Source organism: Hymenobacter lutimineralis, assembly GCF_008271285.1.
Lineage (GTDB): Bacteria > Bacteroidota > Bacteroidia > Cytophagales > Hymenobacteraceae > Hymenobacter > Hymenobacter lutimineralis.
The window spans coordinates 1-113,960 of sequence record NZ_VTHL01000010.1 but is presented as its reverse complement, the minus strand read 5'-3'; the positions used below and the strand labels follow the sequence as shown (position 1 = coordinate 113,960).

Annotated in this window: 103 protein-coding genes, 1 tRNA gene and 1 pseudogene (1 of these 105 running past the window's edge); 61 read left to right on the top strand and 44 right to left on the bottom strand. The window is 61.5% G+C overall.

Features of this window, described 5'->3' with window-relative positions:
- The 3 genes from FY528_RS11125 to FY528_RS11115 form a co-directional block, all read left to right on the top strand.
- Window positions 1-2, top strand: partial view of a winged helix-turn-helix transcriptional regulator gene (locus FY528_RS11125; protein ID WP_149071082.1) — a 2-nt sliver only. 400 nt of this gene lie to the left of the window's left edge; a 2-nt sliver of its 402-nt coding sequence is all that appears in the window; its start codon lies beyond the left edge, outside the window; its stop codon straddles the left edge of the window (only 2 of its three bases are visible, at window positions 1-2).
- Between the two features lie 121 nt (window positions 3-123).
- Entirely contained in the window at window positions 124-837 is a 714-nt protein-coding gene (locus tag FY528_RS11120; RefSeq protein WP_149071081.1) for a head GIN domain-containing protein, read from the top strand.
- A gap of 139 nt (window positions 838-976) precedes the next feature.
- Window positions 977-2,032, top strand: coding sequence for a DUF3667 domain-containing protein (locus FY528_RS11115; protein WP_149071080.1), 1,056 nt, complete (start codon window positions 977-979; stop codon window positions 2,030-2,032).
- Window positions 2,033-2,098: 66 nt separating this feature from the next.
- Here the strand turns inward: FY528_RS11115 and FY528_RS11110 are convergent, their stop codons facing one another.
- Window positions 2,099-2,671 carry a hypothetical protein gene (locus FY528_RS11110; RefSeq protein WP_149071079.1) on the bottom strand — a complete coding sequence of 191 codons (573 nt, stop codon included), beginning with the start codon at window positions 2,669-2,671 and terminating at the stop codon, window positions 2,099-2,101.
- Between the two features lie 156 nt (window positions 2,672-2,827).
- On the opposite strand from FY528_RS11110, the gene FY528_RS11105 reads away from it, so the two are divergent.
- Complete coding sequence (locus FY528_RS11105; RefSeq protein WP_149071078.1) at window positions 2,828-3,775, top strand: 3-oxoacyl-ACP synthase III family protein; 948 nt, start codon at window positions 2,828-2,830, stop codon at window positions 3,773-3,775.
- Between the two features lie 3 nt (window positions 3,776-3,778).
- On the opposite strand, the gene FY528_RS11100 is transcribed toward FY528_RS11105, so the two are convergent.
- Window positions 3,779-5,893, bottom strand: a complete 2,115-nt coding sequence (locus FY528_RS11100) for a matrixin family metalloprotease (RefSeq protein ID WP_149071077.1) — start codon at window positions 5,891-5,893, stop codon at window positions 3,779-3,781.
- Between the two features lie 90 nt (window positions 5,894-5,983).
- Complete coding sequence (locus FY528_RS11095) at window positions 5,984-6,892, bottom strand: DUF72 domain-containing protein (RefSeq protein WP_149071076.1); 909 nt, start codon at window positions 6,890-6,892, stop codon at window positions 5,984-5,986.
- A 352-nt stretch (window positions 6,893-7,244) separates the two neighbouring features.
- Here FY528_RS11095 and FY528_RS11090 point away from each other — a divergent pair, with 352 nt between their 5' ends.
- The 3 genes from FY528_RS11090 (at window position 7,245) to FY528_RS11080 (ending at window position 11,055) form a co-directional block, all read left to right on the top strand.
- On the top strand, window positions 7,245-8,054 hold the full coding sequence (locus FY528_RS11090) for a septal ring lytic transglycosylase RlpA family protein (protein ID WP_168681947.1): 810 nt from the start codon (window positions 7,245-7,247) through the stop codon (window positions 8,052-8,054).
- Between the two features lie 155 nt (window positions 8,055-8,209).
- Window positions 8,210-10,648: a penicillin acylase family protein gene (locus FY528_RS11085; RefSeq protein ID WP_149071074.1), complete on the top strand. Its 2,439-nt coding sequence runs from the start codon at window positions 8,210-8,212 to the stop codon at window positions 10,646-10,648.
- A 23-nt stretch (window positions 10,649-10,671) separates the two neighbouring features.
- Window positions 10,672-11,055: a hypothetical protein gene (locus FY528_RS11080; protein WP_149071073.1), complete on the top strand. Its 384-nt coding sequence runs from the start codon at window positions 10,672-10,674 to the stop codon at window positions 11,053-11,055.
- 89 nt (window positions 11,056-11,144) lie between these two features.
- On the opposite strand, the gene FY528_RS11075 is transcribed toward FY528_RS11080, so the two are convergent.
- A complete protein-coding gene (locus FY528_RS11075) occupies window positions 11,145-12,359 on the bottom strand; it encodes an alpha/beta hydrolase family protein (RefSeq protein WP_373281615.1) in 1,215 nt (404 codons plus the stop codon).
- Between the two features lie 397 nt (window positions 12,360-12,756).
- On the opposite strand from FY528_RS11075, the gene FY528_RS11070 reads away from it, so the two are divergent.
- Together FY528_RS11070 and FY528_RS11065 are read left to right on the top strand one after the other, a co-directional pair.
- Entirely contained in the window at window positions 12,757-13,794 is a 1,038-nt protein-coding gene (locus tag FY528_RS11070; RefSeq protein WP_187632084.1) for a hypothetical protein, read from the top strand.
- Window positions 13,795-14,010: 216 nt separating this feature from the next.
- Window positions 14,011-14,658, top strand: coding sequence for a response regulator transcription factor (locus FY528_RS11065; RefSeq protein ID WP_149071072.1), 648 nt, complete (start codon window positions 14,011-14,013; stop codon window positions 14,656-14,658).
- 39 nt (window positions 14,659-14,697) lie between these two features.
- Here FY528_RS11065 and FY528_RS21560 read toward each other — a convergent pair.
- A pseudogene (locus tag FY528_RS21560) lies at window positions 14,698-15,599 on the bottom strand (chemotaxis protein CheB).
- A 336-nt stretch (window positions 15,600-15,935) separates the two neighbouring features.
- On the opposite strand from FY528_RS21560, the gene FY528_RS11050 reads away from it, so the two are divergent.
- The 3 genes from FY528_RS11050 to FY528_RS11040 all read left to right on the top strand — a co-directional run bounded on the left by FY528_RS11050 (window position 15,936) and on the right by FY528_RS11040 (window position 22,493).
- A complete protein-coding gene (locus tag FY528_RS11050) occupies window positions 15,936-18,983 on the top strand; it encodes a CheR family methyltransferase (RefSeq protein ID WP_149071069.1) in 3,048 nt (1,015 codons plus the stop codon).
- Window positions 18,984-19,106: 123 nt separating this feature from the next.
- A complete protein-coding gene (locus FY528_RS11045; protein WP_149071068.1) occupies window positions 19,107-21,830 on the top strand; it encodes a PAS domain S-box protein in 2,724 nt (907 codons plus the stop codon).
- A 378-nt stretch (window positions 21,831-22,208) separates the two neighbouring features.
- Window positions 22,209-22,493 carry a hypothetical protein gene (locus FY528_RS11040; protein WP_187632082.1) on the top strand — a complete coding sequence of 95 codons (285 nt, stop codon included), beginning with the start codon at window positions 22,209-22,211 and terminating at the stop codon, window positions 22,491-22,493.
- A 189-nt stretch (window positions 22,494-22,682) separates the two neighbouring features.
- Here the strand turns inward: FY528_RS11040 and FY528_RS11035 are convergent, their stop codons facing one another.
- The 4 genes from FY528_RS11035 to FY528_RS11020 form a co-directional block, all read right to left on the bottom strand.
- Window positions 22,683-24,254, bottom strand: a complete 1,572-nt coding sequence (locus FY528_RS11035; protein WP_149071066.1) for a DHA2 family efflux MFS transporter permease subunit — start codon at window positions 24,252-24,254, stop codon at window positions 22,683-22,685.
- A 93-nt stretch (window positions 24,255-24,347) separates the two neighbouring features.
- Window positions 24,348-25,466, bottom strand: a complete 1,119-nt coding sequence (locus FY528_RS11030; protein WP_187632081.1) for an HlyD family secretion protein — start codon at window positions 25,464-25,466, stop codon at window positions 24,348-24,350.
- 48 nt (window positions 25,467-25,514) lie between these two features.
- Window positions 25,515-25,949 (bottom strand): universal stress protein, encoded by a 435-nt coding sequence (locus FY528_RS11025; RefSeq protein ID WP_149071065.1) that lies wholly within the window; start codon window positions 25,947-25,949, stop codon window positions 25,515-25,517.
- A gap of 101 nt (window positions 25,950-26,050) precedes the next feature.
- A complete protein-coding gene (locus tag FY528_RS11020; RefSeq protein ID WP_149071064.1) occupies window positions 26,051-27,379 on the bottom strand; it encodes a TolC family protein in 1,329 nt (442 codons plus the stop codon).
- Window positions 27,380-27,587: 208 nt separating this feature from the next.
- Here FY528_RS11020 and FY528_RS11015 point away from each other — a divergent pair, with 208 nt between their 5' ends.
- Both FY528_RS11015 and FY528_RS21245 read left to right on the top strand, forming a co-directional pair.
- Window positions 27,588-29,693 (top strand): sigma-54-dependent Fis family transcriptional regulator, encoded by a 2,106-nt coding sequence (locus tag FY528_RS11015; RefSeq protein ID WP_149071063.1) that lies wholly within the window; start codon window positions 27,588-27,590, stop codon window positions 29,691-29,693.
- A gap of 107 nt (window positions 29,694-29,800) precedes the next feature.
- Window positions 29,801-29,944 (top strand): hypothetical protein, encoded by a 144-nt coding sequence (locus FY528_RS21245; RefSeq protein WP_187632080.1) that lies wholly within the window; start codon window positions 29,801-29,803, stop codon window positions 29,942-29,944.
- 75 nt (window positions 29,945-30,019) lie between these two features.
- On the opposite strand, the gene FY528_RS11010 is transcribed toward FY528_RS21245, so the two are convergent.
- The gene (locus tag FY528_RS11010) at window positions 30,020-32,500 is read right to left on the bottom strand and encodes a M1 family metallopeptidase (protein WP_149071062.1); all 2,481 of its coding nucleotides are present in this window, start codon (window positions 32,498-32,500) and stop codon (window positions 30,020-30,022) included.
- Window positions 32,501-32,797: 297 nt separating this feature from the next.
- Between FY528_RS11010 and FY528_RS11005 the strand changes: the two genes are divergently transcribed.
- The 7 genes from FY528_RS11005 (at window position 32,798) to FY528_RS10975 (ending at window position 42,086) form a co-directional block, all read left to right on the top strand.
- Window positions 32,798-34,078: an AAA family ATPase gene (locus FY528_RS11005; protein ID WP_149071061.1), complete on the top strand. Its 1,281-nt coding sequence runs from the start codon at window positions 32,798-32,800 to the stop codon at window positions 34,076-34,078.
- Window positions 34,079-34,146: 68 nt separating this feature from the next.
- Window positions 34,147-35,178 (top strand): 5-methylcytosine restriction system specificity protein McrC, encoded by a 1,032-nt coding sequence (locus tag FY528_RS11000; RefSeq protein ID WP_149071060.1) that lies wholly within the window; start codon window positions 34,147-34,149, stop codon window positions 35,176-35,178.
- A 109-nt stretch (window positions 35,179-35,287) separates the two neighbouring features.
- Complete coding sequence (locus FY528_RS10995; protein WP_149071059.1) at window positions 35,288-36,934, top strand: TldD/PmbA family protein; 1,647 nt, start codon at window positions 35,288-35,290, stop codon at window positions 36,932-36,934.
- Between the two features lie 107 nt (window positions 36,935-37,041).
- The gene (locus FY528_RS10990; protein ID WP_149071058.1) at window positions 37,042-38,376 is read left to right on the top strand and encodes a TldD/PmbA family protein; all 1,335 of its coding nucleotides are present in this window, start codon (window positions 37,042-37,044) and stop codon (window positions 38,374-38,376) included.
- A 167-nt stretch (window positions 38,377-38,543) separates the two neighbouring features.
- On the top strand, window positions 38,544-40,190 hold the full coding sequence (locus FY528_RS10985) for a TldD/PmbA family protein (protein ID WP_149071057.1): 1,647 nt from the start codon (window positions 38,544-38,546) through the stop codon (window positions 40,188-40,190).
- 87 nt (window positions 40,191-40,277) lie between these two features.
- Entirely contained in the window at window positions 40,278-40,601 is a 324-nt protein-coding gene (locus FY528_RS10980) for a four helix bundle protein (RefSeq protein WP_373281614.1), read from the top strand.
- A 159-nt stretch (window positions 40,602-40,760) separates the two neighbouring features.
- Window positions 40,761-42,086 carry a TldD/PmbA family protein gene (locus FY528_RS10975; protein ID WP_149071055.1) on the top strand — a complete coding sequence of 442 codons (1,326 nt, stop codon included), beginning with the start codon at window positions 40,761-40,763 and terminating at the stop codon, window positions 42,084-42,086.
- Window positions 42,087-42,155: 69 nt separating this feature from the next.
- Here FY528_RS10975 and FY528_RS10970 read toward each other — a convergent pair whose 3' ends face one another.
- Both FY528_RS10970 and FY528_RS10965 read right to left on the bottom strand, forming a co-directional pair.
- Window positions 42,156-42,758 carry a porin family protein gene (locus FY528_RS10970; protein ID WP_149071054.1) on the bottom strand — a complete coding sequence of 201 codons (603 nt, stop codon included), beginning with the start codon at window positions 42,756-42,758 and terminating at the stop codon, window positions 42,156-42,158.
- Between the two features lie 72 nt (window positions 42,759-42,830).
- Complete coding sequence (locus tag FY528_RS10965) at window positions 42,831-43,469, bottom strand: porin family protein (protein WP_149071053.1); 639 nt, start codon at window positions 43,467-43,469, stop codon at window positions 42,831-42,833.
- 194 nt (window positions 43,470-43,663) lie between these two features.
- On the opposite strand from FY528_RS10965, the gene FY528_RS10960 reads away from it, so the two are divergent.
- Window positions 43,664-44,290 (top strand): DUF4159 domain-containing protein, encoded by a 627-nt coding sequence (locus FY528_RS10960; protein ID WP_149071052.1) that lies wholly within the window; start codon window positions 43,664-43,666, stop codon window positions 44,288-44,290.
- 827 nt (window positions 44,291-45,117) lie between these two features.
- Here FY528_RS10960 and FY528_RS10955 read toward each other — a convergent pair.
- Window positions 45,118-45,780 (bottom strand): hypothetical protein, encoded by a 663-nt coding sequence (locus FY528_RS10955; protein WP_149071051.1) that lies wholly within the window; start codon window positions 45,778-45,780, stop codon window positions 45,118-45,120.
- A 173-nt stretch (window positions 45,781-45,953) separates the two neighbouring features.
- Here FY528_RS10955 and FY528_RS10950 point away from each other — a divergent pair, with 173 nt between their 5' ends.
- From FY528_RS10950 to FY528_RS10930, 5 genes are all read left to right on the top strand, one after another.
- Window positions 45,954-46,931, top strand: a complete 978-nt coding sequence (locus tag FY528_RS10950; protein WP_149071050.1) for an AAA family ATPase — start codon at window positions 45,954-45,956, stop codon at window positions 46,929-46,931.
- Window positions 46,932-47,031: 100 nt separating this feature from the next.
- On the top strand, window positions 47,032-47,907 hold the full coding sequence (locus FY528_RS10945; RefSeq protein ID WP_149071049.1) for a DUF58 domain-containing protein: 876 nt from the start codon (window positions 47,032-47,034) through the stop codon (window positions 47,905-47,907).
- Window positions 47,908-47,973: 66 nt separating this feature from the next.
- Complete coding sequence (locus FY528_RS10940) at window positions 47,974-49,494, top strand: BatA domain-containing protein (protein ID WP_149071048.1); 1,521 nt, start codon at window positions 47,974-47,976, stop codon at window positions 49,492-49,494.
- A complete protein-coding gene (locus tag FY528_RS10935) occupies window positions 49,491-51,716 on the top strand; it encodes a DUF4175 family protein (RefSeq protein WP_149071047.1) in 2,226 nt (741 codons plus the stop codon). Before FY528_RS10940 ends, FY528_RS10935 begins: the two co-directional genes overlap by 4 nt.
- An 8-nt stretch (window positions 51,717-51,724) precedes the next feature.
- Complete coding sequence (locus FY528_RS10930; RefSeq protein WP_149071046.1) at window positions 51,725-53,521, top strand: hypothetical protein; 1,797 nt, start codon at window positions 51,725-51,727, stop codon at window positions 53,519-53,521.
- A gap of 131 nt (window positions 53,522-53,652) precedes the next feature.
- Here FY528_RS10930 and FY528_RS10925 read toward each other — a convergent pair whose 3' ends face one another.
- On the bottom strand, window positions 53,653-53,895 hold the full coding sequence (locus FY528_RS10925; RefSeq protein WP_149071045.1) for a hypothetical protein: 243 nt from the start codon (window positions 53,893-53,895) through the stop codon (window positions 53,653-53,655).
- A gap of 135 nt (window positions 53,896-54,030) precedes the next feature.
- Between FY528_RS10925 and FY528_RS10920 the strand changes: the two genes are divergently transcribed.
- Window positions 54,031-54,618 carry an RNA polymerase sigma factor gene (locus tag FY528_RS10920; protein ID WP_149071044.1) on the top strand — a complete coding sequence of 196 codons (588 nt, stop codon included), beginning with the start codon at window positions 54,031-54,033 and terminating at the stop codon, window positions 54,616-54,618.
- A 50-nt stretch (window positions 54,619-54,668) separates the two neighbouring features.
- Window positions 54,669-55,817: a S1C family serine protease gene (locus FY528_RS10915; protein WP_149071043.1), complete on the top strand. Its 1,149-nt coding sequence runs from the start codon at window positions 54,669-54,671 to the stop codon at window positions 55,815-55,817.
- A 293-nt stretch (window positions 55,818-56,110) separates the two neighbouring features.
- On the opposite strand, the gene FY528_RS10910 is transcribed toward FY528_RS10915, so the two are convergent.
- A complete protein-coding gene (locus FY528_RS10910) occupies window positions 56,111-56,650 on the bottom strand; it encodes a hypothetical protein (RefSeq protein WP_149071042.1) in 540 nt (179 codons plus the stop codon).
- Between the two features lie 235 nt (window positions 56,651-56,885).
- Here FY528_RS10910 and pheS point away from each other — a divergent pair, with 235 nt between their 5' ends.
- From pheS to FY528_RS10890, 4 genes are all read left to right on the top strand, one after another.
- A complete protein-coding gene (pheS, locus tag FY528_RS10905; protein ID WP_149071041.1) occupies window positions 56,886-57,920 on the top strand; it encodes a phenylalanine--tRNA ligase subunit alpha in 1,035 nt (344 codons plus the stop codon).
- A gap of 52 nt (window positions 57,921-57,972) precedes the next feature.
- Window positions 57,973-58,857: a 3-hydroxyacyl-CoA dehydrogenase NAD-binding domain-containing protein gene (locus FY528_RS10900; protein ID WP_149071040.1), complete on the top strand. Its 885-nt coding sequence runs from the start codon at window positions 57,973-57,975 to the stop codon at window positions 58,855-58,857.
- Window positions 58,844-59,272 carry a Rieske (2Fe-2S) protein gene (locus tag FY528_RS10895; protein ID WP_232066231.1) on the top strand — a complete coding sequence of 143 codons (429 nt, stop codon included), beginning with the start codon at window positions 58,844-58,846 and terminating at the stop codon, window positions 59,270-59,272. Before FY528_RS10900 ends, FY528_RS10895 begins: the two co-directional genes overlap by 14 nt.
- A 96-nt stretch (window positions 59,273-59,368) precedes the next feature.
- A tRNA-Asn gene (locus tag FY528_RS10890) sits at window positions 59,369-59,442 on the top strand.
- Window positions 59,443-59,704: 262 nt separating this feature from the next.
- Here the strand turns inward: FY528_RS10890 and FY528_RS10885 are convergent.
- The gene (locus FY528_RS10885) at window positions 59,705-59,935 is read right to left on the bottom strand and encodes a cyclic nucleotide-binding domain-containing protein (RefSeq protein WP_149071039.1); all 231 of its coding nucleotides are present in this window, start codon (window positions 59,933-59,935) and stop codon (window positions 59,705-59,707) included.
- A gap of 82 nt (window positions 59,936-60,017) precedes the next feature.
- On the opposite strand from FY528_RS10885, the gene FY528_RS10880 reads away from it, so the two are divergent.
- Both FY528_RS10880 and chrA read left to right on the top strand, forming a co-directional pair.
- Window positions 60,018-60,875 carry a chromate resistance protein ChrB domain-containing protein gene (locus tag FY528_RS10880; RefSeq protein ID WP_149071038.1) on the top strand — a complete coding sequence of 286 codons (858 nt, stop codon included), beginning with the start codon at window positions 60,018-60,020 and terminating at the stop codon, window positions 60,873-60,875.
- 103 nt (window positions 60,876-60,978) lie between these two features.
- Window positions 60,979-62,316, top strand: a complete 1,338-nt coding sequence (chrA, locus tag FY528_RS10875) for a chromate efflux transporter (protein ID WP_149071037.1) — start codon at window positions 60,979-60,981, stop codon at window positions 62,314-62,316.
- A 100-nt stretch (window positions 62,317-62,416) separates the two neighbouring features.
- Here the strand turns inward: chrA and FY528_RS10870 are convergent, their stop codons facing one another.
- Window positions 62,417-65,293, bottom strand: coding sequence for a PAS domain-containing protein (locus tag FY528_RS10870; protein WP_187632079.1), 2,877 nt, complete (start codon window positions 65,291-65,293; stop codon window positions 62,417-62,419).
- 377 nt (window positions 65,294-65,670) lie between these two features.
- Between FY528_RS10870 and FY528_RS10865 the strand changes: the two genes are divergently transcribed.
- Window positions 65,671-66,069 carry a hypothetical protein gene (locus FY528_RS10865; RefSeq protein ID WP_149071035.1) on the top strand — a complete coding sequence of 133 codons (399 nt, stop codon included), beginning with the start codon at window positions 65,671-65,673 and terminating at the stop codon, window positions 66,067-66,069.
- A 95-nt stretch (window positions 66,070-66,164) separates the two neighbouring features.
- On the opposite strand, the gene FY528_RS10860 is transcribed toward FY528_RS10865, so the two are convergent.
- Together FY528_RS10860 and FY528_RS10855 are read right to left on the bottom strand one after the other, a co-directional pair.
- Window positions 66,165-66,470, bottom strand: coding sequence for a hypothetical protein (locus FY528_RS10860; protein WP_149071034.1), 306 nt, complete (start codon window positions 66,468-66,470; stop codon window positions 66,165-66,167).
- A 155-nt stretch (window positions 66,471-66,625) separates the two neighbouring features.
- The gene (locus tag FY528_RS10855; protein ID WP_149071033.1) at window positions 66,626-68,281 is read right to left on the bottom strand and encodes an MFS transporter; all 1,656 of its coding nucleotides are present in this window, start codon (window positions 68,279-68,281) and stop codon (window positions 66,626-66,628) included.
- A gap of 153 nt (window positions 68,282-68,434) precedes the next feature.
- Here FY528_RS10855 and FY528_RS10850 point away from each other — a divergent pair, with 153 nt between their 5' ends.
- Together FY528_RS10850 and FY528_RS10845 are read left to right on the top strand one after the other, a co-directional pair.
- On the top strand, window positions 68,435-68,794 hold the full coding sequence (locus FY528_RS10850; RefSeq protein ID WP_149071032.1) for a VOC family protein: 360 nt from the start codon (window positions 68,435-68,437) through the stop codon (window positions 68,792-68,794).
- Between the two features lie 9 nt (window positions 68,795-68,803).
- Window positions 68,804-69,412 carry a DUF4269 domain-containing protein gene (locus tag FY528_RS10845; protein WP_149071031.1) on the top strand — a complete coding sequence of 203 codons (609 nt, stop codon included), beginning with the start codon at window positions 68,804-68,806 and terminating at the stop codon, window positions 69,410-69,412.
- Here the strand turns inward: FY528_RS10845 and FY528_RS10840 are convergent.
- On the bottom strand, window positions 69,409-70,299 hold the full coding sequence (locus tag FY528_RS10840; RefSeq protein ID WP_149071030.1) for a hypothetical protein: 891 nt from the start codon (window positions 70,297-70,299) through the stop codon (window positions 69,409-69,411). The genes FY528_RS10845 and FY528_RS10840 overlap by 4 nt on opposite strands.
- A 173-nt stretch (window positions 70,300-70,472) precedes the next feature.
- On the opposite strand from FY528_RS10840, the gene FY528_RS10835 reads away from it, so the two are divergent.
- Entirely contained in the window at window positions 70,473-71,444 is a 972-nt protein-coding gene (locus FY528_RS10835) for a fasciclin domain-containing protein (protein WP_149071029.1), read from the top strand.
- Window positions 71,445-71,556: 112 nt separating this feature from the next.
- Window positions 71,557-73,131, top strand: a complete 1,575-nt coding sequence (locus tag FY528_RS10830; RefSeq protein ID WP_149071028.1) for an alpha/beta fold hydrolase — start codon at window positions 71,557-71,559, stop codon at window positions 73,129-73,131.
- Between the two features lie 83 nt (window positions 73,132-73,214).
- On the opposite strand, the gene FY528_RS10825 is transcribed toward FY528_RS10830, so the two are convergent.
- From FY528_RS10825 to FY528_RS10815, 3 genes are all read right to left on the bottom strand, one after another.
- On the bottom strand, window positions 73,215-74,750 hold the full coding sequence (locus FY528_RS10825) for a M56 family metallopeptidase (protein ID WP_149071027.1): 1,536 nt from the start codon (window positions 74,748-74,750) through the stop codon (window positions 73,215-73,217).
- A complete protein-coding gene (locus tag FY528_RS10820; protein WP_149071026.1) occupies window positions 74,747-75,115 on the bottom strand; it encodes a BlaI/MecI/CopY family transcriptional regulator in 369 nt (122 codons plus the stop codon). The genes FY528_RS10825 and FY528_RS10820 overlap by 4 nt, the downstream gene beginning before the upstream one ends.
- Before the next feature lie 163 nt (window positions 75,116-75,278).
- Window positions 75,279-76,346 (bottom strand): NADH:flavin oxidoreductase/NADH oxidase, encoded by a 1,068-nt coding sequence (locus FY528_RS10815; protein WP_149071025.1) that lies wholly within the window; start codon window positions 76,344-76,346, stop codon window positions 75,279-75,281.
- A gap of 123 nt (window positions 76,347-76,469) precedes the next feature.
- Between FY528_RS10815 and FY528_RS10810 the strand changes: the two genes are divergently transcribed.
- Entirely contained in the window at window positions 76,470-77,327 is an 858-nt protein-coding gene (locus tag FY528_RS10810) for a pirin family protein (RefSeq protein WP_149071024.1), read from the top strand.
- A gap of 117 nt (window positions 77,328-77,444) precedes the next feature.
- Here FY528_RS10810 and FY528_RS10805 read toward each other — a convergent pair whose 3' ends face one another.
- Entirely contained in the window at window positions 77,445-77,951 is a 507-nt protein-coding gene (locus tag FY528_RS10805; protein ID WP_149071023.1) for a GNAT family N-acetyltransferase, read from the bottom strand.
- Between the two features lie 21 nt (window positions 77,952-77,972).
- Window positions 77,973-79,229 carry a TCR/Tet family MFS transporter gene (locus FY528_RS10800; RefSeq protein WP_149071022.1) on the bottom strand — a complete coding sequence of 419 codons (1,257 nt, stop codon included), beginning with the start codon at window positions 79,227-79,229 and terminating at the stop codon, window positions 77,973-77,975.
- Between the two features lie 300 nt (window positions 79,230-79,529).
- On the opposite strand from FY528_RS10800, the gene FY528_RS10795 reads away from it, so the two are divergent.
- A complete protein-coding gene (locus tag FY528_RS10795; protein WP_149071021.1) occupies window positions 79,530-79,913 on the top strand; it encodes an Hsp20/alpha crystallin family protein in 384 nt (127 codons plus the stop codon).
- A gap of 93 nt (window positions 79,914-80,006) precedes the next feature.
- Here the strand turns inward: FY528_RS10795 and FY528_RS10790 are convergent, their stop codons facing one another.
- From FY528_RS10790 to FY528_RS10780, 3 genes are all read right to left on the bottom strand, one after another.
- The gene (locus FY528_RS10790; RefSeq protein WP_149071020.1) at window positions 80,007-80,330 is read right to left on the bottom strand and encodes a hypothetical protein; all 324 of its coding nucleotides are present in this window, start codon (window positions 80,328-80,330) and stop codon (window positions 80,007-80,009) included.
- An 87-nt stretch (window positions 80,331-80,417) separates the two neighbouring features.
- Entirely contained in the window at window positions 80,418-80,801 is a 384-nt protein-coding gene (locus FY528_RS10785) for a hypothetical protein (protein WP_149071019.1), read from the bottom strand.
- A 144-nt stretch (window positions 80,802-80,945) separates the two neighbouring features.
- Window positions 80,946-81,218, bottom strand: coding sequence for a VF530 family protein (locus FY528_RS10780; RefSeq protein WP_149071018.1), 273 nt, complete (start codon window positions 81,216-81,218; stop codon window positions 80,946-80,948).
- Between the two features lie 190 nt (window positions 81,219-81,408).
- On the opposite strand from FY528_RS10780, the gene FY528_RS10775 reads away from it, so the two are divergent.
- Genes FY528_RS10775 through FY528_RS10765 form a run of 3 tightly spaced genes read left to right on the top strand, consistent with a single transcriptional unit; the run spans window position 81,409 to window position 82,769 of the window.
- A complete protein-coding gene (locus FY528_RS10775) occupies window positions 81,409-82,170 on the top strand; it encodes a glycoside hydrolase family 25 protein (protein WP_187632078.1) in 762 nt (253 codons plus the stop codon).
- A gap of 20 nt (window positions 82,171-82,190) precedes the next feature.
- Window positions 82,191-82,556, top strand: a complete 366-nt coding sequence (locus FY528_RS10770) for a septal ring lytic transglycosylase RlpA family protein (protein ID WP_149071016.1) — start codon at window positions 82,191-82,193, stop codon at window positions 82,554-82,556.
- 15 nt (window positions 82,557-82,571) lie between these two features.
- Window positions 82,572-82,769 carry a hypothetical protein gene (locus FY528_RS10765; RefSeq protein WP_149071015.1) on the top strand — a complete coding sequence of 66 codons (198 nt, stop codon included), beginning with the start codon at window positions 82,572-82,574 and terminating at the stop codon, window positions 82,767-82,769.
- A 67-nt stretch (window positions 82,770-82,836) separates the two neighbouring features.
- On the opposite strand, the gene FY528_RS10760 is transcribed toward FY528_RS10765, so the two are convergent.
- Window positions 82,837-83,259 carry a DUF6799 domain-containing protein gene (locus FY528_RS10760; protein WP_149071014.1) on the bottom strand — a complete coding sequence of 141 codons (423 nt, stop codon included), beginning with the start codon at window positions 83,257-83,259 and terminating at the stop codon, window positions 82,837-82,839.
- Window positions 83,260-83,443: 184 nt separating this feature from the next.
- Between FY528_RS10760 and FY528_RS10755 the strand changes: the two genes are divergently transcribed.
- Both FY528_RS10755 and FY528_RS10750 read left to right on the top strand, forming a co-directional pair.
- Complete coding sequence (locus FY528_RS10755; protein WP_149071013.1) at window positions 83,444-84,361, top strand: DnaJ C-terminal domain-containing protein; 918 nt, start codon at window positions 83,444-83,446, stop codon at window positions 84,359-84,361.
- Between the two features lie 53 nt (window positions 84,362-84,414).
- On the top strand, window positions 84,415-84,738 hold the full coding sequence (locus FY528_RS10750; protein ID WP_149071012.1) for a chaperone modulator CbpM: 324 nt from the start codon (window positions 84,415-84,417) through the stop codon (window positions 84,736-84,738).
- Window positions 84,739-84,745: 7 nt separating this feature from the next.
- On the opposite strand, the gene FY528_RS10745 is transcribed toward FY528_RS10750, so the two are convergent.
- The 7 genes from FY528_RS10745 to FY528_RS10715 all read right to left on the bottom strand — a co-directional run bounded on the left by FY528_RS10745 (window position 84,746) and on the right by FY528_RS10715 (window position 89,232).
- On the bottom strand, window positions 84,746-85,474 hold the full coding sequence (locus FY528_RS10745; protein ID WP_149071011.1) for a ZIP family metal transporter: 729 nt from the start codon (window positions 85,472-85,474) through the stop codon (window positions 84,746-84,748).
- A gap of 94 nt (window positions 85,475-85,568) precedes the next feature.
- Window positions 85,569-86,309, bottom strand: coding sequence for a class I SAM-dependent methyltransferase (locus FY528_RS10740; protein WP_308418675.1), 741 nt, complete (start codon window positions 86,307-86,309; stop codon window positions 85,569-85,571).
- A gap of 38 nt (window positions 86,310-86,347) precedes the next feature.
- Entirely contained in the window at window positions 86,348-86,605 is a 258-nt protein-coding gene (locus tag FY528_RS10735; RefSeq protein WP_149071010.1) for a heavy metal-binding domain-containing protein, read from the bottom strand.
- Window positions 86,606-86,631: 26 nt separating this feature from the next.
- The gene (locus FY528_RS10730; RefSeq protein ID WP_149071009.1) at window positions 86,632-86,979 is read right to left on the bottom strand and encodes a hypothetical protein; all 348 of its coding nucleotides are present in this window, start codon (window positions 86,977-86,979) and stop codon (window positions 86,632-86,634) included.
- A 55-nt stretch (window positions 86,980-87,034) separates the two neighbouring features.
- Window positions 87,035-87,655: a hypothetical protein gene (locus FY528_RS10725; RefSeq protein WP_149071008.1), complete on the bottom strand. Its 621-nt coding sequence runs from the start codon at window positions 87,653-87,655 to the stop codon at window positions 87,035-87,037.
- Between the two features lie 118 nt (window positions 87,656-87,773).
- Window positions 87,774-88,634, bottom strand: a complete 861-nt coding sequence (nadC, locus tag FY528_RS10720; RefSeq protein ID WP_149071007.1) for a carboxylating nicotinate-nucleotide diphosphorylase — start codon at window positions 88,632-88,634, stop codon at window positions 87,774-87,776.
- 196 nt (window positions 88,635-88,830) lie between these two features.
- A complete protein-coding gene (locus FY528_RS10715; RefSeq protein WP_168681907.1) occupies window positions 88,831-89,232 on the bottom strand; it encodes a DUF4783 domain-containing protein in 402 nt (133 codons plus the stop codon).
- 137 nt (window positions 89,233-89,369) lie between these two features.
- Here FY528_RS10715 and gpmI point away from each other — a divergent pair, with 137 nt between their 5' ends.
- Together gpmI and FY528_RS10705 are read left to right on the top strand one after the other, a co-directional pair.
- The gene (gpmI, locus tag FY528_RS10710) at window positions 89,370-90,917 is read left to right on the top strand and encodes a 2,3-bisphosphoglycerate-independent phosphoglycerate mutase (RefSeq protein WP_149071005.1); all 1,548 of its coding nucleotides are present in this window, start codon (window positions 89,370-89,372) and stop codon (window positions 90,915-90,917) included.
- On the top strand, window positions 90,910-91,476 hold the full coding sequence (locus FY528_RS10705) for a hypothetical protein (protein WP_149071004.1): 567 nt from the start codon (window positions 90,910-90,912) through the stop codon (window positions 91,474-91,476). Before gpmI ends, FY528_RS10705 begins: the two co-directional genes overlap by 8 nt.
- An 89-nt stretch (window positions 91,477-91,565) precedes the next feature.
- Here the strand turns inward: FY528_RS10705 and FY528_RS10700 are convergent, their stop codons facing one another.
- The 4 genes from FY528_RS10700 to prfA form a co-directional block, all read right to left on the bottom strand.
- Window positions 91,566-92,150 (bottom strand): hypothetical protein, encoded by a 585-nt coding sequence (locus FY528_RS10700; protein ID WP_149071003.1) that lies wholly within the window; start codon window positions 92,148-92,150, stop codon window positions 91,566-91,568.
- A 107-nt stretch (window positions 92,151-92,257) separates the two neighbouring features.
- A complete protein-coding gene (locus FY528_RS10695) occupies window positions 92,258-92,680 on the bottom strand; it encodes a secondary thiamine-phosphate synthase enzyme YjbQ (RefSeq protein ID WP_149071002.1) in 423 nt (140 codons plus the stop codon).
- Between the two features lie 4 nt (window positions 92,681-92,684).
- Window positions 92,685-94,196 carry a right-handed parallel beta-helix repeat-containing protein gene (locus tag FY528_RS10690; RefSeq protein WP_149071001.1) on the bottom strand — a complete coding sequence of 504 codons (1,512 nt, stop codon included), beginning with the start codon at window positions 94,194-94,196 and terminating at the stop codon, window positions 92,685-92,687.
- A 141-nt stretch (window positions 94,197-94,337) separates the two neighbouring features.
- Complete coding sequence (gene prfA, locus FY528_RS10685) at window positions 94,338-95,408, bottom strand: peptide chain release factor 1 (protein ID WP_149071000.1); 1,071 nt, start codon at window positions 95,406-95,408, stop codon at window positions 94,338-94,340.
- Window positions 95,409-95,964: 556 nt separating this feature from the next.
- Between prfA and thrA the strand changes: the two genes are divergently transcribed.
- From thrA to FY528_RS10655, 6 genes are all read left to right on the top strand, one after another.
- A complete protein-coding gene (thrA, locus tag FY528_RS10680; RefSeq protein ID WP_262383970.1) occupies window positions 95,965-98,424 on the top strand; it encodes a bifunctional aspartate kinase/homoserine dehydrogenase I in 2,460 nt (819 codons plus the stop codon).
- Between the two features lie 159 nt (window positions 98,425-98,583).
- Window positions 98,584-99,525, top strand: a complete 942-nt coding sequence (locus FY528_RS10675) for a homoserine kinase (RefSeq protein ID WP_149070999.1) — start codon at window positions 98,584-98,586, stop codon at window positions 99,523-99,525.
- A 168-nt stretch (window positions 99,526-99,693) separates the two neighbouring features.
- Complete coding sequence (thrC, locus tag FY528_RS10670; RefSeq protein ID WP_149070998.1) at window positions 99,694-101,019, top strand: threonine synthase; 1,326 nt, start codon at window positions 99,694-99,696, stop codon at window positions 101,017-101,019.
- Window positions 101,020-101,089: 70 nt separating this feature from the next.
- Window positions 101,090-101,764: a c-type heme family protein gene (locus FY528_RS10665; protein WP_149070997.1), complete on the top strand. Its 675-nt coding sequence runs from the start codon at window positions 101,090-101,092 to the stop codon at window positions 101,762-101,764.
- A 33-nt stretch (window positions 101,765-101,797) separates the two neighbouring features.
- A complete protein-coding gene (locus FY528_RS10660) occupies window positions 101,798-102,472 on the top strand; it encodes a phosphoribosylanthranilate isomerase (RefSeq protein WP_149070996.1) in 675 nt (224 codons plus the stop codon).
- A gap of 116 nt (window positions 102,473-102,588) precedes the next feature.
- Complete coding sequence (locus FY528_RS10655; protein ID WP_149070995.1) at window positions 102,589-103,860, top strand: protoporphyrinogen/coproporphyrinogen oxidase; 1,272 nt, start codon at window positions 102,589-102,591, stop codon at window positions 103,858-103,860.
- A gap of 67 nt (window positions 103,861-103,927) precedes the next feature.
- Here the strand turns inward: FY528_RS10655 and FY528_RS10650 are convergent, their stop codons facing one another.
- From FY528_RS10650 to FY528_RS10635, 4 genes are read right to left on the bottom strand one after another with little or no spacing between them, the layout of a single operon-like run.
- Window positions 103,928-104,872 (bottom strand): HNH endonuclease, encoded by a 945-nt coding sequence (locus FY528_RS10650; protein ID WP_149070994.1) that lies wholly within the window; start codon window positions 104,870-104,872, stop codon window positions 103,928-103,930.
- 45 nt (window positions 104,873-104,917) lie between these two features.
- Window positions 104,918-105,157 (bottom strand): hypothetical protein, encoded by a 240-nt coding sequence (locus FY528_RS10645; protein WP_149070993.1) that lies wholly within the window; start codon window positions 105,155-105,157, stop codon window positions 104,918-104,920.
- A 12-nt stretch (window positions 105,158-105,169) separates the two neighbouring features.
- Window positions 105,170-106,171: an SPFH domain-containing protein gene (locus FY528_RS10640; protein WP_149070992.1), complete on the bottom strand. Its 1,002-nt coding sequence runs from the start codon at window positions 106,169-106,171 to the stop codon at window positions 105,170-105,172.
- 2 nt (window positions 106,172-106,173) lie between these two features.
- Entirely contained in the window at window positions 106,174-107,514 is a 1,341-nt protein-coding gene (locus FY528_RS10635; protein ID WP_149070991.1) for a hypothetical protein, read from the bottom strand.
- Window positions 107,515-107,736: 222 nt separating this feature from the next.
- Between FY528_RS10635 and FY528_RS10630 the strand changes: the two genes are divergently transcribed.
- From FY528_RS10630 to FY528_RS10605, 6 genes are all read left to right on the top strand, one after another.
- Complete coding sequence (locus FY528_RS10630; protein ID WP_149070990.1) at window positions 107,737-109,359, top strand: Na+/H+ antiporter; 1,623 nt, start codon at window positions 107,737-107,739, stop codon at window positions 109,357-109,359.
- A gap of 343 nt (window positions 109,360-109,702) precedes the next feature.
- Window positions 109,703-111,133 carry an NrfD/PsrC family molybdoenzyme membrane anchor subunit gene (gene nrfD / locus FY528_RS10625; protein WP_149070989.1) on the top strand — a complete coding sequence of 477 codons (1,431 nt, stop codon included), beginning with the start codon at window positions 109,703-109,705 and terminating at the stop codon, window positions 111,131-111,133.
- Between the two features lie 54 nt (window positions 111,134-111,187).
- A complete protein-coding gene (locus tag FY528_RS10620) occupies window positions 111,188-111,502 on the top strand; it encodes a hypothetical protein (RefSeq protein WP_149070988.1) in 315 nt (104 codons plus the stop codon).
- Window positions 111,503-111,716: 214 nt separating this feature from the next.
- On the top strand, window positions 111,717-112,352 hold the full coding sequence (locus FY528_RS10615; RefSeq protein WP_149070987.1) for a response regulator transcription factor: 636 nt from the start codon (window positions 111,717-111,719) through the stop codon (window positions 112,350-112,352).
- A 134-nt stretch (window positions 112,353-112,486) separates the two neighbouring features.
- The gene (locus FY528_RS10610; RefSeq protein ID WP_149070986.1) at window positions 112,487-113,185 is read left to right on the top strand and encodes a DNA-binding domain-containing protein; all 699 of its coding nucleotides are present in this window, start codon (window positions 112,487-112,489) and stop codon (window positions 113,183-113,185) included.
- Window positions 113,186-113,765: 580 nt separating this feature from the next.
- On the top strand, window positions 113,766-113,960 hold a 195-nt coding region (locus tag FY528_RS10605; RefSeq protein WP_149070985.1), incomplete at its 3' end, for a transposase.

Here is a 113,960-nt window from a genome sequence, read left to right as displayed (position 1 = left end):
GAGCTGGCAGCCCTATCACTTCCCTCTAGGGAGTTGTATTCATCAGGCAGGCAACCCTTCGGCGGCCCGGCGCATCTGTACCCCAGCAAGCCTTACTTTCTTTTCTCCAACCTCTTCCTGCTTATGAAAACGTTACGCCTCTTCTTACTGCTGCTCACTGTAGCCGCGCTGCGCCCCTTCCAACTGCTGGCTTTCCAACGCGACGTGCGGGTGGTAGAGTCTTTTCAGGAACTTGCCCTGGGCTTGCCAGCGGAAGTTATTTTGCGCCAGGGCCCGGAGCAGCGCGTGGAGGTAGAAGCTGCCCCCGAAGATCTTAAGCAGATTGAAACCACGGTGAAAGACGGGCGCCTGCGCATCCGGCGCCCCGAGAAAGGTGGCCTCAGCCGCTGGACGGACGACTACAGGTTCAAGCAGCCAGTGAAAGTGTACGTGACCATGCCCACCGTGCGGGTGCTGAGCGTAAGTGGTTCGGGCGCCATCGTAGCCGAAACGCCCATCAAGGCCAGCACGCTCAAGCTGAGCATGAGCGGCTCGGGCCGCCTGCAGGTAAACGCAGTAACCGATGCGCTGACCACCTCCATTTCGGGCTCGGGCCGCATTCTGGTTGCGGGCAGCGCCGATAGCAACTCTGCCTCCATCAGCGGCTCAGGCCGCATTGAGGCCACTGAGCTGCGCACCAATACTACCAGCGTAGGCATCAGCGGCTCGGGCAACTGCCGCGTGTACGCCAGCAAAACCCTCGATGCCCGCATCAGCGGCTCGGGCTCGGTTACGTACCAGGGCAGCCCGCAGGTGTCGTCGCGCATCAGCGGCTCGGGCACCGTGCGCCGCGGCTAAGCGTTTCTTCTTTTGAACTAACCCGACGTAGCCGGGCTGCTTTGCGCATGGCAGGGCAGCCCGGTATTTTTTGGAGTGGGCGCTATCTGCTTACTTGCAGCCCGGGGCCAGCTACGCGGCGGGCCTCGCCTATTTTGCCATGGCGCACTCCAGTATCAAACTTCCGGCCTGCGCAAACTGCGGGCACACCTTCCTGCCCAACCAGCCCGACGAATTTTGCCCCAGCTGCGGGCAGCAGAACCACGACCTGAACGTGTCGTTTGGCCACGTGGTGGAAGAAACGCTGGAAGGCATCTTTCACTTCGACAGCAAGGTGTTTCGCACGGCTGGGTTGCTTTTGTTCCGGCCGGGGCAGCTCACGCGCCGCTTTATGCAGGGGCACCGCGTGAGCTACGTGCCGCCCATCCGGCTGTACATTTTCATCAGCTTCGTGTTCTTTTTCCTGCTTTCCTACCTGGGGCCGCATTCCCAAGAGAAGGTGCTGGACGTCTCGGAAAAGAATACGCTGGCGGCCGATGCCCGAAACCAGCAGAAGCTGGATTCCTTGCTGCGGGCCAATGCCAGTTTGGCCTCGGCCGGCAAGCGGGCAGCCCTCACGCGCGCCGCCGATTCCCTCAAGAAATCCAGCGGCAACTTTCACTTGGAGTTTCCCATCGGGAATATCTCACTAACGGCAGCCGACATCAGGAGCCTGCCGGAAGAGCCAACTCAGGCAGAAATAGACAGCCTTATTCGTAGCAAGGGCGGCCACCCCTCGTTTCTGACGCGGCTCTCCGTGAAGCGGGCCGTGCGCTGGCGCGATGCTACTACGGGTGAGGTAGTGCACCAGCTGGTGCGGGCCGGCTCCATCATGATGTTTCTGCTCATGCCGCTGGCGGCCTTGCTGCTCAAGGGGGCGTACATCCGGCGCAAGCGGCGGTACGTGAGCCACCTCATTTTTACGGTGCACCTACACTGCTTTCTTTTCCTGCTGTTCTCCCTTTGGCTGGGCGTCAGCGCCTTGCCCTGGCTAAGTGACCTTGCCGACTGGCTCTGGCTGGTGCCGGCGGTGTATTTTATAGTGGCCCTGCGCACCTTCTACGAGCAGAGCTGGGGCAAGACCCTGGTGAAAAGTGTGCTATTGGGTGCCACCTACTTCCTGACCTTAGCCTTGTGCGTGGTGGGCAGTATTCTGCTGGGTGTAGTTGTATTTTAAGTTGGTCGTTGCCCGTTAGTCGGGGCACCACTGATTTCAGCCCTAACCCGACAACGCCCAACACACTTACAGGCCGAAGATGCCGCTGCCTTTTTGTTTGGATTTACCCTCTTTGCTCTTTGATTTCTTCTTGTCGTCATCGGAGCCGAAGATGCCCAGGAAGCCCTTGGACTTGTCCTGCACAATAACGTAGCGCAAGGAGAAGCCCACGGGAAAGCGCGCCCAGTCTTCGCCCCCAAACTCAATGCTGGGTTTGAAGTCGGCCGACAGCAACAGGCGGGTGAAGGCCACTTTATACTCCACGCCCAGCATACCATCGAAGCCGCCAAAGCCGCCGTTGTCCTTGTGCGTGCCCAGGTGCCCTCCGGCACCCAGGTAGTAGTTCAGGCTGGGGCCCAGCACCGGGAAGTGCCGCTCGGCCAGTACCGTCGCCGACACTTCGCGGCTGCTGGCCAGGGCAATGCCTTCGAGGGTGGCTTTTTCCAGAATTTTCTGCTGTAGCGTAAGGCCCAGGCTTCCGGTGCTGTAGCGCACTCCCCCGGCCGTGCGGTATTTCTGGGCCTGCGCCGCTGGTGGGGCAAGCAATAAGCCAATAATAACCAGGGCAGTCAGGCGGCCCAACGAACGAAACAAGTGCATACTAAATCAGGATCAGATGAAAGACAAAACTCAATTGCGCGTGTACCGTTGAACGAGTGCGACGCGTGCAAAGTACGCGCCACTTGTAGCATTTAGCCAAGTGTGCGGCAGAGCCCGTACCTTGCCGCCCGCTTTTCACTTGCTCCTTTCTCTTCTGTGTATCTCCACCATCTTGCCTATTACCTACCCACGCAGGTAGTTACCAACCAGCACTTCACCACGCTCAACGGCCTCTCCCACGAGTGGATTATGGAGCGCACCGGCATCAGGGAACGGCGCAAAGCGGGCCCCGGGGAGAATACCAATACCATGGCCATTGAGGCTACGCGCCGTACCCTGGCCGAAGCCCCCGCGTTTCCGGCCGAGCAGATTGACTTGATTGTGGGCGCGACCTACACGCCCCACGACACGATTGTGACGCTGGCCCACGCCGTGCAGCACGCCGTGGATGTCGCCGATATTCCGGTGGTGAGCATTTCCTCAGCCTGCTCCTCCTTGCTGAACGCGGTGGAGATTGTGGAAGGATACTTTGCCATGGGCAAGGCCACCCGGGCGCTGGTGGTGGTTTCCGAGCACAACACGGCCTACAACAACGAGGAAGACACCATGGCCGGCCACCTGTGGGGCGACGGCGCGGCCGCCCTGCTCATTTCCAAGGAACGCCTCCACGAAAACGACCTGCGCATTGTGGACGTGAAAACGGGGGGCGCCGCCACCATGGGCAAGGCCACCGTGAGCGTTACGCTCAAGCCCATCGAGCGGGGCCTGATCATGCCGCACGGCCGCGACGTATTCACCCACGCCTGCCAGTATATGGCCCGGGTTACGCGCGAAATCATGGAGCGCAACCAGCTCACCGTGGCTGATATCCGCTACCTCATTCCGCACCAGGCCAACCAGCGCATTACCAACAACGTGCTCCAAAACCTGGAGCTCCCCGAAGAGTGCGCGGTTTCCAACATCGAGCGGCTGGGCAACACCGGCTGCGCCGGGGCCGCCATCGGCCTAGCCGACACCTTGCCGCAGCTACAGCCTGGCCACCGGGTGGTAGTCACGGTATTTGGCGGGGGCTATTCGTTTGGGGCCATGCTGCTGGAGCGGTAGGCGCTACTGCCCGGCCAGCACGAAGGGCACGGCTCCGCGGTGGCCGCTTTGGTCGTTCCAGCGCACCATGTACCACCCGCTACGCAGACCGGCCGGCAGCTGGAGCACTACTACGTTGTATCCGGCCTGCAGCGCCGCTACCTGCTGCCCTACTTCGCGGCCCACCGAGTCGTAGAGCCGCAGCACCAGTATAGCATCTGTATCCGTGAGGAACTGTACTTGCGCAGGGGTGCCGTAGCGCACAGGGTTGGGAAACAACTCCAGCTTATTCAGCGCCAGGCTACCGTCTGTCACCAGCTGCGGGCCGGTATAGTCAATTTCCCCGGTGGGGCGCACCAGCCCAAGGCGGTAATAGAGCCGTCCTTCGGGGGCCTGCTCATCAAGCAGGCGGTAGGATGCTCCCCCCGCCGGTACCCGGTCGAGCGTGGTCCAGCTACTGGTGTCTTGGCTGCGCTCCACGATGAACTCCTGCACGAAGCACTCGGCGGTGGTAGTCCATTCTATACTTACCTGGCCGGCGGTAATGGTTTTGGGGGCCACCGTCACCAGGGGAGCGGGCAGCATGGGACGGGCTCCGCAGCCCAGGGCCCGGAAGCTGCGCGTTTTAAGCACGAAGCGGCCACCCGCAATTTCGCTGGCCGGGTTTAGCTCCCGACTTACCTGCCGGGCGCCAATGGCGTAGTGCATTACGGCCCCCGGCAGGATGAGGTGGGAAAGCTGCTGGGCATGGCCCAGCTCGTGCACCACTACCGACTCAAAATCGTACTGCCCCGCGGTGGGCTGGTCGGGCCCGAACTGCCAGCGCTGCTCCCCGTCAAACACCATGTCGATTTCCTTGACGGTGAAGACCACGGTGCCATCGGCCCGGCGGCAGCCCTGGTAGTAGCTGGTGGTGCGCCCCAGCACCCGGTCGGGCAGCTGGCTGCCCGAGTCGAAACCCAGGCCGTTGGCGTTGTCGTCGGCAGCCACGGTGCCCGTACGCTCGGCGCCCAACTCCCAGTTTACGCCCGTCTGGCAGCGCCAGGTGGTCAGGCTCCGCTGAAAGGCCTCGGGGGCCCCGGCGCGGCTGGTAAAGTTGGCCGCTGGCTGAAAGGTGTAGCCGCCCCGGTTGTTGGTGTTGATGTGGTTGGGCCGGACAATTTCGTTGGTGCCGTTGGTTTGCACGGTGCTCACGGCGTACACCACCGTAATGGGTGCGGCGCTGGTAGCCTCCTCCTGCGCCGCCGTGACAACTCGCACGGGGCCGCTACCCGCCGTTTTCCCTTCCAGCCCGTAGGTGGGCACCCGTACCCGAATCTGCGCATCGCTCCAGCTCACATAGTCTGAATCCTGGGGCTTCACTTCCGTGGCGCCGCCGTCGTCGGCGTTTCGGAACGCCACGTACCCCGTGCCCCGGCTGCTGCCAAAGCCCGTGCCATTGATGGTCAGAATTTCGCCGGTTCCCGCCGTGATGCTCAGCGGCCCCAGATCCGAAATCAGGGCCAGCTGACGGCGGGCCAGGCGGCGGCTTAGCACCTGCAGGGCCGCCGTCAGGGGCTGGTTGGGCTGCACCTCCCGGCTAACGTGCCCGTCGGCGGCCTCCTCTACTGCAGCGTAGAACGCGGGGGTGATGCGCCCGTACTTCCGGAAAGGCTCCGCGGCGGTACCCTCGCTCAGGGCGTAACGGATGAAGCCCTGCTGGCTACCATAGGGCGTCCAAACACCAGCCTGCTCAACCCCGGTAAAGTTCGCCTTCGTCAGGAAAAAAACCCCTTGCTCGTGCGGAGTCAGGCGTAGGGTGTTGGTGAGGTCCTGGCGGTCGAGGCCTACCGTTCCGCCCTCCGTAATAACCGTCACAGTAGCCCCAGGGGCACCTTTCCACACCTTATATATGCGCAGGCGGTGGGCGGTATAAATGCGCTGGTGGTTGGCGTCCCAGAAGCCGCGGGCATCCAGCACTTCGCCCTCTACGATGAGGCCGGAACGGTCGGCCCGCCGTACCGGGTCTAGGGGCAGCAGCAGGCACTGCGTAGCGGTGGGGTCTTTCGGGGGGGTGCGCAGGGCCTGGCCAGCAACGGGCAGCGCCCCCAACGTAAGCAAAGGCAGCGCAAGCAGCCGCAACAGGAAACGTGAAATCATAGCAAAGAAACGCCTGACAGGTATAGACTGGTCTTCCGTACGAAGTTGACGGGGGTAGCGGGTGAGGCAAGCAACACTTTCTTGTTCAGCTTAAAACAGGCTCCCTTGTACGGGCTGGGGAATGATGCGGGGCGGCACCAGCTCCAGTCCCGTGCGGGCCGTGAGCTGCTCCAGGAAGTACTGCGTCCAGAGGGGGGAGTGCAGGATGTCTTTCTGGTGGATGAAGAAGTAAACCGTATGCAGCCCGGCCGCCAGCCAGTCGGCCAGGCGCGCGGCCCACTCCTCGGCCCGCCGGTAGTCGCTGGGCACCAAGCCATGTCCGTTGAAGCGCACCAAGGCCGTGGAGGTCGTGAGGCGCATGTGCAGCACGTCGCGGCGGCCGGCCACGTCCGTCAGCACTAGGGTTTTGCCCAGGGCTTCCAGCATTTCCATCACCGATTCGCGCAGGCCTGCATCGGTGTACCAGCCCGGGTGGCGCAACTCCACGGCCAGGGGCACGGAGGAAGGGAAATCGAGCAGGTAGCGTTCCAGGCGTGGCAGACTTTCGGGGCCGAAGGTGGGCGGCAGCTGCAGAAACGCGGTGCCTAGGTTCTCGCCCAGCTCCTCAATGGCCCGGCAAAACGTCAGCGTCAGGTCGTCGGCATTATAAAGCTGCCGCTCGTGGCTGATGCTCTGCGGCAGCTTGGGGCAAAAGCGGAAGTGCGCCGGCACCGCAGCCTTCCACTTGCGCACGGTAGGGGCATCGGGAATGCGGTAGTGGGTGGTATTCAGCTCGATGCTGTTGAACTGCCGGGCGTAGTAGCTCAGGAATTCCGCGTCTTTGATACCCGCCGGGAAGTAGCTGCCCAGCCAGGCTTTGTTGGTCCAGATAGGGCAGCCCACGTAGATGGCTGGCAGGCCAGGAGCATTTGTGCGCGCCAGCGTAGCTACCGTGCCAGGGTGCGTGGGGGGAAGACGAAAATCAACGTAGCGAAGGTCAGAAAGACGGCCAAAATCCATGCAGCAACTTACGGCAAAAAGCGCGGAACGACTGCGGCTACTTCCATAGGCAATTTTGGCGACCTGTGCAACCAACCGTTTCTTGTAGTGCCCTCCTAAATGACAAAATTTTTTAACCGTCGGATTATCTTATTTTTCCTTACCAACGGGAGAGGCCTGCATATAATGCAAAAAAACGCGCTGTCCAATGCAAAGCGCTATTTTATTTACTCGGCAGTACATATATTTTGTGCAAATTTTCTATAAAAAGGACAAAAACAACCCATGAAGTAGGTATGCCAATTTGGGCATTGCCAAAAGCTTTTGCACACTGCCAGTAGTTTTGTCCCGCTCACCAATGCAACGAACAGCTATGAAGTTCTTTTACCGAATGGATGTATCGGGCTTGATGATAGCGCTACTGATAGTGCTACTCTCTGCCCCGATGACAGGGGCCTGGGCCCGCACCAGCATCGCCGAGGAAGTTCCCGCCAAGGCAACCCGCAAGAAAACTGTGCTCCGGGGCCGCGCTTCGTGGTACGGCCGCGAACACCAGGGGCACCGCACCAGCAACGGGGAGCGGTTCGACCGCAACAAGTATACCTGCGCTCATAAAACCCTGCCTTTCGGCACCCGCCTGCGGGTAACCAACCCCCAGACCGGCAAAGCCGTGGTGGTGCGCGTTTCTGACCGCGGCCCCTTCCGCCACCAGCGCATTCTGGACCTTTCCGAAATTGCCGCCCGTCCGCTGGGCATCGTTACGCACGGCGCCGTTTCTGTAATAGCGGAAGTGGTATCGGCGGAAACGCCCCTGGGCCCCACCGACGCCCCGGCTGACCTGGCCGCGCTGGCCAGCGACTCTACCACGGTGGCTCTGGCTACCAGCATTGAGCCGGGCACTACTGAAGCTGCCGATGTAGTGAAAGTAGCCGAGCCCGCGCCCACCTTTATTGTACAAGCCGGCACCTTCGGCGACGTGCGTAATGCCGAAGCCGTGCAGAACCGGATTCTGGCCCTCGACAAGACGCTGAATGTGCGCGTAGCCACCAACGTGCAGGCGGGCAAGCCGCTCAACCGCGTTATCGTGGATAACCTGACCGACCGCGCCAGCGCCGAGCTGGTACAAAAGAAGCTGCAGCAATGGGGTATTGCCGGCTTGGTTCGGCAGAAGGAAAACCTGTAGCTTCCGCCACAAGGCACCGAATATCACCAACGCCCGGCATGTCCATCATGCCGGGCGTTGGCATTTAAGATCTGAGGCCTGCTTCTTCTGGAGCTGACTTGCGCGGGGCCTTTTTTTATCGGATGTTCAGGGCTGGCTTTCTGCTTTTCCTGCCTATGCTACTTTATATCCGGGCATTGCTGCTGCTTGCTCTCACGGGGGTCCTCACCTGGGTGCTCAACACCAAGCAGGGGGATATTCCGCCGATGGGCAAGTTTCTGAGTCCTTACCAGGGTTTCTGGCGCAACGCCGAAGCGCCCAACGACTTCCCCGTTAGTCAAACCCTCCGGTTGCCCGGCCTGCAACAGCCCGTGCAGGTGCGCTTCGACGACCGGCACGTGCCCCACGTATTTGCGCAGAACGACCACGACCTGTACTACACCCAGGGTTACCTCACGGCCCACGACCGGCTCTGGCAGATGGAGTTTCAGACCCACGTGGCCGCCGGCCGCCTGTCGGAAATTGTGGGGGAAAGCCGCCTGGAAACCGACCGGTTTTTCCGGCGCATGGGGCTCAAGCACGGCGCCGAACAGTCGCTCCGGGTGATGATGGCCGACCCAACCATTAAAGTAGTGCTGGAGTCGTACTCCGACGGGGTGAATGCCTACATCCAGTCCCTGACGCCGCGCACTTATCCCTTCGAGTACAAGCTGCTCAACTATGCGCCTGAGCCCTGGCAGCCCCTGAAGTCGGCCCTGCTGCTCAAGTTCATGACCTTCGATTTGAGCGGCCGCTCCGACGACCTGCGCATGTCGAACATCCTGGGCAAGTTTGGGCCGGAGGTAGTGAAGGACCTGTTCCCGGACTACCCCCAGCGCGAAGACCCGATTGTGCCCGTGGGCGCACCCCGCGACTTTACCCCGGTAGCGGTGCCGGAAACCCCCGCCTCCTTCCGGGCTGCGCAGTCGGGCAAGGTGCCGCAGCAGGAGCCCGATGCCGAGCTGGGCTCCAACAACTTTGCCGTGAGCGGAGCCAAGTCGGCGACGGGCTTCCCCATTCTGGCCAACGACCCGCACCTGCAGCTTAACCTGCCCAGCATCTGGTACCAGATGCAGCTGGTGGCTCCGGGCGTGAACGTGTACGGCGTGACCATTCCGGGGGCTCCCACCATCATTATCGGGTTCAATCAGCAGGTAGCCTGGGGCGTTACCAATGTGGGCGCCGACGTGCTCGACTGGTACCAGCTCAAGTTTCGGGATGCCTCGAAGCGGGAGTACTGGCACGACGGGCGCTGGAAACCCGTGCGCCGCCAGCTGGAGACCTTCCACGTGCGCGGCCGCCCCGACCGGGTAGACACCGTGCTCTACACCCACCACGGCCCGGTAGTGTACGACCACGACGAGAAGCCTTTCCTGGCCGAAACGCCCATCCGCCACGCCCTGCGCTGGACGGCCCACGAGGGCGGCAACGAAGTGCTGACCTTCTACCGCCTCAACCGCGCCCGGAACTACCAGGACTATACCACCGCGCTGCGCTCCTACGCCTCGCCGGCCCAGAACTTCATCTTCGCCAGCACTCAGCAGGATATTGCCATCTGGCCCAACGGCCGCTTCCCCCTGAAATGGCGCAACCAGGGCAAGTTCGTGCTGGATGGCACTGACCCAGCCTACGACTGGAAAGGCTGGATTCCGCAGGCCCACAACCCCCACGTGAAAAATCCGGCGCGGGGCTTCGTGTCGTCGGCCAACCAGTTTTCGGCGGGACCGGAGTACCCCTACTACATTGGCTGGGACTTTGCGCCCTGGGACCGGGGACACCGCATCAACGAGCGGCTGACGCGCATGACGCAGGTGACGGTGGACTCCCTGCGCCTGCTCCAGAACGACGACGTGGGCGTGAATGCCCGCACCATCCTGCCGCGCCTCCTTGCCTTGGTGCAGCCTCAGCAGCTGCCCGCCGCCCAGCGCCGCGTGTACGAGGAGCTCAGCCGCTGGAACTACCGCTACGCGGCAAATGCCATCAGTCCCAGCATTTTTGAGCTATGGTACCCGAACCTGGTAAAGCGCATCTGGGATGATGAATTTGGCTCTACCCCGGAGCGGCCCCTACGCTACCCTTCCCGCGACCGGACCACCACGCTGCTCCTGAAAGAGCCAACCTCCCGCTGGATAGACGACCAGCGCACCCCCGAAACTGAAACCCTGGAGCAGCTGGCGCTGGAGTCCCTGCAATGGGCGGCCGACTCGCTTACCCGCAAGTTTGGCCCGCTGGGTCCTGAGTGGCGCTGGGCCAATCAGAAAAGCACCGACATCCTGCACCTGGCTCAGCTCCCGGGCTTCGGCCGCATGGACATTGACTGCGGGGGCGGAGCGGGCATCGTGAATGCCACGTCCCAGCGCAACGGGCCTTCCTGGCGCATGGTGGTAGCCCTGGGACCCCAGCCCAAAGCCTACGGCGTATTTCCGGGCGGGGAATCCGGCAACCCCGGCTCCCGCTTCTACGACGACATGATTGAAACCTGGCGAGTGGGCAAGCTCGACGAGCTGGTTTACCTGGCTTCTCCTAATCAGCAGCACCCCCGCGTGCACGCCGCCTGGATGCTCCAGGGCAAGTAATTCTACCCTCCTGTTTGCGCTCTATGCTTCTCTTCTTGCTGATTTTTCTGGCTGCGACCGGCGCCCAACTTTTCTTACCGTGGTGGAGCGTGGTGCCCGTAGCAGTGGCGCTGGGCTTTTGGCGCGGGACCCGGAGTGGCCGGGCTTTCCTGGCAGGCTTTGCAGGCCTGGCCCTAAGCTGGCTGCTACCCGCCGCCTGGCTGCACTTGCGCACCGATGGCATTCTCAGCCAACGCGTAGCGACGCTCTTGCCCCTCGGCGGTAATGGTTGGCTGCTGGCCTTGGTAGCAGCCCTGCTGATCGGGCTTATCGGCGGCCTAAGTTCCTTGTCCGGGTACTGGCTGCGGAGGGCTATCTGGAATGGCCCACCTGCCCCAGTTTCGGGTGCTGCGCGGAGGCAGCCCTAGCTGGCTATTCAGGCTGGTATAGAAAGTCGAAGCGGCCCTTTTCGTGCGAAAAGGGCCGCTTCGACTTTCTATAAAGTATGCCCTACTGACTAGTAGTACTGGGAGATGAAGGCGTAGGCTCCGAGCGTGTACGTAGCGGCCGAGGAGAAATGGTCACCGCCCTCAATGGGCCGCAGCTCTACCTGGGTGGCGCCCCGGGCCTGCATGGCCTTGTAGGCATCCTCCGAGTTGAAGTACGGCACGTAGTCGTCGGCGGTGCCGTGAAACAGGGCTAGCGGGGCTTTGGGCTGCCAGTCGTAGATATCATTGGCCTGGAAGGCGGCGAGCAGGACCTGGTCGGTACCGTTGAGCACACTCGTGCGCAGCTGGCTGGTAAACAGCTGAGCCGGCAGCTTGGGCACGTTGCCGAAGGGGTCGGACTGCAGCTGGGTGGCGTAGGGCTGGTTGAAGTAATACGTCAACGGCCGGTTCAAGCCATAGACTTGGTTATAGGTCCTAAGCACCCACACGTAGCTGCTCAGAAAATCCAGCGGCTCCTGCGACTCCAGTATATACTTGGCAAAAGCCGTTTTGTGGTAGGCCCCGGCCCCGGGCGCGCTGGCTGTCACAGTAAACTCACTGGCATGTTGTTCTTCCAGCAGCTTATGCAGGGCCATGGTAGCAAAGCCGCCTTCGGAGTAGCCCAGCAGGAAGTTCTTTTTGTTGAGGGTCACCTTTTGCTGCGCGCAGAACTCCCGGGCGGCCCGCAGCATATCGGCCGAGGCTGAGGCCAGGGTAGCGGCATGCTCGTAAGGGTGCGCCAGCGCCTTGGAGGCCCCGTAGCCCAGGTAGTCGGGGGCCGACACGATGTAGCCGTTAGCCGCCAGCACTGACATCGCCGACCAGATTTCGCTGCGGGAGCTGTAGTACGAAGGCGCCCGGTCTTCCTGGGCCGGAGAAATAGTGCCGTGCTGGTAGCTGAGCAAGGGCAGCGCCTGCGCTACCTGCGGCACCAGCAGCGCCCCAGAAGCTGTTACTTCCTTGCCGGCAGCATCGTGAGTACGGTAGGTAAGCCGGTATACTTTGATGGGGTACTTCGCCAGCGCCCCCACAAAGGGGATGTCGGACACCCGGGCAGCTACGGCGCTGGTGGAGTACTCACCCAGCAGGGTGCTGCTTTGCAGGTAGGTGGCGGCGGGTGCCTCGGGTTGGGTGGTCGGCTCGGCGGCTTCGGACTTGCAGCCCGCGCCAGGCAGTACCAGCAAGGCCGCCCAGAGCATCCAGGTTAGCCGCAGGGCGCGAAAGGATAATTTGGTAATCAACACAGTGACAGGAAATTCAGGTGACGAATAATTCTACAACAACCAGGTCGCCGAAATATTTCCGGGTAACCAAAAAAACCTGTCAAGCCACCTTGTGCGCAGCCTTGCGGGCCCGCTATAGCGAGACCAGCCTCCTGCTTCAGCCCTCGTTTTCCCGGGTTAGTTTCTACCCTTCTACTGCTCAGTTTCCGGCCGCCTTTGGCCCCGGCCGTAGTATGCAAGCAAGCTCTAGGCGGCCGGAGCCAAGTAGCACTGGAGGTTGCCGCAGGGCCCAGGCGGCTAGATTAAAGGTTCATTAAAAACGGACTTACGACCCGCATTCGGGAAAACGGGCTTCCGGTTTTCCCCAAAAAACCCCCTACCTTCGGGGCTCCATTCGCCCTCAATTCTTTTTCTTTCAGTGTCTTATTTCCGGACTGCTTCGCGCTTCACCGCGCCCGTGCTTGCTTCCCTGGGCCTGGCCCTCTCCCTGACTATGCTACCCGGCTGCGGCGCCCGCCAGGAAGGCGAAACCGCCACGGCCACCGCCGACAGCACCACCCAGAAACCTGTGGTAGTGGATACCATAGCCCTGAAAAAGCAGGCCATGCGCCGCGACTCGCTCAAGGCTGATTCTATTGCCAGGAAAAACGGGCAGCTGCCCGGGGCCATCCTGCCTGGTCACCGCATTGTGGCCTTCTATGGCAACATCCGCTCGAAAGGCATGGGCATTCTGGGCCGGGAGCCCAAGGAGCAGATGTTCCGCAAGTTTGAGGGCGTGCTGAAGGAGTGGCAGGCCGCCGACCCCAGCATTCCGGTGCAGGCCGCCCTGCACAACGTTACCATCACGGCCCAGGGCACGCCCGGCAAGGATGGCAAGTGGCGCCTGATGAACTCCAAGGCCACCATCGAGGAGGTAATTTCCTGGGCCCGCGAGCATAAGTGCATTCTGTTTCTCGACGTGCAGCCCGGCCACAGCACCCTGCAGGTAGAAGTACCCAAGCTGGAACAGTACCTGAAGCAGCCCGACATTCACCTTGGTATCGACCCCGAGTTCTCCCTGTCCACCATGCCCGGCGTCCGGCCCAACCAGCGCATCGGTACCCTCGATGCCAAGGATGTGAACTGGACCATCAATTACCTGGCGCGCCTCGTGAGCGAGAACAAGCTGCCGCCGAAAGTGCTGACGGTGCACCGCTTCACCCGGAAAATGCTGACCAATTACAAGAACATCAAGCTGGACCCGCGGGTGCAGGTGGTGATGCACATGGACGGCCACGGCGAACCGACGCTGAAAAAGGACTCCTACCACGATTACATCCAGACGGAGCCAGTACAGTACACCGGCTTCAAGCTGTTCTACGAATACGACGCCCGCCCCAAGCCCCACCACATCATGACGCCCAAGGAAGTGCTGACCGAGCTTACGCCCAAGCCGCTCTACATCCAGTATCAATAAAAACTCTGTGGGCCCCGGCCTACTCCTACGGCCTCGGTAGCACTTTGCTGCCGAGGCCGTTGGCATTTGTAGGATGCCGGAAAAGCAGGAGCTTATATGGTTGAGCTTAAGGACGTAAGCCAAAGAGAAGGAGAAAAACCGTGCATCTTCGTCGGCTAATTGCCGTTACAAAGGCCCACGGTTTCTTCTATTCTCTACTTTCTTCCACGCCCTGTTATGATTCGCGTTCTGCTCACCGACGACCATGCTATTATCCGGGAAGGCATCCGCTCTTTGCTGGTACACGAAGACGGTATTACGGTAGTAGGCGAAGCCAACAATGGCCGGGAGCTGCTGGCGCTGCTCGAAACCACGCCCGCCGACGTGGTGCTGATGGACATCAACATGCCGGAAATGGACGGGCTGACGGCTACCCAGCTGGTGCGGGAGCAATACCCCGACACCCGGGTGCTGGTGCTTTCCATGCTCGACCACCCGGAGTACATTCAGAACATGCTGGCGGCCGGGGCCACGGGCTACGTGCTCAAGAATGCGGGCAAGGACGAAATTACGTTTGCCATCCGAACGGTAGCGGCGGGGCGGCCCTTTCTGTGCTCGGAACTGGGCTTTATGCTGCTGAGCAAAGTGCTGTCGTTTAGCACGGAGCCGCAAAGCGGCCCGCCCACCAAGCCCGGCGGGTTTTCGCGCCGCGAGATTGAAGTGCTGAAGCTATTGGCCGAGGGCCTGACCACCAACGAAATAGCCGACAAGCTCTTCACCAGCCGCCGCACCATCGAAACCCACCGCCAGAACATCATCGAGAAGGCCCAGGTGAAGAACACGGCCGCGCTGATAAAATACGCCGCCACCCAGGGCCTTATTTAACGTCGCTGCCGGGCTGGTGCTTCGGGGCAAAACCTGGGGCTAGTGCACGTGAGCGGTAGTGGTGCCGTTGGGGTCTTTGCCGTTGATAAGGAACTCCCGCAGGCGGTTGATGTGCACCTTGATTTCCTCGATGCGCTCCTCCTGCTGCACGCTCCAGCTGCCTTCGCCGCGGCTGGCCATACTGGTGTACAGGTTTTTGCGCTCCTCCATCATGCGCAGGGCCACCCACAGTGTTTCTTCTAGGGCATGATGGGAGCTGTCCAGCAGGGAGTCGGCCGTGAAGGCGTGGCCGGTGTGGCAGCGGTAGCGCAGCACGGCACCTTGTTGCATTTCCCAAAGTGCGCCGCCACAGTCGGGGCAGGAGAGGGGCACCTGGCGGCCTACCTGGTTTATTTCCTGGGTAGTTCCCACAACGCGTTCGGCTATTGAGGCTTCCATGATCAAGTCATCGGGAATAACACTTTTCTGTAGCACAGGCCCCGACCTTGCTATCAAATCCAGCAGCACGCCCCCCATCCGGTCGAGTGGAATCACATAATCGACCACGCCGGCGCGCAGGGCGCTTTCGGGCATGCTTGGGAACTCGGCCTCGGCGGGGTCCTGCACCAGCGTGATGCCCCGCACCGCTTCACGTACTCCAGCCCGGCCGTGCCATCGTGCAGCATGCCCGTGAGCACCACCCCAATTACGTTGGCTCCATAGGCTACGGCGGCCGAGCGAAAAAGGGAATCGGCGGCGAGGCGAAAGTTGTTTTCGCGCGGCCCTTTGGTAATCAGCAGCTTGCCATCCTTTACCAGCATGTGGCGGTCGGGTGGGGCCAGGTACAGGCTGCCGGCCTCCAGGGGCTGCTCGTTTTCTCCTAGCTGGCACTTCAGCTTGGTGTGCTGGCGGAGGCGACTAATTAGTGGCTCGCCCGTGGAGTCGGGGCCCAGGGGCTGCACTACCAGCACGGCGGCGGCCAGCGTACGGGGCAGCTATTCTACCAAACGGGTGAGGGCAGGCATGCCGCCGGCCGAAGTACCAATGACAATTAAAGACGTGGGAGCAGACATGCAGTAGCTGCATTAAAGAAGACACAAAAGAGCCGGAGCTCGGCTCCCACATACGTAAGGGCACCGGCTGGGTACTTGGTCGCGCTTCGTTTTTCGGGCAAAAAACTAGCTCTACAATACTATGCTGCCAGTATTTCGGTAAATTTGAAGTAGTGAACCTACCAGCTGGCCTGCTGCCTAAGCGGCTGCTTACCTCGCTCAGCCGCTTTCCGTTTTCTCCGTTTCATGTCAGCTGCCGCCGCCCCGGAGCCGGAAAATTCCGCGTCTTCACCCCTACCGTCTTCTACTGCCGGCCCTACTCCGGCGCGGCCCACGGCCGCCCCCAAGTCGCGGCAAGCGTATGCCGAGCCTGAGAAGTTTCCGATAGTGATGCTGGGGGGCTCGGCGGGCTCCATGGAAGCCTATGAGCAGTTTTTCCGCCACCTCACGCCCCGCTCGGGCATGGCTTTCGTGGTAGTGACGCACCTGCTGCCCACGCAGGCCGAGAAGCTGACCCCGGATGTGCTGCAGCGCTTCACGCCCATGCCCGTGCACCTGGCCGCCGACGGCCTGAAAGTGCGCCCCAACCAGGTGTACGTGATTCCGCCCGACTGCTACCTGAGCTTGATGCACGGGGCGCTGTTTCTGCTCAAGCCCACGCTGCCGCCCAGCCGGCGCATGCCCATCGACTTTTTCCTGCAAACCCTGGCCAGGGACGCCCGGGAGCGGGCCGTGTGCATCATCTTCTCGGGGCTGGGCTCCGATGGAAGCGTGGGGCTGAAGCTGGTGATGGAGAACTTCGGCATGGTGATGGTGCAGGACCCCGATACCGCCGCCTTCGACTCGATGCCGCGCGCGGCCCTGGCCACCGAGTTTGTGGATTTTGTGCTGGCCCCGGAACTGATGCCGGCCAAGCTGCTGGAGTATGTGGAGCGCCCCATGCTGGCGCGCCTCTCGCGCGAAAACCCCGAGGAGTCGGCTTCGAAGCCGGCGCATGCCCTGCAGAAAATCTTTCTGCTCATCCGGGCCCAAACCGGCCACGACTTCAGCCACTACAAGCGCAATACCGTGTTTCGGCGCATTGAGCGGCGCATGAACTCCCACCAGATTGCCGAGTTCACGCACTACGTGCGCTACCTGCAGGAAAACCCGCACGAGGTAGAGCAGCTGTTCAAGGAACTGCTGATTGGCGTCACCAAGTTTTTCCGCGACCAGGAAGCCTTCGAGAACCTGCAGCAGCACCTGCGGCCCCTCATTGCCGACAAGCCCGCCCACACCACCGTGCGGGTGTGGGCCCCGGGCTGTTCTACCGGCGAGGAGGCCTACTCGCTGGCCATTCTGCTCCTGGAGGTGATAGAGGAAGTGGCCCCCGACCGCCACCTCAAAATTCAGCTTTTCGCCACCGACATATCGGCCGAGGGCGTAGACTTTGCCCGGGCGGGGCTGTACGCCGAAAACATAACCGCCGACGTGAGCCCGGAGCGGCTGCAGCGCTTTTTCGTGAAGACGGATGGGCACTACCAGATCTGCAAGGAAGTGCGCGACGTGGTGGTGTTTGCCCTGCACAACATCAACAAGGATGCGCCCTTCACCAAGCTGGATTTGCTGTGCTGCCGCAACCTGCTGATTTACCTGAACTCCGACCTGCAGAAAAGCCTGCTGCCCATCTTCCACTACGCCCTGAACCCCAACGGGCTGCTCTTCCTGGGCCCCAGTGAAAACATCACCGGCTTTCAGGACCTGTTTCAGCCCCTGGACCTGAAATGGAAGATTTCGCGGCGCATCGAAACGGCCGCCTCGCTGCCCCGGCTCCTCAACTTTTCCTTTTCGCTGGCCCGCCACATTGCCGTGGCGCCGCTCTCCTCTCCCAGTATGCTGCCCTCCATTTCTACCCGGCGCGAAGGCGGGCCTTTCGCCTCCATTGTGCAGCGGGTGCTGCTGCACTCCTTTTCCCCGCCCGCGGTGGTCATTAACGCCAAGGGGGAAATCCTGTACGTGAACGGGCGCACGGGCAAGTACCTGGAGCCAGCCCCGGGCCTGGGCAACATGAACATCTTCGACATGGCCCGCGAGGAGCTCAGCTACGAAATCAGCGGGGCGGTGCACCGGGCCCTGCAAAACCGCCAGGAAATAAAAGTGGAAAACCTGCGGGTGAAAACGGATGCCGGCCAGCAGCTGCTGCGCCTGACGGTGCGCTACCTGGAGGCGCCGGAGGCACTAGCCGGGCTGCTGCTGGTGGTGTTTGAGGACCAGCCCACCCCGCGCCGGGTGCGCCTGGCCAAAGACAACTCGGAGGGTGGCCTGAACCGCGACGACGCCGTGGCCGCCCTAAACAAGGAGCTGCAGTACACCAAGCACCGCCTCCAAACCACCATTGAGGAAATGGAAAGCTCCCTGGAGGAGCTGAAAAGCACCAACGAGGAGCTGCAGAGTGCCAACGAGGAGCTGCAAAGCACCAACGAGGAGGCCATGACCAACAAGGAGGAGATGCAGAGCCTGAACGAGGAGCTGATGACCCTGAACATGCAGTACCTGGCCAAGACGGAGGAACTCTCGCAGGCGGCCAACGACATGAAGAACCTGCTGGACGCCACCGAAATTGCCATCATCTTCCTCGACAACGACAGCCTCATCAAGCGGTTTACCCCACCCGTGTCCCGCATCGTGAACCTGCTGCCCAGCGACATTGGCCGCCCCCTGGCGCACTTTGCCTCTAACCTGCGGCACGAGCGGCTGGCCGAGGACATTCAGCAGGTGCTGGACCGCCTCGTGAGCGTTGAGGCCAACATCCAGACCACCTCCGGAGACTGGTACAACATGCGCATCCTGCCCTACCGCACCCTCGATAACTACATCAGCGGGGCCGTCATCACCTTCACCGAAATTACGGAGCTGAAAAACCTGGAAGCCCAGCTCCAGGACAATGCCCGCTTTGCCGCCAGCATGCAGGAAACGGTGCTGGAGCCCGTGGTGGCTCTCAACGCCAGCTTGCAGGTGCACTTCAGCAACGGAGCCTTTGCCCGGATGCTGGGCACCACGCCCGCCGAGCTGGCGGGGCAGCCCCTGGTGGCCCTGGCCGCCGGCGGCCTTAACCAGCCCACCTTGCTGGATGCCCTGCAGCAGCTGCTCAGCACCTCGGCCGATACGTTCAACTTCGGCAACCTAAAGCTGGACCTCGACCTGCCCGACCAGGGCCGCTGCCGGGTGGGGCTCTATGGGCGCCGGCTCCTGCTGCTGGGCGCCCCTACGGAGTACGTGCTGCTGGGCATAGAGCAGGTGAAGCCCCTGGCCTAGCCCGGCGGCCGGGCCACGCCGCGGGGCCCGGGCGGTGGCCGGCCCCCAGAAACCCACAACGACCTTTCGGCCGCCCGCGTACCTGCCTGTGTTGACTATAGCCCGCCCATAGTAGTTTTTGCCATGAACGAGCCCGACGCCAGCTCTTTTCCTCTCCTGCCTGACCCCCAGGCCGCCCTGCACGAGCTGCGGGTGCGGGCTGAACGCCGTCACCTGTCGGCGCAGAGCCTGCCAGCCAACACGCCCCCCGAGGTACAGCGCCTGGTGCAGGAGCTGCAGGTGCACCAGATTGAGCTGGAAATGCAATACGAAGAGCTCCTGCTGGCCCAAGCCGAGGCCGAAGCCAGCCGGGCGGCCTATGTCAACCTCTACGAGTTTGCGCCCATTGGCTACTGCACCCTCTCACCCGACAGCACCCTGCAGCAGCTGAACCTGCGGGCCTGCGAGCAGCTGGGCTCGGTGCGCCGCCTGCTGGTGGGTCGCCGGCTCGCCCTGTTTATAGCCGCCGGCTCCCGCCATGCCTTCTCCGGATTTCTGCGAAGCGTGCTGGAGCAGGACAAGCGCCAGACCATTACCCTGGAAATGCGCCGCGAAGACGATACGCCCTTCTTCGCCCGCCTCGAAGCCTCCCCGGCCCCCAGCCATAGCCCCGCCGGGGCCGAAACCCGCAGCTGCCACCTGGCCCTGCTGGATGTGACGGAGCAGTACCACGCCCAGCAGGCACTCACGCTCAGCGAGCGGCGCTTCCGCATTTTGTTTGAGCACAACCAGGACGGGATGCTGCTCATGCGCGACAACCAGTTTATCGACTGCAATGCCTCGGCGCTGCGGCTGCTGGGCCTCACCCAGAAAAGCGAGCTGCTGGGCAAGTCGGGCGCGGCTTTCTCGCCCGCGGTTCAGCCAAACGGGCAGCACTCCGAGGTGCTGGCCCAGCAGTATTGGCTACAGGCACTGCGGGTGGGGCACTGTCGCTTTGAGTGGTGCCGCTACCGGGCATCGGGCGAAGAGTTCTGGGAAGATGTGCTGCTCACGGCCGTACCGGAGGCCCGCGGCACCATTGTGCACGCCGCCTGGCGCGATATCACCGCCGAAAAGCACGCCGCTGCTCAGGTGCGCGAAAGCGAAACCCGCCTGCAAATGGCGCTTCAGGCCTCGGGCAGCGGGGTGTGGAGCGTAGACTACGCCACGCGCCAGCTTCACTGGGACGAGCGCGCCCAGCAGATATTCGGACGTGCGTACGTACCCGGCCCAGCCGACCTGCAGGTACTGCTAGACGCCGTAGTGCCCGAAGACCGCCCGCACGTGACCAAGGCCCTGGAGCAAGCTATGCGCCGGAATACGGCCCTGGACCTGGAGCACCGCGTGGCCTGGCCCAATGGCAGCATCCGGTACGTATCGGTGGAAGGCAAGCTGCTCTCGGATGGCCGGCGCCCGGGGCTACGCTTTGTGGGCCTCATGCGCGACGTGACGGCCCGCCACGAAGCCCAACAGGAGCTCAACTATAAGACGCGCCTGCTGGAGCACATCCTGGCCAACCTGCCCGTTATCCTGGCACGCATTGCCCCCAGCGGCCAGCTGCTGGATGTGGTGGGAGACGGCCTGCGCCGCTTGGCCCCCCACCACCCGGAGCTGACCCACACGTGTCCCTTCGCCTCCTCGCTGAGCGCTACCACCGAGCTTAGCCGCCTGCTGGCCGGGGAGCAGGTAGCCTTTGTGAGCTCGGCGGTGCACCAGGGGCGGCCCGTGTATTTCCAGAACTATGGCTTCTTCGATCAGCAGCGAAAACAGGCCGTGATTTTTTCCATCGACATCACCGAGTCGGAAGAGCGACGCCTGCAGCTGCAGCAGGAAAAGGAGTTTACCCAGAACCTGCTCAACAACACCATCGACGCCGTGGCCGCCCTGGACCTGAGCTTGTGCGTGACGGCCTGGAATGCGCGCCTGGCCTACCTGCTGGGCCGCTCCGAGGCCGATGCCCTGGGCCGCTCTCTGGAGGAAACCCTGCCGGGCCTGGCCCGGGACCCTACCATCCTGGAGCTGCTCCACCGCGCCCTCACCGGGGAGCCTTCTCAGCACCTCAACTGGGCGGGCTACCACCAGCCCATGACATACGACCTGAACTTTGTGCCCCTGCGCACGCTGGGCACCATCAGTGGGGTGCTGGTAGTGGCCCGCGACGTGACGGAGCGCAACACGTTGCTGGCCGAAACGGCCCGCCTGCGGCTACGCCAGCAGCAGGAAGTGCTATCGGCCATTCTTACTACCCAGGAGGAGGAGCGCCGCCGCATTGCCGAAGGCCTGCACAACGGCGTGGGCCAGCTGCTCTACGCCACCAAGCTGCACCTTGATAACCTGCCCGCCACGGAACCTACCCAAGCCAGCCAGAAGCTGCTGAGCGAAGCTATCCGCCTGACGCGCACCATCTCCTTTGAGCTCACACCCAGCATTCTGGAGGATTTTGGCCTGAAAGCGGCGCTGCGGGAGCTTACCACGCGTATTCCGGCCCACAGCCTCGACGTAGACCTGAACCTGGCCGGTCTCGACCAGCAGCTGCCCCCCTTGCTGGAAATAGCCGTGTACCGCATTATGCAAGAGCTACTCAACAACGTGATGAAGCACGCCAGTGCGCGGGAAGTGTTTGTGCAGGTGGCCTGCGCCGACGACCAGCTGCACCTGAGCGTGGAAGATGATGGCGTGGGCTTCGATGTGCATGAGGTAAAGCAGCCGAAGGGCATTGGGCTTGCTGGCATCCGCACGCGGGTAGAGCTGTTGGGCGGCACGTTCACGCTCCGAGCCCGCCCCGGCAAAGGCACCACCGTTAGCATTACGCTGCCGCTCACCACCTGATATGCCAGCCCTTGCGGTGACATGCCGCGTACCTACCCGCCGCGGAGCAGGCTAGGTACAGAAAGGCTTCTGGAACAAGAAAACCCGCCCCGGCTTCTGTCGGGGCGGGCTTTGTCGACTGCACATAGGGCAGCGGCGCGCAAAGCAGTGCTTGTCGATTCCGAAAAAGCACTCGGCAAGCAGCAAAAAACCAGCTAGTTTCGGAGTTTCACCGGGGTAAAATACCAGATTAGCGCATCATGAACCCGTAATTATCCGGGAGCTAACTGGCGGTGGGCATCGTTAGCTTAGCTACCCGGGGGCCTTCTGCCCGCTGGCTGGCTTTTCCTTGCTGCACTTGCCAAAACACTGCCCCTCATGTTATCAGCTCGTCCTGCTTTGCCCACGCTCTACCTGGTGCCAGCCGGGCGGCGCCTGGATTTTCCAACGCCCAGCGGCCACTACGCCGACGTATACCGGCGCATTGGCAACCAGCCCTGGGAATGCGTGGCCCACCACGCCTGCAGCCCTTACCTGGACCGTACCCCCCTGGATACCAATGCCGAGTACTACATACAGTACCGCGACGCGCAGAATGGCCTGGTGAGCTGTTCTACCGTGGTAACCTCAGCGCCTGAGGGTATTCCCACGCGCACTTGCTGGCTACGGCTTTCGCAGCCGTAGCCGCGCTTACTTCTTGTGGTTGTAGGCTCGTCCTTGTCCCTGCTGCCCGCTTGGTATCCAACGGCTGGCCCGCTCGCCGATGTTGACGCGCCGCTGTCCACGGTTGAGGCTGCGTAGCCAGGTTTGCCCAGCCAGTAAAAAGACCCGGCAACTACTGCTACCGGGTCTTTTTTACTGGCCAAGGACACGTTAGTGCGCGGCGTTCAGGTCCACCTTCTCGCCGGGGCGGGCCCGCTTGATCAGAAAGATTAGCGGGACGCACAGCAGAAAGAACGTCCCGATCATCAGGAAAGTCTGGGCGTAGGTTATCAGGGCGGTTTGCTTCATCACCATGCCTTCCAGCGCGGCGTAGGCCTGCTGCTGAGCCTGCAGCACGCTGGCCCCCTTGGCCATGAAGCCGGCTATAAGTCCCTGCAGGCGCTGCTGGGTTTCGGGGTCATAGAGGGAGATATTGGGCAGCAGCCCGATGCGGTTCTGCATGGTGGTGCGCTCCAGGTACGTACCCACCAGGGCCACGCCGAAGGAACCGCCCAGCTGTCGGATCATACCCGTAAGGCCCGCTGCCTGCCCGGCATCCTTGCCGCTCAGCCCGGCCAACGACATGGTGGTGATGGGCAGAAAGAGCAGGGCTAGCCCAAACCCGCGCAGCAGCAAAGGCCAGAAAAAGTCACTTTCGCCGGCCGTGGGCGAAATCTGGGTGCTCATCCAGTAAGAGAAGATGAAGAAGACAATGAAGCCGATAGGCAGAATGAACTTCTGCGACACCCCCGCCTGAATGGACTTGCCCACTACCGGCATCATGAACCCCGAAAGCAAGGCACCGGGCAGCAGAATGTAGCCAGTTTGCGCGGCCGAGAAGCCCAGGATACGCTGGCAGAAAATGGGAAACACGAAGACCGAGGCAAACAAGCCAAAGCCCAGAATAAAGGAGAGGAAGGAGCCCACGGCCAGGTTGCGGCTTTTGCCCAGCACCCGCAGGTCCACAATGGGCTGGCGCGCCGTAAGCTCCCGCCAGATAAAGCCCACCAACCCAATCACGGTGAGGGCCGTGAACAGCAGGATGTTCTGATCTTCAAACCAGTCCTTGCTTTCGCCCTGCTCCAGCACGTACTGCAAGGAGCCCACGCCCACAATCAGCAGCACAATGCCGGCCCAGTCTATTTCCCGTAACGGGCGGGGCACGGCGTTGCGGATGCGCTCCGGGTCGCGGATGAAGAGAACAGTGAAGATGGCCGCCATGACGCCCACCGGCACGTTCACGTAGAAAATCCAGGGCCAGTCGTAGTTGTCGACGATGTAGCCGCCCAGGGTAGGGCCGATTGTAGGACCGATGATGACGCCCATACCAAACAGCGCCTGGCCCAGGGCCAGCTGCTGGGGCGGAAAGGTGTCGATGAGAATAGCCTGTGAAGTAGCCATGAGGGCCCCGCCGCCTATGCCCTGAATAAAGCGGAAGGCTACCAGCTCCCAGATGTTGGTGCTCTGCCCGCAAGCCATGGAGGCCACGGTGAACAGGATGACGGAGAACAGGTAGTAGTTTTTACGCCCAAACTGCTCGGCCAGAAAGCCCGTCATGGGAATCACAATGACGTTGGCAATGGCGTAGGAGGCTACCACCCAGCTTACCTCCTGCTGCGTGGCCGAGAGGTTGCCCATCATCTGCGTAAGCGCCACGTTCACGATGCTCGTGTCGATAAGCTCCAGCAGGCAGCACATCACCACGGTGATGACGATAATCCACTTGGTAAATCCAGTTTCCATGTAATTTCAGTTGCCAGTGGTCAGCTGCTGGTTGCCAGTTGGGGCCGCTTGCACGACCCGGCAACTGCCCACTGGCAACTGACCACTGATTGACTATTTCACCTTCACGGTGGCCGTCACGCTCATGCCAGCGCGCAACGGGTGCTGCGGGTCAGCTTTGTCGAGCGCAATTTTCACGGGCACGCGCTGGGTTACTTTCACGAAGTTGCCGCTGGCGTTATCGGGGGGCAGCAAGGCAAAGCGCGCCCCCGTAGCTGCCGACAACGACTCGATATGGCCCGCAAAATCTTCGTTCGGGTAGGCGTCCACTTCCACTTCCACCGGCTGGCCTACTTGCATATTCTCCAGCTGCGTTTCCTTGAAGTTGGCCACAACCCAGGTGCGGTTGCTGGCTACCAGGCCCAGCAGCTGCTGGCCGGGCGCTACCACCTGGCCGGGCTGCACGCTTTTCTTGCTTACAATGCCATCAACGGGCGCTTTGAGGGAAGTGTAGCTGAGCTGTAGCTGGGCATTTTCCAGGTCGGCCTGGCGCTGCTTTACTACGGCCTGGGCTACGGCTACCTGCTGCTCGGCCGCAGCTACCTGCTGGCGGGCTACGCCTACCTGGTCGGCGGCGGTAGCGCGCTGGGCGCTGGTAGCGCGCAGGTTGGCCTGCACGGCGTCATATTCACTTTGTGGGATGATATCTTCCTTGCGCAGGAAAGCACTGCGCTTCAGGTCCTTTTCGAGGCGGGCGCGGTTGGCGTCACTCACCCCAATGGACGACTGAGCCGAGCGCACGTTGGCCTGGGCGGTACCTACGGCGGCGCGGGCCGCTACCACGTTGGCTTCGGCGGCGGCCAAGGCGGCCTGGGCGGCATTCACGCGCTGCTGGTAGTCGGCGGGGTCCAGGTTGATGAGTACGTCGCCCTTCTTCACGGGCTGGTTGTCTTCCACCTTCACCTCCAGCACGGGGCCCGCCACGCGGGGCAGCACCGGGTACACGTCGCCTTCTACCTGGGCATCGTCGGTTTCTTCGTGGGTCTGGCCAAACTGGTAGCGCTGCCAGCCAAAGTAGCCGCCCACCAGCAGCACCAGGGCCAGGATAATCATGATAATCGGCCGCTTGGAGCTAGCCTGCGGCTCTTCCTCGTAGGCGGAAGGAACGGCGGGCTGGGCGGGGCCGCCTGGCTGCGAAATTTGGCGTTCTACCACCGGTTCTTGCGTTGCCATTTCGTATTGAATCGTTGAAGTGAAAAGTCTGGGAGAAAAGCTGAGGCGTTAGGCCGACTGCCGGTAGGCAGCGTCGCCGTGGGGTTTTACGAGGAGAGTAGCACAGGGCGCATGGCGCACGACGTGTTCGGCGGTATTCCCCATCAGGAAGCGGGTGAGGCCGGTGTGGCCGTGGGACCCAATCACAATCAGGTCGGCGCCGCTGCGCTGGGCCACCCGCACAATTTCGCGGTCGGCGTCGCCCTGGCACAGCTGCGTAGTTACGCGCCGGGCGCCGGCTTGTTCGGCCAGCAGCCGGTAGCGGGCCAGCTCCAGGGCCGCATCGGGCACGGGCATACTGCCATTCAAAGCCAGCTGCGGTTCCTGCACGTGCAGCAGGCACAGCTCGGCGCCGGTGGCCTCGGCCATAGCCGCTGCGTACGCCAGCAAGGGCACGGCGGCTCCCGAGAAATCCAGCGGGCAGAGAATCTTGGACAGGTGCATACTGCAAAGGAGTAAATGGGTGAAGAAGTGAAGTAGCAGCGCGGTAAGAGCAAAGCTGCGGTTAGGCTAGCGTGCTTGATTCCCCACTTGCTTCTTCTCCGCTACCATATCTGCTCGCCGGTAGCGCGCTTGAGCTGGTACTGGCCGAGAGTGTAGTTGTAAATGGCCTGCAAACGCGCAAGCCGAGCCTGAGCTAGTTGGGTTTCAGCATCCAGGACATCGAGGTTGGTGCCTACGTCGTAGCGGTAGCGGGCCTTGGCGCGGGTGAGGGCATCGGTGGCCTGGTTTACCTGCAGCACGGCATTGTCGTAGCGGGCGGCGCTGGACTGCAGGTTGTTGGCGGCCTGGCGCACATCGGCGCGTACCTGCTCCTGCGTATCCTGAGTGCGGGCCTGAGCCCCCCGGATGTTGGCCTGCGCCTCCACCCGCTGGTTTTTGTTTTTGTTGCCGTCGTAAATGGGCACCGAAAGCTGTACTACGCCTACCGAGTTGGGCCGGATCTTGTCGAGGTTGGGCAGGTAGCCGTTTTTGGCGCCCAGTTGCGCGCCCACGCCCAGCAGCGGCATGTTGCTCCGCTCCACCAGCTTCAGGTTGTTGGCCGCTACGGCTTCTGCATCCTTGGCTAGCTTCACTTCGGGGCGGTTTTCGGTGGCCCGGGCCAGGGCCGCTTCCACGTCCACGGCTTGAGGCTGGTACGCAAACGTGCCGCGCACCGCCACCTGGGCGTACTCAGGCTTATGCAGCAGGCGGGCCAGCTGCACCTGCTGGTTGTTCAGCTGGTTCTGCAGGTCGATTTTGGTATTCTCGGCCTGGGTAATGCGCACCTGGGTAGTCGTCACATCGAAGCGGGTGCTAACGCCCCCTTCCACGCGCTTTTCCATTTCCCGCTCGTGCTGGCGCAGGGACGCAATCTGGGCGTCCTGTACTTTGATGCTTTCCCGCACGAACAGGATGTTGTAATATACCTGCGCGGCCGAATAAGCCAGGTCGCGGCGCGTGACGGCTATCTGGTCCTGGGCCGACAGCCGGCGGCTTTCCGCCAGGTTGTAGGTGGCCTCCTTTTTCCCGAAATCCAGAATGCCGTACTGCAGGGTGAGGTGCGCGTCGTAGTTGTTGTTGGGGGCCAGCTGGAAAACCGGGGCATCGGGCGCGAGTTGCAGTTTCACCACCGGGTCGATGCGGGTGTAGGTGGCCGTGCCCGTCACCTGGGGCAGGAAGCCCCCGCGGGTTTGCTGCACGCGGCTGGTAGCAGCGTTTACCTCTTCTTCCAGCGAGGTTATGGCGGGGTTGGCATCCAGCACCGAGCGAATAGTGCCATCCAACGTCAGCGAGTCGGAAAGTACCGGGCCCTGCTGTGCGTAGGCAGCCTGGCTGCCAAGCAGCCCCAGCAAGGACAAGAACGGTACGGCTAAAGTGAAGCGAGAGAACATAGAGTATGCCTGATGAAGGTCGTGCTGCTAGTACCCAAGCCTGTGCCAAGTGGTTACGCGGATTAAAAATTCTTTACAAATGTGTTTCAATGGTTCAAAAACGGCATTTTTATTTTAATCCCGACAATGAAAAACATTGCAAGCAGGCAGGAGTTGTTCCTGATATTTCAGGATTCCCTATTATCATCTCCTGCTATTTGAGGAAAACATGCCCGACCAAGACGATTCGCTCCTGCTGTACCTGAACGACGCCATTGCCACGACCCGCAACAAGGAGACGCTGTTTCGCACCGTCACGGAAAAGCTGCGGCTGATCTTCCCCTTCGACGCCATCACCATTCTCACCTTCGACTCCGAGCACCAGTACCGCCGCGTGTTTCTGCGCGACTACCTGGGGGAGATACTGCTGCCCGAACAGACCGATGCCAGTGGCGCGAAAACTACGCGTGGCCTTATTGAGGGCACGCCTGTCGAGCTGTTCGTTCGCCAGCCGCGCCTGCACCAGTACGATTTGCAGGAGCTGATTGAACAGTTTCCGCAGTACCAGCCCTTCTGCGCCCTGCTCGATAAAGGCATGCGTTACTTCGTGGTAGTGCCTCTGCGCACGGGCGGGCAGCTCATCGGGCTGCTTTCCCTGGTAGCCCGGCGCCGACCAGAGTTTGCCCCCAACGACGTGGACCTGCTGGAAAAGATTGGCAGCCTGGTGGCGGTGGCCGTCACCAACACGCTGGCTTTCGAGGACATAGCCCGCCGGGAGCAGGAAAAAACCATGCAGCTAGCCCTCAACAACGCCCTGCTCAGCATTAAAGACCGAGGCGAGCTGTTCCGTACCATAGCTACCGAAATCAACCAGGTAGTGCCCTGCGACTTTTTCGGGGTGCGCCTGCGCCTGCCCGATTCGCCCATCCGGGCCTTTGCAGAGTTAGTAAAGCAGCCCGATGGCACTTTCGCCGCCCTTGAGGAAAACCGCTGGGACGACGTGCCCGACTTTGAGGAGGCCAAGCTAGGTGCGGCCGAGCTGTTTATGCGGCCGGGTGTGTACGTGGGGGCCGATTTCGACGCCCTGGCCGAGCGCTACACCATGCTGCGTTACATTCGGGAGCGGCGCGGCACCCAGTCCCTGCTGTGTACGCCTCTCGACCTGGGCGATGAGCAAACCGCGGCCCTCATCATGGCCAGTCACCAGCCGCTGGCCTTCACCCCGGAGATGCTAGAGCTCATTCTGACGCTCGTGCCCCAGGTGCGGCTGGCTATTCAGAACGTGCTGGCCTTCGAGCAGATTGAAGCCCTGCGCACCCAGCTGGAGCGGGAGCGGACCTACCTCATCGACGAAATCAACACCACGGCCGCCGCCCGCTTCGGCGACTTTGTGGGCGGCAGCCCCAGCATGCAGCAGGTGTTCCGGCGCGTGGAGCAGGTAGCCCCCACCGACAGCACCGTGCTCATCACCGGTGAAACCGGCACCGGCAAGGAACTGGTAGCCCGGGCCCTTCACAACTTCTCCCCGCGCAAGGAGCGGGCCCTGGTAAAGATCAACTGCGCGGCCCTGCCCGCCCAGTTGATAGAAAGTGAGCTTTTTGGGCACGAAAAAGGTGCTTTTACGGGGGCCCACGACCGGCGCATCGGCAAGTTTGAGCTGGCCGACGGCGGCACCATTTTCCTGGATGAAATTGGGGAGCTGCCCCTGGATTTGCAGGCCAAGCTGCTGCGGGTGCTGCAGGAAAAGGAGTTTGAGCGTATTGGCGGACGGCGCGTCATTCATACCAACGTGCGGGTGCTGGCCGCCACCAACCGCGTGCTGGAGGAGGAAGTAGCCGCTGGCCGCTTCCGCGCCGACCTCTACTACCGCCTCGACGTGTTCCCAATTCACTTGCCGGCCCTGCGGGAGCGGCCCGAGGACGTGGAGCCCTTGGTGCGCCACTTTCTGGAGCGCTTTACCAAGAAGCTGGGCCGCCCCGTGCGTACCCTCCGCCCCCGCGACCTCAAGGCGCTGCAGCGCTACCCGTGGCCGGGCAACATTCGGGAGCTGGAGCACGTGGTGGAGCGGGCCGTTATTGCTTCTACTGGGCCGTCGTTGGAGTTTGCGGGTTTTTCGGCCAATGCAGCCGCGGCAGTGCCGGTGGCGGCCCCCGTGCCCGGTCCGCTCAAAACCCTGCGGGAGCAGGAGCGCGACCATATCCTGGCCGCTCTGCACCAAACGGGTGGGCGCGTGAGTGGCCCCCAGGGCGCGGCCGTTCTGTTGGACATCAATGCCAAAACCCTGGAGGCACGCATGAAGAAGCTCGGTATCCGACGGGCGCACACGGTGGAATAGCCAAGATTCTCGGCACAGACGAGCGTGCATCATTTTGGGCAACCCGCCCGTGGCCTCCCGGCCTGCGTACAAGCCCCTATGGTTTCACTTCGTAACTGACTACGGCCATGCCTGCTACCAACGTTCCTAAAACTCCCCAGCACGATGATCCAGCCCGCAAAAAGCAGGAAGATCAGCGCCCCGATACCAACCAGTCTACCAACAAGGGCAAAACCATAACGCCCGATAAAGCCCACGACCCACAGCGGTAACCGCACCGTACTCAAAATCAAAACGGCCCCGCATTCCAAGGAATGCGGGGCCGTTTTGTTTGCTTTCAGGTCACGCTACTTCGCGGCCTGAATATCGGCAATGGCCTTTTCGGCCACGGGCTTATTGACAGCAGCGTTCGGCTTGCCTTCCTGAGCTTTGATGGCTGCCTGCAGCATGCCAATAATGGGCTCATCGGCGCCGTACTGCTTGTATTTCACGCCCAGGCCGCGGAGACGCTCCACGTCTTCGGCAAAGGCTTTCGGCTCGCTGAGGCGGGTGAGCATGGCACCCATGCCTTCGAAGTAGCCAAACCGCTCCTGCTCACTGGCCGCGTCGAAGCGGGTCCGCACAAAGTTCCACTGGGCGTCGCCGCCGTGCTGGCTATATACCCCGGCCACGGCCTGACTGATGCTAGCTTCGTCGCTGGCTTCTAACTCCTTGGCTTTGGCCAGGGCTGCTTTAGCGTTTACGTTGCCCAGGCCTTTCAGCGCGGCCCCTTGCACGGCGTACGACTGCGCCTTGAGCTGCTGCGTGAAGATCTTTTCGTCCTTTTTATCCCCCAGCTTGGCCAGAACCGTGAGTAGGCTAGCCGTGGCCACCGGGTCTTTCTCCACGCTCAGGCGCTTGCGCAGAGCCGGGGCTGCCAGCTTGGCTACCTCCTTGTTGTCGAGCTTGAGGCGCTCGGCCGCTACCATCCGCAGGTTGTTGAATTTGTCGTTGAGGCCGGCTACCAGCAGCTTGCGGGCGGCGGCATCGGTGGTTTGCTTGGCTTCGGCCGCCAACAGGGCCTCGCGGCGTGCTACGTAGAGCGGGGCGTGCTCGTACTGGTAAGCAAACTCAGCCAGGGGCTTGTTGTCGGTCTGCTGCCACACCAGGGTTTTCTCGGCGTCTACATCCACCAGGTCGGGCTTGGAGGCCAGAGGCATGGTGAAGGTCTGGCTGGCCTGGGTCATCATCACACGCTGGCGCTGGGGCTTGCCGTTCACCCAGTAGTCGATGGCCATGGGCAGCTGAAACACCTGGCCGGGCTGATTTTGCTTGAGCGTGACGGACTGCACTTTCTTGGCGGCATCCCAGGCGTAGTCGATGCTCACCACGGGGTGGCCCGTGCTGAAGTACCATTGGTTGAAGAACCAGTTCAGGTCCTGGCCCGACACGGCTTCCAGCGCCAGGCGCAGCTGGTGGGCTTCACCGTTACCAAACTTATTGTCTTGCAGGTATTTCTGCAGACCACCAAAGAATACGTCGTCGCCGAGGTAGGTGCGCAGCATGTCCAGAATGGCGCCACCCTTCTGGTAGCTCACTAGGTCAAACATGTCCTCCTTGTCGTCGTAGTGGAAGCGCACGAGGTGCTTCTGGGCATCCTTGGGGCTGCGCAGATAATTACGCAGGTTGCGGTGGTTGTGCGAGTCGGCGGCATCGGCTCCGTACTTGTGCTCGGCGTACAGGCCCTCGGAGAAGTCGGCGAAGCTTTCGTTTACCGTCAGGTTGCTCCAGCTTTCGGCCGTCACGTAGTCGCCAAACCACTGGTGAAACAGCTCGTGGGCAATAACCGACTCGGTCTGGTATTCGCGGTCCAGGAGCTGCCGGTCGGTTTTCTGCAGGAAGTCCCCGTGCAGGGTAGCCGAGGTATTTTCCATGGCCCCGCTCACGTAGTCGCGCACCACAATCTGGGCGTACTTGTTCCAGGGATACTCCACGCCCAGGCGGGTGGAGAAAAACTCCAGCATGTCGGTGGTGTTGCCGAAGATCTGCTTGGCAAAGGGCGCGTACTTGGGCTCCAGGTAGTACGTCACGTCCTTACCGCGCCAGGTGTCCTTGGTGATGCGGAAGTCACCCACGGCCATCATAAACAGGTAGGGTGCGTGGGGCAAATCCATTTTCCAGGTGTCGGTGCGCAGGCCTGCACCGGCCGGTTTCTGGCTTACCAGGGCACCATTGCTCAGCGTCACGTACTTGCTGGGCACCGTCATGCTGATTTCGGACGTGGTTTTCTGGTTGGGCCGGTCGATGGTGGGGAACCACACCGAAGACGCCTCGGTCTCGCCCTGGGTCCAGATCTGCACGGGCTTGCCGGCCACAGCGCTGTCGGGGTTGATGAAGTACAGGCCCTTGGCATCGGTAATAGCCTGGGAGCCTTTCACTTTCAGCTCATCGGGCTTGGCCGTGTACTCGATGTACACGGTGTAGGCCGTGCCGGGCGCTATCGTCTTGCCCAGGTTGATGCGCAGGTTCTGCTGGTCGGCGTAGTCGTACTTCAGGGGCTGTTGCTGGTCGCCATTCACTAAGGCCACCGTTTTGATGTCCATGCCTTTGGCATCGAGACGCAGAGAATCGGTGGCGTAGGCGTGGGGCTTGAGCGTCAGCCAGGCTTTGCCGTTGAGGTGGCGCTTGGCGTAGTCGAAGCCCACATCCAGCTTGGTATGCACCAGGTTGTTCACTTTCGTGGCCGAAGCGCGGTAAGGTGATTCCGGCGCGCTAGGGGCCGGAGCGGGGGTTTGAGCCAGGCCCAGGGTGCTTAGAAAGCAGGCAAAGGCGGTAAGGGTTGTTTTCATAGAGTGGGGAAGAGAAAAAAAGTCGGGCAAAGAAAGCAGAAAAGGCGGCAAGCGCATGGCAAAGATTCCATGAATGACTTCCACAGGCCAGCAACCCAGCCAGCATAGAGCAAATATAAAAATACTATTATGCAATACAAGGTACTATACAAAATAAATTAATGATAACTTATAGGATATGCTCGACAAGCTGCTACTGCTGATAAGCAGTGTGCTGGTTGTCCAGTTCCCCGCAATAGATAAGTGCCTACAGCCACTTATTTGGCCGTAGCGGTGTTTTGCGCGTACTTTCCCCTAATGTCCTCATCTACCTCGCCTCCCCTACTCACCCGCCAGCAGGTACTGCGCGCCCTGCGGCAGCTGGAGCGCGACGACCAGCCGCTCCCACCCAGCACCGTCTATGACCTTGTATACCGGGGCCGGCGCTACCCGCCGCGGGCCGTGGCCCAGCTGGCCTACCGCTTGGCTACCGACGACGCTACGGCGACGTGGCCGCTCGGCAGCGGGGCGCCCACCAACCGCCTGCTCGAAAAGCTGGACTTCACCATCACCACCAAGCGGCCTACCTTGGCCAACTCCTCCCTGGACGGAGACGTGGCCGCCCAGGAGCAACTTGCTGACCTCTACACTGGCCGGCCAAGCCGGCAGCCGCTCCGGGCCGCCAAGGGGGCTATAGTCGGCGAGCCCGCCGCAACCTATGGCTCCAGTCCGACTTACACGCGGCATCAGGCCGAGCAGGAAGTATTTCTGGCTCCCCAAAAGCTGGATGCGGCCTTGGCCGGACTCCGAAGACGCAAGAACCTACTCTTGCAGGGCCCGCCCGGCACCGGCAAAACGTTTCTGGCCCGCCGCCTGGCCTGGCTGGAGCTGGGTACTCAGGACGCGGCCCGCACGGAGCTGGTGCAGTTTCACCCCAGTTACAGCTACGAGGACTTTGTGCAGGGCTTCCGGCCCGACGCCGGCGGCAAGTTCCGCCTCACCGACGGCCTGCTGGTCCAGCTCTGTCGCCGGGCCACCCAGGACCCCACACGGCCCTATTTTCTGCTGATTGACGAGCTGAACCGAGGCAACGTGAGCCGCATCTTCGGGGAGCTGCTGCTGCTGCTGGAAGCCGATAAGCGCGGCCCGGCCCACGCGGTGGCCTTGCCCTACGCCCCCGCGGGCACCCACTTCTACGTGCCCGAAAACCTGTACGTCATCGGTACCATGAACACGGCTGACCGGTCGCTCACGCCCCTGGATTATGCCCTGCGGCGGCGGTTTGCTTTCGTGGAGCTGGAGCCGGAGTTTGGGCCCGCGTTTCAGGAGTTTCTGCGCCGGCAGGGCATGGGAGCGGAAATCATCCAGCAGATAGCCACCCGCCTGACGGAGCTCAACCAAACCATAGCCGACGACCCCGACCTGGGTGTGGATTTCCGCATCGGCCACAGCTACTTCTGCCAGCCCCCAGCTCAGCCGCTGGAACAGCCCGCCTGGCTACGCCTCATTCTGGAGCAGGAAATAGCGCCCCTGCTTGCAGAGTACTGGCTCGATGAGCCGGCCAAAGCCACGGCTGCCCGGCGCCGTCTACTGGCTTAGTCCGGCTGGAGTATCTCAGGCTGCGTCGCCCACAAAATCCGTGAAATCCGACTAATCCGCGCGAATCCGTGGTCCCGATCCAAAACCTGTACTACCTGCTCAGCTACGCCTGGAACCGGCTGCCGGAGCGCCATGCGCTGCTGACGGCGGATGGGCAGGATTTTGAGCGGCCGGTGGAGCTGCTGGGGCATTTGCTCCTGCTACACCTGCGGCGGTATTTGCGGGCGGGGCTGCCACCAGCGTACCAGGAGCGGGAAGCCGAGCTGCCGGAGCTGCGCGGGCGGGTGCTGCTGGCGCCCAGCCTCACGCGTAACCTGTTGCCCAGGGGCCGGGCCGTCTGCCGCTATGATGAGCTGGGCTACGATGGTCTACTACACGGCCTGCTGCTGGGCACAGTCCGGGAATTGGGCCGTACCGCTCGAATACCGGGCAGCCTACGCGAGGAGCTACGCCGGGTGCAGCGCCAGTTTCCCGCGGATATTATGCCGCTGCAGTTGACTAACGATACGCTGCGGCAGGCCCGGCGGCAGCGGCCCACGGGCACAGGTGCCATGCTGCTCAACATCTGTGAGCTGCTGCACCTCAGCCAGCTGCCGGAGCCTACGGCGGGTGGACGCCCCCGTTTCCGGGACTTCCGGCGCGACGAGGCGGTGATGGCGCGGCTGTTTGAGCAGTTCGTGCGCAACTTCTACCGGCTGGAACAGCGCCATTTTCGGGTACAGAGTGAAACCATCAGCTGGCAGGCCGAAGCTGAGCACGCACCTGATCTGGACTTATTGCCCAGCATGATTACCGACACCAGCCTGGAAGCTCCGGACCGCAAAATTATCCTCGACACCAAGTACTACGCTGCGGCCCTGCGCACCCGCTACGACCAGCAGCGGCTGATTGCGCCCCACCTCTACCAGCTCTACGCCTACCTCCAGAACCAGCGGCCGCTGCCGGGCCAGCAGCTGGAGGGCGTACTGCTGTATCCGGCCGCCGAGCAGGCGGTAGACCTGCGCTATACCCTGGGCGGGCACCCGGTGCGCATCGTCACCATCGATCTGGCCCAGCCCTGGCCCGCTATTGCGGCCGACCTACTGGCGTTGGTGCGGTAAATCATGCCCGAATTTTAGCGGTAATGGCGGTGCATCTATCCGATGTTCCTTTCGTCCTTTGCCTACATTCACCCATTGTTTGGCCTATTTCCTCTAAACTTTTACCTGCTTGAAACGACGCGACTTTGTAGGGCTGACCGGTCTGGCGACCGGGGCTCTGTTCCTGCCCAGCTTCCCCAGCCTGGGCGGTACCTTGGTGCACCCCGAGCGGCTGCTCGAAACCGTGGACCCCGCCGTAAAAAAACGACTGGCCGATTCGGCCCTGAACGCAGCTAAATCGGCGGGGGCCTCCTACGCGGATGTGCGCATCGGGCGCTACCTCAACCAAAGCATCTTCACCCGCGAAAAGCAGGTGCAGAACATTGCCAGTGGGGAAAGTTTCGGGGCTGGCGTGCGCGTCATTGCCAACGGTACCTGGGGCTTCGCGGCCACCAACACCGTGACGGAAGCTGGCCTGGCCAAAGCCGCGCAGATGGCCGTAGCCATTGCCAAGGCCAACGCCAAAGTGCAGAAGGAGCAAGTGAAGCTGGCGCCGCAGAAAGGCTACGGCGAAGTAAGCTGGAAAACGCCCATCGTGCAGAGCGCCTTTGAGGTGCCCATTGCCCAGAAAGTGGATTTGCTCCTTTCGGCCAATGGCAAAGCCCTGGAAAACGGCGCTTCGTTTGTCAACTCGGCCTTGTTTCAGGTGAATGAGCAGAAGTACTTCGCCAGCACCGACGGCTCCTACATCGACCAGGACGTGCACCGCATCTGGCCCACGTTCAGCGTAACGGCCGTAGACCGCGCCAGTGGCAAGTTCCGCACCCGTGAGGCGCTCAGCTCCCCCATGGGCCTGGGCTACGAGTACATGGTACCCAAAGCCCAGGACAAGATTGCCGGTCCCGCCGGCTCGGGCCTCACGGGCTATAAAAACAGCTACGACATCCTGGAAGACGCGGCCCTGGCCGCCAAGCAGGCTAAGGAAAAGCTGACCGCCAAGAGCGTAACGCCTGGTAAGTATGACCTCGTGCTGGACCCCAACCACCTGGGTCTCACCATTCACGAAAGCGTGGGCCACGCCACCGAACTGGACCGCGTGCTGGGCTACGAGGCCAACTACGCCGGCACCAGCTTCGCTACCCTGGACTGGAAAAAGCAGAACAAGCCCTATGGCTCCAAGCTGGTGAACATCGTGGCCGACAAAACCCAGCCCGGCTCCCTGGGCGCGGTAGGCTACGACGATGAGGGCGTGAAAACCAAGCAGTGGGATATCATTAAGGAAGGCCAACTGGTAGACTACCAGAAAATCCGCGACCAAGCGGCCATGGTAGGCCAGAACGAATCGGATGGGTGCTGCTACGCGCAGTCGTGGCAGGATGTGCAGTTCCAGCGCATGGCCAACATCAGCCTGCTGCCCGGCAAGCAGAAAATGAGCGTGGATGATATGATCAAGAACGTGGACAAGGGCATTTACATTGCCGGGCGCGGCTCGTTCTCCATCGACCAGCAGCGCTACAATTCTCAGTTTGGTGGTACGGTGTTCTACGCCATCGAGAAAGGCAAAATTGCCGGCATGATTGAAGACGTGGCCTACCAGACCAATACCACCGAGTTCTGGAACTCCTGCGCGGCCATTTGCGACGAGTCAGACTACCGCATGTTTGGCTCCTTCTTCGACGGCAAAGGTCAGCCCAGCCAGGTGTCGGCCGTGAGCCACGGCTCCAGCACCACCCGCTTCAACGGCGTGAACGTCATCAACACTGCCCGGAAAATTTAATGCGGATAATGTGAGAAATGTGGTTGAATGTGCTAATCAAACCATTGTTAGCATATCAACGCATTTCTCACATTATCCACATTCCACCACATCAGCACATTAAATACATGGCTATTCTCTCCAAAGACGAAGCCCAGAACATACTTAAAAAGGTCCTCAGCTTTAGCACCGCCGATGAGTGCGAGGCGACGCTGAACGGCACCAATGGCGGCAACGTGCGCTCGGCCCGCAACGCCATCAGCACCAGCGGTGCCCTCGACAACGTGTCCCTGGCCGTGGAGTCGCGGTTTGGCAAGCGCAGCGGCGTAGCTACCTGCAACGAGTTCGACGACGCCACCCTGCGCCGCTGCGTGCAGCGGGCCGAGGAAATTGCGCGTCTGGCTCCCGAAAATCCCGACTACGTGCCCTTGCTGGGTCCGCAGCATTACCTGGCGTCGCCGCTGTCATTTACCCAAAGCACGGCCGGCATCACGCCCGACTACCGTGCCCAGCAGATGGCGGCTACCTTGCAGCTGTGCGAGCAGCGCAAACTCTCCTCGGCCGCTTTCCTCGAAGACTCGGCCGGCTTTGTAGCCAAGCGCAACAACAAAGGACTGGAGGCCTACCAGCAAGCTACCGACCTTACCTTCAGCATTACGGTGCGCACCCCCGATGGCACCGGCTCCGGCTACGCCACGGCCGACTACAACGATGCCAGTAAGTTCGACGCCGCCCGCCTGGCCAAAACCGCCGCCGATAAAGCGGCCATGTCGCGGCAGGCCAAGGCGCTGGAACCCGGCAAGTACACCGTGATTCTAGAGCCGGCCGCACTGGTAGCCAATTCCGATGCCTCACTGTTGGGCGCCATGATGAGTGCCATGGATGCCCGCTCCGCTGACGAAGGCCGCTCATTCCTGAGCAAGAAAGGTGGAGGCAATAAGAAGGGCGAAAAGCTGTTCGATGAGCGGGTCACCATCTACTCCGACCCCACGCACCCCGAAATTGCGGACCTCACCTTTGCCGGCGACGGACGGCCCCGCCAGAAAACTATCTGGGTGGAAAAAGGCGTGGTAAAAAACCTGTACTCTTCGCGCTTCTGGGCCCAGAAGCAAGGCATTCCGGACCTGCCCCCACCCGGCGGCTTCATCATGGAAGGTGGCACGCAAAGCTTGGAAGAAATGATCAAGGGCACGGCCAAAGGCATCCTGGTCACCCGGCTCTGGTACATCCGCCCCGTGGATCCGCAGACCCTGCTGTACACCGGCCTGACGCGGGACGGGACGTTCTACATCGAGAACGGCAAGATCAAGCACCCCATCAAGAACTTCCGCTTCAATGAGTCGCCCATCATCATGCTCAACAACCTGGAGGCTCTGGGCAAGCCCCAGCGCGTGGCGGGCAACCTGGTGCCCCCGCTGAAGATTCGGGACTTTACCTTCACCAGCCTCTCCGACGCGGTGTAAGGCCCAATAAAAACCCGTTTGTGCGAGCAGGCGGGTTTTTTATTGGGGTTCTAATCTGATTTTTTGAATATTCAGGCAACCGCGGCCCCACTATTTCTCTCTGCTTACCCGGGCGGCCATTTTGCCCTTGCCCACGCGTTTCTTTTCCACTCCCTATCCCTACCACTTTGAAAAGACGAGATTTTGTTGGCCTCACGGGTTTAGCTACCGGGGCGCTGTTCTTACCTAGCCTGCCCGGCATGGGTGGCGTGCTGGTAGACCCCGAGCAGCTGCTTGAAACAATCGACCCGGCCCTGAAAAAGCGCCTGGCCGACGCCGCCCTGAACGCAGCTAAATCGGCGGGGGCTTCCTACGCCGACGTGCGCATCGGGCGCTACCTGAACCAGTACGTGTTTACCCGCGAAAAGCAGGTGCAGAACATTACCAGCACCGAGAGCTTCGGGGTGGGCGTGCGGGCTCTGGTGAATGGGGCCTGGGGCTTTGCGTCTACCAACCTCGTTACGGAAGCGGGCATTGTGCAGGCCGCCAAAAACGCCGCGGCCATTGCCAAAGCCAACCAGCGCGTGCAGAAGGAGCCAGTGAAGCTGGCCGCCCAGAAAGGCTACGGCGAAGTGAGCTGGAAAACACCCATTGAGCGCAACGCCTTCGAGGTGCCCGTGAAGGAAAAGGTAGACCTGCTGCTGGCTGCCAACGCCAAGGCCCTGGAAAACGGCGCCAGCTACGTCAACTCCGCCTTGTTTCAGGTAAACGAGCAGAAGTACTTCGCCAGCACCGACGGCTCCTACATCGACCAGGACGTGCACCGCATCTGGCCCACGTTCAACGTGACGGTGATTGACCGCGCCACCGGCAAGTTCCGCTCCCGCGACGCCATGGCTTCACCCATGGGCCTGGGCTACGAGTACCTCACGCCCCGCGCCAGCGACAAGCTCATGGGCCCGCAGGGAACCGGCGTCATCGGCTATAAGCAGCGCTACGACATCTTGGAAGATGCGGCCCTGGCCGCCAAGCAGGCCAAGGAAAAGCTCACGGCCAAGAGCGTGACGCCCGGCAAGTACGACCTCGTGCTGGACCCCAGCCATTTGGGCCTGACCATCCACGAATCGGTAGGGCACCCCACCGAGCTGGACCGCGTGCTGGGCTACGAAGCCAACTATGCGGGCACATCCTTCGCTACCCTCGATTGGAAAGCCAAAGGTCAGCCCTATGGCTCTAAGCTGGTGAACATTGTGGCCGACAAGCTGCAGCCCGGCACCCTGGGCGCGGTGGGCTACGACGACGAGGGCGTGAAAACCAAGGAGTGGGACATCATCAAAGACGGGCAGCTGGTGAACTACCAGAAAATTCGGGACCAGGCGCACGTGGTAGGTCAGCAGGAATCGGACGGGTGCTGCTACGCCGACTCCTGGAGCAGCGTGCAGTTTCAGCGCATGCCCAACATCAGCCTGCGCCCCGGCACGGCCAAGCTGAGCGTGGACGACATGATCAAGAACGTGGACAAGGGCATCTACATTGCCGGGGAAGGCTCCTACTCCATCGACCAGCAGCGCTACAACTTCCAGTTTGGGGGCAAGGTGTTCTACGCTATTGAGAAAGGCAAAATTGCCGGCATGATTGAGGACGTGGCCTACCAGGCCAACACCCAGGAGTTCTGGGGCAGCTGCGCGGCCATCTGCGACCAGTCGGACTACCGCTTTCTGGGCACCTTCTTCGATGGCAAGGGCCAGCCCGGGCAAGTGTCGGCCGTGAGCCACGGCTCCAGCACCACCCGCTTCAACGGCGTGAACGTCATCAATACCGCCCGGAAAATTTAATGTGTAGAATGTGAGAGATATGGCAAATGTGGCTTGGCTGATCGATTCCTGACAATGGCAGATGCGGTGGATAACCCGGTTGTTCGCTTGACCCTGGAGCTTTCGTTACAGGTAATGGAATTTGTGGAGGAACTGGAAAAGCAGCGGCGCTTCATACTGGCTCAGCAGGTGCTGCGTAGCGCTACCTCCATCGGAGCCAGTGTGCGAGAAGCTCAGCACGCCGAAAGCCGGGCCGACTTCATTCACAAATGCAAAATAGCCGCCAAGGAAGCAGAGGAAACCGACTATTGGTTGCTTCTGTGCGAGAAGGCCCCAAATTACCCAAGCCCGCCACCGCAGGTATTGGATACCCAGCAACAGGTAAGACGCCTGCTGGCCCGCATCATCCTGACCAGCAAAGCCAATGGATAATGTGCTAAGGTGGAAGAGTGTGGAAAATGTGCTAATGCAAGAACGACCATTAGTACCTCAGCACATGCCTCCAGATCAGCACACTTCCAACACATTTTCCACATTTCCCACATCCCCCACATTTCCCACATCCCCAACACATTAGCACATTCAACGACGATGCCCATACTTTCCCAAGATGAAGCTCAGGCTATCCTGAAAAAGGTGCTGAGCTATTCGCAGGCCGATGAGTGCGCCGCCACCCTGCGTGGGCGCACCAGTGGCAACATCCGCTACGCCCGCAACACGGTAAGCACCGCCGGCCAGTCCGACAACGTGTCCCTAGCCGTAGAGTCGCGCTTTGGCAAGCGCAGCGGCACGGCCACCTGCAATCAGTTCGACGACGCGACCCTGCGCCGCTGCGTGCAGCGGGCCGAGGAAATTGCCCGCCTGGCCCCCGAAGACCCCGAGTACGTAGCCATGCTAAGCCCGCAGCAATACCTGGTACCTAAGGCTTATGCGGCCAGCACCGCCGCCATCACGCCCGACGTGCGTGCCCAGGCCGCCGCCGACAGCATCACGATGTGCGAAGCCCGTAAGCTCACGGCAGCAGGCTTCCTGGAGGATGGCGCCAGCTTTACGGCCCTGCGCAACAGCAAAGGCCTCGAAGCCTACGAGCAAAGCACCAACGTTGATTTTTCGGTGACGGTGCGCACCCCCGATGGTAAGGGCTCGGGCTATGCCGTGGCCGACTTCACCGACGTAAAGGCCTTCGACGCCAAAGCTCTTACCAAGCGTGCCGCCGACAAAGCCGCGGGCTCGGTGAATGCCAAGGCCCTGGAGCCGGGCAAGTACACCGTGATTCTGGAGCCGGCGGCGCTGGTGTCGGACGAAGGCCTGCTCAACCGCCTGGTGTACGCCCTTGATGCCCGCGAGGCCGACGAGGGCCGCTCGTTCCTGAGCAAAAAAGGCGGCGGCACCAAGAAAGGCGAAAAGCTCTTCGACTCGCGCGTCACCATCTACTCCGACCCACTCAATGATCAGGCCCCCGGCAGCGTGTTCGATGGGGAAGGGCTGCCCGTCAAGCGCATGCCCTGGATTGAGAAAGGCGTGGTGAAGAACCTGTACTACTCCCGCTATTGGGCCGAGAAAAGCAAGGCCGAGGCCACAGCCTTCTCCGGCAACTTCATCATGGAAGGCGGCACGCAAAGCCTGGAAGAAATGATTAAGGGCACCGCCAATGGTATCCTCGTCACCCGGCTCTGGTACATCCGCGACGTGGACCCGCAGACCTTGTTGGTGACGGGCCTGACGCGGGACGGCACGTTCTACATCGAGAACGGCAAGATCAAGCACCCGATCAAGAACTTCCGCTTCAACGAGTCGCCCATCATCATGCTCAACAATATTGAAGCTATGGGCAAGCCCCAGCGCCTTGGTGGCAACCTGGTGCCCCCGCTGAAGATTCGGGACTTCACCTTCACTAGCCTCTCCGACGCAGTGTAAAAGAATTCAAATACAGAAAAGCCGGTACCCGTGACGGGTGCCGGCTTTTCTTTGTCGTGGCCAAGTGGTTTACTTTTTCCCGAACAGGTAGCCTGCTGAGAACTGCGCCACCCGACTGTGAAGACCTCCAAACCCAAGCTGGCTACGAATGGCCTGCGTCTGAGGGTCGTTGTCAATATCTAATAGGCCATAGTTCAGGCGTACATCAAAAACGAACCCGTTAGCTGCCTCATATCCCAAACCACCTACAACGCTTACGTCAGTAGATTTAAGCGGTGACTTGGAGGAGCCCGTACGCAGCCCGATCTGCGGGCCTACGTTCACATATAACGGGCCTTTAAAATACTGCCTCAACAACACGGGCACGTTGAAATAAAACGGGTCCCGCTCTTCGCGCTGACCATCATCGTACTCGATGTTTGCTCCTTGCTTTTGCATGTTCAGCTCAGCTTGCACGCTGAATAGCTGCTTACTAGGCTTGAACCGCACCAGCGTGCCTACCAACAGACTACCACGCATATGCGCCTCACTATTGATGGTGCCGCTCAGAGTTGACAATGATGCACCCAGCTTGATGCCTGCGCGGGTTCCTCCAGGAGTTTGGGCCGAAGCGGCACAGTTCATTCCGAGAATAATGCATGCTATGAGGCCTGCCAGTAGAAATTTCTTCATCGATAAAATAAAAAGGCGTGACTTGTACGGATACAAATCACGCCTTTTTATCTAGTTCTGCACAACACGCCCCTACTTGCCCAGCTGAAACGCGGCGTAGGCCTGAATCACGCGGTTCTTGAGCTGGGGGTCGTTGGGGCTGCGCACGTCTTTGTAGTCGGCAATATCGGTGAGACCGGCATTGAAGCGGCCGCCGATACGCAGGCCCGCGGCCAGCTCCAGCTCCAGGCCGGCGCAGAGGCTGAAGTCTTTGTCGTTGTACTTGTCTTTCACCTGTCCGCTGACCTTCCCGTAGCCGGTGGGCGTGGGCGGCGAAGTGGTGAAATCGTAACCTGTGACCACGGTGCCGGCTTCCTGAGCCGTGAGCAGGAGCCCAAACTGCGGGCCGGCCTGCAGGTGCAGCTTGCTGATTTTGAGGTCGAGCAGGATGGGTAGGTTCACGTACTGTAGCTTGGTGGCGTAGTCTTCCTGGGCATTTTTAAACTCGGAGCCCTGCACGGAATACAGCAGCTCCGGCCTGATAGACAGCGGCCCCACCACGTTGTAGACGTAGAACAGCCCCGCGTGGTAGGTGAACTGGTAATCGGTTTTCTGGTTGATATCCTGGCCGTCGAGCACGGCCGCGTTCAGGCCGCCTTTGATGCCCACCTGGGCTTGGGCCGCGCTGAGGGTCAGCAGGGCGCCCAGCAAGGTAAATAGTAGCTTCTTCATAAAGAGAAAGGGAGTAGAAAAGTAAAGGTAGGCGGCCAGCACGGCAGATTCAACCGCCGAGCTCTTGGTTTATTGCCGGCTACAACGCCCTGGCCATGGCCCACCATAAGCTGGTTCGTTTTTTTGGCTGATTTTGCGGCTCGCCGTGCCACCCTGGCCGGGCTTTGCCGTCTTTGCCCCACGTTTTCCTGCTCATGCCCGCTACCCCGTTCACCTTCGTCCGCCTAAAATACCGCTCCGGCGACTGGGACGGCGTGGACGAGCGGATGCCCACTAACCTGCTGCACTCCCTGATTCAGTACACGAAAGTACCCGTGAACCAGAAGGAGAAAGTGGTGGCCCTGGACTCGCCGGAGCTGTTCAACTACCCCTTCTGCTACCTTTCCGGCCACCGGCTGGTGCAGTTTTCGGCCCAGGAAAAAAAGAACTTCGAGCAGTACGTGAAGGCCGGGGGCTTCGTGTTCGTGGACGACTGCAACCACGACATCGACGGGCTGTTTGCGCGCTCCTTTGAGGAGCAGATGCGCCAGTGCTTCGGGGCCGGGGCCCTGCGGAAGCTGCCCAAGACCCACGCCCTCTACTCGCAGTTTTTTAAGTTTCCGGAAGGGCCGCCGCCCACGGCCTTCGAGCTCAACGGCTGGGGCGACGACCTGGTGCACGACTACCTGAAAGGCATTGAGTTCAATGGGCGCCTGGGCGTACTCTACTCCAATAAGGACTACGGCTGCGAGTGGGACTACGACTTCCGCAACAAACGCTTCCTGGCCGAGGACAACACCAAGTTCGGCGTTAATATTCTGCTGTATGCCCTAACGGCTTGAAGCAGCAGGCTTAGAGTCGGCAGCCAACGCCTAACCGTAAGTCGGGCCTGAAGCCGGTTCGAAGACTTCCTCTTTTATTGCCATCACCAGAAGAATAATACGCATAAGGATCATCTGTTCGATCAGTTCCCGTCCGCACCTGATAACATGCGCCAGCTGCCAAGTCCAGAATAAAGCGGGAGTTGTCCTGTTTGCCAACGGGTTGTTGCCAGCCCAGTAGCAGACCAGCGGCCACGCGCCTGGCATAAGTTATGGCAGGTGTACTGCCCCAATACCCCTCCGTAACGCGCAGGGCACGGTACTGTACAAACGGCGACACATATTTCCCCGCTAATGGTAGGACATACCGGCTTGCTGGCAGGGCATAATACCGCGCTGCCACCCCCACACCACGCCGCCGCTGGGTAGGGTCGCCACCGTTAATCAGCACCTCCCCTCCCGCGCTCCACTGTCCGCTCAAAGAGCGTTCATACGAAACCAGTAATGGTAACACCAGTCCGTGGTTTTTCCAGAAATTATAGGAGATGTTATAGCCTAGAACTGTACCCCAGTCTACACGAACAATATTGCGCTTCACCCTAGTCGATGTTGAGGAAGCCAAGCCAGCCGCATCGGGCGCAACTTGCGCCTGAACGCCGATAATAGTGGCACTGAGCGTCAGCCCCAACGCAAACACTTTCTTGCACAGCAGGAAGTAGTAATGCTCAGCTCGACATAGCATGGACGTATTATTCTATTTCCAGCGTGGAACGATAGGTATGCTACTTTACTTTGTCTGAGTTGCCGACATAAGGCAGAAGGCGAGCTTATCTTACTCCTTTACCGCCTCAAAACCGGTAGCCAAGGCTTAAGCGGCCGTCGAAGACTGTCTCATTCCGCTCGTAGAATGTTTCGGTACTGTGGTACTCCTGCCCCGCAGTCGGCCGGGCATCCAGCCGCTTCCAAGTCATAACGCCCCCGGCTATATCCAGCAGCAGCCGGCCGGATGCCCCAATTGGGCACTGAGCGCCCAGCAGAGCACCTACTCCGCCCAGCTTAGACTTATAGTCGACCTCATAGCCGAACGTTTGCCGCACGGCCCGATAGCTCATGGTGGGCGCCACGTATAGACCGGCCAGGCCCGTTTGCTTACCCTGAAAAGCATAGTAGCGGCCTTGCAGGGCCAGGCCCGTCAACCGCTCGTTGGGGGAACCGCCGTTCACCAAGGCTTCTATGCTGCCGCTGGTGCGTTGGCCCACCTGCCGCTCGTAGCCCACCAGTATCGGCAGCAGAAAGCGGTTGTCGTAGTTGAGGGCGTTGTAGGCCACATTGCGGGTTAAAATTCCGCCTAAATCGATGCGCACGGCATTGCGTAAACCGGGCTGGGGGGTGGCCGCCGGGGCGGGCTCGGACTGCGCTTGGGCAAGTTGGCTAGCTAGCATAGCGCCCATCAGCCACAGAAAAGTAGCGCGGGGAAATAGCGGAAGACGGTGGGTGCGGTTGTGTTTCATGGCCCGAAGTAGATAGATTGGCCACCGGGCAGCAAACTATTCGAAGACCATATCAGACTTTAGCCGAGGCAAAAAAATGCGAAAATATTCCCCAGCAAGCAGCCTTTTGCTGCTTTCCGTTGACTTTGCGTAACCTTTACCCTTCCCTTCCTGCTGACTTTCCAACACCGCCAGTGACCGAACAAGACGTACACCGCCTGCTGCAAAAGCTGCCCCCTCTCCGGCAGGAAATAGCCAAAGTCATTGTAGGCCAGGAGGCCGTGCTGGATGAAGTGCTGGTGGCGTTGCTGGCCGGGGGCCACGCCCTGCTGGAAGGTGTGCCGGGCCTGGCCAAAACCCTGCTGGTGCGCACCCTAGCCCAGGCCACCGACCTGCCCTTCCGCCGCATTCAGTTCACCCCCGACCTGATGCCCACGGATATTCTGGGCACTGAAGTCCTGGAGGAAGACCACGGCACCGGCCGCCGCACCTTCACTTTTCAGCCCGGGCCTATCTTCGCCAGCTTAGTGCTGGCCGATGAAATCAACCGCACCCCGCCCAAAACCCAGGCGGCGCTGCTGGAGGCCATGCAGGAAGGCCACGTTACCTACGCGGGGCAGGAACACGCGCTGCCGAAGCCGTTTTTCCTGCTGGCTACCCAAAACCCCATCGAGCAAAGCGGCACGTATCCGCTGCCCGAGGCCCAGCTCGACCGGTTCCTGCTGTACATCCGCATCGGCTACCCCACCGAGCAGGAGGAGCTGGCCGTGCTCAGTGGCACCACCGGCACGGGCCGCGCCGAGGTACGCCCGGTACTGGGCGGCGAAGACATCCGGCAGCTGCAGCAGCTGGTGCGACAGGTAAGCATTAGCCCCGAGCTGCTGGCCTTCGTGAACCGGCTGGTGCGGGCCACACGGCCGGCCACATCTTCCGTCAAATTTATTCAGGACTACGGCCGCTGGGGGGCCGGACCGCGGGCGGGGCAGGCCCTCATTTTGTGCGCCAAGGCTCGTGCGCTGCTGCAAGGCCGCTTTGCCGCTACGCTGGACGATTTGCACGCCCTGGCCCCAGCCGTGCTGCGCCACCGCGTGCTACTCAACTTCAACGCCGAAGCCGACAGCCTCACCCCCGACGACGCCGTAGCCGCTCTGCTGAAGGCCGTACCCGTGTAGGGGCTAGTTGTTCGTTTTTAGTTGTTAGTTGTCAGGACAGCTTCAAGAACAACGAGCAACGAGCAGCCAGCAACTGACACCTAAAAACGAACACCCAAGAATGCTTTCCCCTGAAGTCCTGCATGCGCTGCGCAACCTGCCCCTGGCCGCCCGCCAGGCCGTGGAGGGCTTTCTGCACGGTCAGCACCACAGCCGGCAGCGGGGCGCCGGGCTGGAGTTCAGCCAGTACCGCCCCTATCAGCCCGGCGACGACCTGCGCCGCCTCGATTGGCGGCTGGCGGCGCGTTCTGATCGGTATTACCTGCGCGAGTCGGAGGTAGAGGCCAGCCTCACGGTACACCTGCTGCTGGACGCCACCGCCAGCATGAACCACCAGGACGACAACGGCCTTGCCAAGCTCGACTATGCCCGCTTGCTCCTGGCTGCCCTGGCCTACCTGGCCCGCCAGCAGGGCGATGCCGTGGGCCTGACGGTACTGCACGCCAGCGGCCACCAGCACGTGCCGCCCCGCGCCGATACCCGCCAGCTGCCGCGCCTGTTTCACGCCCTGGAGCAAACTACTGCCGCCGGCCGCTTCCCCGCCCCAGCCGACCTGCAGTCCCTCACAGCCCGCGCCCAAAAGCGGCTGCTGGTGTGCGTGAGCGACCTGTACGAGGAAGAGTCGGAAATTCGGGGCCTGCTCGCCCGGTTGCGGGCCACGGGCGCGGAAGTGCTGCTGTTGCACGTACTGGCCGGGAATGAGCTACGCTTTACCTACCGCGGCGCCCTTACCTTCGAAGACCTGGAAACGGGCCGCACCGTGCAGCTGAACGCCGACCAGCAGCGCGCCGGCTGGCTTAGCCGGCAGCAGCAGTGGCTGCGGGAAACGGCTACTGCTGCCCGCCGCCAGGGCTTCGACTATCATCTGTTAGACACCGCGGAGCCTCTCGACCAAGCCCTGCGCGTGTTTCTGCAGCGACGACAAGCGGCGCTATAAAGTCCCCCGTTGCTCTTTCTATTTTATTTTCACCTGGTCATCCGTTAGCCGCTCGATTTTTCCCGCATGCTTAGCTTCTCGTCGCCATCTGGATTCATAGCGCTGCTGGGCCTGCTGGTTCCGCTGGCTATCTACCTCTGGAACCGGCGTCCTGGCCGCACGGTGCGGGTGGGCAGCCTCCGCTGGCTGGAAACCGGGGCCAACCAACGACTGCGAAGCCTGAAGCCGGAGCAGCTCCCCTTGTTTCTGCTGCGGGCGTTGCTGCTGACGCTGCTCGCCCTGGCCGTGGCGGGCCTGCGCTGGCAACAGCCGCCCCCGCCCGTGCGTGGTCAGCTGCTGATCAGCCCAGAGCTCCTGGCCTCCGAGACCCTGCCGGCCGTACGGGCTTCGCTTGACTCTCTACGCAAGCGCGGCTACGAAACCCGAATGCTGCGGGCTGGATTTCCCCTCGTTGCTCCGGCGACCTGGGCCCGGCTCGACTCCGGCCTCACGGTGGTAGCGGAGCTGCCCCACCAGCCCGAAAACACCTGGATGCGCGTGCAGCAAGCCGTGGATTCTTTTCCCAACCGACCACTCCGCGTGTTTACCTCCGCCACCCGTGGGCAGTTTCAGGGGCGGCGGCCGCTGCTACCGCCCCAAGTGCAGTGGCAGCTGGTGCCGGTTGCCGACTCCAGTACCTGGCTCCAGTCGGCCTACCAGCCCCGGCCCGACAGCCTCTACCTGGTGCTGGGACGTAGTACCGACGAGCAGGTGACGTTCCGGCCGCTGCGCCTGGCTTTCCCAGCCTCCGGTACGCTCCGCGTGCCGGGGCTGGGAGCCTGGCGGCGTCAGCCCTACCAAGGAGGCACGTACCTGCTTTCGGCCACCGATACGGTTCTCATTCGCCAACGCCCCATCCGCGCTTGGCTTCGGGCAGATGCTGCCTTTGGGGAAGATGCGCGTTTTTTGCGGGCGGCCCTTCGGGCCGCCGCCGTAGGGCTAGCAGCCCCGCTGCAGCTTACCGTGTCGGGCCAAGACCCACCGGCGGCTATGGAGCTGGACTGGCTTTTCTGGCTCAGCACCGCCCCACTTCCCCGGGCTCACGCAGTGCAGACCTGGCAGTTTCCGACCGATGCCGGCCGCGCGGTTACCGGCCGCTTTCAGCCTTTCCCCGATGCCCCGGAAATTTCCTTCACGCGGGTGAGCCGCGTCTCGGCTGCTTCCACCCAGCAAGTACTATGGGCTGATGGTGCGGCCCGTCCGTTGCTGACAGTGGAGCAACAGGGCCACCAACAGCACTACCGCTGCTACACGCGTCTGCACGCAAGCTGGAGCACCCTGGGCAACACCCCTGAACTACCGGAGCTTCTCCTCCCCCTACTCCAGCAACCATCCCCTGTACCCTTGCGCTACGACCGGCGCTTATTGCCTAGCAGCCAAATCAGCGTAGTAGACAGCACGCCAACCACCGTACGTGGGCTACCCGCCAGCGCGCACTACCTAGACTTGCGCCCCTGGCTGGCAGTAGCCGCAGCATTTCTGCTGGGCCTGGAACGCTGGCTGTCCAGCCGGCAGGCGGCAACTTCCCAATCGAGCAATGCCCTATGACTACTACTAGCCGCTCATTGGCAACAGCCGAGGTACCCTATGCCTTGCTTCAGCGGGCCTGGCGGCGGCAGGTGGGACGGCAGCTCTTCGCTTCCCTTCTGCCCGTAGCAGCGGGAGCCAGCGCGCTACTGGTAGCACTACAACAGGCTGCCCCGGCTTGGGCCGTGTGGGCCACGCTGGGAGTAGCAGGGCTGCTGATGGCTGTATACTGCTGGCGCCTTGCTTACCGGCCCCTTTCGTTCTTTGCCGGCCAGCTCGACCGCCAGTACCCGGCGCTGGAGGACAGTAGCGGCCTGCTGCTACGACCGGCCGAAGACTTGCAGCTGCTGGAAAAGCTCCAGCTGGGGCGCACCTGCGCCGCGCTGCTGGAGCTGCTGGCGCAACGAGGCCCCTTGCTACCTATTGCATGGCGCGGGACATTGCTGCTTATGCTGGCTTTACTGGTAGCAGCAGTGGGGGTAGACTTCTGGAGTGAAGGGCGGGCGGTAGCTCCTGCCATGTCACGTACCAGCCCCCTGGAGTTTCCAGTCTCCACCAACCCTGGCCCTCCGGCTGCCAGCATCATTGCTGAAACGCGGGTTTTCATTCAGCCCCCGGCCTACACACACCGGGCGGCTTTTACGGCAGCCGAGCCCTCATTTCGTTGCCCGGCGGGCTCCCGGGTACGCTGGACGGTTGCGGTAGCCGGCCCACGTAGCTCAGCGCCCGTTCTGGAAGTTGGGCGTCAGCAGCTGGCTTTTCGGGCCGTGGAGGGGCAGCCGGTGACCTACCAGGCAGAATTACTGGTGACCAAGTCGGTATTGTACCGGGTGCGGTATGCGGGGCAGACCTCCAACGACTACGCCATTGAGGCCATACCCGACCACGCCCCCTCCTTGCAACTGCGCACGCCCCGACCTTATACGCTGGTGGAGTTTGGCACCCCACCCCGCATCCCGGTGCGCGTGGCCGTGCACGACGATTACGGCCTCACCAAAGCCAGCTTAGTTGCCACGGTGGCCCAGGGGCAGGGCGAAGGCGTCAAGTTCCGGCAGGTGACGCAGGATCTGACTACCCAACTGGCTGGTCAGCCCACGCAGGCCACGCTCGCGCACGTGCTGAACCTGCCCAAGCTCGGCCTCACCTACGGCGACGAAGTGTATTTTCAGATTCGGGTGTGGGACAACCACCAGCAGATGACCCGCTCCGATAGTTACCTGGTGCAGTGGGAAGACACGACCGTCGACGACTCGAACCTCGACGTGTCCCTGGGCGTCACCACGGTGCCAGCCTACTTTCGCAGTCAGCGCCAGATTATTATTGACACCGAAAAGCTGCTGGCGGAAAAGGCAGCTTTAAGCGCCGAGCAGTTTGTTTCCCGGGGCAATGACATTGGGCACGACCAGAAAATCCTGCGCCTGCGCTACGGCAAGTTCATGGGTGAGGAGTTTTCGGAGGCCATTGGCGAAGTGCCCACCGAGGCAGCCGGCGCCGAGCACCACGATGAGGAGCCCGGCGCCGAATACCACGACCATGCGCACGCGCCGCCTTCCGGGGCAGCCACCAGCGCGGCTAACACCCCCGAAACCGCGGCTCTGATGGAGGCCTACGTGCACAGCCATGACGACGCCGAAACGGCCGATTTTCTGGAGCCCGCCGTGAAAGCCAAGCTCAGCATTGTACTCAGCCAGATGTGGGAAGCCGAGCTGCGGCTGCGCACCGGCCGGGCGAAAGAAGCCTTGCCTTTCGAGTACAAAGCCCTGCGGCTGCTCAAGCAAGTGCAGCAACAAACCCGTGCCTACGTGCGAAAATCGGGGTTTGAGCCACCACCTTTGCCCGAGGCCACGCTTCGCCTCAGCGGCGACCTGGCCGGCGCGGCCCCGGTTACGCGCCAAAGTACCCAGCCGGCCCCTGCCCGGCAGCCGGCTCTCCGTGCGGCCTTGCGTGCCGTAGCCGAGCTACGGCAGGGCCGGGCACCGGCCCGCACCGATGCCGCCGTTCTGGAGCTTGGGGGGCAGGTCCTGACCCAGGCGGCTCAAAGTCAGCCCGGCGCCTACCTCTCCGCCTTGCGCAGCCTGCGGCGGCTGACGGCGGGGCTGAAAGCGGGAAAAGCCTTGCCGGCTTCCGACTTATCCGTTGTTGAGCGGGCCTTCACCCGGCTACTGCCGGCGCCTCCTGCGGCACCTGCCCGCCCAGCTGGCACCTCCCGGCTAGCCCAACGCTACCTGCAAGAGCTTCGCTGAGTTACCGTATGCTACTACTCCCCACTGGTTTTGCTTTGTTCTTTTTGCTGGTTTGCGGGCTGCTCGTGCTTGGCTTGTCGGTGCTGGCCTGGCGCCGGCCCAACCGCCGGTGGCGCGCGGCGCGGGTGGTGGCTGGCTGGCTGGCGGTAGCGGCACTTTGGGCCATGGTGTACCCCCCCACGTACGAAGTGCCTGAGCAGCCAGCGGCGGCTATCCTGCTAATGCCGGGCTACCAACCCGATTCGGTGCGGGCCCTGCAGCGCCGGCTGGGCAGCTCCCAACGCCCCGCCCTCTTCTCCCCAGCCCGGCCCATTTCCACCGATACCCCAATCGTGCACAGCCTGCAGGCCTGGGCCGAGCAGCATCCGGCGCCTGCCGCGCTACACGTAGTAGGTCCGGTTGCTGCCATGGCTGAGCTGCCCTCGGCCATGGCCGCGCGGCTGCACCTGCACGCCCCCGGGCAGGCCACGGGTTTTGTGGCCGCTCAGTGGCCCCGGCGCGTAGAGTTGGGGCAGCCATTGCGAATAACAGGCCGCTTCTCCAGTCCCGGCTCCCGGCAAGAAACATGGGTAGTGCTGCACGCCGCCGGGGCGCCGCAGGATTCGCTGAAGCTGCCCACCGGGAGTGGCTCTTTTCAGCTGCGCTACGTGCCCAAAGCCACTGGGCTGGCGGTATACGACTTACAGGCCCGGGCTGGTGGGCAAGTGCTTGCCACCGAGCCAGTACCCGTAGAAGTGCGGGATACCCGCGCTTTGCACGTGCTGCTGCTCAGCGCCGCGCCTTCTTTCGAGTTTCGTTTTTTGAAGAATCAACTAGCTGCGCGCCAGCATAGGGTAGCCATCCTTAGCGGCGTGAGCCAGCAGCTAGTGCAAACCGAATTTTTAAATCAGCCACCTCACCCGCTTACTGCCCTTAGCTCCGCCGTGCTACGGCGCTACGATGTAGTGGTGCTAGATGCCGGCACCCTGCGCAGCTTGCCCACGGCGGAGGTGCGGGCTCTGCAGCAAGCCGTACCTGGGCAAGGGCTGGGCCTTGTGGTGCTGGCCGATGAAAAGCCCCTACCCGCCTCTCTTGCTAAGCAAGGTGACTTTGGCCTCGCTGCTCTCCCGGCCAACCGGACCGCAAAACAGCCCCTGCGCTGGCCAGATATGCCCCAGCCGCTGCTGGCGCCGCTGCTGGCGAGCCTACGCCCGACGCCAAATGCTACTGCCTTACTGACGGCCGCGCAGCTACCGGTGGCCGCCAGTCGGCGGTGGGGTGCGGGCCAACTGGTGGTTACCACCGTAGCCGAAACATTTCCCTGGCTTCTGCAAAATGCCGCTGCGGGCTACGATTCTTACTGGGCGCGGCTGCTTACGGCGGCTGCCCGGCCTTTGGCCGCCCCTACGCGCTGGCAGGTACTTACTCCCTTCCCCCAGCCGCACTATTCTGTTGATCTGCGCCTTAGTGCCACGCCGCCCATAGGGCCGGCTGCGGTGCTGGGCCCGGGTGGCTCCCCTACTCCGCTGGCTCTGCAACAAAACGTAAACTTGGCTGAGTGGTATACGGCCCAGTTCTGGCCCCGGCAAAGCGGCTGGCATGCCCTACAGCTTCCCGGGCAGCCTCAGTACTCATTTTACGTGTATCCCTCGCAGGCTTGGCGCGGCCCGCAGCAGGCTGCCTGGCAGCAGCGGGCCGTCGTTACCGGCCAAACCCGGATTCTCCAACCCACCAAGGCCAGTCATCAACAGCCTTGGCCGCTGGCTTATCTTTTTGGGGTATTTGTGCTAAGTGCTGGGTTTCTGTGGCTGGAAGAAAAGCTCTAGCTGTGTCAACTACTGTTGAGCTAGCCCGTACACTGCCGAAAATCAAACAGCCCGAACTCCAGCAAGTGGAGTCCGGGCTGTTGGCACCCTGGCGGCCTCTACAGCTTGTGCAGAAGGCAGCCAGGCAGAAATTACTTCTGCTCGGTCGTCGTGGTCGTGGTGGTAGCCTCGGTCGTGGCAGCAGGAGCAGCGGCAGCAGCCGTGGTGTCAGCAGCAACCGTGGTGGTCGTCGACTCAGCAACTACGGTCGTGTCCGTGGTAGCAGGAGCTTCTACGTTGGTGGTTTCGGTAGTTTCGGTCGACTTCTGCTCGCAAGAAGCGAGGCCAGCGGCGAACAGAACGGCAACAGCAGAAACTTTCAGGAGATTCTTCATTTTGGTGTAGGTTTGAAAAAGTAAAAAGTCTGAAAAACGCCCTTCATACCTGAACAATGAAAAGGTAACCCAGCAAGAAAAATGTTTTTTTTCCGGGTTACCCACCGGGGCCTAACGTATTAACAAGCAAAGCGAATGGGCAAGGGTCAACCTTCCTATACCGATGAAGAGTTCGTGGCGGCCATCCGCCTCGGCGACGACCGGGCGCTGGCACAACTCTACCGCCTGCACCTTCCAATGGTCCTTCACTTAGTACAGCAGAACAGCGGTACCGAAGACGAGGCCAAGGATGTTTACCAGGAGGGCGTAATCGTGTTTTATGAGAAGGTACGTGATGGTTCCCTGGAACTTAGCTGCCAGATCAAAACGTACCTTTACGCGGTGTGCCGCCGCCTCTGGCTAAAGCGCCTGGCTGAGAAAGGCCGCTACGGCGGCCGCCTCGACGACCACGAACCCTACCTCGAAACCGGGGCCGAAGCCGATTTGGTCCTGGCCGAGCAGCGCGACCAGCAGTTTGCCCTTATGGAGCAGGCCCTGAGTCAGCTGGGGGAGCCTTGCCGTTCACTTTTGGAAGGTTATTACCTGCTCGATAAATCGATGCAGCAACTCACTGCCGACTTTGGCTATACCAACGCCGATAACGCAAAAAACCAAAAGTACAAGTGCTTGGTGCGGCTTAAAAAGCTGTTTTTCACCCATTACCAGGAAGAAGAACAGTACTGATACCGCAACAGCCCTCCGATGGCGGAACTCACCCAGCCGCCTTACCAGCTATGAAAACGGAAGCCGACTATTACGAGCTATTTGAAGCCTACCAACGCGGCGAACTGCCCGAGCCCAGCCGGGCCGAGCTAGCAGCCCGCCTCGCCGCCGACCCCGTGCTGGCCCGTCGTTACGCTGACTTTGATTCCCTTTCCAAGTCGTTGCAGGCCTATGGCCAGCGCCGGACGTTGCGCGGCAAACTAACTACGCTTCAGGCAGCACTAGATGCGGAAGCCCAGCAGGACACTACCCAGGATACGGGCGTGCCCACCATGCCTACCCTCTACATCTCCCCGGTAGAGCGCCGGCTGCGCGAATTCTGGGGCTCGCACCGGGCCACTATTGCCGTGGCGGCCTCGGTAGCCGTACTGGCCGTGTTTGCTACCCTCCTGGGCATTGAATGGTGGCGGGCCGTGCAAAAACCGTCTTCTTACGGCTACACGGTGCTGCGGCGGGAGATGGACCGCATCAAGCGCAACCAGCGCGCTATCAACCGCACGCTCAACCAGATTGACGGGGTCAAATCCCCGGAGGAGCTCAACCCGGGCAAGTTTGGGGGCACGGGCTTTGCCCTCACGGCCGACGGCTACCTGGTGACCAGCTACCACGTAATTCAGGGAGCTGACTCCCTGCTGATTGAAAGCCGCGACCGGCAGCGCTTCCGCGCCGAGCCTGTCTTCAGCGACGTAGCGCACGACCTGGCCATTCTGCGCATCAACGATAAAGACTTCAAAGGCTTTGGCCGCCTGCCCTATTCCTTTAAGCGGGGCTCCGCCGACCTGGGGGAGCGGGTATATACCTTGGGCTACCCGCGCGAGGATGTCGTTTTCGGTGAAGGCTCTCTTAGCGCCCGTTCGGGTTTTGAAGGAGATACAGCCTTTTACCAAATCAGCATTCCCGTGAACCCCGGCAACAGCGGCGGCCCCCTGTTGGATGACCGGGGTAACCTGATTGGCGTAATCAGCGGACGGCAAATGGACGTGCAGAGTGCCGCCTTTGCCACCAAATCATCCTACCTGATGCGCCTAGTGGACTCTCTGACGGCCACTCCGGGCGGCCCGGGCGCCATTTCCCGCAACAACCAACTTACGGGTAACTCCCGCGCCCAGCAGGTGCGCAAGCTGCAGGACTTTGTGTTTGTAGTGAAGGTATACGAATAACCAAGCTCCGTCGCGGAGGCGAGCAACAAGCCCTTCAGTTGAATTAAGCTGACTGGAACAATATAACAGGGGGCTGCCTACCAGATAGGCAGCCCCCTTCTTTTTCCTGTGCTGATTCAACCGATGCTGCTCCTGCACTAGTACCAGCCGAGGAAACAGGCCATATGAGCGGGTGAAATGCAGGCAAATTCTCTACACCTGAAAATATGCCGCACAAAAAACGCCGACCAGGAGGTCGGCGTTTTTTTGTAGAATCAGGTAATGCTGGATGAGGCCGCTTAGCGCGGCTTAGCTTACCAGCCGCTGCCACCCGAGCCCCAGCCATCATCGGCCTTCTTCTTAGCCGGTGCTTTTTTAGCTGGCGTGGCCGCTTTTTTAGCAGTAGCCGTGGTCGTAGCTTTCTTGGTTGAAGAAGTGCTGGCTGTGGCTGCGGCGGGCGCTGGCTCTGCTGCCGGTGTGGGCTCTGGTGCCGGAACCGGGGTGGCCTCTACGTAAGCAGGAGCCGGGGCCGCCACTGGGTCGGGGGCACTAACGCGCCGACGCACATACTTTCCGAGTGGGCGGCCCTGGTAGTCGGTAGAAACGCGCATGGAAGGGGCTGCCGTGAACCCGGGGGCAATCTGGATGCCTTCCGTCTGGTTCATGGACTGGGTAGAGCCTCCCCCACCTGCAGCATTCCAATCGGCACCGGTGGCGGCTTTACGGGCAGTGTCGGCAGGAGCAGCCGTAGCTACGGGCTTCGGCTTCGCGGGAGCAGCTTTCTGCTGCGCCAGCGCCGGAGTGCCCGCCAGCAAGGCAGCCACTACGATATATGAAGAAAATGAACGGTGCATGACGAAGGGGAAGAAAAAGTAGACTGAATAAACTTGAGCGGTTGGAGCTACTACGAAAATTTCCGGCGGGCGGTGTGCCCCGGCCTGGAAAGAATGTTCCGGCTGCAACAATACGGTGTTTCAGGGGGTTCCGCCAGCGCGCTAGTTCTTTTCTTAAAACAACTATTTTCTCTCTTGCCAATGTACTGCAGCGCAGCATGAAGACTTCGCAGGGAGCATGTACCTTTGCGCTACTATGCAGGAGAATATCACCCGATTACAGGCAGCGCTGGACGCCTTTGATATCACCACCGCCGAGCAGCTGGAGCAATTTCGCGTGGCCTTCACCGGCCGCAAAGGGCAGCTGGCCGACTTGTTTGACGAGCTGAAAACGGTAGCTCCCGACCAGCGCCGGGCCGTGGGTCAGCAGCTCAACCAGCTCAAGCAATACGCCCAGCAAAAATTTGAGCAGCGCCAGCAGGAACTAGCAGCGGCCTCCGCCAACGCCCCCGCCGACCCTACCTTCGATTATACCTTACCTACCGTTCCCAACGCCCTGGGCACGCGCCATCCGCTGAGTCTGGTACGGGAAGAAATTGTGCGCATCCTGGCTCGCATCGGCTTCAATGTGGAAGAAGGCCCGGAAATCGAGGACGACTGGCACAACTTCACGGCGCTGAACTTCCCGGAAAACCATCCGGCCCGGGATATGCAGGACACCTTTTTTGTACACCGCACGCCCGGTCAGCCGGAGTGGGTACTGCGCACGCACACCAGCCCCGTGCAGGTGCGGGTGATGCAGTCCCAAAAGCCGCCCATCCGCAGCATCATGCCCGGCCGGGTGTACCGCAACGAAGCCATTTCAGCCCGGGCCCACATGATGTTTCATCAAGTAGAAGCCTTGTTTGTGGACGAAAACGTGAGCTTCGCCGATCTGAAGCAGACCGTGTACTACTTCGTGCAGGAGTTGTTTGGGGATGATATGCAGGTGCGCTTCCGCCCCTCGTTCTTTCCGTTCACCGAGCCCTCGGCCGAAATTGATATCACCTGCCTGATTTGCAAAGGCAAGGGCTGCAACATCTGCAAAGGCACCGGCTGGGTAGAAATTGGGGGCTGCGGCATGGTGGACCCGGCCGTACTGGAGCAGTCGGGCATTGACCCGGAGAAGTACTCCGGTTACGCCTGGGGTATGGGTATAGAGCGCATTGCCATGCTCAAGTACCAGATCAAGGACCTGCGCCTGTTCACGGAAAACGACATGCGCTTTTTGCGGCAGTTCGAGGCCAGCTAAGTAGCTGGCTCATCGGTCACCACTGTTCTCTACCTGCAAACCGATATTTCTTATGGATGCCTCTGCCCAACCTGCCTTAGCTGTTTCATCTGCCATCCGCACAATTGCCGTGGTAGGAGCCGGCACCATGGGCCTGGGCATTGCGCAGCTGTGCGTGCAGCACGGCTTCCCCACGGTGCTGTTCGACCTGAACGAAGAAGTACTCACCAAAGCGCAGCAGGCCATTGCGGCTGGCCTGGGCAAGCTAGTAGAAAAGGGCAAACTAGCCCCAGAAGCCCGCGACGAGGCGCTGGCCCGCTTGCGCCCAACCACCGACCTGACCACCGTTCAGGCCGACCTCATTATTGAGGCCGTGGTGGAAAAGCTAGCGGTAAAGCACCAGTTGTTTGGGGAGCTGGCCATGCTCAACTCTCCTACTACTATTCTGGCCTCTAATACGTCGTCGTTGCCCATTACGCGGCTGGCTGCGCCCGTGCCGCACCCGGAGCGCGTAGTCGGTATGCACTTTTTCAACCCGGCTCCGCTGATGCCGCTGGTAGAGGTTATAAAAGGGGCCGCTACCAGCCCGGCTGTGGCGGAGTTGGTGTATCAGCTAGCTCTGCAGCTCGGCAAAACGGCCGTGTACGCCGCCGATGCGCCTGGCTTTATTGTGAACCGGGTAGCGCGGCATTTCTACGTGGAGAGCTTGAAAATTGCAGAGGAGCAGGTCACCTCCTTTGAGGTGGTAGATGAACTGCTGGAAGCCTCGGGCTTTCGGATGGGCCCGTTCCGGCTGATGGACCTGATTGGGGTCGACACGAACTTTTCGGTGACTTCGGCCATGTTCGAAGCATTTCATTACGACGCCAAATTTCGCCCTAGCCGTATACAGCAGCAAAAGGTTGATGCCGGCCACCACGGCCGCAAAACGGGCAAAGGATTTTATGACTATTCGTAAGGCATGGCGCGCTACGCTACTGGTGGGGCTGCTAGCCGGCTGCTCCGATTCAGGCACGGACGCTGAACCGCAGATTCCGTTGGCCATTGTCAACGAAAGCCTGCTGCTCACCCAGCAGGAATACACCGCCCTGCGCTTTGACGGGGGCATGATTTACCATCCCGGCGGCGTACGCGGCCTGCTGATTATACGGCAAAGTGCCAGCGTGTACCTGGCTTTCGAGCGAAATTGCCCCTTCCAGCCCTACGACGCCTGCGCCCAGGTTGAAATAGATGCTTCTCGCCTCTTCCTGGTGGATAAATGCTGCAACTCCCAGTTTGACCTGAAAGGCCAAGTACAGGCTGGTCCCGCCCGGCGCCCCTTGCGGCAATATGGCACTGCCCTTTCCGGCAATACCCTGACAATCACAAATTAGGCTCCGCGCAAAAAAATAATTAGAGCATATTCTTGCACAAAGTGGTTTTCTGACCTAATATTGCACCCGCAACGGTAGCCAACTACCGCCATAACCGCTTCCTTAGCTCAGCCGGTTAGAGCATCTGACTGTTAATCAGAGGGTCCCTGGTTCGAGCCCAGGAGGGAGCGCACAAACGTGAGAAAGTCCGCCCTAACCGGCGGACTTTCTTCGTTTTCAGGCTTGCCGCATTCTCAGGGCGCTGCCTCTATTGAGTTGTTGGCTAGCCGGGCGTTTGCGTAGGAGGAGCTACTTGGCGCAGCTTAGGTACTAGTCGTTTATAACATTGGTAAATAGAAACGTAGGCTTGGGTACTGACTTTTGCCGTTCTATCTTCTGTTTTGGCCATGCCTCCCTCCGTTGTATTCTTATTTCCCAGTTCAAAGTTGCCTTCTACCTGGATGCGGCACGCACGCTGGCTGGCTCCGTGCTGAGGCTGAAAGTCAGGGCATAACAAGACAGATTGGCCTGACGAAGCTTGGCCCGTACGCGGCTCAGCGTGACCTGCGTAATGCCTGAGTAAGAGGCAACGTGGCCCAGCGCCACGCGGTGCAGCAGGTGTGGATGCTGGGGTAGCAGGTTGATGTAGCGCTCCTCGGCCGTGCAGAACTGCCGGACAATCAACTGCTGCTCGGACTCTGAACAGGCCCGGGAAATGCTACCTTATGCTTCTTCTGGTAGCATCTGCCACGCCTTTTTCTGACTTATGCAGTGGATAACCCGCGAGCATCCTAAGGTTGACCGATTAGCCTGCCCCTGGCTTATTCTGCGTTTTATCGACCCCGCCGCTGAAATTCTGTACGTGCCCGCCGATGCCGTGGTACCCACCGCGGCCCGCATTGGAGCTACGCCTTTCGACGTACCGGGTGTAGAGTTTACGCACTACGGGGCCGAGTGCACCTTCGATTATTTCCTGCGCAAATACCAGCTTACCGATCCGGCCCTGCACCTGCTGGCCCCCATTGTGCGCGGTGCCGATACCGACAACCACGCCCTGGCCCGAGAGGCGGCCGGGCTCTGGGCTATTTCGGCGGGGTTGGCCTACAACATCCGGGACGACCAGCAACTGCTTCAGCAGGGCTTGCTGATCTACGATGCCCTGTACAGCTGGGCCCGGCACCTGCAAGGGCAGCCCCACACCCAGCACGGCGAAGAGCAGCTGCTGGTTCAGGCCTACACAGCTTACCTGCGGCGCAGTAAAGACCGGGGCAGCGCGCCGCCAGCCTGGGCCGGACAGCTGCGGGAGCTGATCCAGGACCACGTAGATACTAACCTCACCCTGCGCCTCACCGACGTGGCCGACGCCCTCCAGGTTAACGCCACCTATTTGTCGCGGGAGTTTGCCCGCTACTTCGACAACCTCTCCTTTGGAGAATACAGCCGCAAGCTGCGCATCGACAAGGCCTTGCAGCTGCTGAAAAACCCTGCTTACTCCCTGGCAGAAATAGCCTACCTGACGGGATTTTCGGACCAGAGCCACTTCACCCGAATCTTTCGGCAGCAGACCGGCCAGAGCCCCGCCGCCTACCGTAAAAGCTCCCGGGGCCCCGTAAGCCCAAGGTAAAGATTCTTCCAGGAGAAAATTCTGTGCTATCTTCTTCGCCTTTCCTGCCTTAGCATTGCGCCTCCACAGCCCGCAGCACACCTTTTCTGGGGCGGTCCTTCTCATGCAACAGGTTCTTATCCCGGTGTCTAAGCCTACTTTCGCGGAAGCACTGCGCTTCTGGCTGAAGCTGGGCTTTATCAGCTTCGGCGGACCGGCTGGTCAGATTGGTATTATGCACACGGTGCTGGTAGAGGAGAAGCGCTGGATTTCCGACGCCAAGTTTCTGCACGCTCTGAACTACTGCATGTTGCTGCCCGGCCCCGAAGCCCAGCAACTGGCCACCTACATTGGCTGGCTGCTGCACGGCACGCGGGGTGGCTTGGCAGCGGGCATTCTGTTTGTGCTGCCTTCGGTGTTTATCCTGCTCGCGCTGAGTTTACTCTACGTCACGGTAGGTACGCTGCCGGCCCTGCAAGGCGTTTTTCTGGGGCTGAAGCCCGCTGTAGTGGCCGTTATACTGCTGGCTATGATGAAAATCGGGCAGAAGTCGTTGCTGAGCCCGCTACACTATGCCGTGGCGGCAGCCAGCTTCCTGGGGATTTTCTGGCTGAACATTCCTTTTCCCCTGCTCATCATCGGGGCGGCCGTGGTAGCCCTGCTGGCGCAGCGGTTCTTCCCGGTACGCCCTTCCTCGGAAGCTGCCCACGCCCGCGCTACCCAGGCCGAAGAGGGCTATTTTCTGACTACCCGCTCCATGGTGCCCGGCACTGGCTTTGCCTGGCCCCGCCTGCTGCGACAGTTGGGGGCCGCCCTGGGTTTGTGGGCACTGCCGCTTGGGGTGCTGGCCGGTACCACCCCCGATTTTTCCTTTTGGCGCATGCTCACGCTGTTCTTCACCCAGGCCGCGTTGGTTACCTTTGGGGGCGCCTACGCGGTACTACCCTACGTGGCGCAGGTGAGCGTGGAAAAGCTGCATTGGCTCACGCAGAGCCAGATGCTCGACGGCCTGGCCTTGGGCGAAACCACGCCGGGCCCCCTCATTATGGTGCTGGCCTTCGTGGGCTTTATGGGCGGCTACACGCACTTTGGCGGCTCCCTGGCCTTTGGTGCGCTGGGCCTGCTCACCACTACGTACTACACCTTCCTGCCGTGCTTTGTGTTCATTTTGGTAGGCGCCCCACTGATTGAGCGCACCCAGCACAACCCCCAGCTCAAAGCCGTGCTCAGCATTATCACAGCCGCCGTGGTGGGCGTTATCCTCAACTTGGCGGTGTACCTGGGCCGCAGTGTCCTCTTTCCGGCCGGGCCACTGCACTGGTCGCAGCTGCACTGGCCCAGTCTGGTGTGGGTGCTGGTGTCGCTGGTTGGGCTTTACCGCTTTAAGCTGAACCTGATTCTATGGATTGGCATCAGCGCGGTGGCGGGACTGCTGTATTACTTCGCACAGGCTGGGCACTAGCTGCCTAGCCTGGGGTCAGCTTGTTTCCAGGAGCTGCCCGGGCATTTTTCGGCAAGAGGCGCTGCCTTACTCGGGCCCACGGCACTTTATTGGTTGAGGCTTACTCGCCCGACCGGCCCAGCCAAATGCGGAAGGTAGCGCCCTCGCCTTCCTGGCTATCCACCTCAATGCGGCCTCCATTGGCCTGCACGATACGGTTGACCAGGTAAAGACCTACACCCGAGCCAGAAGTGTGCTGATGCAGCCGTCGAAACAGCTGAAACAACTCGGCACCGTATTTTTCGGCGTCGAAGCCCAGGCCATTGTCTTCCACCATCAGCACGGGCTGGCCAGCATCTACCCACACCGAAAGATGAATGCGGGCCGGGCGGGCCGGGTCGGCGTACTTGAGGGAGTTGCTCAGCAGGTTGAGTAGCACCGTGCGCAGGTTGGCCCGCGGGTACGCCAGGGTTGGCCAGGCCGCGAAGTCGGTAGTAATGCGTGCCTGGGCGGCCCGCATCTGCGGCTCCAGCACATTCAGCACTTCCTCCGTCAGCTCGGCCAGCAGCACCAGCTCCCCCGGAGCCTTGCCGGCCTGCTGGGTCTGGCCCAGCATAGCCAGGTCGTCGATGGTGACGCTGAGCTGATGGAGAGCCTGCTGAATGAGGGGAACCAACACCTGCTCTTCCTCGGGCTCTATAAACCGGATGCTGCGGTAGAGCTCCTCAAACAGGCCACTCAGGTTATTAACAGGCTGCTTCAGGTCGTGGGAGGCGGCGTACACGAAGTTATCCAGGTCTTGGTTGGTGCGCGTAAGCTCCTGGTTGGCGGCGGCCAGTTCGGTGTTGGCGGCCTGCACCTGCTCACGGGCCAGCACCTGCTCCGTTATATCGGTGACCAGGGTATAGAAGCCCGCCACTTTATCCTGCTGCACATCGGGGATGTAGCTGGTGCGGATGTGCCTGACGAAGCCTTCCCGGTACGGCATGCGGGCTTCAAAGTCTACCTGCTCCCCCGCCAGGGCCCGCGCCATGTAGCCCTGCGTGGCCTGGTAAGCAGCCTCCCCCACTACTTCCCACACGGGGCGACCGAGCAGCTCTGCGGGGTCGAGATTAAACCAGGCTTGGTAGGCGCGGTTGGCAAACCGGTAGCGGCGCTCTAGGTCGAGGTAGCCAATAAGCACGGGCAGCGCATCGGTTAGCAGGCGCAGCTGCCGGGCACTGGCTTCACTGGCCTTGCGGGCGGCCACCTGCCCACTTACCTCCGTGGCCACCACCGCCACGCTGCTGATGTGGCCACTGGCATCGCGCAGGGGCTGGTACACGAAGTTGAGGTACACCGTTTCCATGCGGCCATTGCGCAGCAGCTGGGCGGCCACCTCCTGGGCCACAAAGGGTGAGCCGGTGGCCACTACTTCGTCCATCAGCTCCTTGAAGCCCTGGTCGCGCACTTCTGGCAACGCCTCGAGCAGGGGCCGGCCCACCACTTCTTCCGGGGTCCGGCCCCAAAGCTGGGCCACCAGCACGTTGGCTACCTCAATCAGGTAATCGGGGCCGCGAAAAATAGCAACGGCTACGGGCGCCTGCTCAAACAGGGCCTGTAGCTGCGCCTGATGCACGGCTGCTTCCTGCCGGGCCCGCACCTGCTCGGTTACGTCGAATGCGAAAATGGACACGCCCACCGGCTGTCCTTGTTCCTGGTAGGCCTGGTAAGTGAAGGTAAAAAAGGCTTCGGGCAGCAGGCTACCATCTTCGGCCGTTATCTGCAGGGGCATTTCGGCGCCGAAGTAAGGCTCCCCGGTCTGGTATACCTGGTCCAGAAGTTTCACAAAGCCATACTCTGCTGTCTCTGGCAGGGCCTCAATCAGGGGCCGGCCCAACAGCTGTCGACCGGGGAAGAGCTGCTGATAAGGAGCATTCACGAACTCGAACTGGTGCTCGGGCCCACGCAGAATGGCAATGCAAGCCGGCGTTTGGGCAAACACCTGGAAAAAGCTTTCCCGCTGAGCGGCCAGCTGGGCCGTGGTGGCCTGGGCATCGGCCTCAGCCTGGGCCGCCTGCTGCTGGCTTTTTACTTTCTGCGTGGTATCCACAATAAAGGCCAGAATACCCTGGATAATCCCGCCCTCGTCAATCATGGGCTGGTATACCAGATCCACGTAGCGCTGTTCCGGCTGGCCGGCAGCATTCAGGAGTTGTACCGGTACCTCTACGCCCAAGTAAGGCTTGCCGGTGCTGTACACCTCATCGAGCAGCTTCACGAAACCCTGCGCCAGCACTTCGGGCAGTACCTCGGCCACGGTGTGGCCCAGGCGGGGCCGCCCGCCCGCCAGCACCTGGTATGGCTTGTTGAAAAACGCGTAGCGGTGCTCCGGGCCGAGCAAGGTGGCCACCGCCGCCGGCACCTGCCCCAGAATCTGTTGCAGGGTAAGTTCCTGTACCTGCACCTGCTCACGCTGGGCCTGGGCTTCGCGCAGGGCTTCCTGCAGGGCCTGGGTACGCTCCTCGGCCCGGGCTTCCAGTTGCTGGTTCAGCTCGCGCAGGGCCTGCCCCGCTTGCTCCAGCGCGGCGTTGGCGGCCCGTAGCTCCTCATTGCCCTCCTGGGCCCGCACTTCCCGGGCATCGGCTGGCGGCAGGTGCGAGACCTGGGCCGGCAGTTCGCTTAACAAGTGTAGAATATAGGCTAACTGGCCTTGCTCGTCGGGCACCGGCACGTGGCGGGCCTGCCAGTAGCGGGCCGGAGCAGACGGGTAGCGCAGGGGGGGCGTTTGGTGGGGCTGGCCCGTGCGCTGCACCTGAGCCAGGGATGCCGCCAGCTCGGGCGCGGCGGGGTTATCGGGGAAAGCCGCCAAGATGTTTTGCCCAACCAAAGTTTCCCGCCGGGTGTGCGTAGCGGCCAGATACGCGTCGTTCGCCGCCACAACGGTCAGATCGGGCGCCAGGAGCAAGCCGGCGTCGGGCAGGGCATTGAACACGCTCAAGGGCAGGGCAGACACCATGAAGCAGAGCAGCTGGTCGGGAAAGTAAACAGGGCAAAGCTCTGGAAAACACCAGGGCCAGCCGCCGGAGGGCGTGAATATTCCTCTAAGTAAGCGGAAGAAGCCGGCAACCCAACTCCCTGGCCCTAACGCACGCCAGCGCGGGTGGTTGCTTTCCCGAAGCCCTCCGGCTCCATAAACCCGCCCCCAGGCCTTATCTGAACTCATACAGGGCCGCCAGTCCGGCTCCAGGGCCACCTGTAAGCGCTATCACATCATTATGTAGGTATGCCCAGGCAACGGTTGAAGCAAAATAAGCACCTAATAGGCAGTACTGATGCAGAGCTGAAACGCGAAGGTCAGCACGTTACCAACCTCCAACCTTTTCCTACTTTTCTATGAAAACGCTTTTGTCAACCCCCTCCCGTGTTCTACTGCTTGGCGCCCTTGCCGCTCTGGGCTTTTCTTCCGCTGCCCAAGCCCAGGTGGTAGCGGCGTCGGCTCCCACCTACGTCAGCAAACTAGATGAAAATGTGTATCTGCTGCGCATCAGCAACCCAGCTCAGCAAAAGGGCCGGGTGCAGATTGTACGCATGCGCGACGGCGCCCGCCTTTCCGTGGGCCGCAGCAGCGAGGCCTCCTTCGGCTACAAGCTGAACGTGCAAAACCTGGTGGGTGAGCAGTATGAAGTACTGGTGAGCCTAGGCGCCAATACCTACCGCTACCCGCTCAACCTGTCGCCCAGCGCTTACCAAGCCGTAGTGCCGGCCAACGCCACTGCCCAAGTACGGCGCTAGCCCTGCAGCCCTGATTTAAACGCGAAAGTCCTCCCGCTACAGTTCCCGAATGGGTGCTGCAGCGGGAGGACTTTCTGTCTTTCGCTCCGGTCGGATTATGGCTGGGGCTTGGGGGGCATCTTCACATCGGGAGCATCTACCCGAATAACGCCCCGGCGCGGCGGCGCGGCTTTTTGCTGGCGCTTGGCTTTGCGACGGGCAGCCCACCGTTTGAACAAGCCCCGACGGCGTTTTTTACTGCGGCTGTTGCCGCGGTAGCGCTTGTAGTTGGGGCGGTGCACTTTGGGCGGGCCCAGCGTGGCGGCCTCGGGGCTGGCGCTGGCAGTGGGTTCTGCCGAGCTCATTTCGGGGGAGACTACCATCAGCAGCGCCAACAGCAGCAGGAAAACTAGTTTAGGCATAGGCCGAGGGAATGGGGTGGTTACGCAGCCGGGGCCCAGCCCAGGCAGTACGAAGGTGAGAAAATTTCCAAGACCAACGGAAGAGGGTCCGCCGCCTTGGCGTGTACTTGGCCCGCCACAGCAAAAGTAAGACCAAGTGGCCGGCACCTCCGGGGCTACTGTTGCCCTTGCATGTTTTCCACGTTGGTAGCCACCTCCACGTTGGCCGACTTCGGGAAAGCCAGGAAATGGGTAACGCGCGGCGGGGTCGTGCCAGTATGAAACTGGCGCACCTGCGCCCGAATTTGCGCGTCGTCGCGGGTGAAGCGCTGGTGCTGGCGCTCATGCTCGCCCCAGGTAGCCACGTAAAAAAACTCGATGATGCACTCAGGCCGCCCCAAATCGGTGAACACGCCGGCGCGCAGGGCCCCGTCGCGCAGGCGCAGGCGGGTGAGCTGGGCCGCCGCCTGGCGGAAGGCGGGCTGGTTGGCTACGGCCACCTGGTACTCCACCATCACTACTACGGGTCCGTCGTCGGGGTCAATATCGGGATGAACGTTGGGCACGGGCCAGGTGCCCGCGGGGGTGAAGTCGAGGTTTTCGGCCGGCCGCAGCGGAAACGGCAGCGCCAGCAGCAGACTGAGCAGCATCCAGCCGGCGGCCAGCAGCAAGGCCAGCGGCAGATTGGCCCGGTCGGCCAGCTCGCCCCACACAATGCTGCCCAACGACAAGCCCGCCTGAAACACCAGCATGTAGATGCTCACCACACGGGCCTGTACCCACTTGGGCACGTGCAGCTGCACCGTGGTGCTCAGGCTGGTCATCACCATCAGCCAAGCTATACCCGATAGAAACATGAGCGGATACAGCCAGTACACCGAAGGAATCAGGGCCAGGCCCACGTTGGTGCCCACAAACACCAGGGTGCCCAGCAGCACCCGCTGGTTGAACGACAGCCGATGACCAGCCCGCCCCATCAGGAAAGCCCCCGTGATGGCGCCGGCTCCCAGCCAGGAAAGCAGCACCCCGTAGGAGCCGGAGCTCAGCAGCAGGCGGCGGGCCGTGACCACCGAGAGCAGGGCCCACATAGCGCTGGCCCCGAAGGAGAAAGCAAAGGTGCGCACCAGCACGGCGTAAATGGCGGGAGAATACTGCACGTAGCGCAGCCCGGCTCGCAGGGCCCCCGTGAAGTTTTCGGCGGGGCCATTCGTTACGGTTTCGGCTCTTTTCCACCGGTACACCACCACCCAGGTAGCCACAAACGAGAGGCCGTTCAGCAGGAATACGTAGCCTGGTGAGTAGTACGCAATGATAACGCCACCTACCGCGGGGCCAATAGCCCGGGCAATGTTGTTGCTTACCCCGTTCAGGGTAATGGCGAAGGGCAACACCGGGCGCGGCACCAGCTCCGTGGTTACAGTCTGCCAGATGGGGGCGTTTACCGCCGCTCCCAAGCCCAGCAGGAAAGTAAAGGCCAACACGCCCAGCGCCGATACCTCCCCGGCCAGGGTAAGCCCCCCCAGCAAAAAGGCCACTACCCCCATAAAGCTCTGGGACACCAGCAACAGCTTGCGCCGGTCAATCAGGTCGCCGATGGCGCCGGCGGGCATACTGAGCAGGAAGGAAGGCAGGCTGGTGGCCGTCTGCATCAGGGCAACCAGCAGGGCCGAGGTGGTCAGGGTAGTGACGAGCCATACCCCGGCTACGTTCTGCATCCAGGTACCAATGTTGGAAACAACCGAGGCCAGCCAGATAGCCCGGAATACGGCGTAGGTGAACGGGGTGGTAAGGGAAGGCCTGGGCTCGGGAGATGCAGCAGTAGCAACGGACATAACAGCGCGAAAGGAAAGACCAGCGGTGAACGAAGGAGCCGGCAGCCTTTTGCCTACGGCGCACGGCCGGCCCGGGGTTGCAAACCACTATTACCAGAACAACGCAGCTTCGGAATGCGCTATCTTGCCAGCCAACTTCTTTCCCGGTTTCTTATGCTCCTAGGGCTGCGCACCATCGTTTACACCGCCAGTAACCTACCCGAAGCCGTGGCCTGGTACCGCGCTGTGCTGGGCGAGGAGCCTTATTTCAACGAGCCATTCTACGCGGGCTTCAACGTAGGTGGCTACGAGCTGGGCCTGATACCCGACGGCCCCACCGGAACGGGTGGGCAGGTAGCCTACTGGGGCGTGCCCGACGCCGAAGCGGCATTTGCCCGACTTTTGGCGCTGGGGGCTACGCCGCACGAGGCGGTACATGACGTGGGCGGCGGCATTTTGCTGGGCACGGTGCTGGACCCGTTCGCCAATGTGCTGGGCATTATTCAGAACCCGTACTTTCAGCTTCCTTCTTAAATTTCTGCAATGCCGCCCCGCAACTGGCATGAATTGGACTATCTGCGCACTGGCCCGGCCCGGCAGCAGCAGGCCTACGCTGCGCTGCAAAGCGCGGGGATATGGAGTCTGCTCAACGAGTTCAGGCCCACGCTGGCCGGCACCGTACCGCTGGACGTGGACATAGCTAGCAGCGACCTAGACGTGTTGTGCGAAGTACCCACCCCGGCCACGGCAGCTTTTCAGGCACTACTCCGTCGGCACTTCGGCACCAAGCCGGGTTTCGCGCTGGCGCAGCCGGTAATCGATGGATTCTCCACCACGTTGTGTCAGTTTCAACAAGCTGGTTTTGCCGTAGAAATCTTCGGGCAGGCTCGGCCCGTTGCGGCCCAGAACGGGTTTCGGCACCTGCTGGTTGAAGACCGGATCCTCCAACTGGGCGGGCCCGCGTGGCGGACAGCCGTACGCCAGCTCAAGCAGCAAGGCATGAAAACAGAGCCGGCATTTGCCCACCTGCTTGAGCTGCCCGGCAACCCCTACGCGGCCCTGCTGGCCCTGGACGACCTATCCGAAGCGCAGCTGCACGCCTTGGTGATGGCGCGCACGGCGCATATCGGCGACCTGTTGCCCGGAAGCTAGAAGTTGTACGCTACGCCCAGGGAGCCTGCCGTAGACTTCCCAATGTTGCGGCCCGCTACGTAGGTACTAGCGCCCAGCACTACGCCCACGCCCTTAGCCAAGGGGCGGAAAATGCTGCCCCCCACACGAGCGTAGTCTACCCGGGTAGCGGTGAAGTTGCCATCAAAGCCAGGCTGCAGAATATCGGTGCCGGATTTGTCCGACTTCTGAAAGGAAATCCATCCTTCCACGTACAGCTTCAGCCCAGCATAGCCGGCTTTGGCCTCCGCCAAAAACGCGTTGGGTACCCGGCCGCTGCGCAGGCTGTAGCCGGCCTGCCCGGTCAGAAACACCCCAATCGGCGTTTTCAGGTGCGCCACGCCCAGGGCTGTACCCTTAGTGGCGCGGTTGCCAATGGCAATGATGTATTGCACCCCCTGAGCCGACTGGTAATTACTCAGCGGCGTACTTACGCCCACTGCGCCCAGCAAATCGAGCTGGCTGCTGCCCACCTCCGTAGAGTACCCCTTAAACTTCAAGTAAGCCGAAATATCCTGAAAGCCTTGGCGGCGGTTGGTATAGCCCTGAGCCTGCACTACCTGGTCATCGGCCTGCCCTTCCGAGCGAATGTAGGGCAGGCTGAGCACCACTTCCACCTTGTCGCTAAGGCCGTAGTTGGCAAACAGGTTGATGGACGAAACATTGATTTTTTTGAAAACCGGCACGGCATCCACCTTTTCCGGTACCAGGTACACTGCCGTGTACCGTTCCAGCGTGCCGCTTACGGCTACCGAGCCGTGGCCTTTACCAGCCATAAAGCCCGTGATGATGCTTTGAGCCTGCGCGCGCGGGGCCGCAGCAAGCAGAACGGAAGTGGCCAGGGCGGCCAGGGAGTAGGAGTGTGACATGAGGTGTGGTAACGAGAAGAGCAGTATATATTTAAAGCAGGCGATGTACGAAGCGCCGTACCCCCCGGATTGTTTTGCCAAACAAATCCGCCGGGCAGCTGCTTTCGTTAGTTAGCCGACCACGCTCTGCTGAGTCTGACTGCTTGTTCTGCCACTCCTCTTCCCTCTATTGCATGCTCTACTCTTTACGCTCCCGCCTGGGCGGGCTTCTCTGCGGCGGTCTTCTGCTGCTGGGCTGCTCTTCCCCCGATACCGACCCCTCTATTGCCGCGCTGGCCGTAGCCAACCCTGACTTCCAGATGCTGGAAGACGCCGCCGTGCGCGGGGGCGTAGTAGAACTGCTGTCCAACAAAAACCCGGCCCCGCAGAGCAACGGATTTTTCACCGTCTTCGCGCCCACCAACGATGCCTTTGCCCGGCTCGGTTTGCGGCAGGCAGCCGATCTGCTGGTTCTGCAGCGGCCATTTTTGCAAAACACCCTTTACTACCACGTGGCCAATGGCGCCCTTCAGGGCAGTACGCTGCAGGCGGGGGGCTCCTCGGGTTCGGCCCTGGGCGTAGCGCGGCGCTACTTCAAGCGCGGCAACGACACCTACGTGAACGGCTCCCGCATTCTGAGCACCGACATTGTCACGGCCAACGGCACGGTCCACGTCATCGATAAAGTGCTGCTGGCCACCAATGCCGACATTGTGCAGTCGGCCGTGGCCCTGAGCCAGGGGCAGGTTTTCGTGAAGCCGGAGCTGACCTACCTGGTAGAGGCCGTGCTGTACTGCGAGCTGGCCGGTGCCCTTTCGAAGGGTAGCCCGCAATACACCGTGTTTGCCCCCACCGATGCGGCCTTTCAGGAGCTGGGCCGCACCCTAGGCGTGGCCCTGGATAAGCCGGCGGATATCCGCAAACTGCCCAAGAACGTGGTAACCAACGTGCTGCTCAACCACGTGGTGCCGGGCGGGCAGTTTACCCCGCAGCTGCCGGCTTCGGCTACCCCCCTGGGCGGCAGCCCGCTCACCTTTGGGCCTTTTACCAATGGTGTCCTCACCGTAAAGGGGGCCAGCAACCCCACCGCTGCTTCCATGGTTATTCCTGATGTGCAGTGCACCAACGGGGTGGTACACGTCATCGACCGGGTATTGCTGCCCTAGCTTTTTCCTTCATCAACCTGCACAGTAGCTGCGCGGCGCTACGCCGTTTGTGTACCAGCGTGACGGTGGCTACCTTACACGTTGCTAATACACCTCTGTTGCTTTTGCCGGAATGAAATTATTTTTTACCCGCCTGGGTTGGGGCTGCCTGTTGTGCCTGCTGGTCGCGCAGCTGGCCTCCGCACAAACCACTCCGCCCTCTCCCGCGCCTGCTGCTTCGGGAGCTTCGGCCCGCCTGCGCCTCGAAGGTCAGTGGCAGGGCCCGCTGCCCGTACCCGGGGGCAAGCTGGAGGTGCGCATTGCCATTACGGAGCTGGCCAACAACGCCTATTTTGCTTCTCTCGATGTGCCGCAGCAGCGCCTGAACCGCGTGCCCATGGAGGTGCTGGTGAAGGGCGACACCGTTACGTTTACCTCGGCTGAGGTGGGGTGCCGCTTCGTCAGCCGCCGCCTCCCCGACGGTCCCCAGCTCACGGGCCAGTGGGAGCAGCCCGGGTACAAGACGGCCCTCACGCTGCGCTACTCTCCTCTGCCGCCTCCGCCCAAGAACTTCAAGTTTCAGCCGCCTTACCGCATCGAGGAAGTAACCATCAGCGTGTCCGATGGCACCCAGCTGAGCGGCACGCTCACCACGCCGGCCGGGGAAGGCCCCTTCCCCGCCGTGGTTCTGCTCTCCGACATGGGCCTGCAAACCCGCGACGCCCCATTCGTCGACTACAACCTGTTTGGCAGCCTGGCCGATTACCTGACGCGGCACCGCGTGGCCGTGCTGCGCTTTGATGACCGCGGCACGGGCCGCTCCACCGGCGACTCGCGCCAGATTACCACGCCCCTGCGCGTGCAGGACGCCCAGGCAGCCCTCAACTTTCTGCGCACCCGCCCCCTGCTCGACGTTACGCGGCTGGGGCTGCTGGGCCACGGCGAGGGCGGCAACGTAGCCCTGCTCGCGGCGGCGCAGCCCCTGCCCCCGGCCTTCGTGGTTTCCCTCGCGGCAACGGGCGTAGTTGGCCGGGAGCATCTAGCTTACCAGCAGGCCCTGGGCCGGGCCGATGGCCAGCCCGATACGGCCCAGGCCGCCGAGGCCCGCCGCCAGGAAATAGCCCAGCAGGACATTCGGCGGCAGGCCGAGAAAATGCGTGCCACGGGCGCCAACTCCGCCCAGATTGAAACCTTCCTGGCCCAGCAGCAGATGCGCCAGCGCAGCGCCCAGAAAAAGCAGGTGGAGGCTAACCTCAAAAAGCAGCAGACGCTGATTGATGTCGTGCGGCAGACGGCTGACAATACCCAGGCGCGCGCCATTCTGGAAAATATGCTCCGCCAGTTCTATCCCGAGATGCCCGCGGCTCAGGTACTCTCCACAGCCGAGTGGATGACCACCCCCTGGTACCGCTATTACCTTGACTTCAGTCCGCTGCAGGGGCTGGGCGGGGTGCGCTGCCCGGTACTGCTGCTGCACGGTACCGAAGATGCCCAGGTGAACCCGGCCACCAACCTGCCTCCCCTCGAAAAAGCCCTGAAAAATAATGGCGACCTGACCACCAAGCGCCTGGAAGGCGTAAACCACCAGTTTCAGCCGCCCATGGTAGAATGGCCCTTAGTGGGCGGCCAGTCGCAGCCCGTGTTTTCCCCTCTGGCTCTGGAAACCATTCACGACTGGATTCTACCCCCGACTGCCGCGGCTAAGTAACCGGCTGCCAGTCTTTAGCACCAAAGCAAAGGCCCGCTGCCATCCGGCAGCGGGCCTTTGCTTTATACCACCACTTGGGCAGGCTATTTCGTGGTGACGATGACCACGCCTTTGCTGCCTTTGGCACCATACTGCTTTTCCGCTTCGGTTCCTTTCAGCACGCGCATTTCCTTAATGCTGGCAGCTGAAATTTTGCGTAGGTCAGCCTCCGTGGTTTCTTTGCCATTCACCAGGATAAGAGCTTCGCCCATGTTGAGCTTTTCCTTGGGCGCTACCGCTTCTACCCGTTTGTTGAGGGCCAGCACGGCCGCCGAGTTGGCATTGGCCTTTGTGGTAATCAACACTACGCCATCGGCAGCTTGGTCGCCGAACAGGGCGCGGGCGGGCTCCCCTTTCAGTACGTGCATATCGGCCAAGGTTTTAGGATCAAGCTTATCCACTTCGCTTTTGGAGGTGGCTTTGCCATCGAGGTAGTACAGGGGCTCGACGGCAGCCACCTCCGCCACGGGTGCGCCCTTGGGGTCAAACAGCACATGCTCGGGGCGGCGGCCAATGGCAATTTCGGCCTTGTAGCGCAGATTGGAGCCATCGGCGGCCCGCACCTCCGATACACCGATAAGGCGGTAGCCCGGGTACTGCTGCACAATATAGGCCAGGGCACTGGGCGGCAGGGCGCTGATGGTCGTCGGTGTGGTCACGTCCGGGCCGGAAGAAGCCGGTGCCGCAACGGGTGCCAACACGGCCGAGGTAGCGGCGGGCGAGGAGAAGCTTAGCAGCCCTAGGGCCAGGGGCAGCACCAGCAGGTACCGGGCCGCCTGTTTACGGGAAGATTGGTGAGCATTCATCATTTGAATTCGGTTTTTGAGCGTGATAAAGGAAAAGGGTGTTACCAGCGCTGGGCCCGGCGCCAGGGTGCTCAGCCGCACGAGGCTGTATTGATATTGCTTGGCATCAAGCTGATGGGTGCGTAGCACTTCCTCATCGGTGATGAACTCCAGGTTTTCCTGCATGGCCCGGAGCAGCAGCCACGCGCCGGGGCTAAACCAACCGATGATGCGCAGCAGGTGGCCAGCCAGTACATCCAGCGTATGCCATTGCCGCACATGCACCCGCTCGTGCAAGAGAATGGCCGGAAGATCTGCAGGGCCGTGCTGGTCCGGGTTCAGGTAGATGGTTTGCCAAAACGAGAAAGGATTCACATCGGCCGCTACCTGGCGAAACGGCACGCCCACGATGACGGCGGGCCGGGAAGCCCGGTGCATGCCCGCCAATGAGGCCCCCTGCACCAGAAGGCGTAGCGCCAGCACCACCACGCCCGCCCAGTACAGGACCAGCAGCCAGCTACCATAATCGGGAGCCAAGTGAGTGGGCACACCATCAGCCTGTTGGCTATCGACAGCCCAGGCGGGGAAAACCACTTCGCGCAATGCCGCCGGAGCCGGCAGCAGCACAGCTACATCCAAAACAGGGTACAGCAGCGAGAAAACGCCGGCCCCCAGCAGATAGGCCCGGTTGAGTTGGTGAAAGGTAAGCCGGCGCAGCAGGGCGTAGTACAGCCCCAGCAGCAGCAACAGCACCCCGTTGGCCTTCAGTAAGTAAAGCAGCAGGTCCGGTATCATTTCTGGGGAGGCTGCTTTTCAATCATGGCAATGATTTCCTTCAGCTCCTCGGCACTGATTTGCTGCTCCTGCGCGAAAAACGACACCAGCTCTTTGTAGGAGTTTCGGAAATAGTCACCCACAAAGGTGCCTAGGAACCGCTTCCGGTAGTCTTCCTCCGGTATCAGGGGAGTGAAGCGGAAGGTGTTGCCCAGCTTCTCGCTCCGCAGGTAGCCTTTGCGCTCGAGGTTGCGCACAGTGGAAGCCAGCGTAGTGTAGGGCGGCCGGGGCTTGGGCAGTAGCTCCAACGCATCTTTGATGAAGCCACCCTGTAGCTGCCAGAAAGCGCGCATGGCCTCTTCTTCGGGGGAAGTCAGTCGTTCCATAGCCTTATTACGAATCTTTCGTAATTCTACGAATATTCCGTAATAAGTGTGACCATTGGCTGAGAATTATTTTCTCTAATTTCAAAAAGGGCTGTTTCCAAACTGGAAACAGCCCTTTTTAACGTTTTATGAGTAGCTCTAGCCACTGCTTATTATCCAAAAGTTAGCGGGGTTTAGCTCGTAGGTACTGATCGGGCCAGGGCACTTCGGCGCCCAACGCCTGGGCCGCGTGCAGCGGGAAATACGGGTCGCGCAGCAGCTCCCGGGCCAGCAGCACCAGATCGGCCTGCCCGCGGGCTATAATGGCTTCGGCTTCCTGGGCCAAGGTAATGAGCCCTACCGCCCCGGTGGGCATCCCGGTTTCGCGGCGGATGCGCTCCGCAAACGGCACTTGGTAGAGTGGCCCGACAGGTATGGTTGCCTGGGCCACGTTGCCGCCCGTAGAGCAGTCCAGCAAGTCTACTCCATGGTTAAGCAATACTGCCGCCAGCGCCACCGAGTCGTCGACCGTCCAGCCGCCCGGGGTCCAATCGGTTGCTGAAATACGCACCAACAGCGGCAGCTCGGCCGGCCACACAGCGCGGGTGGCCTGCACTACCTCCACCAGCAGCCGGATGCGGTTCTCGAAGGAGCCGCCGTAGGCATCGGTGCGCTGGTTGCTGAGCGGCGACATAAACTCGTGCAGGAGGTAGCCGTGGGCCGCGTGCAGCTCAATTACCTGGTACCCGGCCGCCAGGGCCCGCCCGGCGGCCACTTGGAAATTGGCTACTACCTGCTGGATTTCAGCCACGGATAAAGCCTGCGGCGTGGGCTCCGCTGCAGTGAACGGGACCGGGCTGGGGGCTACCGTGGTCCAGCTCCCGGCTTGTTCGGGCAGGGCTTCGCCCCCTTTCCAGGGGCTGGCGTGGCTGGCCTTGCGGCCGGCGTGGGCCAGCTGGATGCCGGCCACGGCGCCCTGGGCTTTGATAAACTCGGTGATGCGGCGCAGGAAGGGAATATGGTCGTCCTGCCAGATGCCTAGGTCGTCGGGGGTGATGCGCCCGGCGGCTGAAACGGCGGTGGCTTCCTGAATGATAAGGGCGGCCCCGCCCACGGCCCGGCTACCCAGGTGCACGAGGTGCCAGTCGTTGGCAAACCCGTCCTGGGCACTGTACATGCACATGGGGGATACCACCAGCCGGTTTTTCAGGGTGAGGCTGCGAAGCGTGAACGGAGAAAATAAAGCAGGCATGACAGGTGGAACAGTGGGATGAAGGTGGATAAACTCCGGGCCGGGCCGCCAGGTTTTCCAGGCGGCGGCAAAACTATCTGGCCGGGGAGGCGGTATGCAGAAAGCCAGCCTTTTTTCCTTTCTATGCGCACCATCAAACAGCTGCACCGTGCCCAGAGCGCGCCCATTGCCGACCTCATCACGTACCGGGCGCTGCCCACCCGCAGTGTCGAGCACCTCGACCCGTTTTTGTTCTTAAACCACCACGGCCCGCAGGTATATCCGCCCAGCAACCGCGGGCTGCCCTTTGGGCCCCACCCCCACCGGGGCTTCGAAACCGTGACGTTTATTCTGGAAGGCGACATTATGCACCAGGACAGCGGCGGCCACCAGAGCGTGATTGAAGCGGGCGGTATTCAGTGGATGACGGCGGGCAGCGGCCTGATTCACTCCGAAGTTTCCTCCGACGCGTTCAAGCAAACCGGCGGCCCGCTGGAAATTCTGCAGCTGTGGGTGAACCTGCCGGCTAAGGACAAGATGGTGGCACCACGCTATACCGGCCTGCAAGCCAGCCAGATTCCGGTGGTCACGCTGGACGAAGGGCGGGTGCAGCTGCAGGCAGTATCGGGCACCTGGAGTGGCACGCAGGGCGCGGTTGAGTCGCCGGCGGGGGTAGCCCTGGCTACGGTGCAGTTTCAGCAGGGAGGCAAGCTCAGCCTCACCATTCCGGCCGAGCACACCATCTTCTGCTACGTTATTCGGGGTAAGCTTCAAGTAAATGGGCAGTCCGCCGAGGCCCGGCAACTGGTGGAGTTCAACTACGACGGCAACGACCTGCACGTGGAAGCCCAGAGCGCGGATGCCGTGCTGCTGCTGGGCCACGCCCGCCCGTTTGGGGAGCCGATTGTTGCTTACGGCCCCTTTGTCATGAACTCAGAAGCCGAAATTCGCCAAGCCTACGCCGATTACCAGGCCGGCAAGTTTGGCACCTGGCAAGAGTAAAGTATTCCGCCGCCTTGCGCAAGCCATCAACGAGGCTTTCCGGACAGGGCGCGGGCCGCTCAATTCCGGGCTCCGCAGCTAACCCCGGTTAGTTTCAAAGCAGGCAGTAGCGCCTGGCTAGTCGAGGCGTTTTTCGTAGCAGTAGAACCGCAGGCCCGGCCGGAAGGCCAGGGTAATTTCTCCGGCAAAGCGGTAGCCCAGCTTGGGGAACAGCCGCTGCGTAGCCTGGTTTTCGGAGTTGGTATCGACGCGCAGGCTGTGCAGCCCCCGGGCCCGGGCCAACGTTTCGGCCTGCTGCAGCAGGGCGGCGGCAATGCCCCGGCCCTGCGCGGCGGGGTCTACGGCTAGTCGGTGGGTAACCAGCGCTTCCTCGGCAGCATCCCAGTTGGCCTGGGCGTACTCGGCATCCTGGTCGGTGGTGAGGGCGGCTACGCCGGCGACCTGGCCTTCCCACTCCGCTACCCAGAGCTGCCCGCGGCTTATGTCCTGCCGGAATACAACTGCATTGGGATAGGAAGCTTCCCATTGAAAGTTGCCCGCGGCGTGCATCAGGGGCACTACGCGCCGGATAAGCTGCTCAATAGCGGGCAAGTCGGGTTCCTGGGCGAGGCGAACGGTAAGCATCGTCAGTAAGTGGACAAGGGGTTAGTGTACCGGTAGGGCATCGGCGCCGGGCACTGCGGCGGACTCGGGCTGCCGGTATTGGGCCAGGGAGCGGAGCGAAAACAGCAGCCCCGCCAGGGCCAGCAGGGAGCCCAGCACGAAGGGCGCTCCGGGAAAATAGACCGGGGCAGTAGCGCGGGTGAAATAGGCAAACAGGTTCGTCATCAGCAGCGGCCCGATGATGGAAGTGAGGCTAATCAGGCTGGTCAGGCCGCCTTGCAGCTCGCCCTGCTCATTGGCCGGCACCTGCCCGGAAATAATGCCCTGCAGCGCGGGCCCGGTAATTCCGCCCAGGCAGTACGGCACCAGAAAGGCAAACATCTGCCAGCTGCGGCCGGCCAGAGCAAAGAGGGTCAGCCCAATGACGTACAGCAGCAGCCCCACGTACACGGCGTTGCGCTGCCCCAGCCGCGGCAGCAGCACCCGGATAAGCCCGCCTTGCACCAGCGCCGTGAGCAGGCCTACCACCCCCAGCGAATAGCCCACCCAGGCCTCCGTCCAGCCAAACTTGAGCATAGTGTAGTACGTCCAGGTAGACTGCACGGCGTGGGCCCCTATGTACACGAGCACCAGGGTAATTACCAGCCCGGCCACCACCGGGTAGCGGCGCAGCTGCAGCAACGAGCCCACAGGATTGGCGCGCTTCCACTCAAAGGCCCGTCGGTTGACCGCCGTTAACGACTCGGGCAGCACAAAGTAGCCGTACAGGAAGTTGAGCAGGCTCAATACGGCTGCTACCACAAAGGGCGCCCTGGGCCCCAGGTGGCTGAACCATCCACCCAGAGCCGGCCCAATGGTGAAGCCCAATCCAAACGCCGCCCCCACGAGGCCAAAGTTCTGCGCCCGTTTTTCGGGGGTGCTTACGTCGGCGATGTACGCGGTGGCGGTAGTGAAGCTGGCCCCCGCGGCGCCCGCAATCAGGCGCCCCACAAACAGCCAGGCAATGGAAGGGGCCAGGGCCAGAAACAGGTAGTCGATGCCCAGTCCCAGCAAGGAAAACAGAAGCACCGGCCGCCGCCCGTACCGGTCGCTGAGGCCGCCCAGCACGGGAGAACACAAAAACTGCATGACGGCATAGGCAAAGGTGAGCCAGCCCGCATACTGCGCTGCCTCGCTCAGGCCCTCCCCCGTGAGCTGCTCAATCAGCCGCGGCAACACGGGAATGATGATGCCCAGCCCAATCACATCAACCACAATCGTGATGAAGATGAAAATCAGGGCTTTTTTTCCTTTGTCCATATACAGTATACAGATGATGCTACGGGATATATACCAACCAGTCCGGCCGCCAAACGTACCGGCGGGCTGCGCCGCAGACAAAGATACCGGCATATGGCCGGGGGTTGCTACCCGTTTTAGCTTTTTCGGTGAGTCTCCCAATTCTGTTTGCAGAGAGAAACCGCGGCGTAGCCGCCATTATGGCGTAAAAGGGCGTTTATAAGCCAGTTACCGGCCGTCATTCTGGCGCAAAAAAGCTCAGGCTTTGGGGCTGGTATGCCCTTTGCATAAGGGTATGCGAACCAAGAAAGGAACCAACCCATGAAGCTCATCAGCCCAGAATTTATTCGCACCATAGCTCCGCAACTCGACCTGCTGAACACGCTGGGTGGAGGCATTGCGCAGGCTACGATGCGCGTAGATAAGCGCGAGAAGGGCGTCGTTATCCGGGTAGCGGCGCCATCGGTGCATCCCGAAAACTTTCACGTGGTCTTGCACAACCAGCAGCTCACCGTGTATGCCGAGTACCGGCACGAACCAGAGGCCACGCTCGCAGCCCCCCTGTTTATCCGCTCCCTGGAGCTGCCCGATACCCTGGACCTGTCGCGCATTGACGCAGTGCACGAAGGCCCGGAGCTGCTGGTCCGCATTCCGTACCAGGATGCCACCAACCAGCCCCGCGAAATAAATATCCGTCGTCAGTAACCTGCCGTTCTGCGGCTCTATATACCGCCGGGACCGACCGGCCTCAGGTTTCCCAGCCACTGCCCCAGGCAGTGGCTTTTTTTTGCCGTAAGCTTAATTAAACAGCGGTATCAGCAGTACAAAGCCCGTGAGCAGGGCCAGGTAAAACCAGCCCATCACCTGTCCGCGGTAGCGCCGGGGCAGGCGGTTGCTCAGCAGCAGCATTGCCCCAATCAGCAGCGCGAGGTAGAGCAGCAGAAACACCACCGTTTTCACCCAGTTGCTGACGATGGTATTTTCGGGTTGATACTGGTTGGTTTCGCCCAAGCTGGCCGTAAGGAACCGAAGCACGTAGAATGCCCCCGTCTCGAAGGTCAGAAACCCCAGCAGCCCCAGCAGCAAAGCCCCAGGCCCCGATTTTTCGGCAATGTCTTTCATAAAAATTCCTAAACGGCAACGCCCACAAAAAAGCCAGCCGCGGGAGGCGGCTGGCTTCGAAAATACGACTTACTGCCGTTGCAGCGCTTACTTGGCGCCGTTGGCCTTATAGTGAAGCGTCAGGGAGATTTTACCATCGGGGGTGGTTACCGAGTGCGTATCGAAGGTGCGGCCCCGCTCCTGCCAGGTAGCGTCCTTCACCAGGGTTTTGGCGGGACGCAGCTCGGCGGGTACCGTGCCTTTCCAAACGGAGGTTTCGTTGCCGGAAGGCGTAATCAGGTACTGCGTCTGGTTCATGTTTACGCAGGTGCTCAGGCCCGTCAGGTCGGCCGTCATACACACCGAGCGGTCGGTTTTCTGCACGAGGGCGCCATTACCTTGCTGCACGGCCTGGGCCGTAGCGTTGGTGCTCACTACAAAAGAGCCGGCAAACAGGGTGAGGGCGGAAATATTGCGAAGGAAGGCGTTCATAACACAGGGGGTGAAAGGTGAAAAGGTCTTGCTGCCGGAGTGGTTGCAAGACGCGTACCAGGAACCGGCACGCGGGGTGGAATGAGCCCCTGTACGTAGAATAAAATTTTGTGTTATAGAAATAAATCTATATTAAACAAGCAGTTACGGCTTCTTCCTACCCAGCACTTCGGCCGTACGCGCCTGCACGTACAGGGCCTCTACCTTGGCGCGGGCCCAGGGCGTGCGCCGCAGAAATGTGAGGCTGGACTTGATGCTGGGGTTCACGGCAAAGCAGTTGATGCGGATACGGCTGTCCAGCTCGGCCCAGCCGTAGTGCAATACCAGATACTCCAGGATTTGCGCCAGCGTGACGCCGTGCAGCTCACGAATTAAGTGCCCTGATTCGTCGCGGGCATCATCAGCGGTAGAAGCCATAAGCAAAGGATTGGTTTCGCACAAAAGTACGGTATTCAGGTACGCTGGTCGGCTATTTGTTGGCGCTTCGGGCATCAGAAACCGTGCTTCCTGCGTTACTTCGGCTATGCAACCGTCTGTGAGCCGTTCCCGCCCTGCTGCTACGCGCCGCCACAAATCCCGCTGGGGGTTGGCGCTGCGGAGCCTAGCTGTGCTCCTACTACTAGGCGCGTTGGGTTTCTACCTGCTTTACCAGCGGCAGGTGCATCGCTACGCGCGCCGGGCCTACGCTACGCTCATCAGCCACCGCCTCACCGGGCAGGAGCGCACGCCCCTGCTCACGGGCTACACAGTGCATGGCATAGACGTGTCGGCCTACCAAGGGCATATCAACTGGACACGGGTAGCCGAAAACAACGTCCGCTTTGCTTTCCTGAAAGCCACGGAAGGCGTAACCCTGCGCGACGCCCGGTTTCAGCGAAACCTGCGCGAGGCCCGGCGCGCGGGCATCTACTGCGGGGCTTACCACTACTTTCAGCCTAACTACGATGGGCGCCAGCAGGCCGACTTATTCGTAAAAACCGCCGACTTGCGGCCCGGCGACCTGCCGCCGGTATTGGATGTAGAGGCCCAGGAGTTTCATGATGTGGCCCAGATGCGGCGCGGCATTGCTACCTGGCTGCGCCTGGTGGAGCGGCACTACGGCGTGCGGCCCATTCTGTACTCCAACTATAGCTTCTACCGCCGCTACCTGGCCGGGCACTTCGACCAATACCCACTCTGGCTGGCCCATTATGAGGTAGAAAAACCGGCCCTGGACCGTGAGAAGTGGATTATCTGGCAGCACTCCGACGAATCCTATATTCCGGGCATCAAAGGCACCGTAGATTTCAATGTGCTTAAGGGAAATTTCCAGAACCTGCTGGCCCTGCGCATTCCGGCCACCCGGCCCCGCTCGGCAGCCTCTCACTAGCTTTGCCTATTATTGCCGGTATGCGTTTGTTGATTTTTTGCCTTTTCCTGAGTGCACTTGCCGGCTGTGCCGGCTCCCGGGCTTTTACCCAAACCGGGCAGGCCTCGTACTACGCCGATAAATTTAACGGCCGAAAAACCGCCAGCGGCACCGTATACCGGGCAAGCAAGCGCACGGCGGCGCACAATACGCTGCCCTTCGGCACCGTCGTGCGCGTGACCAACCCGCGTAACCACCGCTCCGTGAAAGTTACCATCACAGACCGGGGCCCGCATGCCAAAGGCCGCATCATTGACTTATCCCGCAAGGCAGCCCGCAAGATTGGCATTGTGGAGGCTGGGGTGGCCCCGGTGCAGCTGAAAGTGGTGCGCGCCGCCCACCCTTAACCATTCCTACAGAAAATGAGAATCCGTAAGAAAGTGCAGTGGGTACCCGCCCCATCAGCCGGCCGGTTTGCTTTACTTGGGGCCTTCGTGAAAGCCGCCGAAGCCCAGAAGTGGACGGAAGCGGAAGTGCAGTTCGTGATTAACGAAGTAGTAGAAGCCACTTCTGATGCCGAAGCCCGCGAAATCCTGCAGGATTACACCCTGCCCCAATAGCAAGCGGGGTACTGCGGCATGACAGCCGCAGTACCCCGCCAGAAAAGCTTCCAGAAGCCCCGTTGGCCTAACGGCCTTTGCGCTTGGATTTCAGCTTTACTTTGGTGTTTTCTTTCACCACATTCATCAGGCTATCCTGTTCGGCTTTCATGGCTACCGTGGTGAGGCGGCCGCTCAAGGACATAATATCGCCCTCTTTCATCATCACACGCGTGCTGTCGCGCATGATAACGGTGCCATCGGCTTTGATGGTGGTGCCATTCACGAGCTGCTCCGTGCGGGAAACCGGGTCGGTGTGGCCATTGCGGGTTACCATCAGCTTGCCATCCTTCATGGCATAGCCTTCTTTCAAGGTAATACCCTTAGGTGCAGCTGCTTTGGGCTTGGGGGCTACCGTGCGGCGGGGTGGCAGTTTGGTTTGAGCCTGCACAGACGACCAACAGCCAAGGGCCAGCAGCAGGGCCGTAGTGGTCAGCATAATACGTTTCATATCAGCGAAGGTAAGGGGTGGAAAACAAGGTGGGAAGCAAGTAAATTACGATTTTTGCGGGAAGGCAAAAACTAGGCCAGCCGTTTGCGCACAACTTTGAGGATAGCGCTACGTTTGTGCAAGGCCCAAGCCCGCTCCGGCGCGGGTTAGTTTTTCGGTCATTCTGCGGCATATCTCTTACGAAGTGGACTACAAAGACTACTACAAAGTACTGGGTGTAGAGAAAACTGCTACCCCGGAGCAGATTAAAAAGGCGTACCGCAAGCTGGCACGTCAGCATCACCCCGATGTGAATCCCAACAACCCGGAAGCTGAGCAGCGCTTCAAGGAAGTGAACGAGGCCAACGAGGTGCTGAGCGACCCGGAAAAGCGGCAAAAGTATGACCAGTTGGGGGCCGACTGGCAACGCTACCAGCAGGCGGGCAGCCGGGGCGGTGGAGGCTTCGACTGGTCTCAGTACGGGCAACCGGGCGGTGGTGGTTTCAGTGGGAGCAGCCCCTTCGGCGACGAAGCCGACTTCTCCGATTTTTTCAGCTCAATCTTCGGTAACATGGGGGGCGAGCGGGGCGGCAACGCCCGCGCCCGGGCCGGACAGGACTACCAGGCCGAGCTGGAACTGTCCCTGGAAGAAGCTTACCACGGCGGGCCCCGCACGCTCACGGTAAACGACCGGAAACTGCGCATCACCATTCAGCCGGGCGTGGAAGACGGGCAGACCATCCGCTTGCGCGACCAGGGGGCCCCCGGCCGCAATGGTGGCCCCAACGGGTCCTTGTACATCACCTTCCGCCTAAAGCCCGACGCCCGCTATACCCGCACCGGAGCCGACCTTACCATGGATGTGCCCGTGAGCGTGTACACCGCGGCCCTGGGCGGCGAGCAGCAGATTGACACGCTCTCGGGGCCCGTCAAAATCACCATCAAGCCCGAAACCCCCAATGGCACCCGCCTGCGGCTGCGGGGCAAGGGCTTCCCGGTGTACCGCCAGCCCGGGCAGTTCGGCGACTTGTACCTGCGGCTGACCCTGACGCTGCCCCAGCACCTGACCGAGCCGGAAAAAGACCTTTTCCGACAATTGGCGGCGCTCCGCAAATCAGCGTAGCGCACCCGTTTTTTCGTAAGATCCTGCACTGGCAATGCCCCAACGAACCTGCCATGGAAACTCACCTCATTACCATCACCTACCACGAGTGCGCCGTCAGCTATGGCCTGAACGAGGCCGTTGTGCGCGAATTTGCTGAACTGGGTCTGGTACGTCTGGCGGCTGCCCCCGATACCATCGAGGAGGAACCCGAGCACCTGGCCCGCCTAGCCCGCTTGCACCACGACCTGGGCCTGGGCACCGAAAGTATAGACGTAGTACTCCTGCTCCGGCAGCGGGTGTTGCAGCTGCAGCGTGAGCTGCGCCGGCAGCAGGCCCGGGCAGCCCAGCTGGAGCGGTTTCTCCAGGGCGGCGCCCCCACCTTCGACGTGCTCTGACCCCGAGTTAGGCTACCAGCAGGGCCAGGCCGGTGCCGGCTACCGTAGCCAGCAGCTTTGGCCAGGGTAAGCGGTGCTCCGGGCTGGTCTCAAACAGAATGGTAGTGGAAACATGCAGGAAGTTGCCGGCTACTAGGCCTAGCAGAGCCGCGTACCAGCCGCCCGTGAGGAGTTCTTCCAGCACCACGTAGTTACTCACCAGCACCCCGGCGGGAGACGCCAGCGCAAACAATACCAGAAAAGGCAGGGCCCGCCGAAAGCTGCCCAGCCGCAGCAACAGAGTAGCCATCAGGGCAAAGGCGGCGGGAATGTGGTGCAGGGCCACTCCCGCCATAATCAGGTAGAAGTTTTGCCCCACTTCCCCGGTAGCTGAGCCCGGCACCATAATACTGCCTTCCAGGAAGGAATGAACCACGAGGGCCCCCAGCAGCAGAAACGGCACGCGCCCCACGTGGGAGGTATGATGGTGCATGTGGCCGTGCTCCACGCCCTGCGAAAACACCTCCAGTACCAGCTGCCCAAAAAAGCCAGCCAGCACAAAATACCCTACCCGGTGCGAGTCAGTTGACATTTGCAGGGCCTCCGGCAGCAGGTGCGTGATGGTGAGCGTAAACAAATAGGCGCCACTGAATGCCAGCAACGGCTTCATCCAGGTGGTATGGGCCGTGGGCACAAAGCGCGTAAGCCAGCCGGCTCCCAGCACTGTGGCAAACAGCACGAACAGGGCAATCCACATGGGCAGATAGTGAGGTAGGGAGTAAGGCAGCGGCCCAAAGCACACAGGCTAGCTTCAGGTTTAGGAAGCAGCGGTAAGCCGCTCAGATCCAGCCTTATTTTTTCAGGATAAAAATCATTCGGGGGGAGGTAGCGGGCTCGAAGGGCCCCAGCTGATAGTTGCCGAGCACTTCTACCAGGCGCAGCCCCGCCATGCCAAAGTATTCTTCGAACGACTCCCGGCTCAGGGCCCGCACCCGCTCCTGGTAGTGCTGCGGCTGGCCTTGAGCATCCGTAAAGCGAATATCCTTCACGATGAAGTCACTGTCGAGGTGCCGCCGGATGTCGAACGGGATGCCCTCCACAGTTTTCTCTTCCTGCGCGACAAGCTCCCGCACCGTGCGTTCCGTGTTCAGGAAGTCGATAACCAGCTTGCCGCCGGGCTTGAGGGCCTGTGCGGCCGAGCGAAGCGCCACCACGTTTTCCGTTTCCTGCAGGAAGTACCCGAAGCTCGTGAACAGATTGAAAATGAAATCGAACGGTCCGAAGGGCAGCGGGTCGCGCATGTCGTGCACGTGAAAGCGCAGGTGCTCCCCGGCAAACTGCCGGGCGTGCGCAATACTCTGCGGCGACAAATCCACCCCGGTCACATCGTAGCCTTGCTCGCTGAGGTAAATGGCATGGCGGCCCTTGCCGCAGGCCAGATCCAGCAGCCGGGACGAAGGCTTGGCCCGCAGGTGGAGCAGTAGCTGATCAATGAAACGCTCGGCTTCCTGCTGGTCCCGGTTGCGGTAAAGCAAGTGGTAATACGGCGAGTCAAACCAAGTACTAAACCACTCCGGGTCAGGCTGCATCATGCGAAAACAAAGCTAAGATCAAGATAAGACGGGGCTGCTTACAACGAATCAGAGGCGGCGGCCCCGGTCTTGGCGGCCGGGTTGTGCTCCAGATCCATGCCGCACACCGGACACTTGCCCGGCTCGTTGCTGGCGCTGCCTTCGCAGCCCATGGGGCAGAGGTAAGCGGCCGTTTGCGCCGACGGAACTTCGGTGGCGCTGGCCTCCGAAGCGGTGGTGTTGCCCTGGCAGCCAGCCAAAGCAATAGCTGCGGCCAGCACCAGGCTAGCCGCAGCTTTTTTTACTGCATACATCATGTGGTAGGCAAACGTAGCCGCAGAGCTTACTCCTTACCGCCGTCTTGTTTCAGCACGGCATCTGGGTCTTCCTCCACGTTTTTCGTGGGCTCTACTTTCGCACCTTTGGCCGTAGTAGCCTGCTCGGCCGTAGGCTTGGCCTGCTTGTCCAAGGGTACGTGCGAGCTGATGGGCCGCTCTACTACGCCACCGTTGTCGTGAGCTTTAGCTTCGGCCTGGTCTTCCACCACGTCGAAATTCTGGCTGGAACGGGTGCCGGGCGCTACCATATCCACCGACACTTTGTTATCGGGGCGCCAGTCGGAAGGTTCGCTGCTGCACGAAGCGAGGGCCAGGCTACCTGCCAGGCAGAAGAGCAGATGTTTTGAGTTCATATGAATATTCAGCAAAGGACGTTCAACAAAGGTACGAGACAGGAACGGCTCGTGGTTATGCAGCGGCAGTCGGAGCCGCTTTAACTTCGGCAGGCAGCAGATTCTTGCGCCGCAGCATTGATTCAAACAGCTTCAGGTCGTTGGGTGAGTTGAAAATGCGCGTGGGGATGTAGAGGAACATGGGCACCTGAAACGTACGGGCCACCCAGCCGCGCCAACCCGTGGGCATTTCCGCGTTTTCGGGCGTTTTCAGGTACAGCTGGTAGGCAGCGTCCTTAAAGTGCACCCGGTCAATCATTTCCCAGGGAATGTTCATACCCTGCTTGTCATTGAGCTTCATGAGCACGTAGCGCTGGTCGATTTCGAAGTTGACGCGCTCAAACAAGGCTTTGCTTTGCTCGTGCTGGGCCAGGGCCTGCACCTGGGCCGAGCGCAGCACCACAAACAACAGCGTTACGAGCCCCGCGGCCACCACCCACCACCACGAAAACACAAAGATGGCCGGTAGCAGCAGGACCACCAGCGGAATCAGGGCGTACCACCACTCGCGCTTCCACACCTCCGTGAGGGCCATGCGCACGTAGGTCTCGGAGCTGAGCTGATTTTTCTTGGTGCGAATGGCGAGCGGGGAAGCCCCCTGCGCCTGTCGGAATCCGCGTTGATTGGGTTGTTGCATTGGGTAAGTAATGTGCTAATGTGGATGAATGTGCTAATGTGCTGATGGATGTGCTCTGCGCCAGTGAAGTGTGCTATCTGAGCACCTGAGCACATTCCCTCACATTCTTCACATTAAACTAAAACGCTTTCAAACTCATGTCCAGACTATCGGCCGAGTGCGTGAGGGCCCCCACGGAGATATAGTCGACGCCGGTGGCGGCTACCTCGGCAATGGTTTGCTCGGTGATGCCCCCGCTGGCTTCGAGCGGATATCGGTCGGCTACCAGGGCCACGGCTTCCCGCAGCTGGGCCGGACTCATGTTGTCGAGCATAATCCGGTCGATACCGCCTACCTCCAGGGCCTGCTGCACTTCGGCCAGCGTGCGGGTTTCTACTTCGATGGGCAGCTGGCGGCCCAACTCGCGCAGGTAGGCGTGCGTGGCTTCAATAGCCTGCCGGATACCGCCCGCGTAGTCAACGTGGTTATCCTTGAGCATAATCATGTCGAAGAGGCCGTAGCGGTGGTTGGTACCGCCCCCAATGAGCACGGCCCACTTCTCGCACAGGCGGAAGTTGGGCGTGGTTTTGCGGGTGTCGAGCAGGCGGGCCCGGGTGCCGGCCAGCAGCTCTTGCAGGTGTGCCGTGTAGGTAGCAACGCCGCTCATGCGCTGCATGCAGTTGAGCACCAGCCGCTCGGCCGTCAGGATGCTGCGCGCCGGACCTTCTACCACAAAAGCGACGTCGCCGTGCTGCACGCGGGCTCCGTCCTGGAGCCGAACTTCCATCTGCAGAGTTTCATCCACCTCCGCAAAGATGAGTTGGGCCAGCTCCACCCCCGCCAGCACACCTTCCCCTTTCACTAGCAGGCGCGCCCGCTTGCGGGCCATAGCCGGAATGGACGCCCGCGAGGAATGGTCGCCGTCGCCGAGGTCTTCGGCCAGGGCGGTGCGGATAAACGTGGTCAGGGCTTCGGGGGTGAGGTAGGGGGCGGCTTGCACGGTGCAAAAATAGAAAAGAAAAAGGCCCCAACGTGAGGTCCGGCCGGAGTTTGTAAAATCAAACGCTAGCAGGCAGTTCTACGCTTGCACTTCCCCTCCTGCCGTTTTGCTCCGGGAGAAGCACAGCGCACAAAAAGCCCCGGACGTTTCGAAAACAGCCGGGGCTTTTCTATAAAGCATGAAAGGAGTTGACGGGTCACTCCTTCGTGAAGTCAATGGTGTCGATGAGCTGCTTGCCCTGGGCCGGCTTTACTTTGATAAACACCCGGTAGGTGCCGTTTTTACCAACGTACTTGCCAATGGCGTACTGAATGCCGCCCTCGGAGGAGCCCTGGTGAATGAACTCGAAGCTGGTGGGGGCGTTCTTAGCAAAGAAGTCTTTCAGCACGAACTCGGCCTGGGTAGCACTGTAGCTTTGCTTGTCGCCGTCGAAGCCCAGCTCTACGGTAGAGCCAAAGGACTGCGCCACCCCGCGGGAAGAACCGCTGCGGATGGCCCCGCGTACGGACCCAAACGCGTCGCCTTGTGCCTGGGCCCCTACTACCGCGGCGAGCAGCAGACCAACCAGCAGAAGCGTACGGAAAAAGGAAGTTTTCATATCTATCAGTGGAATGCTCGCCGATAGGCCAAAATTATGCCAACCCCTTAAAAGGAAGGAAATAATCCCAAGCATTCTTCTTTCAGACAATACTAAGAAAATCCGCGCGGTTCAGCACGTCCCGCTATCTTTGCAGCATGAATAAACAGGTACTGTTGGTAATTCTGGACGGGTGGGGCCTGGGCACGAACCCGGAGGTTTCGGCCATTGCAAAAGCACACACGCCGTACGTTGATTCCTTGTTTCAGCGGTTTTCGCACAGCAAGCTGCAAGCCTCAGGCGAGGCCGTAGGCCTGCCAGATGGGCAGATGGGCAACTCCGAGGTAGGCCACATGAACATTGGGGCCGGCCGCGTGGTGTATCAGGATCTGGTGCGCATCAACAAATCTATTCGGGAGCGGAAGCTGGGCTCTATGCCCGCTCTCACCAAAGCTTTCGACTACGCCCGCACCAACGGCAAGAACGTCCATTACATCGGGCTGCTGTCGGACGGGGGCGTGCACTCCCACATCGAGCACCTGAAAGCCCTGTGCACCCTGGCCCACGACGCCGACGTGCACAACGTGTTTATCCACGCCTTCACCGATGGCCGCGACACCGACCCCAAGGGCGGCGTGAGCTACGTGAACGACCTGGAGCAGCACCTGCAGCGCGGGGCCAGCGGCAAGATTGCGTCTATTGTGGGGCGCTACTACGCCATGGACCGCGACAACCGCTGGGAGCGGGTAAAGGAAGCCTACGACCTGCTGGTGAACGGCAAGGGCACTCCTTCCCAGAACCTGATTCAGAGCATGCTCGACTCCTACAAGGCGGGCCTGACCGACGAGTTCATGAAGCCCATTGTGAAGGTGGGCGCCGACGGGCTGCCGCTGGCTACCATTCAGGAAGGCGACGTGGTGCTGTGCTTTAACTTCCGCACCGACCGGGGCCGCGAAATCACGCAGGCCCTTACGCAGCAGGATTTTCACGCCTTCAACATGCACCGGCTTAACCTGCACTACCTGACCATGACGAACTACGACGCCACATTTGTGGGCGTCACGCCGATTTTTGAAAAGGATAACCTCGACCAGACCTTGGGCGAAGTGCTGGCGGCCAATGGCAAAAAGCAGATTCGCATGGCCGAGACGGAGAAGTACCCGCACGTTACGTTCTTCTTCTCGGGTGGCCGCGAGGTAGAGTTTGAGGGCGAGACCCGCATCATGCGCGCCTCCCCGAAGGTGGCTACCTACGACCTGCAGCCCGAAATGAGTGCCTACGAGCTTCGCGACGCCCTGGTGCCCGAGCTGCAAGCCAAATCGGCGGACTTCGTGGTGCTGAACTTCGCCAACCCCGACATGGTGGGCCACACCGGCGTGTTTGAAGCCGCCGTGAAGGCCGTGGAAACCGTGGATGCCTGCACCCGCGACGTGGTGGAAACGGCCCTGGCCAGCAACTACGCCTGTATCATCATTGCCGACCATGGCAACGCCGATATGATGGTGAACCCCGACGGCACGCCCAACACCGCGCACACCACCAACCTGGTGCCCTGCATCCTGGCCGACAACGACTACCGTGGCAAGCTGAATGATGGTAAGCTCGGCGACATTGCCCCCACGGTATTGCAGCTGATGGGCCTGCCGCAGCCCCAGGAAATGGGCGGAGTGAGTTTGCTTCAACCCCAGACCAGCCCGAATGCGTAAGGCCTGGCTGCTGGGCATGGGGTGGCTGGCTGCGGCGTGCAGTTCCAATACGGGAACTACGCCCGGCCAGCCTGCGCCCCGCTCCCGCTACTTTGCCCTGAACTCCTTCCTGGAAGAGCAAGCCAAACAGCTTAACCAACGGCAGCCCGGTGTTACCAAGCAGGTGCGCCTGCGCACGGGCGGCCAGGAAACCACCCAGGTAAAACAACTGGACTGGCGCAAGGAGCTACAGATTTTCCAGCAAGCCGATATCACCAAGCCTGCGCTACGCGGCGCGTATACCGTTGACTCTACCGTGGAAAATGGCATCCTGCGCCGCCGCTACCAGCGCCGGCCGGGCATTGAGCACCCGGTACGGCAGCTGACTGTGTTATCCAACGGCCCGCAGGTAGTGGCCGTGGAAGCCGTCATTACTCAAGATAACCCACTGGTGTACTCTAATAAGACGGTGGAGCTGCACTGCCAGAATGGCCAGGTGGCCAGCTACCGGGTAAACGGAGTGCAGAAACTGGTGCTATTCGACTCGGTACGATACGCCGTGAGCAGCCGGGTGCAGTAGCCAGTTCTATCATTCCGAACAAAGAGAGGAATCTGAGTAAGGGCGCCTGCCTTTTCTTTCAGATTCCTCTCTTCGTCTGGAACGATACTTCAATCTACGTACGGCTCTACATGCACGGCGCTGAGGCGACCCTGCTGAAACGTGACGGATACGTAGTTGGCCCGTTCAGTGTCTCCGATCCTGACTTTATCAATAGACTGGCGGCTGGCGCGGTGGGCTTTCTGCAGGCGGCGTTTCAGGCGTTGCCCGTAGGCCGGCTGAAAATTGGTGACACTGGCATCCTGCAGCAGGTCTTTTTCCGGCGTGCGGTAAAACGCAAATATGTTTCCCTGGTGGCGCAGCACCACAATCGTGTCGGTCTGCCCGGGCACGTGGCGGTTCTGGAAAGGCTTGCGGGCGGCTACGCGGGCCCCGGCTGCTACCAGTTGCTTTACCGTCAGCTCCTGCCCGAATGGGTCACCAGCCAGCGTATCGTTGGTAATGCGCAACGTGCGGGTAGGTAAGGTAGCTGGGGTTGCAGGAGAAACAGCCCGGCGGGCGGCAGCTGGTTTGTGAGCAGCGTCCTTGCTGGTCTCTTCCGCCGCCGGGGTTGCACTACACGCGCTTAGGAGCAGCGCCGAGTAAAGGGCAGCGCTGAAAGCACCTTTCGCAGACGAGAGTAAGGAAGCAGGCATGAGGCAGACCAGCGGGTGGTTGCCTCTATACGCAAAACCACAGCAAGTGGCCCACTGGCAACGAAGCATTTAGCTACAGCAAGGACATGAGAGGCACTATTTGAGAGCTACTGCCCCATCAAGGTAGCCACCACCCAGCGGCGGCCGCCATGGTTGCGGTGTTCCCCCAGGTAGATACCCTGCCAGGTGCCCAAGGCCAGCTCGCCGCGGCTGATGGGCACACTCACAGCGTGGCCCAGCAGGCTGGCTTTGATATGAGCCGGCATATCATCGGGGCCTTCCTGGGTGTGCTGGAAGTAGGGCGCGTTTTCGGGCACCACGCGGCTGAAGAACGCCTCAAAGTCGTGGCGCACGGTGGGGTCGGCGTTTTCGTTGATGCTCAGGCTGGCGGACGTGTGCTGAATGAAGAAGTGCGCGGTGCCCACCTGCAACTGCTCCAGCTCGGGCAGCTCAGCCACCAGCAGATCGGTAATCAGATGGAAGCCCCGGCGCACGGCCGGCAGGCGCAGTCGTTTTTGAATAAAGACCATGAGCTTACTTGTTTTTCCGCTCGTAGGCGCCCATGTCCGGCGTGGCTGGGTCGCGCAGCACGTGCAGCAGGTCGTACTCCAGCCCGGGCAGCGGCACGGCTTTGTTGCTGGCCGGGGAAAGCGTGTCGAGCCGGAAATCATACTTATCCGGGGTGCTGTTCAGGTACGTCAGCTTAAACTTCGGGTCCTGGTTCAGGACATTGCCCTGGTTATTTAGCCCAGGCTTGGTGGCCGTGTTGGCCGCCCCGGTATACGCTTTGGTGCGCAACAGGCTATTCGTCACGCTAATGGCGCCCAGGTACCGCTCGGCATTCTGAAAGAACAGCTCATCATCGAAGGAGCCCCACACGATGCTGTTCTGCACCGACACCTCGGGACTCACGCGACGGGGCGGCACCTTCACCGGCAGCTCGTCGGAGAAGGTGAGTGAGGACGTTTCACGCCGGTTGAACTGGGGCGTGTAATTGGCTATGGTGCAGTGGCGCAGCACGTACTTGCCGCCCTGAAAGCCCGCCACCGCAAACTCCCCACAGTTCGTAAACAGGGAGTTATTCACCGTCACGTCGCCGGAAAAGCTGAGGATGCCGCCCCCAAACGGCGCCGTGGTGCTGCCAAACTGCAGGGAGGCGGCCGAAATGTTCTTGATGATACTGTTTTCCACCAGCACCCCCGGGCGCGGGGCCGCGTTGTCGAGGTTCAGGACCACCAGCCCGAAGGCCGCATTCTTGATTTCGGCGTAGCGCACCACGTTGTCGTGGCTGCTGGCGTCGAGCTGAATACCGGCCCACTGGCCCGGGATGTCGTTGTAGAAGGGCTCCAGGCGGTCGGCCTGGAAGCGCACGAAGCGCGGGTCGTCGGGCTTAAGTTCGGCCGTGGGCTGCAAGTCGGGGTTAATACGTAGCTGTCCGCGTACCACCAGGGCCGCGCCGGCGTGGCTGTAAATGCGCGTGCCCGCTTCGATGGTCAGATGGCAGTCCTTATCTACTAGCGCGTAGCCGAAGATGACGTGGGGCTTGTCGTTACGCCATACCTCCTCGCACTTCAGAGTTTCTTCGGTGTGGAAGTAGGCGTTCTGCCCGTAGGCCACCAGCTTCACCTGCTGCTCGTTGCCGTTGGTCAGGAACTGCAGCTCGTCTTCCACCAGAAAAGGCTTGTCCTTGGCTACCTGACCCAGCACTGCCTTCACCAAAATTTGCACGCTGTCCTTGCCCCGGATTTCCAAGCCATCGGCCGTGGACTGGTCGTCGCCGTTGATGATGAGCGAATAAGTACCGGGGGCTTTGCCGGCCAAGCGCAGCTGCTCCACGCGCACGGCGCGGGCATTGCGGTTGTACACCCACAGCCGCTTCGACACGGTGCCTACCTGCGTGAAAACGGTATCAAACAGCACCGTATCCGTCGAAAACTCCAGCTTGGCGCTGCGGTCCGTGGTGAGCAGGTCTTCCTTGGGCTCACAGCCGGGCAGCAGCGTGGCCGCCGCCGAGAGAATCAGGAGAAGAGGTAGGAGAAAGCGCATAGCAGACAAGCGTATAAAAAGCTTCATGCTGAGCGGAGTCGAAGCATCTCTCCCGCTTCGTTTGAATTGTTCAACGAAGCGGGAGAGATGCTTCGACTCCGCTCAGCATGACAAACGTGGTGAAGCTAACAGTTAGTGCGACTACCCTACGCCTTCCTGCAACCGCTCGGCGCTTTCGGCCAGGCGCAGCTGCTCCACAAACTCGTCGATGTTGCCTTCCATCACGCTGGCCAGGTTGTACACCGTCAGGCCGATGCGGTGGTCCGTTACGCGGCCCTGGGGGTAGTTATAGGTGCGGATTTTGTCGGACCGGTCGCCGCCGCCAATCATGCTCTTGCGCTGGGCGCCTTCGGCTTCGTTTTTCTTGGCCAGCTCAATTTCGTAGAGGCGCGAGCGAAGTACCTGCAGGGCTTTGTCGAAGTTCTTGAGCTGGGATTTCTGGTCCTGGCACTGGGCCACGATGCCCGTGGGCAAGTGGGTGAGGCGCACGGCCGAGTAGGTGGTGTTTACCGACTGCCCGCCGGGCCCGCTGGACATAAACAGGTCCTTGCGCACCTCGTTCATGTCGATCTGCACGTCCAGCTCCTCGGCTTCGGGCATCACCACAATGGAGGCTACCGAGGTGTGGATGCGGCCCTGGGTTTCGGTGGCCGGCACGCGCTGCACGCGGTGCACGCCCGATTCAAACTTGAGCTTGCCGTACACGTCCTCGCCCTTCACAGCCAGGATAATTTCCTTGTAGCCCCCGCTGGTACCCTCGGTGGCGTCTACCAGCTCCATCTTCCAGCCCTGGCGCTCGGCAAAGCGCATGTACATGCGCTGCAGGTCACCGGCGAAGATGGCCGCCTCATCGCCCCCGGCCCCGGCCCGGATTTCCATAATGATGTCCTTGCTGTCGTTGGGGTCCTTGGGAATCAGCAGCTCCTTGATAACGACTTCCAGGCGCTCCTGCTCGGGGTAGAGCGTTTCCAGCTCGTCCTTGGCCATCTGGCGGAAGTCCTCGTCCTTTTCCGTGGCAATGACCTCCTTGGCGTTGTCGATGTTGGCCAGCACGTTCCGGTACGCTTTGTACTCGGTTACAATCTTACCCAGGTCTTTGTATTCCTTGTTGAGGGCCTTAAAGCGCTTCATGTCGCTCATGGCTTCGGGCTGGGTGAGCTGCTCGCTCACGTCCTCAAAGCGCCGTTCAATGGCCTCCAGTTTATCTAGCATCTCTCGTCTGAAAAGTATTGGGAGTGCAAAGGTACGCAAACCCCGCCGACGATATACACCCCGAAAACGCCTGAGCGCTAAGCTGCTGGTGGCTGAACGGCCCGCTCCCCTGCGGGCAGGCCCAACTACCGGCCCGGCCTAGCCATAGTAATCGGAGCAGCGGCCCCGGCCGGTTTGCCCCTGCTTCCCTGCGGAAGTTATCCACTGATTATCAACCACAAAAGAATTACTTCCAAGCGAAAAAACACCCTGCCGCCGCCTGGCTCAAGCCGAAAAACGCTGCGGTAGAAATCGTAGATAAATTTATACCGCGGCCTTTGTGGTTTCGGAAAGGTTTCTACTTTGCGGCCATCTACTCCGCGCTCATGGCCCTGCTTCGTGCTCCCAAGGCTTTCTTTCACGCACTGCCCATCATTCAGATGGGTACCGGTACAACCGTGATTACAACCCGCTAGCGGGCCGCGGATTTCCTTTCACCCTTAATTCGCCGCCCGCCTCGCCGGTACGCTTCTTCGGAGAAGCCGCCGGAGTGAAGCGGGTTTTTTCTTGTCTACTTATGAACGCACAGGCTATGCAGGTTTTGAAATTTGGGGGTTCCTCGGTGGCCACGGCCGAAAACATCGGCCGGGTGCTGGACCTGGCCGAGGCCGCCGGCCGTCGGCAGCCCGCCGTGGTGGTGGTCTCGGCGCTGGGCGGCGTCACGGATGCCCTCATCGGGGCCGGCCGCCGCGCCGCCGCCGCCGATGCCACCTACCGCGACCTGCTGCAGGAGCTGGAGCAGCGCCACCTGGCCGTGGTGCGCGAGCTGCTGCCCATCACGGGGCAAAGCGCGGTGCTGAGCGTGGTGAAAACTCACTGCAACGAGCTGGAAAGCCTCTGCGACGGCATCTTCGCCCTGGGGGAACTCTCTGACCGCACCCTCGACAAGCTGGTGAGCTACGGGGAGCTGCTTTCCTCGAAGATGGTAGCCGCGGGGCTGGCGGCCCGGGGCGCGGCCCACCAGTGGCTGGATAGCCGCCAGCTGATCCGCACCGACGCCCGCTACGGCCACGCCGCCGTGGACTTTGCCGCCACCCACGACCGGATTCAGGCGGCCGTGCCGGCAGCCGGGGTTCCGCTCTACGTGGCCCCGGGCTTTATCGCCTCGGCTCCCGATGGCAGCACCACCACCCTGGGCCGGGGCGGCTCCGATTACACCGCCGCCATCTTCGCCGGGGCCCTCAGCGCCAGTCAGCTCGAAATCTGGACCGACGTGAGCGGCATGATGACGGCCGACCCGCGCCTGGTGCGCGCCGCCCGGCCCATCCCGCGCATTTCCTACCAGGAGGCCATGGAACTCTCCCACTTCGGGGCCAAGGTGCTGTACCCGCCCACCGTTCAGCCGGTGATGCGCCAGGGAATTCCCTTGTGGATCAAGAACACCTTTGCGCCCGAGGATGAGGGTACGCTGGTGGAAGTAGCGCCGCCCGCCAACCACGCCTTTGTGCGGGGCCTCTCCAGCATTGGGCCGGTGGCCTTGCTGCGGCTTGAAGGCAGCGGCATGGTGGGCATTCCGGGCTTTTCGCGGCGGCTGTTTGCGGCCCTGGCCCGGGAGCAGGTCAACGTCATTCTCATCACCCAAAGCTCCTCGGAGCACTCCATCTGCGTGGCCGTGAGTGCCCCCGAAGCCGCCCGCGCCCAGCAGGCCGCCGACGCGGAGTTTGCCCCCGAAATCCTGGCCGGCCGCCTCGACCCCCTCGACCGGGAAGACGACCTGGCCATTGTGGCCCTGGTGGGCGAGCAGATGAAAAACCACCCCGGCATCAGCGGGCGCATGTTTGGGGCCCTGGGCCAGAACGGGGTCAACATCCGGGCCATTGCCCAGGGCTCCTCGGAAAAGAACATTTCCACCGTCATCCGGCAGCAGGATGTGCGCAAGGCCATTAACGTGCTGCACGAAAGCTTCTTTGAAGCCACGGCCCGCCAGGTGAACGTGGTGGTGACGGGCGTGGGCAACGTGGGCCGCAAGCTCCTGGAGCAGCTGAGCCGGCAGCAACCCTGGCTGCTGGAAAAGCTGCGCCTGAACCTGCGCGTGGTGGGCTTGGCGACCAGCAAGCAGTTTGTGCTCGATGAAGAAGGCATCGACCTCAGCAACTGGCAGGCGGCGCTGGAAGCCGGGCAGGCGCTAAACCTCACGACTTTCACCGAGCAGCTGCTGGCTCTGAACCTGCGCAATACTGTGTTCGTGGACGTGACGGCTAGCGCCGACGTGGCCCAGGTGTACGCCGGGCTGCTGGCGAAAAGCGTAGCCGTGGTGGCCTGCAACAAGGTAGCGGCCTCCTCGGAGTACCAGAGCTACGCCCATCTGAAGTCCCTCGCCCAAGAGTTTAACACCCACTTCCTGTTCGAAACTAACGTGGGCGCGGGTTTGCCCATCATCGGCACCCTGGGCGACCTGCTGCGCAGCGGCGACGAGGTGCAGCGCATGCAAGCCGTGCTGTCGGGTACGCTCAACTTCGTGTTCAACAACTACGACGGCACGCGGCCCTTCGCGGAAGTGGTGCGCCAGGCCCAGGACGAGGGCTACACCGAGCCCGACCCGCGCCTCGACCTCACGGGCGTAGACGTGGCCCGCAAAATCCTGATTCTGGCCCGCGAGGCTGGCCACCCGCTGGAAATGAGCGAGGTAGTCAACGAGTCTTTCCTGCCGGCCTCGTGCCTGGAAGGCGACGTACCCGCGTTCTACGAGCAGTTGGCCGTGCACGAGCCCCACTTCCGGGGCCTGTTTGATGCGGCGGCAGCCGAGGGCAAGAAGCTGCGCTTTGTGGCCAGCTTCGCCGATGGGCAGGCCCGTGTCGGCCTGCAGGCCCTGCCGCCTAGCCACGATTTATACTCCCTGCAAGGCAAGGACAACGCCGTGCTGTTTTACACCAACCGCTACGTAGAGCAGCCACTCGTCATCAAAGGCGCCGGGGCCGGGGCCGAGGTAACTGCCTCGGGCGTGTTTGCCGACGTGCTCCGCGCCGTGCAGAGTTAGCGCATGCCTGGGAGTTGTCATGCTGAGCGGAGTCGAAGCATCTCTACCGCTTCGTTGCGGTAGTAATTCAACGAAGCGGTAGAGATGCTTCGACTCCGCTCAGCATGACGAAAACGTCATTTTTATAAGCCCCCAAACACGCTATTTCAGATTTGCTACATGCCTTTTTCTCCTGAAACCGTTACCGTGCTTGCTCCCGCCACCGTGGCCAACGTGGTATGCGGGTTCGACGTGCTGGGGTTTGCGCTGGCCGCCCCCAACGACGAGATGCGCCTGCGCCTGACCGAGCAGCCCGGCGTCGTCATCATCAACGACGACGACTTCGACCTGCCGACGGAGCCTACGCGCAACGTGGCCGGAGCGGCCCTGCTGGCCATGCTGCGGGCCGTGCCCGAGCCGCTGGGCGTGGAAGTGCGGATTCGGAAAGCCATCCGGCCGGGCAGCGGCATCGGCAGCAGCGCCGCCAGCGCGGCCGGGGCGGTGGTGGGCCTGAACCGGCTTTTGCACGAGCGGTTCAGCAAGGCCGAACTGGTGGAGTTTGCCATGTGTGGGGAGGAGGTAGCCTCCGGGGTGCGCCACGCCGACAATATTGCGCCCGGCATTTACGGGGGCGTCACCCTGATTCGGTCGACCACGCCCACACCCGACGTGGTGCCGCTCGACGCTCCGCCCCTGTTCGTGACGGTGGTGCACCCGCAGATTGAGGTGAAGACCTCTGACGCCCGCCAGATCCTGAAGCGGCAGGTGAGTTTGCAGGACGCCATCCGGCAGTGGGGCAACGTGGGCGGGCTGGTGGCCGGCCTGCTCAAGCACGACTACGCCCTCATCGGCCGCTCCCTCGAAGACGTGATTGTGGAGCCTGTGCGCAGCATCCTCATTCCGGGTTTCCGGGAGGTAAAGGAAGGTAGCCGGGCCGCGGGGGCGCTGGGCGGGGGCATTTCCGGCTCGGGCCCCTCGTTGTTCATGCTCAGCCAGGATGAGGCCACGGCCCAAGCCGTGGAAGCGGTGATGCGCGAAACCTACCAGCGCCTGGGGCTGGAACATCATATCTACCTGACGAGCATCAACCCCCACGGCTGCCAGATCGTGAATAACCCTTGATTCCTAATCCTCAGCAGGATCCTAGCGTGCTCTGCGCCCTCTGCGCAAACCGCTGCGGCTTCTGCGGGCTAAAAACGCTTGAGCTGGGCTCGTTCGACGGTCATAAGGTCCTTCGCAAGCTCAGGATGACAGAAAACAAACGAATAGAAACGACTAACCTCAACCAGCATGCGCTACTACAGCCTCAACCGCCAGTCTGAAACCGTGGACTTCCGGACTGCTACCATTGCCGGGCAGGCCCCCGATGGCGGCCTGTATTTCCCCGAAACCATTCCGCAGTTTCCGGCGGGATTTGTGGAGCAGCTCCCGCATCTGGAGCCGGCGGAGGTGGCCTACACCGTGCTGGCGCCCTACGTGGGTGAGGCTATTCCGGAGGCGGAGTTGCGCTGCATCTGCGCCGAAACGGTGAACTTCCCGTTTCCGCTGGTGCCCGTGGCCAACGGCATCAGCGCCCTGGAGCTGTTTCACGGGCCCACGCTGGCGTTCAAGGACGTGGGGGCCCGCTTTATGAGCCGCTGCCTGGGCTACTTCTCCCGCAGTGAAACCCGACCCGTAACGGTGCTGGTGGCTACTTCCGGCGACACGGGCGGGGCCGTAGCCAGTGGCTTTCTGGGCGTGCCGGGCGTAGAAGTGGTTATTCTGTATCCCTCGGGGCGGGTGAGTCCCGTGCAGGAGCAGCAGCTCACGGCCCTGGGCCAGAACGTAACGGCCCTGGAAATACGTGGTAACTTCGACGACTGCCAGCGCCTGGTGAAGCAAGCCTTCCGTGACCAGGAGCTCATGCAGCAGCGGCGCTTCACCTCGGCCAATTCCATCAACGTGGCGCGGTGGCTGCCCCAACAGGTGTACTACTGCTACGGCGTGGCCCAGGCCCTGGCCCAGACCGGCAAACCCCCGGTGGTGGCCGTGCCCAGCGGCAACTTCGGCAACCTCTGCGCCGGCTTGCTGGCCCACGTTTCGGGACTGCCGGTAGCGCGCTTTGTGGCGGCCTGCAATGCCAATGCCGTAGTGCCCGCCTATCTTACCTCGGGCCGGTATGCGGCCCAGCCCGCTGTAGCCACCCTCTCCAACGCCATGGACGTGGGCGACCCCAGCAACTTTGGCCGCATTCTGGAGCTGTTCGGCAATGAGTACCCCAGCATCCGGGAGAAGCTCAGCGGCTACTCCGTATCGGACAACGAAACGGCGGCTACCATCCGGCGGGTGCATCAGCAAACGGGCTACGTGCTCGACCCCCACGGAGCCGTAGCCTACTTCGCCCTGGAGCATTACCTGGCCCGCAACCCCGAGGCGGCGGGGGTCTTTCTGGAAACAGCTCACCCCGTGAAGTTCCCCGACGTGGTGGAGGCTGCTACAGGCCGGGAAGTGGCCGTGCCCGCAGAGCTGCAAACCCTCATGCAACAGCCTAAGCGCAGTGTGGTGCTGGCGCCCGCCTACGAGGAGCTGCGGGAGTACCTAACGGGCCAGCTCCAGGAAAGCTCAGTGACGGCCTGACAGGATCTACCCCTATCTTTGGGGAGCGGGCCGGGAGCAGTATTTTCGGCCTGATCTAGCGTCTTTGCCTATGCGTTTCTTATTCTGCCTTCTGGTGGTAGCCGGTGGCGTGCTGAGCGGCTGCCGGCCCGACCAGATTGAGCACCTGCGCAACACGAAAGAGCTGGCCGTGGAAGCCGAGAACTGGCAGGTGAAGCGCATTCTTCCCAAAGACCTGCTGCGTGCCACCCGCTGGGCCGGCGACTCCCTCACGGGCTACGCCGACCGGGAGCTGAACCGCGTACTCGCGCAAAAGCTGCAGGAAGGTGGGGTAGCGGCAGCCCTCCCGTACTGCCAGCCCGAAACCTACGCCGCCGTCGATTCGCTGGCGCGGGTGCTGGAGGCCGTGCCCCGGCGGGTAACCGCTAAGCCCCGCAACCCCGCGCACCAAGCCAAGCTGGTCGCAGCTGAACTCACGCCCGACACCCTGCGCACCGTGCGGCGGCCTTCTACGGAGGTATTTTTTTACCAGCGCCCCCTCGTGCTCCGCGACGCCCAGTGCCTGCGCTGCCACGGCGAGGTGGGCAAGGACGTGGCAGCGGCCGACTATGCGCTGATTCAAAAACAATACCCCCAGGACCAAGCTACCGGCTACCGCCTGGGCCAGGTGATGGGGGCTTGGCAGGTGCAGCTGAAGCGGGCGGGCGTGGCGGAGTTCTACACCATGAAAACCCGCAAAATCATGAAGCGGCGCAAGCTGTTTTAGACGCCCGCTTTTCCGTTACGTACCAACGCCTCTATGGCCCTTCCCACCTACCACCCGCGCATCAAGATCTGCTGCATCAGCACCCCGCAGGAACTGGCGCTGGCCGTAGCCGCTGGAGCCGACGCCCTGGGCCTGGTAGCCCGCATGCCCTCCGGCCCCGGTATCCTGCCCGACGACCAGGTGCGGCGGCTGGCCCAGCTCACGCCCCCGGCCGTAGGCTCTTTCCTGCTCACCAGCGAAACCGATACGACCTCCATTATTGCGCATCAGTGCCGCACGGGCACTTCTACTTTGCAGATTGTAGACCGCCTCAGCACGGGCTCCTACCAGGATCTGCGCACGGCCTTGCCCGGTATTCAACTGGTACAGGTAATCCATGTGGTAGATGAGCGGGCCGAGGAGGAAGCGCACCGCGTGGCCCCGCACGTGAATGCTATTTTGCTGGACAGCGGCAACCCCGGCCTAGCCGTGAAGGAGCTGGGCGGCACCGGCCGTACCCACAACTGGGCCATCAGTCGGCGCATCCGCGACGGGCTGAACATGCCGGTGTTTCTGGCCGGCGGCCTCACCCCCGACAACGTGCAGGACGCGCTGGCGGCCGTGCGCCCCTTCGCCGTAGACGTGTGCAGCGGTATCCGTACCAACGGCCACCTCGACCCCGTCAAGCTCCGCCGATTTGTGCAGGCCGTGCGGGCGTTTGAGGGGTAGAGTACCGCGCTAAAAGCTACTGGCTAGTTCCCCTCCTTTTCAAAAGGAGAAAAATCAGATTCGCGGCGAACCGACATCGGCCCAACCTTCGGCCGGGTTTCGCAGTTTGGGCATGTATGACTGCTGCTCCCGACAAACCCATCATCATCATCGGCGCTGGCATGGCCGGCCTCACCTGCGCCAACTACCTGCACCGCGCCGGCCGGCCCGTGCTGGTGCTGGAAGCCGCCGACGCCGTGGGCGGGCGCGTGCGCACCGACGTGACGCCCGAAGGCTTCCGCCTCGACCGCGGCTTTCAGGTCCTGCTCACGCGCTACCCCGAGGTGCAGCGCCTGCTCGACTACGGCGCCCTCAACCTAAAAGCTTTCCGTTCAGGGGCCAGCATCCGCCTGCCCGATGGGCAGCAGACCACCCTGCTGAATCCCTTGCGCCAGCCCTCGGGGGCCCTGGCCGCCCTCACGTCCCGGGTAGGCAGCCTCCCCGACAAGGTGCGGATTGCCAGCCTGGCCCGCCACGTAAGCCTCGTACCGGCTCAGGAACTGCTGGAGCGCCCCGTGCCCAACGATGTAGATACCCTGAGCTTTCTGCGTCACTATGGCTGGAGCGAGCAGATGATTATCAACTTCTTCCGCCCCTTTTTCGGGGGCGTATTCCTGGACCGCGGCCTGAGCACAGCGGCCAATTTCTTCGAGTTCGTATTTCAGCAATTTGCCCTGGGCGAGGCTGTGGTGCCGGCCTTAGGCATGCAGCAGATACCCGAGCAGCTGGCCGCCCGCCTGCCCGCCGGCACCGTGCGTCTGAATACGCCCGTAGAGGCTATTGAAGGCACCACCGTGCGCCTCTGGACCGACCAAACCCTGGAAGCTGCTGCCGTGGTAGTGGCCGTAGATGGGGAGACTGCCCGCAAGCTGCTGTCCCAGCTGCCCGCCGCCGAGGCTGGCTGGCGGCAAACCACCTGCACGTACTTTGCGGCGCCCGGCTTTACCCCCTCGGGCCCGACCCGCCTTTTGCACCTCAATGCTTCCCCGGATGCTCTAGCGCACAACGTGGCGTTTCCGGCCAACGTCAGCGCCGAGTATGCTCCGGCCGGGGCCGCGCTGGTATCCGTCAGCACCCACGGGGAGCATGGGCTGAGCGAGGCGGCCCTCACGGAAAAGCTGCGCCAGGAATTGGCCGACTGGTTTGGGGCCGACGCCCTGCAGTGGCAGCACCTGCGCACCTACGTGCTGCCCCAGGCGCTGCCCGTGTATCCCGCCGGTCAGCCCCCGCGGCAGCCGCTGCGACTCTCTGATACGCTCTACCGCTGCGGCGACTACACGGCCTATCCTTCCCTGAACGCCGCCATGCAAACCGGCCGCGAAGTAGCCGAGCAGCTGCTAGCCCGGTGAAGCGCTAACGCCCGTTGTCAGCCATGGATACAGGTAAATCCTCGGGGTAGCCTTCTGTCGTTTTAGCTCACCTGCCTCCAAATCCTTCCCGCCGGGGCCACCACTCCGCGCGCTCGGGTAGCCGCAGCGGCTGGCCCTCAAACTGCAGGAGCCCATGCTCGGCACCACGCAGCTCGCGGAAGGAGGCCGCTATGCGCACGCGGTAGTCCTGGTCGATGCGGAGCAGGTGGCGGTCGAAGGCACGGTGCAGGGTGGGCGTCAAAGCCAGGCCGTTGCCGATGGTGTCGTCGTGGCTGATAGACCAGGGTACAATGTGGCAGGCATCGAGCAGGGGCGCGACGGCGCTGGTGCCGGTGCTGATGAGCTGCAGCCCCGAAATGGCGCAAGTGTAGTTGTACACCCGCAGCACTTCCCGCTTAAAAACAGCGCTGCGCACCGCCGTTTCTACTTCATCGGCGAGGTTGATATGGGTCCGATAGACAGCGGCCGGCTCTTCCAGCATCTGGCGGCCCAGGCTGTGCAGGGTGTCAGCGCCAGCGTGGGGGCGGTAACGGAAGCGGGTTTGCGGAAAGTAGCGGTCCAGCAGGGCTTCGCGAAACAACTGACGGGCAGCTACCTCCTGGAGCAGCCGCCAGAGGGCTTCATCGAGGGCAGCGTAGGCTACCACGTGCCGCAAGTGCCCCAGGCTGCGCGGAGAGCCGGAGGCCGTGAGCACCAGGGGCTGACCGAAGTGGGTATGCAGGTGCCAGAACTTTTCGCCAGTGAGGTGGTAAAACGGCAGGGCAAAGTTGTTGGCCCGAAACCGCCCCGACACGCTCAGGTCGCGGCAGTTGCTTTGAAAGGCGGCCAGCAATTCCGGCGTAATGATGATCTGGTTGTCCTGAATAGCGCCTTCTTCGATGCCTTCGAGCACGGCCAGCAGCAAGGCGGGCTTATACGGTGCTTCCTCCCCACTCAGCCTACTGGTTTTGAGCTTGCGAAAACGCGTGAGGTAGTGGGGCAAGTCGGTCATGGCAAGGCCCAAGGTACGTGCTGAACTGCTCTTGCCGACACTTGGCTACCGCTTGGGATGGGCCCGGTTGCCCCGCTGCGCATCGTAACCCGCGACAGGGTTCGAGAAGAAGGCAAATCGAATGACAACCAGCACCACTAGGGTAGCGGCCAGAATGCCTAGCGTGAGGCCGCTACGCAGCAGCGTAGAGGAGCTGACAGCTGAAACGCCCCAGAGTCGCAACACACCAAGGGCGGCCAGAGTCAGGCAAAGCAGCCCGATGGCCGCGCCCAGTAACTTTTTCATCAGGAAGTTGGGTTAGAGCTGATCGAGCCAGCCTTTCTTTTTGGCGTCAAATTCCTCCTGGGTGATGATGCCCTCAGTGAGCAGCAGCTTGAGCTTCTGGAGCTGCTGCACCGGGTCGGCGCCAACGGGGGGGCTGGTGGCTTCCTGCTTTTCGGTGGCGAAAACCCGGCCCAGCTCGGCCCCGGCGCCCAGCTGCAGGCCCGCGCCGGCTAGGCCGCTTTCGTTGCGAGCCGCGTCGCGTAGGGCTTTCAGCTTTTCCAGCTCGGCGTAGCCCAAGCCCCCGGCGGCGGCGGCCTGGGCATCGGCCGACACGTCGGAGATGCGGCCTATGCGCTGCTGGGTGGCTTTGTCGAACACGGTGCCGTTGATGCGGAAGTCCGTCAGCGCGCAGCCGAGGCGGGCAAACTCGGGCGTCAGCAGCCCCAGCAGCTGAGTCGAGAGCAGACTGAGGTGCGCGTCAATGTGCTGATAGGAAAACTGCGCCGAGGCCAGCACGGTAGCCAGCACCGACGGAATACGGCTTTGCAGCAGCGCCCGGGCCTGCTGCACGGTGTAGAGGTCCTGCTGGCCGGCTATTTCGGCGAAGAACCGCGGCCCATCGTCGAGGCGAAAGGAAAAGCTGCCGTTGGCGCCCAGCTCCACGGGCAGCTGATACACCGGGTCCACGTACTTGATGGGCATGGCCGTGCCCCAGCCCTGGTTCACGTTTTCGGCCCGCCGGAAGAAGTAGACCTTCACCTTATGCTCGCTCTCGAAGCCCGTGCGCAGCTTGGTGAGCGTGGTAATGAAGGGCGTGTTCTCCGTTTCGAGGTTGTAGATACCCTCCGTGGTCAGCGCATCGGCCACCCGGCCCTCGTAGACCAGCAAAGCTCCCTGGCCCGGCCCGATGATAAGCTTGCTGGCGTTCTTGAGCTCGTCGTGCTCCGAGGGAAATTTCGCCAGCAGCACCCCCGGCTGCGGGTTGGCCCACTCAATGACGGAGGCCAGCTGGTTGCGAAAAAAGCGAAAGGCCATGGCTACGGAAGTTCAGGGTGTTTCTGGAGTTGTCCACTCAGGCTGAGCGTATACGTCTGGCGGCCGTCCTGCAGCGCAAACCCCTGCGCATAGCGGATGGCCCGGTCGGGGCTGTCGGACGCCGCCAGGGGCTGGGTGAAGCGGATAGCGCCGGTGCGGGCATCCAAGCATTGGACGGACAACGGAATGGTGGGCGAGGCCGTGGGCTTAAATGAAATCAGCACGTAGTCGGCGTCGGCGTACAGCAGGCTGGGGTCGAAGTACAACCGGCCCGGGGTGAAGTCGGCGTAGGACAGCACCCGGGCTTCTTTCAGCTCGTAGGGCGTGATGAGCCGCTTCACGTGCGGGTCGGCGTCGGTGAAAATGCCCGAGCCACCGTAGTCGTCGCTCCACTCAAAACGGGGCAGGTCCCGGGCCCCGCCGCCATTGTCGCGGTACTGGTACTTGATCAGCTGGATTTTATCCTCGGGGTAGGTGGTGCTTTTGCGGCTGAAGATGAAGGCCGTCTTGGTAGGAGCCTTGGGCTGCAGGGTCTTGAAGCCGTGCCGGGCCTCGTAAAAATCCTCCTGGGTGTACACCTGATGAATCAGCGGGAAGTACATCAGGTTGCGGCCGTCGTTGGTGAACAGGGCGAAGTAGTCCCCGTAATCGTCGTCGCCGGCTTCTACGGTGGCAATGCCGCTGGTCAGCTTCGGCTGCCCCTGAAACAGAGGCTTGGTTACCTCCTTCAGGCTGTTGGCGGACTTGTCCACGCGGTACACCGCCGTTTTGTTGGCAATCAGGTACAGGTCGCCGTTTGAAAACTGCTTGAGGTCGAAATCGGGCGAGGAGGAGTTGGGTGGAATGGGCAGGGGCACACTTTTCAGCGCCGTGCCGGTGGTAGCATCGGCAAACACCGCATAGGTACTATCCTGGGTTTCGCCGTCGTAGCGGCGGGTGCCCACCTGGAAGAGCACGGGCTTTTGCGTAGGCCCCAGGTAAAGCAGGGCTTCGCTACTGCTGAAGCTGTACGTGGGGGGCTTTTCTTCCTCGGTGGGTCCGGCCACCACCGACGCCGGCGCTACGAATACCGTCTGGGGCGGGGCGTCCTGATGAAACAGCAGCCACCAGACTACGGCTATGCCCCCTAGAGCACCGGCAGCCAACAGGGCCCGGCGCGCCGGCGGCAGCGGGGAAGCCGGTGGCAGCGACAGGTGCCGCACCGTGTGGTTTACGTTGATGTCGTCGTTGTCGAGGAAGTATTCCGTGCCGCAGTTGTCGCAGCGGAACACCTCGGGGCGCACCAGGGCCTTCTGCGTGCTGCCGCACTTGGGGCACTCAATTGCTTTTATTGCTTTGGCCATATAGAACACGGATACCCGAGCGCGGCGGCAGGAAGCCACTGGCGGGGCGCGCCGCAAATTAGTGGGTAGTTGGTAGTTTCGTCGCAAGTAGCCTCAGAGCACTCTATTGCCTGGCCCGGGAATGGGGCAGTTGCCTGGGGACTGGCTGTAGCGTTTTTACCGTCGAGCCGCTACCTTCCGGCTGCGGGCCGCAAGCCGCCCGCTTTATACTGTCTATTACGCATGCACGGAACTACGCTGCACGAAACAATCCTCTTGGTCCTGGGCCTCCTGTTTGCCATGCTGCTGCTCGTGATGCTGAGCCAGAAGCTGCGCATCTCCTACCCCATCTTCTTGGTGCTGGCCGGACTGGCGCTGAGCTTCGTGCCGGGGCTGCCGCCCATCACCATCAACCCCGACCTGATTTTCCTGATCTTTCTGCCGCCCCTGCTCTACCAAGCTGCCTGGGATACTTCCTGGAAAGACTTCTGGCGGTGGAAGCGGCCCATCACCCTGCTGGCCTTCGGGCTGGTATTTTTCACTTCCACCATCGTGGCCTACGTGAGCCGGGCCATGATTCCGGGCTTCACGCTGGCGCTGGGGTTCCTGCTGGGGGGCATCATCTCCCCACCCGATGCCGTGGCGGCCACCTCCGTGCTCAAGGGCATCAAAGTACCGCGCCGCGTGACCAGCATCCTGGAAGGGGAAAGCCTCATCAACGATGCCAGCTCCCTGATTGTGTTCCGGTTTGCCCTGGCGGCCGTGGTATCGGGCACGTTTGTGTGGCAGCAGGCAGCCACCTCGTTTCTGCTGGCCAGCGGCCTGGGTTTGGCTATTGGGCTGGCGGTGGGCTACGGCTTCTACCTCATTCATAAGTACCTGCCTACCACGCCCAGTATAAACACGGTGCTCACGTTTATTGCCCCTTACGTGATGTACCTGCTGGCCGAGGAGTTCCACTTTTCGGGGGTGCTGGCCGTGGTGAGCGGGGGGCTGATGCTCTCCTACCACTCCCACCGGGTGTTCGACGCCGACACCCGCCTGCAGGCCAACAGCGTGTGGACCAGCGTGGGGTTTGCCCTCAACGGCCTGGTGTTCATTCTCATTGGCCTGGAACTGCCGGTGGCTGTGCACGGGCTGGGCTCCTATTCGCTCGGGCAAGCTATCAGCTACGGCCTTATCATCAGCGCCATCGTTATCCTGATTCGGCTGCTGTGGATGTTTCCGGCCGCCTTTGTGCCGCGCCTGCTGTTTCGCAGCATCCGCACCAAGGAAACCAGCCCCGGCTGGCAGGGGCCCATTATCATCGGGTGGGCCGGCATGCGGGGTGTGGTGTCGCTGGCTTCGGCCCTGGCCGTGCCCCTGCTGCTAAGCAACGGGCAGGCCTTTCCGCAGCGCAACTTGATCTTGTTCATCACTTTCGTAGTCATTCTGGTTACCCTCGTGTTTCAGGGTCTCACGCTGCCGGCCATTATCCGCCTCACGGGCGTGGCCGAAATTGAGGACCGGATGCCCACCGACGAGCAGGAAGCCGGCATCCGGCTGCGGCTGCGGCACGTGGCTCTGGCCCACCTAGCCCGGCACTATACCTCTGATATTCAGGCCAACGAAATGATAGCCGCCCTCCAGCAGCGCATGCAGGCCGAGGCCCAGCGCACCGGCAACCTGCTCGAAGCCCTCGACTACGATGAAAACAAGCGCCAGGCCCTGCAGCGCTACCACCAGGTATTGCTGGATGTGCTGCAGGTGCAGCGCGAGGAGCTGTTTGTGCTACGCGCCGAGGATGTATTTGAAGAGGAAATGCTGCGCCACCAGGAGGCCCAGCTCGACCTCGACGAGGCCAAGATCAGCCACATGCCCCACTAAGGCGCGCATAGTGAGCAAACACAAGTTTTAGCGCCTCAGAACGTCATGCTGAGCTTGTCGAAGCACCTCGCGAACTGACATTGCCAAAGTAACCGTCATGCTGAGCGGAGCCGAAGCATCTCTACCTCTGGCTAACTAATTGGCCTTGCAACGAAGCGGTAGAGATGCTTCGGCTCCGCTCAGCATGACGGTCTTTTTATTTACTGTGCATACTCTACAGTGGCCTCGACAGCTATACGCTACTAAGGCGCCAAGGCGTTGGAGGCGTTGTAAACCTTGCGTACAATCAAGGATTTGGGGGTGAGCGGGGGCGTGCTTTGCGGCATACCAATTCGCTTGTGTTATGCAGCATGTATCGCCCGTTCGCCTGCCCTTGGTTATAGGCGGCAAAACCTACCACGACGTTACCGAGGACATTAGCCGCCACGTGGAGGCCAAACCCAACCGCCGCTGGGCCTTGGCTCTCACGGCCGCCCTGCTGCTGCTGGGCATCTTCTTCTACTCGGTTTACCGGACGCTGTGGTACGGCATCGGGGAGTGGGGGCTGAACAAAACGGTGGGCTGGGCCTGGGACATCACCAACTTCGTGTGGTGGGTGGGCATCGGCCACGCCGGCACGCTTATCTCGGCCGTGCTGCTGCTCTTCCGTCAGAAGTGGCGTACCTCCATCAACCGCGCCGCCGAGGCCATGACCATCTTCGCCGTAATCTGCGCGGCCATGTATCCGGTGTTGCACCTTGGCCGGCCCTGGCTGATGTTTTGGGTGTTTCCGCTCCAGAACACCTTTGGCTCGCTCTGGACCAACTTCAACTCGCCCCTGTTGTGGGACGTGTTTGCCATCAGCACCTACTTCACCGTCTCGCTCGTGTTCTGGTACACGGGCCTGGTGCCGGACTTTGCCACCATCCGCGACCGGGCCAAGGGCCCCATTGCCAAAGTGGCCTACTCGCTCTTGAGCATGGGCTGGAAAGGCTCAGCCAAGCACTGGTCCCGCTACGAAACCGTCTCGCTGATCCTGGCCGGCGTGTCTACGCCCCTGGTGTTGTCGGTGCACACCATCGTATCGATGGACTTTGCTACCTCCGTGGTACCGGGCTGGCACACCACGATCTTCCCGCCCTACTTCGTGGCCGGGGCTATCTTCTCGGGCTTTGCCATGGTGCTCACGCTGATGCTCATCACCCGGGTGGTGTTCAAGCTGGAAGACTACATCACCCTGGAGCACATTGCCCTGATGAACAAGATCATGATGATTACCGGCTCGATTGTGGGCGTGGCCTACATCACCGAGTTCTTCATTGCCTGGTACTCGCAGGTGGAGTTCGAGCAGTATGCCTTCATCAACCGGGCCACGGGCCCCTACTGGTGGGCCTACTGGTCCATGATGACCTGCAACGTGATTACCCCGCAGCTGGTCTGGATCCGGCGCATCCGCTACTCGATTCCGGCCACCTTCATCTTGTCCATCATCGTCAACATCGGCATGTGGTTCGAGCGGTTCGTGATTATCGTCACGTCCCTGCACCGCGACTACCTGCCCTCGTCCTGGGCCATGTTCTCCCCGAGCTGGATTGACATCGGCATCTACGTGGGCACGCTGGGCCTGTTCTTCACCCTGTTCCTCTTGTTTGCCAAGTTCTTCCCCGTCATCAACATGGCCGAGGTCAAGTCCGTGCTCAAGTACACCGTCGATAATGGCCCCACGTACCGGCAGCTCCCCGAAGACACTCCGCAAGCCACCCTGTCAACCGAGGCAGCAACTGCCAGTCACTAACCAAGCCCGACGCCCTTTCCTGGGGGTTCCTTCACTTCCTATCCTGTCTTAGCCATGTTTGTTGATCTGCTGCTGGCGACGCTTAGCCTTTTCCTGCTGATACCCCTCGTAACCGGCTACTGCGCCTGCAGCTACGGCCGCTCGTTCTGGCTGTGGTTTGCCCTGGGCTGTCTGCTGCCGGTAGCTTCCCTGGTGGTGCTGGCCATCCTGCTGCACCGCAAGGAAATGCAGCCCGGGGAGCGGCTGCTGGCGGAGGCCCGGGAAGTCCTGGCTTCCGCAGTCGAGGAAGAAAGCCGGCTGTGGCAGGAGCTGAGCCCCCTTACCAACGCCACCGGCTTACGCCAGTCGCCCCTGTCGGCCCACCGCTGACCTGGTGCCGGCAGGGTGCACCGGCAAATACTTTATTTTCTTAATATACCCACTTCCAGGTATTGACAGCGGGAGCTGAAACCGCTACATTCGATTATTCCGCTCTGGCGCTGTCTGTTACGAACCGCGTCTTCCTATTACTACCTATTGCCAGCAGTACCGGACCGCTCTTGGGCGGCCGCTATCCACGTGTGGTTTATTTCACTTCGTCTGTATGGCCCTATCCATTATGGGACCTGCTACCGTGCTGGTAGCGGCTCCCCCTTCCCTGCACCGACAGGGGCTCCTGACTACCCTCCAAACGCAATGGCCGGCCCTGGCTTGCACCGTTACGGCCGATGCCGGGCAGCTGCGGGCGCTGCTCCGTCACCAGGCCTTTGGGCTGGTAGTGCTGGATAGTGCCCTTTGTGGCGCGGCGCGGCCCCTGCTCTGCCAGTTGCGCGCCATTCGCAGCACTCAGCTGGTCTTGGTACTCACTGGCGCGCGACTAGCGTCCCCACTTCGCCAGCAGCTGCTCCAAGCCGGGGCCCACGCCCTGCTGCGCCAGAGCGCCGACCCGGCTGCCGCGGTAGCCACTATTGGCGCTTTGCTTAGTGGCGCGGCCGGGGGCACATTGCCCGGCGTAGCCTTGCCGCCTACCTCCCACCTATCCATCCCATTCAGTCGGCGCGAGGTAGAAGTGCTGCGCCTCGTGGTAGGCGACTTCAGCAACCAGGAAATAGCCGATAAGCTGTGCCTGAGCGTGCGCACCGTGGAAAGCCACCGCCGGGCCCTGCTGCAGAAAGCTGGCGTGCGCACCCTGGTAGGCCTCGCGGTGCAAGCCGTGCGCCAGGGCTGGGTAACGCCCTGAGCCGGGGCTTTACACAGGGGCAATATGCCGTGCAGGCTATCCTAACGCATGAAAATTCAGTGCTGGCACTGATGCGCGGCATCCGCAGAATCGGCAGCTTTGCCCTATAGCTCAACTGTTTATTCTTTTCTGCTATGCCCATCCGCTACGCCCTTATCGAAAATAAACTCACCACCGACTCCGATGATTACCGGGGCCGTGTGCAGCACAATACCACCGTCAGCATTGAAGAAGTGGTGCAGAAGATTGCCCGACCCGGCTCTACCGTAACGGCCGCCGAAGCCTTGGCCTTCTGGGAAGAGCTAAGTCAGGCTGTGGTAGCTGAAGTGCAGGCCGGCAACCGGTTTCTTTCCGACCTGTTTGTGGTGAGCCTGACTATGACCGGCACTTTTGACGGCGCTCAGGACCAATTTGACCCCACTCGCCACCAACTGCGGGTGCGCCTAGCCCCCGGCACCCGCCTTCGCCGGGCCGAGCAAGGCCTCACGGTGGAGCAGGTCCGCGCCGACTCCACTCTGCCCCTGCTCGAAGACCTGGAAGACTTCACCTCCGATACCCGCAACGAGAAGCTCACCAAAGGCGGCACCGCGCGCCTCACCGGCGAGCGGCTCAAATTCGATGCAAAGGACGCCCAGCAGGGCGTGTTCCTGGTTGCTAGCAACGGCACAGCAACTAAGGTGATACGGGTGCTGACGAATACGCCGGGTGAGCAGCTTTTTCTAGTCCCGGCTACACTGGCGGCGGGAACCTACCGGGTGGAGGTGCGAGCTAAGAACCCAGGCAGTACCAATCTGCGCATTGGGTCGCTCGATACTACTCTAACCGTAGCCTAAGCCTTATCAAGATGCTTAACAAACCTTATTGAGGACCTTGATAAGGCTTGTTGTGAAGCACGATGAATAGGCTATGGGTTATCAGAAAATGAATCATCGACTGACTTTCTCTCTCCTATGCCGTGCAGCAGGCATTCTCGCTGACCCATTAAATATGAAAACTTTACTTCTTACGGTGGGAGCAGCTTGGCTAACGGGCTGTGCAAGTAATTCTGCCACCGACGAACCACACCGCGTTTTGTTGGACGAGCAGTATATGTCTGCGCCGGCCGGGCAAACGCCAACTACCTATGTAGATTCATTGAGTCTTACGCTGGCCGGCAAAACGGTTCCTGTGCGTTTTACATGGTCTGCTGTTCCAGTAGTTGGAAAAGACACCTGCCAAAAGATAACGCAGCTCCGTATCGAGCGGACTGGGGGCGACGCAAGCGTCCGTATCACTGGAGCTCGGAGTACGTCCGTTGGCTGTGCCCTGGGTAGCTTATTGCGTAATGATTTTGACCTCCTCCCAGCAAACTGGACCGCTGTAAAGTAGAGGAATCAGGCACTTGTCGTACCTTAAAACCAAGAGACACGTGCCATGAAAAAGACGAAGTTTACCGAGGCGCAGATCGTGTTTGCGCTCCGCCAAGCCGACACGGGGGTGGCCGTCGCGGAGGTCTGCCGGAAGATGGGCATCAGCGAGGCCACCTACTACAACTGGAAGAAGAAGTACGGCGGGCTGGGCGTGCCAGAACTGCGCCGGCTGAAGCAGCTGGAAGAGGAAAACCTGCAC

Coding starts and splice junctions, on each gene's coding strand:
- FY528_RS11120 (WP_149071081.1), top strand. CDS start 124: ATGAAAACGTTACGCCTCTTCTTACTGCTGCTCACTGTAGCCGCGCTG.
- FY528_RS11115 (WP_149071080.1), top strand. CDS start 977: ATGGCGCACTCCAGTATCAAACTTCCGGCCTGCGCAAACTGCGGGCAC.
- FY528_RS11110 (WP_149071079.1), bottom strand. CDS start 2,671: ATGCACTTGTTTCGTTCGTTGGGCCGCCTGACTGCCCTGGTTATTATT.
- FY528_RS11100 (WP_149071077.1), bottom strand. CDS start 5,893: ATGATTTCACGTTTCCTGTTGCGGCTGCTTGCGCTGCCTTTGCTTACG.
- FY528_RS11095 (WP_149071076.1), bottom strand. CDS start 6,892: ATGGATTTTGGCCGTCTTTCTGACCTTCGCTACGTTGATTTTCGTCTT.
- FY528_RS11090 (WP_168681947.1), top strand. CDS start 7,245: ATGAAGTTCTTTTACCGAATGGATGTATCGGGCTTGATGATAGCGCTA.
- FY528_RS11085 (WP_149071074.1), top strand. CDS start 8,210: ATGCTACTTTATATCCGGGCATTGCTGCTGCTTGCTCTCACGGGGGTC.
- FY528_RS11080 (WP_149071073.1), top strand. CDS start 10,672: ATGCTTCTCTTCTTGCTGATTTTTCTGGCTGCGACCGGCGCCCAACTT.
- FY528_RS11065 (WP_149071072.1), top strand. CDS start 14,011: ATGATTCGCGTTCTGCTCACCGACGACCATGCTATTATCCGGGAAGGC.
- FY528_RS11050 (WP_149071069.1), top strand. CDS start 15,936: ATGTCAGCTGCCGCCGCCCCGGAGCCGGAAAATTCCGCGTCTTCACCC.
- FY528_RS11045 (WP_149071068.1), top strand. CDS start 19,107: ATGAACGAGCCCGACGCCAGCTCTTTTCCTCTCCTGCCTGACCCCCAG.
- FY528_RS11035 (WP_149071066.1), bottom strand. CDS start 24,254: ATGGAAACTGGATTTACCAAGTGGATTATCGTCATCACCGTGGTGATG.
- FY528_RS11030 (WP_187632081.1), bottom strand. CDS start 25,466: ATGGCAACGCAAGAACCGGTGGTAGAACGCCAAATTTCGCAGCCAGGC.
- FY528_RS11025 (WP_149071065.1), bottom strand. CDS start 25,949: ATGCACCTGTCCAAGATTCTCTGCCCGCTGGATTTCTCGGGAGCCGCC.
- FY528_RS11020 (WP_149071064.1), bottom strand. CDS start 27,379: ATGTTCTCTCGCTTCACTTTAGCCGTACCGTTCTTGTCCTTGCTGGGG.
- FY528_RS11015 (WP_149071063.1), top strand. CDS start 27,588: ATGCCCGACCAAGACGATTCGCTCCTGCTGTACCTGAACGACGCCATT.
- FY528_RS21245 (WP_187632080.1), top strand. CDS start 29,801: ATGCCTGCTACCAACGTTCCTAAAACTCCCCAGCACGATGATCCAGCC.
- FY528_RS11010 (WP_149071062.1), bottom strand. CDS start 32,500: ATGAAAACAACCCTTACCGCCTTTGCCTGCTTTCTAAGCACCCTGGGC.
- FY528_RS11005 (WP_149071061.1), top strand. CDS start 32,798: ATGTCCTCATCTACCTCGCCTCCCCTACTCACCCGCCAGCAGGTACTG.
- FY528_RS10990 (WP_149071058.1), top strand. CDS start 37,042: ATGGCTATTCTCTCCAAAGACGAAGCCCAGAACATACTTAAAAAGGTC.
- FY528_RS10975 (WP_149071055.1), top strand. CDS start 40,761: ATGCCCATACTTTCCCAAGATGAAGCTCAGGCTATCCTGAAAAAGGTG.
- FY528_RS10970 (WP_149071054.1), bottom strand. CDS start 42,758: ATGAAGAAATTTCTACTGGCAGGCCTCATAGCATGCATTATTCTCGGA.
- FY528_RS10965 (WP_149071053.1), bottom strand. CDS start 43,469: ATGAAGAAGCTACTATTTACCTTGCTGGGCGCCCTGCTGACCCTCAGC.
- FY528_RS10960 (WP_149071052.1), top strand. CDS start 43,664: ATGCCCGCTACCCCGTTCACCTTCGTCCGCCTAAAATACCGCTCCGGC.
- FY528_RS10955 (WP_149071051.1), bottom strand. CDS start 45,780: ATGAAACACAACCGCACCCACCGTCTTCCGCTATTTCCCCGCGCTACT.
- FY528_RS10945 (WP_149071049.1), top strand. CDS start 47,032: ATGCTTTCCCCTGAAGTCCTGCATGCGCTGCGCAACCTGCCCCTGGCC.
- FY528_RS10940 (WP_149071048.1), top strand. CDS start 47,974: ATGCTTAGCTTCTCGTCGCCATCTGGATTCATAGCGCTGCTGGGCCTG.
- FY528_RS10935 (WP_149071047.1), top strand. CDS start 49,491: ATGACTACTACTAGCCGCTCATTGGCAACAGCCGAGGTACCCTATGCC.
- FY528_RS10930 (WP_149071046.1), top strand. CDS start 51,725: ATGCTACTACTCCCCACTGGTTTTGCTTTGTTCTTTTTGCTGGTTTGC.
- FY528_RS10925 (WP_149071045.1), bottom strand. CDS start 53,895: ATGAAGAATCTCCTGAAAGTTTCTGCTGTTGCCGTTCTGTTCGCCGCT.
- FY528_RS10920 (WP_149071044.1), top strand. CDS start 54,031: ATGGGCAAGGGTCAACCTTCCTATACCGATGAAGAGTTCGTGGCGGCC.
- FY528_RS10915 (WP_149071043.1), top strand. CDS start 54,669: ATGAAAACGGAAGCCGACTATTACGAGCTATTTGAAGCCTACCAACGC.
- FY528_RS10910 (WP_149071042.1), bottom strand. CDS start 56,650: ATGCACCGTTCATTTTCTTCATATATCGTAGTGGCTGCCTTGCTGGCG.
- pheS (WP_149071041.1), top strand. CDS start 56,886: ATGCAGGAGAATATCACCCGATTACAGGCAGCGCTGGACGCCTTTGAT.
- FY528_RS10900 (WP_149071040.1), top strand. CDS start 57,973: ATGGATGCCTCTGCCCAACCTGCCTTAGCTGTTTCATCTGCCATCCGC.
- FY528_RS10895 (WP_232066231.1), top strand. CDS start 58,844: ATGACTATTCGTAAGGCATGGCGCGCTACGCTACTGGTGGGGCTGCTA.
- FY528_RS10880 (WP_149071038.1), top strand. CDS start 60,018: ATGCAGTGGATAACCCGCGAGCATCCTAAGGTTGACCGATTAGCCTGC.
- chrA (WP_149071037.1), top strand. CDS start 60,979: ATGCAACAGGTTCTTATCCCGGTGTCTAAGCCTACTTTCGCGGAAGCA.
- FY528_RS10870 (WP_187632079.1), bottom strand. CDS start 65,293: ATGGTGTCTGCCCTGCCCTTGAGCGTGTTCAATGCCCTGCCCGACGCC.
- FY528_RS10865 (WP_149071035.1), top strand. CDS start 65,671: ATGAAAACGCTTTTGTCAACCCCCTCCCGTGTTCTACTGCTTGGCGCC.
- FY528_RS10860 (WP_149071034.1), bottom strand. CDS start 66,470: ATGCCTAAACTAGTTTTCCTGCTGCTGTTGGCGCTGCTGATGGTAGTC.
- FY528_RS10855 (WP_149071033.1), bottom strand. CDS start 68,281: ATGTCCGTTGCTACTGCTGCATCTCCCGAGCCCAGGCCTTCCCTTACC.
- FY528_RS10850 (WP_149071032.1), top strand. CDS start 68,435: ATGCTCCTAGGGCTGCGCACCATCGTTTACACCGCCAGTAACCTACCC.
- FY528_RS10845 (WP_149071031.1), top strand. CDS start 68,804: ATGCCGCCCCGCAACTGGCATGAATTGGACTATCTGCGCACTGGCCCG.
- FY528_RS10840 (WP_149071030.1), bottom strand. CDS start 70,299: ATGTCACACTCCTACTCCCTGGCCGCCCTGGCCACTTCCGTTCTGCTT.
- FY528_RS10835 (WP_149071029.1), top strand. CDS start 70,473: ATGCTCTACTCTTTACGCTCCCGCCTGGGCGGGCTTCTCTGCGGCGGT.
- FY528_RS10830 (WP_149071028.1), top strand. CDS start 71,557: ATGAAATTATTTTTTACCCGCCTGGGTTGGGGCTGCCTGTTGTGCCTG.
- FY528_RS10825 (WP_149071027.1), bottom strand. CDS start 74,750: ATGATACCGGACCTGCTGCTTTACTTACTGAAGGCCAACGGGGTGCTG.
- FY528_RS10820 (WP_149071026.1), bottom strand. CDS start 75,115: ATGGAACGACTGACTTCCCCCGAAGAAGAGGCCATGCGCGCTTTCTGG.
- FY528_RS10815 (WP_149071025.1), bottom strand. CDS start 76,346: ATGCCTGCTTTATTTTCTCCGTTCACGCTTCGCAGCCTCACCCTGAAA.
- FY528_RS10810 (WP_149071024.1), top strand. CDS start 76,470: ATGCGCACCATCAAACAGCTGCACCGTGCCCAGAGCGCGCCCATTGCC.
- FY528_RS10805 (WP_149071023.1), bottom strand. CDS start 77,951: ATGCTTACCGTTCGCCTCGCCCAGGAACCCGACTTGCCCGCTATTGAG.
- FY528_RS10800 (WP_149071022.1), bottom strand. CDS start 79,229: ATGGACAAAGGAAAAAAAGCCCTGATTTTCATCTTCATCACGATTGTG.
- FY528_RS10795 (WP_149071021.1), top strand. CDS start 79,530: ATGAAGCTCATCAGCCCAGAATTTATTCGCACCATAGCTCCGCAACTC.
- FY528_RS10790 (WP_149071020.1), bottom strand. CDS start 80,330: ATGAAAGACATTGCCGAAAAATCGGGGCCTGGGGCTTTGCTGCTGGGG.
- FY528_RS10785 (WP_149071019.1), bottom strand. CDS start 80,801: ATGAACGCCTTCCTTCGCAATATTTCCGCCCTCACCCTGTTTGCCGGC.
- FY528_RS10780 (WP_149071018.1), bottom strand. CDS start 81,218: ATGGCTTCTACCGCTGATGATGCCCGCGACGAATCAGGGCACTTAATT.
- FY528_RS10770 (WP_149071016.1), top strand. CDS start 82,191: ATGCGTTTGTTGATTTTTTGCCTTTTCCTGAGTGCACTTGCCGGCTGT.
- FY528_RS10765 (WP_149071015.1), top strand. CDS start 82,572: ATGAGAATCCGTAAGAAAGTGCAGTGGGTACCCGCCCCATCAGCCGGC.
- FY528_RS10760 (WP_149071014.1), bottom strand. CDS start 83,259: ATGAAACGTATTATGCTGACCACTACGGCCCTGCTGCTGGCCCTTGGC.
- FY528_RS10750 (WP_149071012.1), top strand. CDS start 84,415: ATGGAAACTCACCTCATTACCATCACCTACCACGAGTGCGCCGTCAGC.
- FY528_RS10745 (WP_149071011.1), bottom strand. CDS start 85,474: ATGTGGATTGCCCTGTTCGTGCTGTTTGCCACAGTGCTGGGAGCCGGC.
- FY528_RS10740 (WP_308418675.1), bottom strand. CDS start 86,309: ATGATGCAGCCTGACCCGGAGTGGTTTAGTACTTGGTTTGACTCGCCG.
- FY528_RS10735 (WP_149071010.1), bottom strand. CDS start 86,605: ATGATGTATGCAGTAAAAAAAGCTGCGGCTAGCCTGGTGCTGGCCGCA.
- FY528_RS10730 (WP_149071009.1), bottom strand. CDS start 86,979: ATGAACTCAAAACATCTGCTCTTCTGCCTGGCAGGTAGCCTGGCCCTC.
- FY528_RS10725 (WP_149071008.1), bottom strand. CDS start 87,655: ATGCAACAACCCAATCAACGCGGATTCCGACAGGCGCAGGGGGCTTCC.
- FY528_RS10715 (WP_168681907.1), bottom strand. CDS start 89,232: ATGAAAACTTCCTTTTTCCGTACGCTTCTGCTGGTTGGTCTGCTGCTC.
- gpmI (WP_149071005.1), top strand. CDS start 89,370: ATGAATAAACAGGTACTGTTGGTAATTCTGGACGGGTGGGGCCTGGGC.
- FY528_RS10705 (WP_149071004.1), top strand. CDS start 90,910: ATGCGTAAGGCCTGGCTGCTGGGCATGGGGTGGCTGGCTGCGGCGTGC.
- FY528_RS10700 (WP_149071003.1), bottom strand. CDS start 92,150: ATGCCTGCTTCCTTACTCTCGTCTGCGAAAGGTGCTTTCAGCGCTGCC.
- FY528_RS10695 (WP_149071002.1), bottom strand. CDS start 92,680: ATGGTCTTTATTCAAAAACGACTGCGCCTGCCGGCCGTGCGCCGGGGC.
- FY528_RS10690 (WP_149071001.1), bottom strand. CDS start 94,196: ATGCGCTTTCTCCTACCTCTTCTCCTGATTCTCTCGGCGGCGGCCACG.
- prfA (WP_149071000.1), bottom strand. CDS start 95,408: ATGCTAGATAAACTGGAGGCCATTGAACGGCGCTTTGAGGACGTGAGC.
- thrA (WP_262383970.1), top strand. CDS start 95,965: ATGAACGCACAGGCTATGCAGGTTTTGAAATTTGGGGGTTCCTCGGTG.
- FY528_RS10675 (WP_149070999.1), top strand. CDS start 98,584: ATGCCTTTTTCTCCTGAAACCGTTACCGTGCTTGCTCCCGCCACCGTG.
- thrC (WP_149070998.1), top strand. CDS start 99,694: ATGCGCTACTACAGCCTCAACCGCCAGTCTGAAACCGTGGACTTCCGG.
- FY528_RS10665 (WP_149070997.1), top strand. CDS start 101,090: ATGCGTTTCTTATTCTGCCTTCTGGTGGTAGCCGGTGGCGTGCTGAGC.
- FY528_RS10660 (WP_149070996.1), top strand. CDS start 101,798: ATGGCCCTTCCCACCTACCACCCGCGCATCAAGATCTGCTGCATCAGC.
- FY528_RS10655 (WP_149070995.1), top strand. CDS start 102,589: ATGACTGCTGCTCCCGACAAACCCATCATCATCATCGGCGCTGGCATG.
- FY528_RS10650 (WP_149070994.1), bottom strand. CDS start 104,872: ATGACCGACTTGCCCCACTACCTCACGCGTTTTCGCAAGCTCAAAACC.
- FY528_RS10645 (WP_149070993.1), bottom strand. CDS start 105,157: ATGAAAAAGTTACTGGGCGCGGCCATCGGGCTGCTTTGCCTGACTCTG.
- FY528_RS10640 (WP_149070992.1), bottom strand. CDS start 106,171: ATGGCCTTTCGCTTTTTTCGCAACCAGCTGGCCTCCGTCATTGAGTGG.
- FY528_RS10635 (WP_149070991.1), bottom strand. CDS start 107,514: ATGGCCAAAGCAATAAAAGCAATTGAGTGCCCCAAGTGCGGCAGCACG.
- FY528_RS10630 (WP_149070990.1), top strand. CDS start 107,737: ATGCACGGAACTACGCTGCACGAAACAATCCTCTTGGTCCTGGGCCTC.
- nrfD (WP_149070989.1), top strand. CDS start 109,703: ATGCAGCATGTATCGCCCGTTCGCCTGCCCTTGGTTATAGGCGGCAAA.
- FY528_RS10620 (WP_149070988.1), top strand. CDS start 111,188: ATGTTTGTTGATCTGCTGCTGGCGACGCTTAGCCTTTTCCTGCTGATA.
- FY528_RS10615 (WP_149070987.1), top strand. CDS start 111,717: ATGGCCCTATCCATTATGGGACCTGCTACCGTGCTGGTAGCGGCTCCC.
- FY528_RS10610 (WP_149070986.1), top strand. CDS start 112,487: ATGCCCATCCGCTACGCCCTTATCGAAAATAAACTCACCACCGACTCC.